This window comes from Streptococcus parasanguinis (assembly GCF_009717775.1).
Lineage (GTDB): Bacteria > Bacillota > Bacilli > Lactobacillales > Streptococcaceae > Streptococcus > Streptococcus parasanguinis_AG.
In genome coordinates this window covers 115,343-230,685 of record NZ_WMZF01000001.1, presented here as the reverse complement: position 1 = coordinate 230,685, position 115,343 = coordinate 115,343, and the positions used below count along the sequence as shown (strand labels likewise).

General features: G+C 41.7%; 113 protein-coding genes, 1 tRNA gene, 1 other RNA gene, 1 pseudogene, 1 riboswitch and 1 other annotated feature (2 of these 118 running past the window's edge). Of the genes and pseudogenes, 15 read left to right on the top strand and 101 right to left on the bottom strand.

Features of this window, described 5'->3' with window-relative positions; all coding sequences use genetic code 11:
* Positions 1–641: the final stretch of an LTA synthase family protein gene (locus tag GMC92_RS01100; protein ID WP_338324022.1), read on the top strand. It extends 1,519 nt beyond the left edge of the window; the window shows 641 of its 2,160 coding nt (coding positions 1,520–2,160); its start codon lies beyond the left edge, outside the window; it ends in the stop codon at positions 639–641.
* A gap of 54 nt (positions 642–695) precedes the next feature.
* Here GMC92_RS01100 and pulA read toward each other — a convergent pair whose 3' ends face one another.
* From pulA to GMC92_RS01080, 4 genes are all read right to left on the bottom strand, one after another.
* Positions 696–2,993 carry a type I pullulanase gene (gene pulA, locus GMC92_RS01095; protein WP_155199475.1) on the bottom strand — a complete coding sequence of 766 codons (2,298 nt, stop codon included), beginning with the start codon at positions 2,991–2,993 and terminating at the stop codon, positions 696–698.
* Between the two features lie 78 nt (positions 2,994–3,071).
* Positions 3,072–4,034 (bottom strand): diacylglycerol kinase family lipid kinase, encoded by a 963-nt coding sequence (locus GMC92_RS01090; RefSeq protein WP_003006748.1) that lies wholly within the window; start codon positions 4,032–4,034, stop codon positions 3,072–3,074.
* A 9-nt stretch (positions 4,035–4,043) separates the two neighbouring features.
* The gene (gene ligA / locus GMC92_RS01085) at positions 4,044–6,002 is read right to left on the bottom strand and encodes an NAD-dependent DNA ligase LigA (protein WP_155199474.1); all 1,959 of its coding nucleotides are present in this window, start codon (positions 6,000–6,002) and stop codon (positions 4,044–4,046) included.
* 85 nt (positions 6,003–6,087) lie between these two features.
* Positions 6,088–6,597, bottom strand: a complete 510-nt coding sequence (locus GMC92_RS01080) for a QueT transporter family protein (protein ID WP_003006740.1) — start codon at positions 6,595–6,597, stop codon at positions 6,088–6,090.
* A riboswitch (PreQ1 riboswitch) is annotated at positions 6,595–6,701 on the bottom strand. It overlaps the preceding gene by 3 nt.
* 28 nt (positions 6,702–6,729) lie before the next feature.
* Between GMC92_RS01080 and GMC92_RS01075 the strand changes: the two genes are divergently transcribed.
* The gene (locus tag GMC92_RS01075; protein ID WP_155199473.1) at positions 6,730–7,173 is read left to right on the top strand and encodes a GtrA family protein; all 444 of its coding nucleotides are present in this window, start codon (positions 6,730–6,732) and stop codon (positions 7,171–7,173) included.
* A 25-nt stretch (positions 7,174–7,198) separates the two neighbouring features.
* Here GMC92_RS01075 and GMC92_RS01070 read toward each other — a convergent pair whose 3' ends face one another.
* The 17 genes from GMC92_RS01070 to GMC92_RS00985 form a co-directional block, all read right to left on the bottom strand.
* Positions 7,199–7,906 carry a B3/B4 domain-containing protein gene (locus GMC92_RS01070; protein WP_049523405.1) on the bottom strand — a complete coding sequence of 236 codons (708 nt, stop codon included), beginning with the start codon at positions 7,904–7,906 and terminating at the stop codon, positions 7,199–7,201.
* The gene (locus GMC92_RS01065; RefSeq protein ID WP_070586089.1) at positions 7,903–8,367 is read right to left on the bottom strand and encodes a MarR family winged helix-turn-helix transcriptional regulator; all 465 of its coding nucleotides are present in this window, start codon (positions 8,365–8,367) and stop codon (positions 7,903–7,905) included. Before GMC92_RS01065 ends, GMC92_RS01070 begins: the two co-directional genes overlap by 4 nt.
* 253 nt (positions 8,368–8,620) lie before the next feature.
* Positions 8,621–9,592 (bottom strand): YihY/virulence factor BrkB family protein, encoded by a 972-nt coding sequence (locus GMC92_RS01055; RefSeq protein ID WP_155125098.1) that lies wholly within the window; start codon positions 9,590–9,592, stop codon positions 8,621–8,623.
* A gap of 83 nt (positions 9,593–9,675) precedes the next feature.
* Positions 9,676–10,536 carry a methionyl aminopeptidase gene (locus GMC92_RS01050; protein WP_049483232.1) on the bottom strand — a complete coding sequence of 287 codons (861 nt, stop codon included), beginning with the start codon at positions 10,534–10,536 and terminating at the stop codon, positions 9,676–9,678.
* 20 nt (positions 10,537–10,556) lie between these two features.
* Positions 10,557–11,834, bottom strand: a complete 1,278-nt coding sequence (spxR, locus tag GMC92_RS01045; protein ID WP_049515543.1) for a CBS-HotDog domain-containing transcription factor SpxR — start codon at positions 11,832–11,834, stop codon at positions 10,557–10,559.
* A complete protein-coding gene (locus GMC92_RS01040) occupies positions 11,827–12,378 on the bottom strand; it encodes a GNAT family N-acetyltransferase (RefSeq protein ID WP_024055817.1) in 552 nt (183 codons plus the stop codon). The genes spxR and GMC92_RS01040 overlap by 8 nt, the downstream gene beginning before the upstream one ends.
* A 56-nt stretch (positions 12,379–12,434) precedes the next feature.
* Positions 12,435–13,694 carry a UDP-N-acetylglucosamine 1-carboxyvinyltransferase gene (locus tag GMC92_RS01035; RefSeq protein WP_155125100.1) on the bottom strand — a complete coding sequence of 420 codons (1,260 nt, stop codon included), beginning with the start codon at positions 13,692–13,694 and terminating at the stop codon, positions 12,435–12,437.
* A 192-nt stretch (positions 13,695–13,886) separates the two neighbouring features.
* A complete protein-coding gene (gene metK, locus GMC92_RS01030; RefSeq protein ID WP_155125101.1) occupies positions 13,887–15,077 on the bottom strand; it encodes a methionine adenosyltransferase in 1,191 nt (396 codons plus the stop codon).
* 399 nt (positions 15,078–15,476) lie between these two features.
* Positions 15,477–16,703, bottom strand: coding sequence for an ABC transporter permease (locus tag GMC92_RS01025; RefSeq protein ID WP_155125102.1), 1,227 nt, complete (start codon positions 16,701–16,703; stop codon positions 15,477–15,479).
* Positions 16,704–16,850: 147 nt separating this feature from the next.
* On the bottom strand, positions 16,851–17,282 hold the full coding sequence (locus GMC92_RS01020) for a hypothetical protein (RefSeq protein ID WP_031574151.1): 432 nt from the start codon (positions 17,280–17,282) through the stop codon (positions 16,851–16,853).
* A gap of 135 nt (positions 17,283–17,417) precedes the next feature.
* Entirely contained in the window at positions 17,418–17,858 is a 441-nt protein-coding gene (locus tag GMC92_RS01015) for a hypothetical protein (protein WP_129824180.1), read from the bottom strand.
* A gap of 171 nt (positions 17,859–18,029) precedes the next feature.
* Positions 18,030–18,497: a deoxycytidylate deaminase gene (locus GMC92_RS01010; protein WP_129824413.1), complete on the bottom strand. Its 468-nt coding sequence runs from the start codon at positions 18,495–18,497 to the stop codon at positions 18,030–18,032.
* A 104-nt stretch (positions 18,498–18,601) separates the two neighbouring features.
* A complete protein-coding gene (rplT, locus tag GMC92_RS01005) occupies positions 18,602–18,961 on the bottom strand; it encodes a 50S ribosomal protein L20 (protein WP_000124830.1) in 360 nt (119 codons plus the stop codon).
* Between the two features lie 49 nt (positions 18,962–19,010).
* Positions 19,011–19,211, bottom strand: coding sequence for a 50S ribosomal protein L35 (gene rpmI, locus GMC92_RS01000; protein WP_001125942.1), 201 nt, complete (start codon positions 19,209–19,211; stop codon positions 19,011–19,013).
* A gap of 33 nt (positions 19,212–19,244) precedes the next feature.
* Positions 19,245–19,775 (bottom strand): translation initiation factor IF-3, encoded by a 531-nt coding sequence (gene infC / locus GMC92_RS00995; protein WP_003003721.1) that lies wholly within the window; start codon positions 19,773–19,775, stop codon positions 19,245–19,247.
* 16 nt (positions 19,776–19,791) lie between these two features.
* Positions 19,792–19,920 (bottom strand) — a sequence feature (ribosomal protein L20 leader region).
* A gap of 23 nt (positions 19,921–19,943) precedes the next feature.
* Positions 19,944–20,624: a (d)CMP kinase gene (gene cmk, locus GMC92_RS00990; protein ID WP_031574170.1), complete on the bottom strand. Its 681-nt coding sequence runs from the start codon at positions 20,622–20,624 to the stop codon at positions 19,944–19,946.
* 14 nt (positions 20,625–20,638) lie between these two features.
* Positions 20,639–21,094 (bottom strand): SAG1386/EF1546 family surface-associated protein, encoded by a 456-nt coding sequence (locus GMC92_RS00985; RefSeq protein ID WP_129824181.1) that lies wholly within the window; start codon positions 21,092–21,094, stop codon positions 20,639–20,641.
* Between the two features lie 45 nt (positions 21,095–21,139).
* Between GMC92_RS00985 and GMC92_RS00980 the strand changes: the two genes are divergently transcribed.
* Entirely contained in the window at positions 21,140–21,340 is a 201-nt protein-coding gene (locus GMC92_RS00980) for a ferredoxin (RefSeq protein ID WP_003006690.1), read from the top strand.
* Positions 21,341–21,349: 9 nt separating this feature from the next.
* Here GMC92_RS00980 and GMC92_RS00975 read toward each other — a convergent pair whose 3' ends face one another.
* The 16 genes from GMC92_RS00975 to GMC92_RS00900 all read right to left on the bottom strand — a co-directional run bounded on the left by GMC92_RS00975 (position 21,350) and on the right by GMC92_RS00900 (position 40,475).
* Positions 21,350–21,826, bottom strand: coding sequence for an EbsA family protein (locus tag GMC92_RS00975; RefSeq protein WP_023917814.1), 477 nt, complete (start codon positions 21,824–21,826; stop codon positions 21,350–21,352).
* A gap of 94 nt (positions 21,827–21,920) precedes the next feature.
* Positions 21,921–24,446: an LTA synthase family protein gene (locus GMC92_RS00970; protein WP_155125103.1), complete on the bottom strand. Its 2,526-nt coding sequence runs from the start codon at positions 24,444–24,446 to the stop codon at positions 21,921–21,923.
* The gene (locus GMC92_RS00965; RefSeq protein ID WP_125826278.1) at positions 24,446–26,194 is read right to left on the bottom strand and encodes a rhamnan synthesis F family protein; all 1,749 of its coding nucleotides are present in this window, start codon (positions 26,192–26,194) and stop codon (positions 24,446–24,448) included. Before GMC92_RS00965 ends, GMC92_RS00970 begins: the two co-directional genes overlap by 1 nt.
* Position 26,195: 1 nt before the next feature.
* Positions 26,196–27,854, bottom strand: coding sequence for a glycosyltransferase family 4 protein (locus tag GMC92_RS00960; protein ID WP_155125104.1), 1,659 nt, complete (start codon positions 27,852–27,854; stop codon positions 26,196–26,198).
* Positions 27,855–27,871: 17 nt separating this feature from the next.
* Positions 27,872–29,074, bottom strand: a complete 1,203-nt coding sequence (locus tag GMC92_RS00955; protein WP_155125105.1) for an ABC transporter ATP-binding protein — start codon at positions 29,072–29,074, stop codon at positions 27,872–27,874.
* The gene (locus GMC92_RS00950) at positions 29,074–29,880 is read right to left on the bottom strand and encodes an ABC transporter permease (protein WP_003003247.1); all 807 of its coding nucleotides are present in this window, start codon (positions 29,878–29,880) and stop codon (positions 29,074–29,076) included. Before GMC92_RS00950 ends, GMC92_RS00955 begins: the two co-directional genes overlap by 1 nt.
* Positions 29,880–30,821 carry a glycosyltransferase family 2 protein gene (locus GMC92_RS00945; protein ID WP_155125106.1) on the bottom strand — a complete coding sequence of 314 codons (942 nt, stop codon included), beginning with the start codon at positions 30,819–30,821 and terminating at the stop codon, positions 29,880–29,882. The genes GMC92_RS00950 and GMC92_RS00945 overlap by 1 nt, the downstream gene beginning before the upstream one ends.
* Complete coding sequence (cps2T, locus tag GMC92_RS00940) at positions 30,818–31,966, bottom strand: beta 1-4 rhamnosyltransferase Cps2T (RefSeq protein ID WP_061590795.1); 1,149 nt, start codon at positions 31,964–31,966, stop codon at positions 30,818–30,820. The genes GMC92_RS00945 and cps2T overlap by 4 nt, the downstream gene beginning before the upstream one ends.
* 107 nt (positions 31,967–32,073) lie before the next feature.
* On the bottom strand, positions 32,074–32,925 hold the full coding sequence (gene rfbD, locus GMC92_RS00935; protein WP_061590794.1) for a dTDP-4-dehydrorhamnose reductase: 852 nt from the start codon (positions 32,923–32,925) through the stop codon (positions 32,074–32,076).
* 65 nt (positions 32,926–32,990) lie between these two features.
* Positions 32,991–34,892 (bottom strand): hypothetical protein, encoded by a 1,902-nt coding sequence (locus GMC92_RS00930; RefSeq protein WP_118398515.1) that lies wholly within the window; start codon positions 34,890–34,892, stop codon positions 32,991–32,993.
* Positions 34,889–35,818 (bottom strand): glycosyltransferase family 2 protein, encoded by a 930-nt coding sequence (locus GMC92_RS00925; RefSeq protein ID WP_125826272.1) that lies wholly within the window; start codon positions 35,816–35,818, stop codon positions 34,889–34,891. Before GMC92_RS00925 ends, GMC92_RS00930 begins: the two co-directional genes overlap by 4 nt.
* Positions 35,819–35,900: 82 nt before the next feature.
* Positions 35,901–37,379: a DUF2142 domain-containing protein gene (locus GMC92_RS00920; RefSeq protein ID WP_118398509.1), complete on the bottom strand. Its 1,479-nt coding sequence runs from the start codon at positions 37,377–37,379 to the stop codon at positions 35,901–35,903.
* A 9-nt stretch (positions 37,380–37,388) separates the two neighbouring features.
* Positions 37,389–38,171: a glycosyltransferase family 2 protein gene (locus GMC92_RS00915; protein WP_118398506.1), complete on the bottom strand. Its 783-nt coding sequence runs from the start codon at positions 38,169–38,171 to the stop codon at positions 37,389–37,391.
* Positions 38,161–39,444, bottom strand: a complete 1,284-nt coding sequence (locus tag GMC92_RS00910; RefSeq protein ID WP_118398503.1) for a lipopolysaccharide biosynthesis protein — start codon at positions 39,442–39,444, stop codon at positions 38,161–38,163. Before GMC92_RS00910 ends, GMC92_RS00915 begins: the two co-directional genes overlap by 11 nt.
* Positions 39,434–39,763: a DUF2304 domain-containing protein gene (locus GMC92_RS00905; protein ID WP_031574209.1), complete on the bottom strand. Its 330-nt coding sequence runs from the start codon at positions 39,761–39,763 to the stop codon at positions 39,434–39,436. The genes GMC92_RS00910 and GMC92_RS00905 overlap by 11 nt, the downstream gene beginning before the upstream one ends.
* A gap of 1 nt (position 39,764) precedes the next feature.
* A complete protein-coding gene (locus tag GMC92_RS00900) occupies positions 39,765–40,475 on the bottom strand; it encodes a glycosyltransferase family 2 protein (protein ID WP_049472007.1) in 711 nt (236 codons plus the stop codon).
* A 127-nt stretch (positions 40,476–40,602) separates the two neighbouring features.
* On the opposite strand from GMC92_RS00900, the gene GMC92_RS00895 reads away from it, so the two are divergent.
* On the top strand, positions 40,603–41,583 hold the full coding sequence (locus GMC92_RS00895; RefSeq protein WP_155199472.1) for a Gfo/Idh/MocA family protein: 981 nt from the start codon (positions 40,603–40,605) through the stop codon (positions 41,581–41,583).
* The gene (locus GMC92_RS00890; protein ID WP_155199471.1) at positions 41,580–42,665 is read left to right on the top strand and encodes a DEAD/DEAH box helicase; all 1,086 of its coding nucleotides are present in this window, start codon (positions 41,580–41,582) and stop codon (positions 42,663–42,665) included. The genes GMC92_RS00895 and GMC92_RS00890 overlap by 4 nt, the downstream gene beginning before the upstream one ends.
* A 42-nt stretch (positions 42,666–42,707) precedes the next feature.
* Here GMC92_RS00890 and GMC92_RS00885 read toward each other — a convergent pair whose 3' ends face one another.
* The 5 genes from GMC92_RS00885 to GMC92_RS00865 form a co-directional block, all read right to left on the bottom strand.
* On the bottom strand, positions 42,708–44,090 hold the full coding sequence (locus tag GMC92_RS00885) for a polysaccharide deacetylase family protein (RefSeq protein WP_155199470.1): 1,383 nt from the start codon (positions 44,088–44,090) through the stop codon (positions 42,708–42,710).
* Between the two features lie 109 nt (positions 44,091–44,199).
* Positions 44,200–44,580, bottom strand: a complete 381-nt coding sequence (gene gloA, locus GMC92_RS00880) for a lactoylglutathione lyase (RefSeq protein WP_003006623.1) — start codon at positions 44,578–44,580, stop codon at positions 44,200–44,202.
* A gap of 29 nt (positions 44,581–44,609) precedes the next feature.
* Complete coding sequence (locus tag GMC92_RS00875) at positions 44,610–45,971, bottom strand: sensor histidine kinase (protein WP_155199469.1); 1,362 nt, start codon at positions 45,969–45,971, stop codon at positions 44,610–44,612.
* Positions 45,955–46,635, bottom strand: coding sequence for a response regulator transcription factor (locus GMC92_RS00870; protein ID WP_021152983.1), 681 nt, complete (start codon positions 46,633–46,635; stop codon positions 45,955–45,957). The genes GMC92_RS00875 and GMC92_RS00870 overlap by 17 nt, the downstream gene beginning before the upstream one ends.
* Before the next feature lie 135 nt (positions 46,636–46,770).
* The gene (locus GMC92_RS00865; protein WP_003006614.1) at positions 46,771–47,310 is read right to left on the bottom strand and encodes a hypothetical protein; all 540 of its coding nucleotides are present in this window, start codon (positions 47,308–47,310) and stop codon (positions 46,771–46,773) included.
* Positions 47,311–47,515: 205 nt separating this feature from the next.
* Here GMC92_RS00865 and GMC92_RS00860 point away from each other — a divergent pair, with 205 nt between their 5' ends.
* On the top strand, positions 47,516–48,049 hold the full coding sequence (locus GMC92_RS00860) for a biotin transporter BioY (protein ID WP_155199468.1): 534 nt from the start codon (positions 47,516–47,518) through the stop codon (positions 48,047–48,049).
* 152 nt (positions 48,050–48,201) lie between these two features.
* On the opposite strand, the gene GMC92_RS00855 is transcribed toward GMC92_RS00860, so the two are convergent.
* Together GMC92_RS00855 and GMC92_RS00850 are read right to left on the bottom strand one after the other, a co-directional pair.
* On the bottom strand, positions 48,202–48,924 hold the full coding sequence (locus GMC92_RS00855; RefSeq protein WP_155199467.1) for an ABC transporter permease: 723 nt from the start codon (positions 48,922–48,924) through the stop codon (positions 48,202–48,204).
* Position 48,925: 1 nt separating this feature from the next.
* Positions 48,926–49,882, bottom strand: coding sequence for an ABC transporter ATP-binding protein (locus tag GMC92_RS00850; RefSeq protein WP_155199815.1), 957 nt, complete (start codon positions 49,880–49,882; stop codon positions 48,926–48,928).
* Between the two features lie 106 nt (positions 49,883–49,988).
* On the opposite strand from GMC92_RS00850, the gene GMC92_RS00845 reads away from it, so the two are divergent.
* Together GMC92_RS00845 and GMC92_RS00840 are read left to right on the top strand one after the other, a co-directional pair.
* On the top strand, positions 49,989–50,699 hold the full coding sequence (locus GMC92_RS00845) for a LytR/AlgR family response regulator transcription factor (RefSeq protein ID WP_014713137.1): 711 nt from the start codon (positions 49,989–49,991) through the stop codon (positions 50,697–50,699).
* Entirely contained in the window at positions 50,699–51,976 is a 1,278-nt protein-coding gene (locus GMC92_RS00840; protein WP_155199466.1) for a sensor histidine kinase, read from the top strand. Before GMC92_RS00845 ends, GMC92_RS00840 begins: the two co-directional genes overlap by 1 nt.
* 532 nt (positions 51,977–52,508) lie before the next feature.
* Here GMC92_RS00840 and GMC92_RS00835 read toward each other — a convergent pair.
* From GMC92_RS00835 to truB, 13 genes are all read right to left on the bottom strand, one after another.
* Positions 52,509–55,052, bottom strand: coding sequence for a M1 family metallopeptidase (locus tag GMC92_RS00835; protein WP_155199465.1), 2,544 nt, complete (start codon positions 55,050–55,052; stop codon positions 52,509–52,511).
* A 130-nt stretch (positions 55,053–55,182) separates the two neighbouring features.
* Positions 55,183–55,836 (bottom strand): phosphate signaling complex protein PhoU, encoded by a 654-nt coding sequence (gene phoU / locus GMC92_RS00830; RefSeq protein ID WP_003006603.1) that lies wholly within the window; start codon positions 55,834–55,836, stop codon positions 55,183–55,185.
* Between the two features lie 12 nt (positions 55,837–55,848).
* Positions 55,849–56,607: a phosphate ABC transporter ATP-binding protein PstB gene (gene pstB / locus GMC92_RS00825; protein ID WP_003003393.1), complete on the bottom strand. Its 759-nt coding sequence runs from the start codon at positions 56,605–56,607 to the stop codon at positions 55,849–55,851.
* A 29-nt stretch (positions 56,608–56,636) separates the two neighbouring features.
* The gene (pstB, locus tag GMC92_RS00820) at positions 56,637–57,440 is read right to left on the bottom strand and encodes a phosphate ABC transporter ATP-binding protein PstB (RefSeq protein ID WP_003006600.1); all 804 of its coding nucleotides are present in this window, start codon (positions 57,438–57,440) and stop codon (positions 56,637–56,639) included.
* Positions 57,441–57,450: 10 nt separating this feature from the next.
* The gene (gene pstA, locus GMC92_RS00815) at positions 57,451–58,335 is read right to left on the bottom strand and encodes a phosphate ABC transporter permease PstA (RefSeq protein WP_155199464.1); all 885 of its coding nucleotides are present in this window, start codon (positions 58,333–58,335) and stop codon (positions 57,451–57,453) included.
* The gene (pstC, locus tag GMC92_RS00810) at positions 58,325–59,236 is read right to left on the bottom strand and encodes a phosphate ABC transporter permease subunit PstC (protein ID WP_014713132.1); all 912 of its coding nucleotides are present in this window, start codon (positions 59,234–59,236) and stop codon (positions 58,325–58,327) included. The genes pstA and pstC overlap by 11 nt, the downstream gene beginning before the upstream one ends.
* Positions 59,237–59,252: 16 nt before the next feature.
* The gene (locus GMC92_RS00805) at positions 59,253–60,119 is read right to left on the bottom strand and encodes a phosphate ABC transporter substrate-binding protein PstS family protein (protein WP_155199463.1); all 867 of its coding nucleotides are present in this window, start codon (positions 60,117–60,119) and stop codon (positions 59,253–59,255) included.
* A 107-nt stretch (positions 60,120–60,226) separates the two neighbouring features.
* Positions 60,227–61,531 carry an RsmF rRNA methyltransferase first C-terminal domain-containing protein gene (locus GMC92_RS00800; protein WP_155199462.1) on the bottom strand — a complete coding sequence of 435 codons (1,305 nt, stop codon included), beginning with the start codon at positions 61,529–61,531 and terminating at the stop codon, positions 60,227–60,229.
* Positions 61,532–62,302: an inositol monophosphatase family protein gene (locus GMC92_RS00795; protein WP_155199461.1), complete on the bottom strand. Its 771-nt coding sequence runs from the start codon at positions 62,300–62,302 to the stop codon at positions 61,532–61,534.
* Positions 62,292–62,570 (bottom strand): UPF0223 family protein, encoded by a 279-nt coding sequence (locus tag GMC92_RS00790; RefSeq protein WP_003003480.1) that lies wholly within the window; start codon positions 62,568–62,570, stop codon positions 62,292–62,294. Before GMC92_RS00790 ends, GMC92_RS00795 begins: the two co-directional genes overlap by 11 nt.
* A gap of 12 nt (positions 62,571–62,582) precedes the next feature.
* Positions 62,583–62,984 carry a Spx/MgsR family RNA polymerase-binding regulatory protein gene (locus GMC92_RS00785; RefSeq protein WP_009732658.1) on the bottom strand — a complete coding sequence of 134 codons (402 nt, stop codon included), beginning with the start codon at positions 62,982–62,984 and terminating at the stop codon, positions 62,583–62,585.
* 309 nt (positions 62,985–63,293) lie between these two features.
* The gene (locus tag GMC92_RS00775) at positions 63,294–64,229 is read right to left on the bottom strand and encodes a bifunctional riboflavin kinase/FAD synthetase (RefSeq protein ID WP_155199460.1); all 936 of its coding nucleotides are present in this window, start codon (positions 64,227–64,229) and stop codon (positions 63,294–63,296) included.
* Between the two features lie 4 nt (positions 64,230–64,233).
* Entirely contained in the window at positions 64,234–65,130 is an 897-nt protein-coding gene (gene truB / locus GMC92_RS00770) for a tRNA pseudouridine(55) synthase TruB (protein ID WP_155199459.1), read from the bottom strand.
* 181 nt (positions 65,131–65,311) lie between these two features.
* Between truB and GMC92_RS00765 the strand changes: the two genes are divergently transcribed.
* Positions 65,312–66,628, top strand: coding sequence for an FAD-containing oxidoreductase (locus GMC92_RS00765; RefSeq protein WP_155199458.1), 1,317 nt, complete (start codon positions 65,312–65,314; stop codon positions 66,626–66,628).
* Positions 66,629–66,662: 34 nt separating this feature from the next.
* On the opposite strand, the gene GMC92_RS00760 is transcribed toward GMC92_RS00765, so the two are convergent.
* From GMC92_RS00760 to pcrA, 3 genes are all read right to left on the bottom strand, one after another.
* Entirely contained in the window at positions 66,663–67,463 is an 801-nt protein-coding gene (locus tag GMC92_RS00760; protein ID WP_049472261.1) for an alpha/beta fold hydrolase, read from the bottom strand.
* Positions 67,464–67,466: 3 nt separating this feature from the next.
* Positions 67,467–68,741 carry a DUF2130 domain-containing protein gene (locus tag GMC92_RS00755; protein ID WP_155199457.1) on the bottom strand — a complete coding sequence of 425 codons (1,275 nt, stop codon included), beginning with the start codon at positions 68,739–68,741 and terminating at the stop codon, positions 67,467–67,469.
* Positions 68,742–69,069: 328 nt separating this feature from the next.
* Positions 69,070–71,355 carry a DNA helicase PcrA gene (gene pcrA / locus GMC92_RS00750; protein ID WP_155199456.1) on the bottom strand — a complete coding sequence of 762 codons (2,286 nt, stop codon included), beginning with the start codon at positions 71,353–71,355 and terminating at the stop codon, positions 69,070–69,072.
* Positions 71,356–71,507: 152 nt separating this feature from the next.
* Between pcrA and GMC92_RS00745 the strand changes: the two genes are divergently transcribed.
* Complete coding sequence (locus GMC92_RS00745) at positions 71,508–72,698, top strand: cation diffusion facilitator family transporter (protein ID WP_155199455.1); 1,191 nt, start codon at positions 71,508–71,510, stop codon at positions 72,696–72,698.
* A 181-nt stretch (positions 72,699–72,879) separates the two neighbouring features.
* On the opposite strand, the pseudogene GMC92_RS00735 reads toward GMC92_RS00745, so the two are convergent.
* From GMC92_RS00735 to dnaG, 12 genes and pseudogenes are all read right to left on the bottom strand, one after another.
* Positions 72,880–73,278 (bottom strand): annotated as a pseudogene (locus GMC92_RS00735) (transporter substrate-binding domain-containing protein); the annotation flags it as partial.
* Positions 73,279–73,306: 28 nt separating this feature from the next.
* The gene (gene lepB / locus GMC92_RS00730; RefSeq protein ID WP_021152958.1) at positions 73,307–73,867 is read right to left on the bottom strand and encodes a signal peptidase I; all 561 of its coding nucleotides are present in this window, start codon (positions 73,865–73,867) and stop codon (positions 73,307–73,309) included.
* Between the two features lie 165 nt (positions 73,868–74,032).
* Entirely contained in the window at positions 74,033–75,538 is a 1,506-nt protein-coding gene (gene pyk / locus GMC92_RS00725; protein ID WP_155199454.1) for a pyruvate kinase, read from the bottom strand.
* 69 nt (positions 75,539–75,607) lie between these two features.
* Positions 75,608–76,621 carry a 6-phosphofructokinase gene (gene pfkA / locus GMC92_RS00720; protein WP_021152956.1) on the bottom strand — a complete coding sequence of 338 codons (1,014 nt, stop codon included), beginning with the start codon at positions 76,619–76,621 and terminating at the stop codon, positions 75,608–75,610.
* A gap of 84 nt (positions 76,622–76,705) precedes the next feature.
* A complete protein-coding gene (locus tag GMC92_RS00715) occupies positions 76,706–79,807 on the bottom strand; it encodes a DNA polymerase III subunit alpha (RefSeq protein ID WP_338324021.1) in 3,102 nt (1,033 codons plus the stop codon).
* An 83-nt stretch (positions 79,808–79,890) separates the two neighbouring features.
* Positions 79,891–79,978 (bottom strand) — tRNA-Ser (locus GMC92_RS00710).
* 10 nt (positions 79,979–79,988) lie between these two features.
* Positions 79,989–80,337, bottom strand: a transfer-messenger RNA (tmRNA) gene (gene ssrA / locus GMC92_RS00705).
* A 103-nt stretch (positions 80,338–80,440) separates the two neighbouring features.
* Complete coding sequence (locus GMC92_RS00700) at positions 80,441–81,235, bottom strand: hypothetical protein (protein ID WP_155125111.1); 795 nt, start codon at positions 81,233–81,235, stop codon at positions 80,441–80,443.
* A gap of 9 nt (positions 81,236–81,244) precedes the next feature.
* Positions 81,245–81,952, bottom strand: a complete 708-nt coding sequence (locus GMC92_RS00695) for an ABC transporter ATP-binding protein (protein WP_155199453.1) — start codon at positions 81,950–81,952, stop codon at positions 81,245–81,247.
* 171 nt (positions 81,953–82,123) lie between these two features.
* Positions 82,124–82,453 carry a metal-sulfur cluster assembly factor gene (locus tag GMC92_RS00690; protein ID WP_004220168.1) on the bottom strand — a complete coding sequence of 110 codons (330 nt, stop codon included), beginning with the start codon at positions 82,451–82,453 and terminating at the stop codon, positions 82,124–82,126.
* Between the two features lie 269 nt (positions 82,454–82,722).
* Positions 82,723–83,832 (bottom strand): RNA polymerase sigma factor RpoD, encoded by a 1,110-nt coding sequence (rpoD, locus tag GMC92_RS00685; RefSeq protein ID WP_003003251.1) that lies wholly within the window; start codon positions 83,830–83,832, stop codon positions 82,723–82,725.
* A gap of 2 nt (positions 83,833–83,834) precedes the next feature.
* Positions 83,835–85,613: a DNA primase gene (dnaG, locus tag GMC92_RS00680; RefSeq protein WP_155199452.1), complete on the bottom strand. Its 1,779-nt coding sequence runs from the start codon at positions 85,611–85,613 to the stop codon at positions 83,835–83,837.
* A gap of 214 nt (positions 85,614–85,827) precedes the next feature.
* On the opposite strand from dnaG, the gene mscL reads away from it, so the two are divergent.
* Positions 85,828–86,208, top strand: a complete 381-nt coding sequence (gene mscL, locus GMC92_RS00675; protein ID WP_021152922.1) for a large conductance mechanosensitive channel protein MscL — start codon at positions 85,828–85,830, stop codon at positions 86,206–86,208.
* A gap of 101 nt (positions 86,209–86,309) precedes the next feature.
* On the opposite strand, the gene rpsU is transcribed toward mscL, so the two are convergent.
* Positions 86,310–86,486, bottom strand: coding sequence for a 30S ribosomal protein S21 (gene rpsU, locus GMC92_RS00670; protein ID WP_000048054.1), 177 nt, complete (start codon positions 86,484–86,486; stop codon positions 86,310–86,312).
* 179 nt (positions 86,487–86,665) lie between these two features.
* On the opposite strand from rpsU, the gene GMC92_RS00665 reads away from it, so the two are divergent.
* Positions 86,666–87,634, top strand: coding sequence for an NAD(P)/FAD-dependent oxidoreductase (locus GMC92_RS00665; protein ID WP_024055510.1), 969 nt, complete (start codon positions 86,666–86,668; stop codon positions 87,632–87,634).
* Between the two features lie 299 nt (positions 87,635–87,933).
* On the opposite strand, the gene whiA is transcribed toward GMC92_RS00665, so the two are convergent.
* The 11 genes from whiA to cdaA all read right to left on the bottom strand — a co-directional run bounded on the left by whiA (position 87,934) and on the right by cdaA (position 97,324).
* Complete coding sequence (whiA, locus tag GMC92_RS00660; protein ID WP_003006525.1) at positions 87,934–88,851, bottom strand: DNA-binding protein WhiA; 918 nt, start codon at positions 88,849–88,851, stop codon at positions 87,934–87,936.
* The gene (locus GMC92_RS00655; RefSeq protein WP_003017791.1) at positions 88,848–89,825 is read right to left on the bottom strand and encodes a YvcK family protein; all 978 of its coding nucleotides are present in this window, start codon (positions 89,823–89,825) and stop codon (positions 88,848–88,850) included. Before GMC92_RS00655 ends, whiA begins: the two co-directional genes overlap by 4 nt.
* Positions 89,822–90,712, bottom strand: a complete 891-nt coding sequence (rapZ, locus tag GMC92_RS00650; RefSeq protein WP_155199451.1) for an RNase adapter RapZ — start codon at positions 90,710–90,712, stop codon at positions 89,822–89,824. The genes GMC92_RS00655 and rapZ overlap by 4 nt, the downstream gene beginning before the upstream one ends.
* A gap of 77 nt (positions 90,713–90,789) precedes the next feature.
* Entirely contained in the window at positions 90,790–91,173 is a 384-nt protein-coding gene (locus GMC92_RS00645) for a RidA family protein (RefSeq protein WP_003006514.1), read from the bottom strand.
* 18 nt (positions 91,174–91,191) lie between these two features.
* Positions 91,192–91,356, bottom strand: a complete 165-nt coding sequence (locus tag GMC92_RS00640; protein ID WP_003006512.1) for a hypothetical protein — start codon at positions 91,354–91,356, stop codon at positions 91,192–91,194.
* 51 nt (positions 91,357–91,407) lie between these two features.
* Positions 91,408–92,721 carry a GTPase ObgE gene (gene obgE / locus GMC92_RS00635; RefSeq protein WP_155199450.1) on the bottom strand — a complete coding sequence of 438 codons (1,314 nt, stop codon included), beginning with the start codon at positions 92,719–92,721 and terminating at the stop codon, positions 91,408–91,410.
* Between the two features lie 33 nt (positions 92,722–92,754).
* Positions 92,755–92,886 carry a DUF4044 domain-containing protein gene (locus GMC92_RS00630; RefSeq protein WP_003011566.1) on the bottom strand — a complete coding sequence of 44 codons (132 nt, stop codon included), beginning with the start codon at positions 92,884–92,886 and terminating at the stop codon, positions 92,755–92,757.
* 117 nt (positions 92,887–93,003) lie between these two features.
* Complete coding sequence (locus tag GMC92_RS00625; protein WP_155199449.1) at positions 93,004–94,314, bottom strand: LPXTG cell wall anchor domain-containing protein; 1,311 nt, start codon at positions 94,312–94,314, stop codon at positions 93,004–93,006.
* Positions 94,315–94,358: 44 nt separating this feature from the next.
* Positions 94,359–95,708, bottom strand: coding sequence for a phosphoglucosamine mutase (gene glmM, locus GMC92_RS00620; protein WP_155167842.1), 1,350 nt, complete (start codon positions 95,706–95,708; stop codon positions 94,359–94,361).
* A gap of 21 nt (positions 95,709–95,729) precedes the next feature.
* Positions 95,730–96,479, bottom strand: a complete 750-nt coding sequence (locus tag GMC92_RS00615) for a CdaR family protein (protein ID WP_155199448.1) — start codon at positions 96,477–96,479, stop codon at positions 95,730–95,732.
* Positions 96,476–97,324: a diadenylate cyclase CdaA gene (gene cdaA / locus GMC92_RS00610; protein ID WP_155199447.1), complete on the bottom strand. Its 849-nt coding sequence runs from the start codon at positions 97,322–97,324 to the stop codon at positions 96,476–96,478. The genes GMC92_RS00615 and cdaA overlap by 4 nt, the downstream gene beginning before the upstream one ends.
* A 103-nt stretch (positions 97,325–97,427) precedes the next feature.
* On the opposite strand from cdaA, the gene murT reads away from it, so the two are divergent.
* The 3 genes from murT to GMC92_RS00595 are packed head-to-tail and all read left to right on the top strand — an operon-like array spanning position 97,428 to position 99,854.
* The gene (murT, locus tag GMC92_RS00605) at positions 97,428–98,771 is read left to right on the top strand and encodes a lipid II isoglutaminyl synthase subunit MurT (protein ID WP_155199446.1); all 1,344 of its coding nucleotides are present in this window, start codon (positions 97,428–97,430) and stop codon (positions 98,769–98,771) included.
* Positions 98,771–99,559 carry a lipid II isoglutaminyl synthase subunit GatD gene (gatD, locus tag GMC92_RS00600; protein WP_155199445.1) on the top strand — a complete coding sequence of 263 codons (789 nt, stop codon included), beginning with the start codon at positions 98,771–98,773 and terminating at the stop codon, positions 99,557–99,559. The genes murT and gatD overlap by 1 nt, the downstream gene beginning before the upstream one ends.
* A gap of 10 nt (positions 99,560–99,569) precedes the next feature.
* Positions 99,570–99,854 (top strand): lipopolysaccharide assembly protein LapA domain-containing protein, encoded by a 285-nt coding sequence (locus GMC92_RS00595; RefSeq protein WP_024056107.1) that lies wholly within the window; start codon positions 99,570–99,572, stop codon positions 99,852–99,854.
* Between the two features lie 23 nt (positions 99,855–99,877).
* Here the strand turns inward: GMC92_RS00595 and GMC92_RS00590 are convergent, their stop codons facing one another.
* The 17 genes from GMC92_RS00590 to atpB form a co-directional block, all read right to left on the bottom strand.
* The gene (locus GMC92_RS00590) at positions 99,878–101,065 is read right to left on the bottom strand and encodes an MFS transporter (protein ID WP_155199444.1); all 1,188 of its coding nucleotides are present in this window, start codon (positions 101,063–101,065) and stop codon (positions 99,878–99,880) included.
* Positions 101,066–101,174: 109 nt separating this feature from the next.
* Positions 101,175–102,353, bottom strand: a complete 1,179-nt coding sequence (locus tag GMC92_RS00585; RefSeq protein WP_021152909.1) for an MFS transporter — start codon at positions 102,351–102,353, stop codon at positions 101,175–101,177.
* Between the two features lie 25 nt (positions 102,354–102,378).
* On the bottom strand, positions 102,379–103,251 hold the full coding sequence (locus GMC92_RS00580; protein ID WP_155199443.1) for an XRE/MutR family transcriptional regulator: 873 nt from the start codon (positions 103,249–103,251) through the stop codon (positions 102,379–102,381).
* A 4-nt stretch (positions 103,252–103,255) separates the two neighbouring features.
* Complete coding sequence (locus tag GMC92_RS00575; protein ID WP_045759259.1) at positions 103,256–103,612, bottom strand: hypothetical protein; 357 nt, start codon at positions 103,610–103,612, stop codon at positions 103,256–103,258.
* Between the two features lie 204 nt (positions 103,613–103,816).
* Positions 103,817–105,724: an ABC-F family ATP-binding cassette domain-containing protein gene (locus GMC92_RS00570; RefSeq protein ID WP_155199442.1), complete on the bottom strand. Its 1,908-nt coding sequence runs from the start codon at positions 105,722–105,724 to the stop codon at positions 103,817–103,819.
* 104 nt (positions 105,725–105,828) lie between these two features.
* Positions 105,829–106,551, bottom strand: coding sequence for a M57 family metalloprotease (locus GMC92_RS00565; protein ID WP_155199441.1), 723 nt, complete (start codon positions 106,549–106,551; stop codon positions 105,829–105,831).
* Positions 106,552–106,632: 81 nt separating this feature from the next.
* Positions 106,633–107,472: a DNA/RNA non-specific endonuclease gene (locus GMC92_RS00560; RefSeq protein WP_021152904.1), complete on the bottom strand. Its 840-nt coding sequence runs from the start codon at positions 107,470–107,472 to the stop codon at positions 106,633–106,635.
* A gap of 82 nt (positions 107,473–107,554) precedes the next feature.
* On the bottom strand, positions 107,555–107,743 hold the full coding sequence (locus GMC92_RS00555; RefSeq protein WP_003006464.1) for a DNA-directed RNA polymerase subunit beta: 189 nt from the start codon (positions 107,741–107,743) through the stop codon (positions 107,555–107,557).
* Positions 107,733–109,016: a UDP-N-acetylglucosamine 1-carboxyvinyltransferase gene (gene murA, locus GMC92_RS00550; protein WP_049474821.1), complete on the bottom strand. Its 1,284-nt coding sequence runs from the start codon at positions 109,014–109,016 to the stop codon at positions 107,733–107,735. The genes GMC92_RS00555 and murA overlap by 11 nt, the downstream gene beginning before the upstream one ends.
* Positions 109,017–109,082: 66 nt before the next feature.
* Positions 109,083–109,313, bottom strand: coding sequence for a DUF1146 family protein (locus GMC92_RS00545; RefSeq protein WP_009732557.1), 231 nt, complete (start codon positions 109,311–109,313; stop codon positions 109,083–109,085).
* Positions 109,314–109,410: 97 nt separating this feature from the next.
* Positions 109,411–109,830 (bottom strand): F0F1 ATP synthase subunit epsilon, encoded by a 420-nt coding sequence (locus GMC92_RS00540; protein ID WP_003002471.1) that lies wholly within the window; start codon positions 109,828–109,830, stop codon positions 109,411–109,413.
* A 13-nt stretch (positions 109,831–109,843) separates the two neighbouring features.
* On the bottom strand, positions 109,844–111,250 hold the full coding sequence (gene atpD / locus GMC92_RS00535; protein WP_049486331.1) for a F0F1 ATP synthase subunit beta: 1,407 nt from the start codon (positions 111,248–111,250) through the stop codon (positions 109,844–109,846).
* Between the two features lie 85 nt (positions 111,251–111,335).
* Positions 111,336–112,217, bottom strand: a complete 882-nt coding sequence (locus GMC92_RS00530) for a F0F1 ATP synthase subunit gamma (protein ID WP_155199440.1) — start codon at positions 112,215–112,217, stop codon at positions 111,336–111,338.
* A gap of 15 nt (positions 112,218–112,232) precedes the next feature.
* Positions 112,233–113,738, bottom strand: a complete 1,506-nt coding sequence (gene atpA, locus GMC92_RS00525; protein WP_003006447.1) for a F0F1 ATP synthase subunit alpha — start codon at positions 113,736–113,738, stop codon at positions 112,233–112,235.
* A gap of 15 nt (positions 113,739–113,753) precedes the next feature.
* Positions 113,754–114,290 (bottom strand): F0F1 ATP synthase subunit delta, encoded by a 537-nt coding sequence (locus GMC92_RS00520; RefSeq protein WP_024055549.1) that lies wholly within the window; start codon positions 114,288–114,290, stop codon positions 113,754–113,756.
* The gene (gene atpF, locus GMC92_RS00515; RefSeq protein ID WP_004219970.1) at positions 114,290–114,784 is read right to left on the bottom strand and encodes a F0F1 ATP synthase subunit B; all 495 of its coding nucleotides are present in this window, start codon (positions 114,782–114,784) and stop codon (positions 114,290–114,292) included. Before atpF ends, GMC92_RS00520 begins: the two co-directional genes overlap by 1 nt.
* A 19-nt stretch (positions 114,785–114,803) precedes the next feature.
* Positions 114,804–115,343, bottom strand: partial view of a F0F1 ATP synthase subunit A gene (gene atpB / locus GMC92_RS00510; RefSeq protein ID WP_024055550.1) — the 3' portion only. It continues 174 nt past the right edge of the window; the window shows 540 of its 714 coding nt (coding positions 175–714); its start codon lies off the right edge, out of view; its stop codon occupies positions 114,804–114,806.

The following is a 115,343-nucleotide window of genomic DNA, read 5'->3' as shown; positions in this document are numbered from 1 at the left end:
AGAACTCTGAAACGTGGTCAAGCTATGACAATGCCATGTTGCAACGAGTACCTTATATGGTAGTCATTCCAGGTATGGATAAGGGTGGCATCATTGATACCTATGGTGGCGAAATTGATATGCTCCCAACCTTGGAACATTTGCTAGGTATTGAATCCAACAAATTCCTCCAAGTTGGTCAAGATATGCTCTCACCAGATCATGATCAAATCGTCGCCTTCCGCTCTGCTAACTACTTTGTAACTCCAGAGTATACGAGCTATAGTGGCCGGACCTATTACACCAAAACAGGTGAGGAAATTACGAACCCAGACGAAAAAACCAAGGAAGAACTGGACAAGATCAGGGAAGCTGCTAACCTGCAATTGAAGATTAGCGATAGCATCCAGACCGGTGACCTCCTTCGCTTCTTCAAGGGCAATGATCTTGGAAAAGTCAATCCAGAAGATTATTCCTACACCAATTCCTTCAAGGCATTGAAGAAGATTGAAAAGGAAAAAGGTGACAAATCAACCAGCCTTTATAACCAACGTGGCAACCAGTCTACCGTTGATCTCTTCAAGGCACCAACTTATAAAGAATTGCACCCAGAAGACGATAGTTCTTCCTCAACAGAGACCAGTAGCAGTTCTTCTAAATAAAAAGAATCCCTGAGTTTAAAAACTCAGGGATTTTATGATTTCTTTAAAAAGAACTTAGTCTAGGACTTCAAAAACAGAAGCTGTTAAATTCTCCACGTAGAATGGTCGTTTATGACGACTATTCCCAACCATCAATTTCAATTTATTTGAATTTTGGAGGTAGTAAGGAAGTCCGCTGGCGTTGAAGATGACCAAGTACTTCTTGTCTCCTGTTAGTTCATAGATGACAAGACCACTGGTATCAGTTGCAGATTGAATAAAGACTTGTTGGTAGACTTTATCATAGCTTTCAAGTCCTAAGACAGGAAGACTTGTCTTCAAGGCGATCAAGCTTCGGATATAGGCAATTGATTCCTTGTTCTGACTGACCAGATCCCAGTTGACCTGATTCACAAAATCTGGAGCATTGTAGGAATTCATGGCCCGTTCACGATCCAAAGGTGTGATTTCCCCATCAGGACCTGTCGCCACCAATTTGGTCCGCATAAACTCTTGACCCAATTGCATGAAGGTCATACCCTGAAAGAGCAGATTCATGGCTGTAGCCAACTCTGAGCGCTTGACCAAGCCTGCTACTTCTTCATTCGGATGAAGGGTCTGAAGCAAGTCATAGAGATTATAATTATCATGAGCCTCCACATAATTCAAGACCTGATTCGGACTTAAATAATTGCCAAGTTCTGCACTACCTAAAACAGCACGCGCAACGATATTCTCTGTCGATTTTCGGCTGACGAAGCCACGTTTGATGGAACCATAAACCTCAGCCCCTTTAATGGCATCGCGCTCCGTATCATTGAAGAATCCAATTCGTGGCAATTGCGCTGCATTGTCTTTCTTAGCCTTGTCCTCTGCTGCGAGACCTGTTCCCATATCCCAACCTTCTCCGTAAAGAAGAATGCGAGGATCCAGAACATCCATTGCTTCCCGAATAGCATTCATGGTCCTTACATCATGAATACCCATCAAATCAAAGCGGAAACCATCGATCTGGTACTCTTTGACCCAATGCGTGAGGGAATCAATCATGTACTTGCGGTACATTTCATGCTCACTAGCTGTTTCATTCCCAACACCTGTCCCATTTTGGAAGCGACCATCTGGCTCCATCCGGTAATAATAATCGGGTACTGTATTTTGGAAAGGACCATGCTCGGTCGAATAGATATGATTGTAGACCACATCCAAGACCACAGAAATTCCTGCCTCATGATAAGCCCGGATCATGGTTTTGAGCTCTTTCATGGTTTGTTTCGGATTGGATGGATCCGTTGAAAAGCTAGTTTCTGGTGCAGAATAATTCTGAACGTCGTAGCCCCAATTGTAGGTCACCTGGCCTTCATCGTCGTACTGTTTAAAGCGATCAGAGATGGGCTGCAGTTGCACGACATTGACCCCTAACTGACGGATATAATCAAAGGCAGTTGCATCACCATGGCTATTGACGGTTCCTTCTTGGCAAGCCCCCAGATAGGTTCCACGTAAAGACTCGTCCACACCTGAAGTCGGTGACTTGGTCAAATCTCGAAGGTGCATCTCATAAATCACTGCTTGACAAGGGTTATCCAAGCGCCAAGGAGTCGCATCGGCACTTTTTTTAGGACCCCAATCAAACTGACGATCTGCTCTTGAAAGAATGGCAGAGCGCATCCCGTCCGCTGTCGTTGCAATACTATAAGGATCGCGCGTCACTTGAGTATGGTGTTCAAAATGGACACGATATTGATAAGCCATGCCACTTAAATTTCCAAGAAAATCTAAAATCCAAACACCATGGGTATTTTCTGGGTGGTAGCTAGACTCTTGTTTGCCACGCATCATCGGAATAGTTTTCCAAATAGGCGCATCCAATTCTGTTGATTGATAGAGCAACAATTCAACTTTCTTAGCAGTAGGAGCCCACAGTTTAAAGCAATGCTCTCCTTCTTCCTCCCGATGACCGAGCCATCCTTGATACGCCCATTTAGCATCAAACTCTCTAGGGCGCATTGCCATATCGTAGGCATGAGGCTGACGATGGCTGTATGCATGACTCGTCAAAGCAGCTTGCAAAGAATAATAGACTGTATCGTCTCCATCGAGAATCCATACTTCTCGAACATGCCCTTCTGGTAAGAGTTCGATTTCAAAATCACGGGTTTTAGTAAGCCAATCCCCTTCTTTAACCAAGACATGTCCTCGGTTCAAGGCATCCTCACTCTCGTATACCAGATTTCCCTCTACTCCAAAATAATCCAACTTGGAGAAAGAGACTGATTTTCCTTCTACTTGATCCTGCCACTGCCACATATCATAGGCAAAATAATTTCCTTTTTGCTTATGAAAATGAAGCTTTACATGGTATTGTCGCATAACATTTTCCTATTTCCAATTTAATACCGAAGGAACCATCCGCTTGTAAAACACGTAATGGACTCCAACTATTTGTTTTTATTCTTCAGATGGGTGAACCAAAGCATCGTTGTTGATTTCATCAATATTTGCAAAGAATTCCAAGTGGTTATGGAAGACTTCCAATTCAACTGGAGTATCTCCTCCGTATTCCCCATCTAGATTGATGCGGAATGGTTGAGCATTTTTCCCTAACATTTCGATCGTCAACTTCTTGGTCTTGAGATATTCTACATTTTCATCGTGCACATGCTTGCCTCCATTAATGGCCTGAATCATCAAGGACAACATGTTAAAGAGCTTAGCAGTTTTTACGATAATCAAGGTAAAGTTCCCATCATCAAGCTTAGCATCTGGCGCAACACTTTCAAAACCAGCAATCGAGTTGGTCAAAGCCACAAAAATCATAGACGCTGGCCCTTCAAAGACACCATTGTCGTGCTCAATCCGCACCTTACGAGCCTTGTTTCGTGGCAACATTTTAGCAGCTTCTGCCACATAGGCAAAGTAACCCAAGCGAGATTTAACACTACTTGGAACACTGAAGGTCAATTCTGTCATGGTTCCTGCTGCAGCAATGTTGATGAAATACTTACTGCCATAGGCACGACCAATATCCATCTGAATGGTTTGATTTTTTTCAATAATGCGGGCAGCTGCCACAGGATCGCCCATCGGGATCTTCAAGGCACGTGCATAGTCATTGGTGGTACCGGTCGGGATAAAGGCCATCTGCGGACGATTTTCCAGACCTGCAACCCCATTGACCACTTCGTTAATCGTACCATCTCCACCAGCAGCAATGATTAAATCAAAGCCTGCCTTAGCGGCTCTTTCTGCTTCATTTTGGGCAGAAAATGGTTCTGGAGTCGTTTGATAAGCGCTAGTTTCATAGCCCACATCTTCGAGTACGTCCAAGACTTCCGCAATATTTTTCTTGATAATTTCTTGCCCAGAGGTCGGATTATAAATTAAACGGGCTTTTTTGATTCGTTCTACCATAAAGATCCTCTATAAACTTTCAAGCCAGGCCTCATCTTCTACCTGGATTCCTAATTCTTGTGCTTTGGTTAATTTGCTACCAGCGTCACTGCCTGCAACAACTAAATCTGTTTTTTTGGAAACCGATCCAGTTACCTTAGCGCCCAGACTTTCTAATTTTGCCTTGGCTTCTGAACGCGTGAGTCGCTCTAGCTTCCCAGTCAAAACGACTGTCATTCCTGATAGGGCCGCATCAGCAGCGACTTTTTCACCAAGATAAGCCATATTGACACCAGCTTCTTTAAGCTCTTGCAATAGGCGCTTGGATCCTTCTTGTGCGAAATAACGCTTGAGGCTTTCAGCCACGACCATACCGAGACTGTCAATGCTGGCAATTCGTTCTGGATCAGTTGTAGCCAATTGATCGAGGTCATGGAATTCTTGGAGCAAGATTTGACTAACCTTGCTACCGACATGGCGGATCCCCAAACCAAAGAGTAATTTCTCAGCTGAATTTTCTTTTGAAGCTTGAATGGCTTCATAGAGTTTTTCAGCAGATTTTTCTTTAAAGCCTTCCAAGGTCAATAGGTCCTCAACTGTCAGACGATAGATCCCAGCTACATCCTCTACCAACTGAGCTGCGAAGAGTTTCTCTACAACAGCTGGACCCAAGCCTGTGATATTCATAGCATCCCGACTGGCAAAGTGGTTCAATCCTTCCTTAATCTGTGCTGGACAGAGCGGATTGATACAGCGAAGGGCCACCTCATCCTCAAAATGAAGCAACTCACTCTGGCAGCTCGGACAATGAGTTGGAATGGCTAATGCTTGATCAGAGACTCGCTTATCTTTGACAACACGCAAGACCGCTGGAATGATATCACCCGCCTTGTAGACAATGACGGTATCATCCTGATGAATGTCTTTTTCAGCAATATAGTCCACATTGTGCAAGGTTGCCCGACTAACAGTGGTTCCGGCTAGCTGGACTGGAGTTAGATTAGCAGTTGGCGTCACGACTCCGGTCCGTCCAACCGTCCAATCGACTGATAAAATTTTTGCTTCTTTTTCTTCAGCTGGAAACTTATAGGCGACAGCCCATTTAGGAGCTTTTACGGTAAAGCCTAGTTCTTCTTGAACAGCTAGGTCATTGACCTTGATGACGATCCCATCGATGTCGTAGGGAAGATCCTCCCGAAGCTGAGCTACTTTTTGGATAAAGTCCCAGATTTGCTCCATATCCTCAGCCAACACTCGCTCTTGGTTCACGACAAAGCCTAAGCGGGCTAATTTCTCAAGCACGCCTTCCTGACTGCTTTGATCCGTCGGACTCACTTCTTGATACAAGAAGGTCGCGAGATTTCGCTTGGCCACGATTTTCGTATCCAATTGGCGAAGTGTTCCTGCAGCAGCATTCCGCGGATTAGCAAACTCCGGCTCGCCGTTTTCTTGACGGATCTGATTGACCCGATCAAAGGAAGCCCGTGGCATGTAGCACTCGCCTCGAACTGTAATGTTCACTGGCTCTGGTAACACCAAAGGAATGTCCTTGACCCGTTTGAGGTTCTCTGTAATATCCTCACCGACAGAACCATCTCCACGTGTTGCGCCCGTTACGAGGACACCATTTTCATAGGTGAGGGAAATGGACAAGCCATCGATCTTCAGCTCACATACATAGCTGATGGAAGGAAATTCCTTACGGACACGCTGATCAAAGACTTCTAATTCTTCACGCGAAAAAGCATCCTGCAAACTATAAAGGGGATACTGGTGCTGGTATTTGGTAAAGCCTTTTAAAACCACCCCACCTACACGGTGAGTTGGACTCTCTGGTAAGATCTCATCAGGATGAGCGGTTTCTAGTTCCACCAACTCCCGATATAATTGATCATATTCACTATCTGAAACAGATGGAGCGTCTTTTGTGTAATACTCGTAAGCATAACGATTGAGTAATTCCACTAATTCTTTCATTCTGGTTTTCATGTTCTTATTTTATCATAAAATCTTAATTTAGCCTTGAATTTACTGCATTCTTAGCATGAAAAAAAGGAGCCAAAGCTCCCTTTTCTTATTTTGTAAAATCGATCCGTTTAGAAAGTTGATTGATCACAATCGCTCCAAAAATCAAGGATGCAAATTCACCCAATCCCATGGTCAACCAGTTATAGAAGAATGGTTGGCCTTGAAGGTAATAAAGTTCCAAGGCAATCGTAAACATGGAGATGGAAAAGAAAATCGCAAACAAGAAATGGTCCAAGCGAATAAGACCGTCAAACAAGAACTTGTTTTTGAATCGACCAAATAAAATGAGTCCAAGTCCTAAGAAGACAAAGGTTGAACCTCCACCGACAAAGACATCGATCCATCCAAAACTAAATAAGTTAGCAATCATACAACCAAGCGTCACCGCAATCAAGTACTTCTTATTGTAAAAAGCTAAGAAATTCATCATTTCCGAAACACGGAATTGATAGCCATAGTAGGCCATAGCGTTGAGAGGTGGGGTAATGGTCAATACGATATAAATCGCAGCAACAATGGCAATTTGTGCCATATCACGAGCAGTTAACTGTTTCATTTATTCTCCTTTAGCGGTTTTCCCGCGTGTAATATGCTTGGCGAAAGGATCTTAAGCACCAAGGGTTGAAGGTTTGATTTCTTCAACCTTTCAAGTATAGCATATTTTGAGGTTTTATGGTAGACTGAATTTATGAAAACACTAATTAAAAAATTTTTTGATAATGAAATTTTATCCTATCTCTTTTTTGGGGTTGCCACAACCATTGTTTCCGTCGGAACCCGCCTCTTCATCTATCAAGTGTCTCGTGATGAACGATTAGCGACCGCGATTGGAAACATCGCTGGGATCCTCTTTGCCTTTGCGACCAACGATACCATTGTCTTTAAACAAGAAAGAAAGGGCTGGTTTCAGCGCTTGATTCGATTTGCAATTGCGCGCTCTGGGACCTTTATTCTAGATATGGCCTTGACTGAGATTTTTGTCAAGCAATTCCCAGGAATTATCGGGCAATTTGTCAACAATAACAAGAGTCAAATCAATCTGATTGAAACCCTCTTTGCACAAGTGGCCATTGTGGTCCTCAATTACGTCTTTAGTAAACTCTTTGTCTTTAAAAACAAAAATAAGGCTTGAAACGATTGTTTCAAGCTTTATTCTTTTAAACTTCTATACTTGCATGCTCTGCACTTAATTGATAGATGGTGCCTTCAACCCCAAAATAATCCTTGGCTAGATCTTTCAATTCCTGCATGGCTGTTTGGGCTCGTTTGGCCTGCTCCTCGTTGATGGCTTCAATGACCAAAATAGCGTCCTTGGTATCTTCAGTTAGCATGGTTCTTTGAGCCTCACGCCAATTCAAACAACGGCAAACGGCGCCTTCTTGGTCGTAGTAGATGATCTCCCCTTCCAAAGCTGGCGCATCTTCGTCAGCTCCTAATGGAAAGAAAGGTTCGCCTCCTTTCGCTTGACCTAGAGAGAGGCCACCCACCAATTTATCCATATCTTCTCCCCCACAAGGAAGGGCATAAGCCATCGACACGCTATTGTAAAGATCCACCAAAGGATTAATCGGATAGAATTCACGTCCCTGGTGAACCCGTTTTAAGAGTGCTTCGATTGAAGATCGGGCTCCTTTTTTTGTTTTAAACTTGCTAAAAGCTTGGCGCCACTCTTGAACGAACTCACTCTGGGTATAGTTTTCTTCATCGATAAATTCCCATGCTCGCTTGGCACCCTTGTCCAATAATTCTTTGAAATAAGGATCCTTGGCTTCATCTACTGTATTATCAATACCATACAAGGACATTACTGTAATTCTAGCTGTTGGAAATAAATCCCAAAATGCTTGATCGACTGTCACTTTCATTGCTTTACCTCACTATAATTTCTTTTTTGACCTTTTTTGACTAGTTCCCAATCCAAGGTGATATTCTCACGAACTCGGATCAGATACTCTTCTAACTGTGCGACTTCTTCTTTGGAAAATCCTTTTAAGGCAGTTGTCTCAGAGTAAAGATGCTCCCCTAAAATGAAGGGGTAAATCTGCTTACCTTTTTCAGTTAATTCCCATTCCTTTGTTTTAAGGTTTTCACCCTTTGGGCGCTGTTGAATCATTCCTCGTTCTTCTAGTCTTTTTACGGATCGGGCAACAGTTGAGCGATCTACTTTTAAGAGCTCAGAGAGTTCTTCCTGAATAATTCCAGGTTGCTCCGCAATTCGCACCAGGTAGAGGTATTGACCACGCGCCAAATCCAAATCTCGAAATTCAATATTTGCTATAGAATCCAGAGCTCGCGCAATGATGCCGATCTCACGCAAAATACTCATCTCACTCCTCCTTTCCTATTAACAGTAGCATAACATATTTTTGTTGCAAATGCAATAAAAATAAATAAGAAAAAAAGAGGCTGGGACAAAAGTCCTAGCCTCTCAATTATTTTTGAATTGTCGAGCAAGACGCAGTGGTTGAGTGGGCTCTACTACGCTGATCCCATCAGCTTTTACAGCCCTACTCAACTGTGCGGAGGTGGGACGACGAAATCGAATTCTAACGAATTACCGATTTCTGTCCCACTCTCCCTTATTCCGTTTTTTCTTTTTTTATCAAGCGTAACCGACGCTTTAATTTTTGTGAAACTTCTCTATGTCGAAAGTCCACTTCTTCTGATTTTAACTTAGAGACAATTTCTCCACTGCGCGTTTGGAACTTGTCTTCTCTGGCAAATTGGATACTGGCGTTTAAAATACAACCAATAATCATGATTTTTGCCACCAAGATGAACCAGAACATAATGACCGCTAGGACGACCGAACCAAAGAAACGGGCATCTAAGAAATGACTCACATAGCGATCCACATATTTCCAAAAGATATTTAAGATCGCATACAGGACAGCAACAACAAAGGTCGCCCCTGGCAATACATATCTAAATTTTGGAATTTTGACATTTGGAAGGGTGTAATAGAGCAAGACCAGACTAACAAAGAGTAAGAGGTAGATGGTTGGCTCTGTCAAATTCAGTAAGCGCACATAAATCGTCCGATCAAACGAAAAAGTCTGATAGAGATAGCGAACGATCATTTTCCCAAACATGGAAAGGATCAGCGAGAGTCCAAACAAACCCTGCAAGGCAAAACTGATCAGAAAGCTAAAGAGTCGCCCCCAGATAATACCACGCTCCTTTTCCACCCCATAACTCTTGTTATAGGCTTTTTGGAGGTAGGCAATGCTCTGAGAGAAGATCCACAAAGCAGAAATAATCGAGAAACTCAGTAAGCCTGTCGAAGGTTTGGTCAACACACTCGAAATCATCTGTGCCACTATTCGATATAAGGAGGCTGGCAAAACTTTCTGTAAGCTTAAAAGAATCTGAGTGGGACGAATATGAAAGTAGGGTAAAATATTGGCTGCAATCAGCATCAATGGAAAAATGGAGATCAGCAAATAATAGGCCACCGCAATGCTAGTGATATCAGACTCTGCACTCTGATAAAACCGCACGAAGCCCTTTATAAATGGCTGTCCCAGTATTTTTTGTAGGACCTTTTTCATTCGTCACCTCCCCATTTTACTAAAAAAGAGCAAAGAGCGAAACCAGACACTTGCCTTCAGCTCCATTCTTTCCTCTCTATTTTTTAGTATGTTCCTTCTTCACCTTGACTAGTCAAGATCACTGGACCATCTTTTGTAATCACAAATTGATGCTCGTATTGACAAGAAAGGCCACCGTCAAGGGTCTTATGGGCCCAACCAGTTTCCATATCTGTATCAATCTCCCAAGTACCGGTATTAATCATTGGCTCAATCGTCAAGACCATCCCTTCACGTAAGCGAAGACCACGTCCAGCACGACCATAATGTGGGACCATTGGTTCTTCATGCATGGTAGGCCCAACACCGTGTCCTACCAAGTCACGCACCACGCCATAGCCCTTGCTTTCCGCATACTCTTGAATCGCTGCACCAATATCTCCCAAGCGATTGCCAACGACCGCTTTCTCAATTCCCTTATAGAGACATTCTTTGGTCACGTCCATCAAATCTTTGACTTCTTGGGAAACATTGCCAACCGCATAAGCCCAGCAAGAGTCCGCCAAGCCACCACTGTATGACTCAGTGTATTTCTTCATTTGCGCCACATTGTCAAAATCTAATTTCGATACATCCAAAACAGATTTATCCAGTGGTTCTGACAAGACCATGTCTACCTTGAGGAGATCCCCATCTTTGAGAATGACGTGACGTGGAAAAGCATGGGCTACTTCGTCATTCAAACCACAGCAAGTCGCATAAGGATAGTCCATGAGACTACCTTCTACACCGATCTGAAGCGGCAAGACATTGGCTTCTTTACAGCGACGACGGACATATTCTTCAACTTCCCATAGGTCAAGCCCTGGCTTGATCAGGTCACGTAATCCAATATGGATGCTGGCAAGGAAATCTCCTGCACGATCCATGGCTTCAATTTCACGTTGTGATTTTAATGTAATCATTGTCTCCTCATTTCTTTTGTTTAATTAATCTTAATCGTAATGGTTGCTTTCGCGACTAGCTGCAGATCTAAATACAAGCTAAAATCAACCAAAGCCGAACGTCTGGTTCGCCGAACAAGCTGTGGTTCAATGCGGATCACATCATCCACCTGCACAGCCTGTAAAAAATTGATGATCAACTGTTCGACAATCAAGCTACGCCCACTGTGTTGCATCATCTTGCGAATAACCTTCATCAGCACTTCGATCATGACTCCATTGGCCAAAACACCGCTTTTCTCCAGCATACTTGGCTCCACTGTGAATTGGTAATGGTCGTTCTCTGTTTGAATCTTTTGACCAATTTGCTCACTAAAGGTTGGTAAGCTCGAAAACTGCACCTTGCTAATCCGATCCATGACATCCCGACGCGTAATAACACCCAGCAAGGTCTGGTTATTACGAACAACAGGAATCATTTCATAATCTTCAGCGATCATCCGTTGGCTAATCGTCGCAATGCTGGTGGACAAATTAGTGGTAAAAATGGTCCGTGACATCACCTTATCAAGGGTCGTCTGAGGCGCCTTATCTCCAGCATCTCTCATGGTTACGACGCCCACTACCATCTGGTGCTGATTGACAACCGGAAAACGACTAAAGCGATTCTTTCGAACCAAATCTAAATAATCCCGGACCGTATCCGTCTCAGAAAGATAGCCGTACTCATGGAAGGGCCGATAGACCTGCTCGACTGTCAAGATATCCGTCTTGATCTGCATATTAGACAAGGCCTTATTGATCATAGTCGCGACGGTATAGGTATCGTGTGAAGTTCGGATGACTGGGATTTGTACCTGATTGGCCAGATCAATCACATCCTCACTCACTTCAAAGCCACCTGTCACTAAGACCGCATTGTCATGCTTAAGAGCCAATCGTTGGATGCTAGTGCGGTCACCCACGATCAAAAGTCCCCCTTCAGACACATAGTCTAGGACGTGCTTTTCCGTCATGGCACCGATGTAAAATTTATTAAATTCTTTTTCGAGTCCCTCTTCACCTGCTAATATTTCAGAGCCGGTGATTTCTAAAATTTCCCGATAGGTCAAATGCTCTAGTACAGCTTTTTGCGATTTGACACGGATGGTCCCGCTTCTAGGACGCGTTTCGACAATTCCTTGATTTTCAGCTTCTTTAATGGCACGATAGGCCGTCCCATCACTGACATTCAAAAAATTGGAGATACTGCGGACACTGACCCGTTTTCCAATCGGTAATTTTTCGAGATAGTCTAAAATCTCTTGGTGTTTACTCATAGAAGTCCCCTCTACCTAGGCGGAAATCATAATAATCGCGCATTTTACGCGTATAGCGGTCACTCCCTTTGAATTGACGAAAGAGACGAAAACCAGCCTTCAAAGCGACCTTTTGACTCCCTGCATTTTCAACATGGGTGACAATCTTAAGCTCCTTCAGTTGAAATTTCTCAAATGATAGATAGACCAACTCTTTGACCGCTTCTGTCATCAGACCCTTTCCCCAAAAATCTTTGCGTAAAAAGTAGCCTAACTCAGCCTCACCCTTGATTTCATCCAACTTTTCAAACTTGATCGAACCGATCATCTGATTGGTTTCCTGATCACAGATCGCCCAAACCCCCAAAGGATTTTTCATGAAATAGTTGGCTAGTACATATTGAGTTTCAGAAAGATCGGCTTGTGCAGGAAAGATAAATTGTAGGTTATCAGGATTCGAAGCAATCTTATAAAAATCTTCCGCATCCTCAAAGAGAAAAGGTCGTAAATACAACCTTTGTGTTTCAATTAGTGAATAGGCAGCTAAGTGCGTCCAAATATTCATTTCAAACTCCATTGTTCGTGTATCCAGCCGCCACTATCAGATCCCTAGTTCTGTCACTATTCCTCTACCAACTGGATGTCTGCTCCAAGTTGGGTCAATTTATGAATAATATCTGAATACCCGCGAAGGATGTATTCCACATTTGTAATTTCTGTTGTTCCAGAAGCCATGAGACCGGCGATCACTAAAGCCGCACCAGCTCGAAGATCCGTCGCTTTCACACTGGATCCTGTCAATTGATTTGGCCCTTCATAGATAATGTGGTCGTTTAAGGTCGAAATGGTGGCTCCCATTTTAGCCAATTCTGGCACATGGTTGACCCGTTTTTCATAAATCGTATCAACAATGCGCCCACGTCCTGCAGCCGTTAAGAGCAAAGGTGTGATCGGTTGTTGCAAATCAGTCGCAAAACCAGGATAAGGAGACGTTTTAATCTGGATCGCCTTCAAGCCCGTCTGCTTTTCTACAAAGATGCTATCTTCAGAAATGGTCATGCGCACACCCATTTCCTCTAACTTGGCAATATAGCTCTCCAAATGCTCATACAGGACATTATTGATCTGGATACCTTCTCCAATAGCAGCTGCAAGGGCAATATAGGTTCCAGCTTCGATGCGATCTGGAATCACCTGATGTCTAGTTCCATGCAATTGTGGAACACCATCAATGATTATGATATCCGTACCTGCTCCCCGAATATGGGCTCCCATGTTGTTGAGCAAGGTTACCACATCGATAATCTCAGGTTCCCGCGCAGCATTTTCGATCACTGTCCGACCTTCAGCCTTGACCGCTGCCAAAATCGTATTGATCGTTGCACCGACACTAACAGTATCCATGTAGATGTTTGCTCCTTGAAGAGGCTTGCCATCAGTCGCAAGTTTCATACTAGAGCCATCCATGGTCATAGCGGCTCCCATTGCTTCAAAGGCCTTCAAATGCAAATCGATCGGACGTGGTCCAAGGTCACACCCTCCAGGTAGTCCAACAGTTGCTTGACCATAACGTCCTAACAAGCTACCATAGAAATAATAGGAAGCTCGCAAGCTATTGATCTTTCCAAATGGCATAGGCATATTCTTCACCCCACGTGGATCAATGATCAAACTGTCTTCTTTGCGCTCGATCTTAGCCCCCATGATGGTCATGATTTCAATCAGACTCGCCACGTCAGAGATATCCGGTACCCCATCAAGGGTCACGATATCATCCGCCAGAATGGTCGCCGGAATCAGGGCTACTACACTATTTTTTGCACCACTAATGGTCACCTCTCCTTTTAGAGGGTGACCACCATTTATTACAATTTTTTTCATCTTAATAATTTATTAGCTCTTTCAAGTCTTTTTCCTTTTACTATCGTTTTTTGTAACGGAAATAAAAGGGACAACGTATTCAAAATACTGCATCTATTATACCACAGATCGACCTATTTTTCCATCTGTAGGAATTTTCAAAACGAAAAAAAGCTAGGATCAACTTGACCCTAACTTTTCCATTTCAACGAATTATTTTACAGCATCTTTCAAAGCTTCTACCTTGTCCAAACGTTCCCATGGAAGATCGATATCTGTCCGTCCCATATGACCGTATGCTGCTGTTTGACGGTAGATTGGACGTTTGAGGTCCAGCATTTGGATAATCCCTGCAGGGCGAAGATCAAAGATCTCACGCGCTGCTGCTTCTAATTTGCTCTCAGCAACAGTACTTGTACCGAAAGTATCGATACGAACAGATACCGGGTGTGCCACCCCGATCGCATAAGCCAATTGCACTTCTGCCTTCTTAGCAAGACCTGCCGCTACGATGTTTTTAGCAATGTAACGAGCTGCATAAGAAGCCGAACGGTCCACCTTGGTTGCATCCTTACCAGAGAAGGCACCACCACCGTGACGTGAATAACCACCATAGGTATCGACGATGATCTTACGACCTGTCAATCCTGAGTCCCCTTGAGGTCCACCAATAACAAAGCGGCCAGTTGGGTTGATGAAGAATTTAGTCTCATCATCTAGGTAAGAAGCTGGAATCACTTCTTTAATGACCTTGTTAATCACATCTTCGTGGATTTGTTCATTGCTGACATCTGGATCGTGTTGGGTTGAAATAACAACCGTATCCACGCGCACTGGGCGGTCGTTTTCATCGTACTCAACAGTGACCTGCGATTTCGCATCTGGACGAAGATAGCTGATTTCACCTGACTTACGCAATTCTGCCAAGCGACGAACCAACTTATGGCTGAGTGAAATTGGCAATGGCATGAGTTCTTCTGTTTCATCCACCGCAAAACCAAACATGAGACCTTGGTCTCCTGCACCGATCAAATCGAGTGGATCTTGATCCGCATTCCCACGTACTTCTAGGGCTTCGTTTACCCCTTGAGCGATATCAGGAGATTGTTCCACCAATGATGGGTGTACTCCAACAGTTTCAGCAGAGAAACCATATTCTGTATTGGTATAGCCAATTTCTGCAATCGTATCGCGAACAACACGGTTAATATCGACATATGCATTTGTTGAAATTTCACCAAAAACATGGACTGAACCTGTATAAACAGCTGTTTCAGCCGCAACGTGTGATTCTGGATCTTGCTCTAAAATAGCATCTAAAATAGCATCTGAAATTTGGTCTGCAATCTTATCTGGATGCCCCTCAGATACTGATTCAGACGTGAAAAGTTTACGTTCTGACATAAAAATGTCCCCCCTTAAAAAAATATTGTTATAGAGTTACAAAGTACTGATAGAAGATTTCTACCACCTTATCGGGACCATATAACACTTCATTATAACACATTACATATGATATGGAAAATGGTTTTTCAAAAAGCCCATTAAATCAGCTTTTTCAGTCTATGCACTACCCAGTTAAACTGACTTAAACAGTCCTCAAAGTTCCTAAAAAGTTCACAAAAATACCCCGTAGGGTATCTATCAATTGACGAGTTCAGCAGGCAAGATCTAGCACCCTCACACGGTGCTTTTTTTATCTTCAAAAATGGTAGGCGTCCGCGTACCAATGGGTACTCGAAAACCTACCACCTACTTAAATGATAACAGTTCTTTAAAAATTTTCACCCCTATCTACTTTAATCAGTCTTCATTTTTAAATAATATAGTTCCAATAAATACCAAGACTCCCAGAATAAAGGATAAAATATTTGGACCTGTCCAATAAGGATCTAGCGTACCTATAATGGAAATAACAAATAAGATAGCTGCCACATTTAGGAGTCCTTTACTTCCTTTTCTCATACCAATGAAAAGTAATATAGTCGCAATCATAAAACAAATATAATGGATGGCACCAATATATAAGATCAGTAGATACATGGGGTTTCCTAAAAATAAAGGAAAAATCATAATACCAAGGTGACAGACTGCTATTATAAGGGCGCTCCATAACCAAGACGACTGAAAAATAATTCTTTTTGGCGAATTTTCTTTATCATTGTTTGATCGTATCTCAGCATTCAACTGATCGTTTACATCTATGTCTCCTTCTACTTGAGAGTACGCCATCTCTGGTTTAGTTTCAATAGATGATAGATCTTGTACTTTCACCTTGGACTCCCAGCTAGCTGCAACTTTATCAAACAAACCAAAAACACGACAAACAATATAAATCGATAAGAGAAGATAAAAGAGACCGTAGAAGCTTATACGAGAGATGAAAGAGTATACTACACCTATCTCAACAAGAGAAGATAAAATTATCAAAAGAGAAAATACTTTCTGAAGTTTATCACTTGTACTTGTGATCATAACATTAATCAGAAGTAGAAACATTAACTCCATTACAGTGTATCGCAGTGTAAAAGCGTAAATGTCACTCGTTCTATCCATACCAATCAATATAAATAGTGGAGAAATATTTGTAGAGGAAACAAATAGTACTAAATAAGCTATCGATGATTTCCAACCATCTTTACTTTTCCAATTGTTTAAAAGCTCCCTCATTTCTACATTCTTTATAAGCAGGCAAATCCATATTAAACAAATGATATTTAGCACAAAGGAAATGTTCATCAGATTTGTTGGGGAGAAAGGTGGTAAAAAAAACATCAGTAGTTGGGTAATTGAGAGGAGAAGAGCAGCTATCAATCCTTCAACATTTAAACGCTGATTCATGATTCTCCAAATTACCCAGCAAATAATCATTCCATTCCATATAGAAAAAATACTAGAGACAGTGAACAGTGGTGTATTTTCATTTAAACTTTGGGAACTATAGTTCACTACTATACTACTACCATAAGAAACAAGATAAAGAATTGCTTCAAGAATTAGCAGTATACCATACCATTTTTTTCTAGACATAGATTCTCCTCCGCTTTCTAAGAAAAGTATTTAACGATTCATTTATTTAAATTATAACACAATTTGTAACCGTTTTCCTATTGCGTTATCAGTACTAAATAAATAAATAAATAAAAAAGATAGGATTGAACACCCTACCTCCTATCATCAGTCTCCATTTTTTAACAATACAGTTCCAATCAATACCAGCACTCCTACCACAAACGGTGGTATATGATTAATCACCCAATCCGGATCACCCGCAGCAATAAATGAAAAAACATAAATAGCTACTGCCATATAAAGAGTTGCTTTATTGGCATTCACTATTCCATTCCAAAGCAGGATGGTTGCTATCACAAAGCTAATCATATGGATTCCCAAAAAGTACAAAAAGCCACCAGCCCACGCTCCCATTGAAAAGAGACCTAATAAAAGTAAAACTATATAAACAATGGCCAAAAACAAAGCAATAGAAAGGATTACAGAATTTCCAATTCTCTTCTCTGGCTTCATTTCATTGTTCGGAAAAAGACTTTCATCTGAAGCATATGCTTCATTTTCTTTATCTACTTCAGGATTTTTTTGTTGATCTGTCATAACTTTCTCCAAACATTTTTAGTTATTCTTTCAAATAATAGCGCTTAAAAATAGAGCGGAAGAACTGATTTAACTAGGGCTTTAATCGACCCGAATATTTTTTATTGAGTAGAGTTGACCATATCCATTTTTTAATTAAGAGCTTTTCACTTCTTTAACCAGGAGTGTTCCGATTAAATCCAAAATACCTAAACATAAGGGAGCAATTCGAAATATTTCCCAGTCCGGATCAAAAGCCAAGATGATAGACAGCAGATAGAGTCCAATACTCGCATAGAGAAGGCTTTTATTCCCCTTCTTCATCCCTAGTCGAATTAGAAAGGCTCCAATCGCAAGACTTAATAAGTTTGGACCAAGGAAAATCAAAACGACAAATCCCCAACCATCACCCCAAGGTGCAAAGTAACAGACAAACATTACAAGATAGATAATGGATAAGTAAAATGTCGCTGAAAGAAGAATAGAATGTAAGCTATTTTCTTTTGGAGAATTCTGAACAGATACAAAATTGGGATAATCTTCACTGATCTTACTATGTTCTTTATTTTCCTCAAGATGTTTCTCTTGGTTTGTCATCACTTTCTCCTAACTTTCTTATATTTTTATGTTTTTCCGTTAACACCATTATTCTTGATTCCATCATTCTTTTCATGATAGCCATCTATTCAATGCTATCTCTTAAACATTAATTTGGACAGGTTTCCAGTTAGATTGCTAACATATCATGAAATAGACTGGAAGCCTTCCCTAAATAAAATCAGCCTCTGCAATAGCCTTTTTGACTTCTTCAATCGGCAGATGAACCAGTTCTACTTCTTTTTCGCGGTAGAGGTATTCGGCATATTCATCGATGCGGTACTGATGAATGTATACCACTCGCTTGCAACCGACTTGAAGCAACTGCTTGGTACAATTGAGACAAGGAAAATGCGTCACATAAGCTGTAAAGCCTTTAGGAATTCCACGTTCAGCTCCTTGCAAAATCGCATTGACTTCCGCATGAATCGTCCGGACACAGTGTCCCTCGACCATAAGACAGCCATCCTCTAGACAATGATCTGTCCCAGAAACGGATCCATTATACCCTGTTGCAATGACCTTATTATCCTTAACCAGAACAGCACCTACTTTCGCTCGATTACATGTCGCTCGATTCGAAATCAGTAAGGCCTGTGCTGCAAAATATTCATCCCATGCTAGTCGATTGTGTGTCACCTTTGTATCCTCCATCTCTCCTCATATCGGTTACGATTATTTTCATTATAGCATGAAATCAGCAAGAAAAAAAGACTGAGGAAAACTCCTCAGCCTTATAAATATTATTTACCAAGTTTTGCTTTAGCTGCATCTGCAAGAGCTGTGAAAGCTGCTGCATCGTTAACAGCCAAGTCAGCAAGCATTTTACGGTTAACTTCGATCTCAGCCAATTTCAAACCATGCATCAATTGTGAGTATGAAAGTCCGTTCAAACGAGCTGCCGCATTGATACGTGTGATCCACAATTTACGGAAGTCACGTTTCTTTTGACGACGGTCACGGTATGCATAGTAGTAAGAGTTCATTACTTGTTCTTTTGCAGTACGGAACAAGATATGTTTAGCTCCATAGTAACCTTTAGCTAATTTAAGAATACGTTTACGACGTTTGCGTGATACAACGCCACCTTTAACACGTGCCATTTATATTTCCTCCAATATTTCCTAGAATTCTTTACTTACGAATACGCGATTATTTCAAGCGAGTAAGCATTGCTTTGATACGTTTGAAATCTCCTGAATGCACCATAGATGCTTTACGAAGATGACGACGTTGTTTCTTAGTTTTTCCGTGGAAACGGTGAGAAGTGTAAGCACGGAAACGTTTAAGTCCACCAGAACCTGTACGTTTGAAACGTTTAGCTGATGCGCGATGTGTTTTTTGTTTTGGCATGATATTTTCTCCTTTTTTTAACTTTCTGACAGATTATTTCTTGTCAGTTGCTGGCGCCAATTGCATGAACATTTGACGTCCATCCATCTTAGCACGTTGTTCGATGATCGCCACATCTTGTGTAGCTTCAGCGAAGTCGGCTAAAACTTTAGCACCAATCTCTTTGTGGGTAATCATACGACCCTTAAAGCGAATGGATACCTTCACTTTATTTCCTTTTTCAAGGAATTTGCGAGCATTGCGAAGTTTTGTATCGAAATCACCCTTGTCAATCACTGGGCTCAAACGAACTTCTTTCACGGTCACAACGCTTTGTTTTTTGCGTTGTTCTTTTTGCTTCTTCTGGTACTCAAATTTGAACTTACCGTAGTCCATAATTTTCGCAACAGGAGGTTTAGCTTGAGGTTGAATGAGAACCAAGTCAACATTAGCGTCGTCCGCAAGTGCTTGCGCTTCGCTAAGTGGTTTGATACCCAATTGCTCACCTTCAAGACCGATTAAGCGAACTTCACGTACACGAATTTCATCATTGATGAATAAGTCTTGCTTTGCTATGGTTTTCACCTCTTTTTTATTATTCGAGAAAAACAAAGAACGGACCTGCAAAACAGGCCCGAACTACATGATGTATTTCATTTCTGAAACTTGATCCGTAGGGGCCAGGCAACTTGCGTCACAAGGCGAGAAGTTCTCACTTCTGCTTTTCTCAACTTTTATATGATATCAAGTTTTTTATTCTTTGTCAAGAAGTTTTTTTGCTTTTTCTTCAATAAAGGCAACAACATCTGCAATTCCAACACCCGTTGTGTCAAAATGAATGGCATCAGCTGCAGGTTTCAAAGGAGAAACGGCACGGTGGCTGTCCTTATAGTCCCGCTCAGCGATTTCTTTTTTCAACAATTCAAGATCCGCTGTGATGCCCTTTTCAACATTCTCCTTATAACGACGTTCTGCCCGCTCCTCAACCGAAGCAACCAAAAAGATCTTCAACTCTGCATGTGGAAGGACGACCGTCCCAATATCGCGTCCATCCATAACGATGCCCCCCTCTGCTGCAATTTCTTGCTGTAGAGCGACAAGTTTTTCACGGACTGGCGCAAGCGCTGCAACCCATGAAACATTGTTGGTCACTTGGTTATCGCGAATTGGGTGGGTAATATCCACGTCTGCTACAAAGACAAGCTGCTCTCCTTCTTCTGAACGACCGAAACTAATTGGATACTGATCTAAAAGGGCTAAGAGGTCATCAACCTGTTCAGCTGTCAGATTATTTTGCAAAGCTAGGTAAGTCGCTGCACGATACATAGCTCCCGTGTCTAGATACGTATAGTCTAGATCCTTGGCAATGATCTTTGCGACTGTGGATTTTCCACTAGAAGCCGGTCCATCAATGGCAATTTGAATTTGTTTCATGCTGTCCTCAACTCCTACTGAATCTTAACGACATCACCAGGATTCGCATACCATGATCCTGTAGACATATGAGAAGGATTTAACTGTTCCAATTGGGCAATGGAAATACCAGCACGCGCAGCAATCGCTGCTTCCCCTTCACCTGCTTGAACAGTGATCGTACCTTCTTCAGAGTTCTCATCTTTTGAACTATCGTCTTTAGCCGCTTGGTCAGTTTGTGATGCAGGGGCTGATGATTTCTGTTCAACCTTAGTCTCTCCATTGTAGAAACCAGACATTTGTTTTGATTTGTTGCTGCCACCTGTTGAAAGGAAAATCAACAAGCAGACCATCGCCACTACTACTACAAAGAAAATAATGGCTAAAATCGTCAATAGACGGTCTGCCTTGATTCCGTTTAACTTACTCGTTCTTTTCAATGTTTCTTCTCCATCATCGTAAATATCTTCTTCCCATGGTTCTTTTGCCATGACTTCCTCCTTGTTTTTTCTCGTAAAAATCATTACAATAGAAGTATGAAAGTTACGTTAATTCCAGATCGTTGCATCGCTTGCGGTCTCTGTCAGACCTATTCTGAATTATTTGATTACCATGACAATGGCATCGTTAAATTTGCTGCTGAAGAGGACGACCTCCTTGAAAAGGAAGTCCCTGTCACAAACGATGTTCTCGAGGCTATTAAAGAATGCCCCACTCATGCTCTCTTAAAAGATTAAGAGGGCTTTTTATTTGTTTGCATAATACATCTCGTAGTAATCCACATGGATGAAATTGTCCGTCAGGATTACTTCTCCCTTAAAATAAGGATTTAAGGCAAGTGCATTGATAAAGTATTTTTTCGGCCATTTACGCATACAGAATGTTCGACTGCGCGATCCATCATTAAATATGAGCTTGATCGATTTCTTATTTACTTCGACCTTTTCGATCGAGTCAATCTTCACTTTGATTGGAGTAAAAGGATTGGCAGTAATAATCCGCAAGATCCCATCCTCATAGATCGTGAAGTAACGATGGACCCCAATCGCGAGCAAGACCATAAATAAAAAGAACGAAAACAAAACTAGCGTTGGCACACTAGAGCTCTCATACATCAAGGCCAGTCCAATAAAGACCGGAATCACTGCAATGGACCAATAAGTCACAAGAATAGATAAGTCCGGTTGCCAATGATAATGGACCTTTCCAAATATCTTAATCATGAGCGTACCCCCATCTAATAGTTTAGCATAAAAAACAAAAAAAAGGGAGCCAGACAGCCAAAATCACAAAGATTTTTAACTGCTTGCTCTCCTTTTAATTGGATTTATTAGTTGGAACTTTAAAGAAGTCTTTAGAAAGGTAACCTTTCCCACTAATCAAGTCGTATTCAACCATTTTCAAATCCTCTGCAATTTCTTGTGCTTCTCCTTCTAGGGCCTTTTTATCGACACTTGCTTTTTTCAGCACTTCCGTCAACAAAGCATAGTAAGGCGAAACTTTTGAATTGGTCTGTTCAAAGACCATAGCAGAGAAATCACTTGAATTGACCAAAGGATAGTTCAATTTCGGTGCATCAAAATTACTCCAAATGAAGTAGTCTGTCTGATACTGACTCTCCGGATTATTCTTAAAGGCGGACTCAGGATAAAGACCTGGCAAGTGATCTCCATAGAATACCACTGTAATCTTCTTATCTATTTTAGAAAGACTTTCCAGGAAAGATTGGGTGGCGGTGTCGGTTTGTGAAAGCAAGCGACTGTAGAAAGTCAGTTTTGAATTTTCTTCATCACTAAACCCTTTACCTTTTGCATCCAAGGTTTCTGGATTTGCTTCTAACCATGGAGTATGATTTTGCATGGTCATCACAGAAAAGAATTGTCCGTTTCTATCGTTTAAATTATCCAACACAATATTATAGGTGGATTCATCACTCGGACTAATTCCTTCTTTTCTGTACTTGATTCCCTTTGTATCCGTCGTAATAAAATCTTTGAAATCCAATCTCGAATACACGATATCCCGAGAATAATTCGATTTACCTGCCAAGTGAACAGCAATCTTATTCTTTTTTGAGTATGCATTACTGATAGACGGCACATCATGGATCTTAGGAAGAACTTCCGTATACAAGACAGATACAGTTTGTGATAAATTATAGAATGGTAAACCTGTAAGAGTCTGGAACTCCATATTTGCAGTTCCGCCACCATATCCATCCGATTGCATTTGCCCACTCGTGTGGGTCTTCATGATGTTCTCAATATTGGGAATCGGATTTTGCGTAAGCTCAACTCCCTCGACTTTTCTAGGATCAGAAAAACTTTCACTCAGAATATAAATGACCGTTTGATCGTTTAAGTAGTTACTTCTCTCCTTATTGATCGCATTAGACAAGTTGGTATATTTTTGGGCTATTTTCTCAAGACGTTCTTTGGAATAACCATCCGGTTTTGGAACAACCTCCGTCGTCAATTGATTCATCCAAACATAAGACAATCCTTTGTAACGAGCATTGGTCGTATTCCCTAGCCAATTAATATCTTGGTAATTGTTCAGGGTGCTAATAATTGGTACATTATCCTTGATCTTCCCGTTTTCTTTATCACTGAATATCCCATTGACACTCTTAAAGCATAAGAGCATCACTGCAATAGCTCCGATTTGTATTTTCCATGAAGAAATAATTCTTCCTTTAAAGAGGTACTTTTTCCCGACAATCAGTAGACAAACCAGAAAGACCACCAATAAAAAGATGTAAAATATTTGCGCTTTGTCCATAAAGCTCAAAAGCGTCATTGGCTTGGTTAACCAAGTTAAATCACTCGGTAAAACTGGTTCATTCCTCATGCCAAACTTGATGGAATTTGCAACTACAAAAGCAATGGAAACAATGGAAATGAGACAGGTAGCAATCCAATATTGATTGATACAAATGTAAACAAAGATAAGTATCGCTGTCAGAATGAGAATTTGAAATAAGATGGCATCTGGAATCGTGTAATGAACGCCTAAGAAGGGTTCTGTTCGACCTAAACTGAATTGGATAAAATAATTCAATACAATTGCAATAGTGGTACTAGAGAAGAACACTAAAGAGAAACTCGGTTTGTTCTTGACGAAATCTCGTTGTCCCTTTGTATATAAGAAGCCAAGTAAGGAAATCAATGGAAAGAGAATGTATAAGAATTCATTTGTTAACCAAAATTGCTGAGCTGAGTATTTGCCAATTTCAAAGGCCTTATACAAAAAATTATCTGTCCTGTAAATCAGGGTCGAAAAATTTTTGTCTGTTACGATAAAGGTGATCAAGAGTTGCGACAAGACCAGATACTGATAGTTCTCGCCAATCTCTTCTCCTCCTTTTTTCCGACTTGGTAGCTTATCATAATGCTGTCGCAATAGAACCAAACCACCTGTAGAAGCAAACAGAAGGAAAATGACAAGGAAGGAATCCGTTCTAAAGAATGGATTCTGATCAAAATTCCAAACCTTGTATTTTGGATTATTCAAATAAATCGTGATTTCTGTCAAATAAGAAAGGGTATTGTAGACCAAATAACTGACAATCAGTTTAAGAGGAAACCATTTTTTAAAATTGAACTGGGATAATATTGGAATTAATAGCAAGAAACTAATTCCAAATAGAATTCCTAAAAAATTAACATATTGTAGGACAGTTCCTGTTGCTTTGTTATGAACTGCAAGATTATTCTGAGCTAGGTAAAAATTAAAAAAAGAAAATAGAACGAAAGTAACCCCATAATACCACTGAGTTCTTGAGACTTTCGATAATGCTAAGAGGATAAATTCTTTAAAATTAAACTCTTTTTTCCGTTTCATTATTTCACTTTCTTTATCATTCTTTTTAGTATATATTTCACAGCTCTTGCAGGACCGATTACGATATACTTCAAGGCTCCTTTGATCCCCCCAATTTGATTAAAGTCCACAAAGGTATGCGGTTGGAGATCTTCACGATTGTTCAATTGCTTATTATCAATAAATGGTGTCAGGACATGAGGATTTTGAGAGATCCTAAAGTCATATTTTTGATCCCAAGCAATGTAGATCAACAAACGTTCGATCGCATGCAATATCGAATTTTGAGGTAGAGGTTCAGCTGGAACATCTGCTGCTGTCAAATTCAAATCAAAGAGTGGTTTCAAAGCATCATATTTAAACCAAACAAAGGTCCCATAACTCATGACAAAGGTATTGAGATTCTTGAAGTCAATCGTCTTGGTCGCTCCCATCCTTTCCCAGAGCTTGTTCATCTCTGGTGAAATAAGAGCCTCATTCCAGGCAACCACTATTCGATTGTAACGGAAGAAAGTTGGAATATCTGTGATAGTGATTCCGACTTTTGGATTAGCCTCCATATTGGCCAGGATTTGATCAGCCGGCTTGACCAACATCTCGATCAATTCTTTTCGCCAAGATTCACCCGCCCAGAAATCTGCTTCTTTGGATTTCTTGGTATGGAAATGACCAACATAATCATATTGAGAGAGTTGCTCTTTTAAGAGCAACATTGGTAATACATCCCGTCCAATGTTTCCAGTCACCACAACCGTCGCATCTTGTGCCCGATTAGAAAGAATTTGTTCAATATCCTGCTTCTTCTCTTCTACATCTGTCGTGATCCATAAGTCATAAGCGAAATGAAAGGCTTGGAAAGCATCTAAAAATTCTTCCAAGAGGTCCACATAAAAGACATGAAGATGAACCGCAACTTTTTTACCGAAGTCTCCAGCTAATTCCTGGTTTTTCAAGTACTTACGAGACAAGAGATAAGGATAGTCCGGACGATCAATCATAGACATGTGGTTGAGAATCAAGTCTAATGGGTAGTTCGATACACGCTCCAACTCGTCGAAAATATAAGGCATAATTCCTTCATTGTTTGCAATGGTTTTGACTTTGATGAAAGGAACCTTATGATTGAGAATCGCTGTAGGATTGTAGTAAGAAAAGTCCGGATAGAGCATCCCTGTGGTGTCTTCATGAATGGTATCAAAGACCGTCTTATAGTGAAAACCTGCATCCAAGAAATTCGTTGTGACCTTGGTTTCATAGTTATCAATCACATCTTGAACATTGGTGAAGTCCTGAACACCTTGCCAAAATTCATGGAAGGCACTAGATGTCAGCACCTGTTTTTTAAAACTAAGATAATAACTCTGAATATGCTCGTTAAAATCCTTGTCTTTCCGGTAATTGGTCATTCCCCAGAAATCCACTTCAGTATCATTTTCAAACCGCTGATAGATTGGTTCTAGATCCCAAAGAGGTCCAAAGCAGGTATCATTCATGAGGGTAACCGAATCAAAATGAGCCAGTTGGTCAAAGCCGACTGTCTTCATTCCATCCCGCCAAGCCGCAAAGTCAAAGCCACTATTTTGGCGCTCTAGAATATCGTCCACCAGATGCTGTGCTACTAAATTAGACTTCACATCTTCTGGTAGCTTACTATTGGAGATAAAGACCACTCGTGAGTACAAGGGACGAATCTTTTCTAATTGGTAAAGTACATGCCCACTAATAAAATTAAACTTATTGTAGTGAACATATAAAAGTAAACGTTGCATATTATTTCCTTATTCTAAAGAATTTCAAGATCTTTGTTGGAATGGTCCAACGGCGAGAATGGATGATGGAATTGTATTCATGAGATAACTTTTTATAATTCTCATGTAAGTTGAATAGGTGTCTGCTAAATTCTTCGTCACTTTCTTTTTCATAGGAGAATTGAAATTGATTACCTGAACTATTCGAAAGATCAAAAAGAATATGTGGATGGGTATTAAAGAAAACCAAAACATCCTCGAAATCAATTCCGTTTGAAGTTACAAGAGGAATTTCTCTTTGATCCTCCAATGCAATCAATGACAATTTTTTATAGGATCCCGGAAATTCTGAAAGTAATATTTTTAGACTCTTTTCCTTTTCAAGCTGGAAGATAATAGAGCCCTTATTTTCCATCCTCTCTTTTGATATTTCATGGTAGGCTGAGTGAAGTCCATCGTGTGAAGCTGAAATCACCACCTGAGATTTACCAATTACTTCGAGATCACGATTATTGAATTTCATGCCCAAAAATCGAGCATACTTAGAGGAAAGCTTTTGGTTACCAATTGGCGTTTCTACTTCAATGTTATCTTTAAAAACAGCATAGATGGACTCGAGATTATATTTCTTTCGAGCGAGTTCTTGATCCAGTAATTGTTTTTCTTTATAGCTATCAAAATTCTCAATCACTGTAGCCATTTGTTGACTTAGTAGATCTCTATCTCCTAGTGGATATAAATTCCCAGATTCTAAAAATTTACTGGAAGACAAATGACCTAAATTATCGGAAATGATTGCCGGAACTCCATTGAGGACTGATTCCACAAATACTAAAGAAAATGTTTCTAATTTAGCAGGCAAGACGAGGATATCTTTATCTGTCACCAAGGACCATGGATCCGAGTGAAAACCAACAAAAGTCACACGATCTAGATGATGCGTTTGAATATAGTCATCCATCAACTTTTTGTACTGCTCATCCCATCCTCCGATGAAGACCAGTTCGATCTCCTTCCGATTTAAGTGATTATAGGCTGCAAGCAACTCAAGCTGATTTTTTCGTTCGTTAATCCCACCGATGGATACAAAACGAGAAATAGTAGAATTCTTAAGAGGACGTTCTTGAACTTCTGTATAGGGAATAAACGGAATCAATTTGTCAGTCGTAAAATAATTCGTTAGAGTGTGGTACAATTCCCCTTCTACTACAAAAATTTTATCAGACAAATCATCAATTAAGGGAATCAGGTCCTTATAATAACCGAACTCGCCAAAAGGAAATTCATGAATAATATAAAAATGTCTGACCTGTTCACATGCAGCTGCAATGGCCCCCTGAAAAACATTGACTGTATTCGAAATGACCAATTCGATCTGTTCATTCCGGATAATTTCTCTTACTTCCTCAATATTCTTTTGTTGAGAAGTTTGGATTTCTAACTCTGAAATGTTCAGCGTCTTAGATTCAGGCCACCACCACTGATTGTTTTTTAACTGAAATAATTTAATTCCAGTTGTATCCATATGACGGAGATAGTCTTTATCAATGTGTGGGGCATTATCCGGTATCACATTATAAACTTCGTGACCTTGCTGAACCAACAATTTCATTAGGTTCACGATTGATACTTCTGCTCCACTAAACATGGCTCCAACAGGAGATACAAATAAAATTTTCATAGCCTACACCAAAGAAATTATTCCCACTTGCCTTGACGGATCAACAAACCAGTCGAAGAATCCAACTCCGAACGATTTGTTCGATCGACTACCCGATCTATTGAAAAGACTGGAGGGTTCGTTGTTGACAATATTGCTAAGTTTTCTTGATTTTCATCTCTTAAAAATGCTACTAGTCTTAACTTCACATGATTAAAGTACGGCAACTTACATTTATAAGTGATTTTTTTAGGTCCGACACCAGATAATGGAACATCCATGGAATTATCGTTATACAGTCCATTCCCAGTAGAAATATCAACAAATGAAAAGGCTATATGAGGATTAACAGACTCATCTAATAGATTAAATGAAAACTCAATCACCACCTCATCATCAGGAGTTACTTTCTTAGGAGAAAGCAATCTAGCTGTAAAATCTTCAACTTCCGTTGTGACCAAGCCCTCATCTTCATCTCCATGATGATGTGAATTCGATTCCAAGTTGTCAAAACTATATTGATCAGAAACGTCAAAAGGATCACCAATGGCCTTCACCAATCCATTTTCAATCAAAACAGCCTTGTTACAATATTTCTTGACGGCTCCCATATCATGGGTAACGAGAATCGTGGTTTTCCCTGATTTCTTGCGTTCTTGGAAGTAATCGTTACACTTGCGCTGGAAGGCCTCATCTCCTACTGCAAGGACCTCGTCCAAAATCAAGATATCGCCTTGGGCCTTAATGGCAACCGAAAAGGCTAGACGAACCTGCATGCCTGATGAGTAGTTCTTAAGCTTTTGGTTCATGAATTCATGCAACTCAGCAAAGTCTACGATATCATCATACATGGCATCAATTTCAGCTGTCGAGAAACCCAGCATAGCTCCATTCATATAGACATTTTCTCGACCTGTCAGTTCTGGGTTAAAGCCCACTCCAAGCTCAATAAAGGACACCAGTTTCCCATCGATGGTGACGGTGCCTTTTTCTGGCACATAGATTTCAGAAATAATTTTCAAGAGAGTCGATTTTCCAGAACCATTTCTTCCGAGGATCCCGAAAAAGTCTCCTTTTTCTACTTCAAAAGAAATATCCTTAAGCACATGTTGTTCTTTATAGCCTTTGATTCCTTTGAAGCGATTGACCAGGGCAGTTCGAAGACTATTGGTCGCCTCTGTTGGCAACTTAAAGTACTTGCTGACATGGTCTACTTTTACTGCAATTTGTTTATCTATCATTAGAGAATCTCCGCAAATTTCTTAGCATGTTTGTTAAAGTAAGCAAAGCCAGCAACAAAAATAAGAATTGGTAAAACATAAGGAATCAAAACCAAGAACTTATTTTCCACCAAAAGCCAGACAGGGGTATTGGCCTTATCAATCAAGAAATAACGCATATCTTGAATAATTTGAGCCAAAGGATTCATCATGACCAACTTAGCAGCCCATGGATTGCGGTCTGCAATAAAGGTAATCGGATAGATAATTGGCGTCGCATACAGGCCGGCTTGCAGGAGTACTTCCCAGACTTGACCTAGGTCACGGAAACGAACAAAAAATGTCGCTAAGATCAATGCACATCCTGTCGCCATCAAGAACAACTCAAAGAACAACGGAATCACCATCAAAGCTGTCCAAGAGAATGTCACCCCATTAAAGAATGAAAAAATTAAGACAACAACCAGGTTAATGACAAAGTTGATGGCTGCTCCTGAAATCGCAGACAAGACGATGATATGTTTGGAGAAATTCAACTTCCGCAATAGGTCGCCTCGACTAACGATCGACACCATCCCCATAGATGTGGCTTCTGAGAAGAAGCCCCAGATTACATTGGCCAACAAGAGGGCAACTGGGAAATGGGGCACATCTCCACCCAAGCGTAAGAATCGGATGAAGACAATATACATGATCGTAAAGGTCATCAGGGGCTTTAAAATCGACCAAAGATAACCGATTGCTGATCCTTGGTAACGTAATTTAAAGTCTGTTTTGATTAATTCTCTTAATAAAATTCGATTTTTCTGACTAAAAACGTCAAACATTATTTTTTACCTCGATATGCAAACTTTGTCAGAATCAAGCTGGTAAACACAACCGTATGAAAAGCCCGGTTCTTCCGGTAACCGTACTGACGAATCCGTCTCAAACGTTCTTTTAGTGAAACATCCATAATGGTGACAAAGTTTTCAATGATTTCTTTAGTTTGGGAACTGACAGGCAGATCCAATAGATTTTTTGCTTGTTCTTGACTGGACTCAATGAGATTCCAATATTTAGCAAAAAGAATATGAGGGCGAACCCAATTTTTAACCCGTTTTCTAAGGGTACGAGCCCCCAGAACATTGCTACTGTGCTGACGGTACAATTCTGTTGGCCGATCGATATAGATGAGCTTCCCAAATGCAGTTGCCAACAAGGCCAAATACCAATCATGCATAAGAAGTGCATGTTTTTCTTGACCCGTCCATAAGTCAGCCAGCGCGTGGTTAATCATGGCTACACCGCCAGTTACCGTATTTTCCGTCAACTCTTGAATCAATTCTGTATTGGCATGATCAGACTGGGTGCGAATCATACTCTCATGCTGAACATTCAAGTTTTCATCGACTACTTTTAAATCGGTGTAGACCAGCAAAGGCATTTCTTGAGGGTGCTTGGCCGCTTCTGCTACTTGAAGAGCAATTTTTTCAGGAAGCCAGACATCATCTTGGTCACTGAAGCAATAAAGATCTGCTTTCTCGTATTTCAGAAGCGCATGGAAGCTCTTGATAACACCGAGATTTTCGATAGCTCCTTGATTGATAAAACGAATGCGCTCATCCTGGGCCACCAACTCTTGAATAATCTTCACCGTACCATCTGTCGACCCATCATCTCGGATCAAGAGTTGCCAGTCTTGATAAGTCTGGTCTTGGATACTTTTGACCTGCTCTTTTAGATACTGTTCACCATTATAGGTGGACAACAAGATATTTACTTTCATGATAAGAATAATTCCTCGTACTCACCTACAATTTTTTCCCAGGTAAAGTTTTGCTTCATATTGGCCTTGGCACGTTGACCCCATTCAGATACATCTTCTAAAGGATCGACCTGATCAATCAAATGCGCCAAATTTCCAGTTTCTTTAGTCCAATAGTGAGCTGTGTCCTTTGCAACCGTTTGGTTAAAGGAGACTCCTAAAACTAAATTCAGATCCGTGTGAGCAAGAGCCTCTAAGAGACCCGGATTGGTTCCGCCCACTTCATGACCATGGATATAGGCAAAGGCTTCTTTACGGATATACTTCAACAGGTCTTGGTCATAGACCGTTCCTACAAACTTGACGCGTGGATCCTGATCAAATCCAGTACAATCTCGGAGCTCCTCAAAATAAGGATTGCCTTCCTGGTTACAAATGATCACCAAATCCCTTTTGGTGGAAGAGGCCATAAATTCACGAATGGCGGTCTCGTAATTATTTTCTGGGACAAAACGGCCCAAAATTAGGTAATAGTTTTTCTCCTGAGTCTGCCACTTGTGATAGAATTCTCGGACCTTATTATCCTGACTACTTAGGCTGGTTGGAGACAAGTCCGTCCCATAGGCAATATAGGTCGTCTTGGACCAAGGATAGGCTTCCTTGATATAAGACTCAATACCCGGGTTGTCAGAAATCACCAAGTCAGCATGGCGCGTCATGATCTTTTCAGAATACTTGAGATAGGCTTGGATCGGCTTGGCCCACTTGGCCCGCTTCCACTCCAGTCCATCTGGATTGATATAAAATCGTCCGCCTATCTTATGGATCTTGCGCGCAAAAGGCGCCACAAAGGCTCCGATTGTATTGCCCAAGACGTAAAAAATCGGCTGTTCAATTCCTTGTTTCTTAATAAGCTTCAAGGCATAGTTGATGGCCATCATATCATAGGCGATGACACGCGCAGGCCCAAGCTTAGGGGCTTTAATGGTAAAACAATCGACACCCTTGTAGTCAAAATGTTGAAAAGCTTGATCATTAGAAAGGCAGGCAACATGGTACTGGATATCTGGAGACACTTGATACGAAACCAATTGGTCCACAAAAGTCTCAAAACCGCCATATTGAGCCGGAAGCCCACGACTTCCGATAATAAAAACATGTTGCATAGAGTTCCCTTTCAAATCATTTACAGTCTATTCAATTATACCATTTTCTAGGCTTTTTGCCTAATCCAAACAGAAAAGCGACCCTCAAGGGCCGCTTCAAATTTCTCTTATTTCACTTCTTGTTTATAAAATTCTTTCAAGGCATCTTGCCAAGTTGGAATAACGAATCCTGTAGCTTTCGCTTTTGCCAAACTCATTGTTGAGTTCAGTGGACGTTTCGCTTTAGCTGGGAATTGGCTAGAATCCACTGGTTTCACTTCTACATCCGTATCTTTGAGGATTTCAACTGCAAAGTCATACCAAGTTGTATCTTCTTTCGCATCATTTGACAAGTGGTAATAACCATATTCCTTACGGTTTTCAGCCAAATAAGTCATAAACTCTGCAAGAGTACGTGTCCAGGTTGGACGACCATGTTGATCATTAACGACCGTAAGTGTTTTGTGAGTCTTGGCAAGGTTTTGCATGGTGAAGACAAAGTTCTTACCGTAGTTCCCGAAGACCCAAGCTGTACGGATGATATAGAAATTGGAAACATGTTTCTCAACCAATTCTTCTCCCATACGTTTGGTACGACCGTACTCAGTTTGAGGATCTGGTTGATCGTCTACTTCCCATTCTTGTCCAACTGGTTTTTTACCGTCAAAAACGTAGTCGGTTGAGATATAGACCAAGGTTGCACCATGCTTTTCAGATGCCTTTGCTACATTTTCCGTACCAGTCACATTGATGGCATAGTCCAACTCTTTTCCTTCTTCTTCTGCCGCATCAACAGCTGTATAGGCAGCACAGTGATATACCAAGGTTGGTTTTACTTCCTCAAATACCTCGTCTACTTTCTCTGCATTTGTGATGTCCATTTCAGCTACATCAACAGCTACATATTCTTCATTTCGTTCATCTAACAAATGGCGAAGCTCCGTTCCAAGTTGACCATTTGCACCTGTAATTAAAATCATGTTAAATTCCTTTCAAATGCTTTTTCCCTATCATTATAGCAAAAAAAGCAGAAGTTTTCTGCTTTTTAAGATGGGAATTGCTCCTTATTTTTTGAATACTTCTGCTTAAAAATAAAGAATACCAGTATCCAAGAGATCCATTCTATCATGAAACCAAGATTCTGTATAAATGTCTTGTGATAAGAAACTTTGACATGGCCAGAATTTCGAATAGATAAATAAATTTTTCCGTTATTTAAAACCTTTTCTGAGACAGTTGGTTTCCGATCTTTTTTATTTTCTTTTAATTCTGATTCGGTAAAAGCACGCTGTTTCAACACAGGTTGAGAACCTTCTGCACCCTTAGAATATTCTGCGCGATATCCTTTGTACCATATCATTGGTATAGAAATAGTTGTTTCTTTTTTATCATCAGGAACCTCTATATCGAATTCTAAAAGATTGTATCTCTTTTTAATAGTTGATATTTTTACATCCTTAGCTGTTTGAAATTCTGTAAATTGTGGTAAGCGTATATCTTGGTTATTGATATCAAGATTATAATATTCATCACCTACAGGATCAATATATTTTGATTTGTCCCCTCTATATACTGATTTCAGTAATTTTTCATTCTTTTTATTATCATCCCGCATCTGTTTATAGTTTTTTGAAGAGGTATCAAATTGAGGGACAACATGATTGAAATAGAAAGTTAAACTCAAGATGCATAAGACAATAGAGAAAAATCCATTTCTATTTGTTACAGCAAGAAAGAATAGGAACAAGAGGGGAATGAAAAACAATAGACGCCCTGAATACTGCATACTCCCTAAAAAAGTGTATTTCAATACGGAATTCCAAGGCAGAAGACTCGTTGCAGAAAAATATAAGATCCAACAAGTCCAAAATATGGTTTTACTTAAACTCCCTAGACGGCGATAAAATAAGATCACCATCATACTCGCATAGAATAGGCCATCTCGTACGAATTGATGGATCGGCCACTCTAATGGTGTGAAAGGTTTATAAAAACCATATCGATCTGCTTGAAATGGAAAAGGAACCAAAAAGGTATCTTTCACATTGACAGGAAAATTTCTCGCTGTCCATGTGAAGAAAAATTTTTGTGATGAAACCTGTTCCAGATATTGAAAAATGTATCCTGCCGATAAACATAAGGCAAACAAGATAGAAAATACAAAAGAGATAATCTTTTCCAGTGTGATCCTTTTATAATTTAAACATAAAAATACCGCAGAAAAAATTGCTAATATGATCGTTGATAAAATATGGGTTTGAATTAAAAGCGCTACTACAATCCCTAAATAGAGAGGGTTCTTTTTGTTTAAGTAGAGCACTCGATAAATAGAATAAATAAGAATTGGGACAAGTGGCACTACCATGGTCATTCCAAAACCAAATAAGGTGTAATAACAAGGAATGGTCAAGGCCACTACTATACCAGTCACCTTATTTTTTACTATTTTTGAAATAACAATATAACTTGTTAGGCTTGTACCAAGAGTGATCAAAAATGCAAATATAGAATAAGCAAGATTTCCATCGTTGGTCATCATATAAACGATGGCTGACGGATAAAACTGCCAATTTCCATAAAACATAGGAGAAGCATATCCCGTACCGAATGCAAATAAAAAATTCAGATTGGGGAGTAAATCCCAATGCTCAATGGACTCTGCTAAGCCGACAATGCGGGATAAATGAAAGACATAGTCATATGAGCGACTTTGAAAATTGATCAGATTGAAGGATACAAATGTAAAAATGAGCGCATAGGAAGTTAGTAATAGGTAGACCAACTTATTACTGATTTGGTTGAAAACATCTATAAGCCGGTCAATATGACTGCGGATCACTTTTACCATATCCAACTGATTGATTTTATCGAGGAGCCGATCAACTCCCTCGTAAAATCTGTCTATCTTTTGCTTAGCAGCAAGACTCATACTTAGGATATTCTTCATTCTTCACTTTTCTCTTTGATAACATAGATTGGACGTTTCTTGGTTTCCATGAAGATCTTACCAATATATTTCCCTAAAATCCCGATGGTCAATAATTGGAACCCTCCCAGGAAAAGAATCACTGTCATGAGGGATGGCCAACCTGAAGTAGGATCCCCAAAGACCAAGGTGCGGATTACAATCAAAATCATCATGATAAAGGCCAAAATCCAAGATAACAGTCCACCAATAAAGGCAATGTTTAATGGTGCATCCGAGAAATTGACAATCCCTTCAATCGAATACTTAAAGAGGGACCAAAAATTCCATGACGTCTCTCCTGCCACGCGCTCGACATTTTTATATTCGAGGTATTCTGTCTCAAATCCTACCCATGCAAAAATCCCTTTTGAGAAACGATTGTACTCCGATAACTCCATGATAGCATCGACCATGGGACGGCGCATCAAACGGAAATCACGCGCCCCGTCAACCATTTCCACTTGGCTAATATGATTGATCAATTTATAAAACATCCGTGCAAAGAAAGAGCGAATCGGTGGTTCCCCATCACGGGTTACGCGTCTCGTTCCGACACAGTCTAAATCCGGCTGTTCCTCCAACCTCTGCTTCATTTCGATCAATAACTCCGGTGGGTCCTGCAAATCTACATCCATAACTGTCACATATTCACCACTAGTACGCTCAAGTCCAGCATACAGCGCCGCCTCTTTCCCGAAATTTCGAGAAAAAGAAAGGTAGTGCACACTTGAATCTGTAACATGTAGCTTTCGAAGAACAGATAGTGTACCATCTGAAGAGCCATCATTTATAAAAATATATTCAAACTTTTCTCCCATCTTCATCCGAACACGTTCCATCTCTCGATAAAACAATGGAATTGATTCTTCTTCGTTAAAACATGGGACTACAACTGATATGGTCATCTCTTACTCCTTGACTTATTCACTTTCTATTGTAACAAAAAACTAGGGTTTCCCCTAGTAATAACTTATTTTAGTCTTTTAATTAAACTGCAGAATATAAAACAGAGATGGTTTGTAGTAATGTTAGAGATAAAATAATGAGACTACTTTGTACTACAAAATGATCAGAGAACTTTTGTTCATCTGGAACTCTTTGCTTAAATAAACTACAAATAACTGGTAGACAAAGAGCAACAACACCCAAATAATATCGGCCTTGAACTCCTAAAACTTCAAAATTTCCAACTGGTGTCCAGGTCAGATACAAGGTCAAAGAAATTAAACCAATAATTGCGAAAGAAACTAAACTTGCTCCTACTACTGATACTTTTGGAAGTTTGATCTTCCCAAAATTTGAAAAAGTAATCAAGCTATAAAGAGCATAAATTGGAATAAGGACTTCTGACATCGACAAATCTAACCAACCAAATGTATAGAGTTGATTCAAATGACTGACTGATAATAGCATCTCCTTCAAAATCACTGGAAGATACCAATGAGGTTTCGAAATGATACTAATCACCTGAGACTTCACATCCGCTCCATCTAGTTTAAAGTTCTCAATTCGAACTTGCTGGGTAAGAACATACCAAAAAATCGTAAAGACAAAGACTGCAGCAATCAAAGCGAGAGAAATGAGATAGTAGTTTTTGCATTGCGTTTTCTTTTTCGGTATAAATAGCAATAATCCTACAAGCAAGACATAAGGAAGCTTCATTGTTACAAGGATCACGCAAAGGAAAGCATAAAGCAATAAATCCTTTATTTTAACTACTTTTTCATCATCCGTCACATAGTTCAAAAACAATCCAATAATGATGTAGGTTAAACCTAAGGCTACACTATCTTGATTATAAGAAGCAGCTAGAACCAGATTCATTGGAAACATCGCTACCATTGTCATCAACTGCTTCGCTTTCCCACTTAATTTAATAGCAATAAGAGCTAAAATACAGTAAGCAATGACATTAAAAATTCGACCAAGATAATAGGAGACTCCTACACTCAAATTCAAAAATTTTCCAATCCCAAATCCAAGAGCCTGAGGGATATAACCAATAAACCAATATGAGTTGGTTGCCCTGTAATCCGTTTCTTTCCCAAACTTCACTTGTTTGGTCGTCTGCCCTTCTTCAAATAAAGAAGATTTGGTAAATGGTTTTTTGAAATTCTTATAAACATCAAAGTAATCTTCCGTAATATGGATGTTTTTATTTCCCATATTGACGTTGCCTTCCACAATATGAATCGTTCTTGAAAGGTGAACTTGTTCATCTGGCGTATTCAAAACGGGTGTAATAAAAGCAAAGGACAGACCACCAATGAGCATCGCAAGGAAGGTCCCAACATTCTTCTTCGGTAAAAGAAAAATGAAAAAAGCCAATACAACAAATAACGCTACACCAATTTTAGGAAAATCTACTAAGCGCTTTGTATAAATCACTGCAATACAAAAGGCCAAAACTGCGAAAGCTACTAAATACTTTTTATTTCGCTCATAACTATCAACAAAATATCCCATCAGTTTCTCCTACTTATTCGAATTTTGACTCTTCACATATTGTCTCATCAATAACTTGGCCATCCATTTAGGCCAGAAGAGTTCATACATGTATAGATCTTCTTTACTACGCGTATTGTCTGCAATCGTTTTTGATGTTTCAGACTCTCCATGGATACGGTGGCACATGAGCTTGTCAGATACATAAGCAAAGCGACCTTTATACTCGCTGATCTTATACCATGCGTACCAATCCAAACTCACTCTCATCCCTTCATCAAAATAGAAATTCTTCAAATTTTCACGATTATAGGTAACAGCTGGACAACAAATAGGATTTCCAAAAGCCATCACACGGTTTCGCCAAAAGTGACTAGCAGGAAAAAGATTCATAGTTTTTAACATCAAGGTTTTGATCTTCAGATTTGTATTCGCAGGAATTTTATGACCGTCTTTTTCTTCAAAATAATCAGAATAGCCAATTAACACATCCGAATGCTTTTCCATCTTAGACAAAACTTTCTCAGCATATTCCGGCTCATAATAATCATCCTGATGAGCGATGGTAGCATATTTCGTCTCTACGAAAGACATGGCATTGTTCCAATCTTTCCCAATTCCTCCACCTTGCTTGGTGTAAAATGGAATAGCATAACGCTGACAAAGTTCCTTGATCGAATCCATCGGTGTTGAACTATAACAGATAATCTGTGATTGGAGAGTTTGTTTCTTCAAGGATTGAATACAAGCTTCTAAGTACTCACTTTCTCCATAAGCACAAATCACCCAAGTATGTTGTTGATTAACGAGCATAGCCCTTCCTTTCTATTTTGCTTGCAATAAAATAAGCAAGTAAACTTCCACTAAAATAAACGGACATCACAATGAAAAAGCTTAAAGATGCACCTAGAAGTCCCATTTTTTGTACCAAATCATTATTTGTCAATTTGGAAGCTATAAACATGAATAAATACACAGGTAATAGATACGTTTGTCTTCGAATAACCGTCATGACATCCCCAAAAACAATCCCAATAGAATACAGAATTCCAGAAAAAACAAGGATGGCTAGGGTAGTACTATGCTGGTTTAAAGGTAAACCAAAAACAAGACTTAATATCGGCGTCCCGATCAAATAAGCTAGCACAGTTAATACCAAGCCGACACCCAAAACAATGACAAACATCTTCGCAATGATGGCATCAAATTTTTTCAATTCTTTATTCTTCCATAAGATCGCTAATTGCGTTGTTAAGGGTCTAAGAATTAAAATAAAGAGACTCATAAAAAACACAGGCATAAACAAAATATTAAAGTCCCGTTGTGTCCCTGCAATAAAGTGTCCCAATCTAATTTCAGAGTCAATCGCGATTCTAGGCTCATTGAAAATATAAGCTAGTAAAAATCCACTGATAAAGAGAGGAATACAATTCTTTAAAATAGTGATCGCATCAAATAGGTCTCTTTTGAGATCTTTTACTGAGAAATCAATTGTTTCAAATTCTTTTGATTTTACATAATCATAACAAAATACAAAGATAAAGTTTAAAACAACTAAGTAAAGCAATGATTGTGTTAATGACTTTGTAATAAGCAAAAATGCCAACAAAAGAATCGTGCTGAAAGAATACCGAATGGTCATTGATTTGCCAGCGATATCTAATCGTTCGTGACGTTGAAACAATCCTTGGAAAAGATCTGAAATTGCCTCACACATACGAAATAGAACGTATAAGCCAATAATCGCAATTTTTGAACTCTCATGTAGGTCAATTCCTGAAACAAATAGGTAAGGAAAAAAGATCGCCATCATGAGTAGGAGAGAGAGACATCTGGCAATACTGTAACTGGTAAAGGAGTGTCTAAAGAGAACATCTGTCCCTTGGTAGCTTCGAACTTGAAACATGCCCACTACTACTAGAATCGCAGCAATCCCATAGGCAAGACTAAAGGAATCTGCTTCCATTGGCGAGGTCATGCGTGTAACGATCAATGTAAATAGTACAGATGATCCAGCAAATGCCAAGTTCCCTAACAGATTCCAAAAATACACCTTCTCCGTTGAAACAGGTTGATTATTCTTCATGCTCTTTTACCTGTAATGCAATTTTCTGAGACAATTGTCGAATTTGAACGGATTGTTTTGAGGTAATCCGAGTCAAAGAGAAGTTTAAATAGACAAGTAAACAGAAGCCTAAGAAAAAGATTAGATTGCTTGGAACTTGAATTCCTAACATTTTTGATACCTGTCCAATCAAATTAGGAAACCAAATGACTGGCAACGATAGCAAACAAAGAATGAGCCAAGAAATGACATTTCTCAGTTCAACGACTTTCTTTGCAACTAGGCGTAGAATATAAACGATAAAAATAATTACAATAAGGGTTAACCAAATATTTAACATGTTATTTCTTATATCCTCCACCAATTCTAGCCAATAGCATTGCCATTGTCACTTTGATCATATAGTAAACAGACTTACTGAATGTAATCGATGATTCTCCGTGTTCTCGCTCGTTCATTAATACGGGTACTTCTGCAACGGAATAGCCTGAGGTTAAGAGGGACACAATCGTCTCTGGTTCTGGATAATCACTTGGATATTGTTTAGCAAATTCTTCAATCACTTTTCGATCAGCCACCCGCAATCCTGAGGTTGGATCTGTTACCTTTTGACCGGTTAAAATCTTAATTAATTTTTCAAAAAATGAAATTCCAATCCGTCGCGCGAAGGAGGATTGGAAACCTTGATTTTCAATGAAACGAGAGCCAATCACCATGTTCACATTCTTCTCTTGAAGGACTTGAAGCATCTTTCTGATAAATTCAGGATTATGCTGACCATCTCCATCCACTTGAACAGCATATTGATAGCCATTTTTAACTGCATATTGATAACCAGTCTGGACAGCACCACCAATTCCTAAATTAATCGGTAAATCGATAACGTTAAAGTTGTTATTGCGACAAATTTCAAGTGTATGATCTGTAGAACAATCATTGATAATGACATAATCAAATTCAGGTGTATGTTCTTCAATCATCTTGATTGTTTTTTCAATATTTCCACTCTCATTATAAGCAGGAATAATGATCAGTAATTCTGAATTTCTCAATCCTATTGTTTTCCCTTCTAAGCATATCACTTCATTATACAATAATCAGTGCATATTTTCTACTTTATACTGTCCCCTCCCCCTTTTCATGGTATAATAGAGTGAATCGATTACGGAAGGACACCTTATGTTAAAGCTGGGAATTATTGGTACGAGTTGGATTTCACATGAATTTATTACAGCTGCTCATCAGACAGGCCACTATCACTTGCATGCTGTGTATTCGAGAAAGATGAAGACAGCTCAAGAGTTTTGTGAGCCTTATGGGGCGGTCTCTTGCTACACGGATTTCATCGACTTCTTAGACAGTGAGCTGGATGTGATTTACATTGCTAGCCCCAATTCTCTTCATTTCGCTCAGGCCAAGCTTGCTATTCTGGCCAAGAAGCATGTCATCATTGAAAAACCGGCTGTGACCAAGCCTTCTGAATGGAAGGAACTGGTCAAGCTCGCTAAGGAGCACCAGGTCTATCTCTTTGAAGCTGCCAGAAATTACCAAGAAGCAGCATTTCAAGTAGTTAAAGACTTCCTCTCTAATCAGGAAATACTGGGCGCCAACTTCACCTTTGCCAAATATTCTTCCAAATTGCCAGCCCTTCTTGCAGGTGAGATTCCCAATATTTTCTCAGATGTCTATGCAGGTGGAGCTTTGATGGATCTGGGTGTCTACTGCCTCTACTTGGCGATTGGCTTCTTTGGAGAACCGATCTCCAGTCACTACACCGCTCAGCAATTACCCAATTCGGTTGATCTCTATGGTCAAGGTGTCTTGATTTATCCAGAGTTTCGGGTTGCCATTCAGGCAGGGAAAAATATCACCAGCCATCTACCTGCTGAAATCTACACCAAGACTGGAACGCTGACTCTCAATGCTGTAGCAGCCATCAACCAGGCTCGCTTCGTCAGCCATTCTGGGGAAGTTATCGACCTTCCGATCCAGTCCTGCCCACACCAAATGCAAGAAGAGGCGGAAGCCTTTGCCCTTGCCATCGCTTATCAAAAGCCAGCTGCTTATCTTGAATGGTTACAAACAGCTGAGCAGGTCCATGAAACCCTCTACCAGATGCGTCAAAGCGCTGGAATACAATTTAAGGATGAAAAAGAATGAAAGAACAATTTCCACAAAGCTGGAAAGACCAGTTAGAAACACTCGGATTTGATACATTCACTGAAATTCAGGAACAGATCTTCTCCCCTATCTATGAAGGAGAAAATGTCCTCGGGATCAGTCCTACCGGTACTGGTAAGACACTCGCCTACCTCTTTCCGAGCTTGCTCAAACTCAAACCGAAGAAGGCCCAACAACTCTTGATTTTGGCTCCTAACACAGAGTTAGCAGGACAAATTTTTGATGTCACCAAACAATGGGCAGAGCCTCTCGGTCTCCAGACACAACTCTTCCTTTCAGGATCTAGTCAAAAACGGCAAATCGAACGCCTCAAAAAAGGACCCGAAATCCTGGTTGGGACGCCTGGTCGGATCTTTGAACTGATCAAGCTGAAAAAGATCAAAATGATGAATGTGGAAACCATCATTTTAGATGAATTCGACCAATTACTGAGCGATTCTCAGTACCACTTCGTCGACAAGATCAGCCACTATGCTCCCCGTGACCACCAATATATCTATATGAGCGCCACAGCCAAGGTCGATCCAGACCAGCTAGAAGAAAATACTCTTCGCATTTCGGTTGATGGAGTTTCTTTGGACAATATCCAACATTTTTATATGCAAGTGGATAAGCGGGACAAGGTCGAATTGCTCCGCAAACTCGCCTATGTCGAAGATTTTCGTGGTCTGGCTTTTTTCAATAGCCTATCTGATCTGGGGAGTGCTGAAGAAAAACTACAATACCGGGGTGTCGAAGCCGTATCGCTCGCCAGCGATGTCAATGTCAAATACCGCAAGGTCATTCTGGAGCGCTTCAAAGACCATCAGCTAACCCTCTTGCTGGCCACCGATTTGGTCGCTCGTGGAATCGACATTGAACATCTTGAGTGTGTGATTAACTACGATATTCCTCGTGATGTGGAAACCTATACCCACCGAGCCGGTCGAACAGGACGAATGGGGCGTGAGGGCTATGTGATTACCTTTATCACCCACCCAGAAGAACTCAAATCCTTAAAAAAATACGCTTCTGTCCGTGAACTGGTGTTAAAAAATTCAGAACTCTTTTTAAACGAATAAGAAAATCCTCTGCTAGTGAATGAACTGCAGAGGATTTTTACGTTAATTTCCATTGTAATAGATGCGATGACTTTCAAGTTGATAATCCAACAATTCATCCACCGTTACAAAGGTATAGCCTTGTGATTTGAGGTAGTCAAGGACGGTCGGTAGAGCGTCAATCGTGGTTTGATGGATATCATGCATGAGGATAATCGAACCCGGTTTGACTTCTTTTTTCACTTCATTGAGAATAGCCGTCGTATTATGTGTCTTCCAATCTAGGCTATCTACATCCCACATGATGAAGGATTGGTCGACACCGTATTGGATAGCGTTATTGATAGCTCCATACGGAGGACGGGTAATCTTGGTCTGCACACCTGTCGCTTTTTGAATAGCTTCTTGGGTATCCAAGATTTCTTTTTTAGCATTATCCAAGCTCAATTTTGGCAATTGAGGGTGATCCCAAGTATGGTTCCCAATTTGATGACCTTCTTTGCGGACTTGCTTAGCAATGTCCGGATTCGCACTGACATTTTTTCCGATCATAAAGAAGGTAGCTTTGGCATTGTATTTCTTTAAGATGGCTAGTGCCTGAGGAGTCGTGGTTGGATCTGGTCCATCATCAAAGGTCAGAGCAATCATCTTACGGTGGCGTTCTTCAATATAGGATTGGTAAGAAGCTAGATCATCAGGAAGCAAGCGCTCTGTATCAATCACGTCATAGAATTTAGACAAGGGAACAGTGAAGGTATCATCTCCCTTAACCTTGGTTGGAAATGGAATAGTGAAAATTCCTTTTTCATATTGGAATTCCCATTGGCTCAAATCCAACTCTGAGAAGTGGGCAACCATTTGATCAATGCTTTCCTCATCCAACTGACGAAAGGCTAGATTCCCTCGTAATTCCTGCAAAAAGATCTGTTTGGCTCCATCTGGATCCGCAAAAACTTGGCTCAGGGTCAGAGGGTTACTGTCATCATCCAAGTAAAAGAGGGGCAACTTCACCGTCTCATCTTTGATGAATTTCCCTTTTTTGTACTGATACTCCGCCCGCTTGATTTGGATAGGGTGATAGCCGACAAAAGGCGCTTCTGCTTCTTCACTATGGTAGAAGGTCAAATGCTTTGGCTCTTTGGTTTTCTCATCGGATCCTAGACGCTGAAGGTCTTCTTGGATCTTCTCTTTCACAATCTCAACAGGCTGTCCATCTTTAGTAGGATAATAAGCCGTCACATAAGAAGTTCCTAAAATCCCTTCCTGAACTTGAACATCTTTCCCTTTTTCAGAGCTTTTCTCGAGTTGGGTGACCTTGGCAAACTGATCCTGATAGGCTTTTTGTTCACGAACCCTTTGAATCTTTTGATAGCCAATATACAAAAGACTCAGTAAAAGGAGATTTGTAATGATTAATAAAATAGTTTTCGTGTGTTTGAATCTCATAACTTTATTATAGCAAATTTCTTTCGAAAAAACATTCCTTTTTTGTAAATGGTTTCATAAAAAGAGGGCGACTGTCGTCGCCGACAGCGGCCCTTGTTTTTAGTCCCTCTTATTTTTCGCGAATGACTTCTACTTTATATCCATCCGGATCTACAACGAAATAGTAATTCGGCTGTGTTCCTGGAAGACCTTTTGGTTCTGTCACTTCATAGCCTTTAGCCTTGTGTTCTGCATTCAAACCTTCCAAATCAGGAGTACTCAAGGCAACGTGAGCATAGCCATCTCCGATGACATATGGACCATGATCATAATTGTAAGTCAATTCCAACTCATAGTCATCTCCAGGCAAGGCCAAATAAACAATCGTGAACTTGTAGTCTGGAAAATCTTTCCGACGTTTTTCTTCAAAACCAAAAGCATCTTGGTAAAAAGCGATTGACTTTTCTAAGTTTTCCACACGAAGGCAAGTGTGCAACATTTTTGAACTCATAGGTTTTCCTCTTTTCTATTTTTAAAAGATTATGAACGATTTTTTTTACGACTTTCCGTCTTAATGGATAATTTCACTTCAAAGATGGTCCCTTTTGGTTTATTATCTTTGACTTGAATGGTCCCTTTAAAGGCTTCTACGATCTGCTTAGCGAGGGATAACCCCAAACCAAATCCACCTTTTTGACGGGTTCTGGCCTTGTCGACCCGGTAAAAACGATCAAAAATCCGTTTCTTATCCTCATCTCGAATCCCTGGACCATTATCCAGCACTCTCAAAAGAAGATTTTTATCCTTCAACTGGACTTCAAACTGGATCTCGCCATCTTCATCGGTATATTTCAAGGCATTGTCATAGAGAATAGTCATCAATTGCTTGAGGAGCGTTCTATCAGAACAAATGACTTTGTCCACCTGATTGTCTCCTCGGAAGAGTTTGTCATTTTCTTCCGCAATGATCTCAAAATTCGAGAAGGTCTGATCGAAAAAGCTTGGTTCGATATCTTCCATCTCCGGCTTCAAGCCGTCATCTCTTCGGGCAATGTTAAGAAGGTTGGTGGTCAAGAGCTTCATATTTCGAACTTCATCCAAGCTGGATGCAATATTCTCACTCGATTCCATAATGGTCGCTTCAGGCTTTCTAAAAAGCGTTTCGAGGCGATTTTGCAGGACTGCTAAGGGCGTCCGCAACTCATGGGAAGCATTTTCCACGAAAGCCTTTTGCTTTTGCATACTCTCAAGAAGGGGCTTGACGCTGAGACGTGCTAGGAAGAGACTAGCGAATAAGGAGATTCCCCAGAAGCAAATCATGACAAGGGCAATTTGGCTTTCGTGCTCTTCACTGGTCTGCTCTAGCTGACTGATATTGGTCATGACAACCGCATACTTGATGTCACTATCACTTTCATCATCAGATAAACTCAACTCTGCCATATAGGCCCGGTAACTTTCTTTTTTCCCATAGCTGTTTGTAATTTGGAGCTGGGAAACCTTGTTGAGGAGCTTTCGACCAAACGTCACCGTTTTGAAGTTTAAAAACCCATTACCGGTTGTCAAGTTTTCATATTTTTTATTGAGCAAAACAACAGTGGTATTGGATGTGACATCCCCTTTAGGTTCTGATTGATCATGATCTGGGATCATCATCTCATGATCATTATCATCTCCTTTGGTATTTGACTGTCGCTGGTCTCGATAAGCAATCGCTACAAGCGAGTAGGGATCCTGACTGAGAGTCTTGAGGTTTTCATCGACCGTTGTATAGAGACTCGAGCGCATGACCTGGATGATAATCAGGGTCATGGCTGAGAATATCAAAGTAAAGAGCCCAAAATATCGGATGAAGTAGGAAAAATCATCTTCCCCGACGGTTTTCTTAATTCTGGTTAGCATCTTTTAAGATATACCCCACACTGCGCAATGTTTGCAAGTTCTCAACGAAATCAGTACCTTTTAATTTCTTACGGATTTTTGAAACATAGACTTCAACCACTGAGATGGTTGTGTCACTATCAAAGCCCCAGAGACGATCGAAGATCTGGGTCTTTGGAAGGATGACATTTTGGTTTTGAAGGAAATAGACCAAAAGATCAAATTCCTTCCCAAGAAGTTCCACTTCTTTCCCATCCACATAAGTCGAATTGGTAGATAAATTGACCTTCAAATTGCCATAATTAAGGGTGTTTTCATTGACCTTTCCTGAGCGCTTCAAGAGAGCTTGAATCCGCATCTTAAGCTCTTCTAGGTAGAAAGGCTTGGTGAGGTAATCGTCTGCCCCTAGCTCAAAGCCGTGCCCTTTGTCATCCAGACTTTCTTTAGCTGTCATGATCAAAACAGGGGTTGTCACGCCTTTTTCACGCAATTCTTTCAAGACATGGAAACCGTCTTTTTCAGGAAGCATCAGGTCCAGCAAAATCAAATCATAGATCCCGCTTTCTGCTTCGTAAAGACCTTCTTCTCCGTCAAAGACCTGCATGACGTCCGCAAAATCATCTAAAAAATCAAATACTGAATTTGACAAACCAAGGTCATCTTCGACCAATAGAATTTTAATCATCGTCGTATCCTCTTCTCTTTCGTGAGCGAGTCTTTCTAATCTATTCTTAACCATTATAACACGACTTGCCTTCATTTCCTATACTTTAGAACCTGGTTTTATGATCACATTCAGCCTGCCTGAGGAAGGCTTATTCTATGAATTTGTCGTGTTTTCTTTGTTACTTTGACTATCACTCGTCTTGTTTTTATTTTTTGAATTCTTCTTATTGGACTTTTTAGAGGACCCCTGGTTCCCTTCTTGTCCGCCAGATTGGTTCATGCCATTATCTGGACCATTCCCTTGTGGGCCACCATTGCCTTCTTGTGGCATTTGACCCGGACCGCCACCTTGCGGGCCGCCTTGTCCTTGGCCACCACCTTGTGGACCACCGCCTTGAGGGCCGCCATCCTGCGGGCCACCATTTTGCTGGTTTCCTTGTGAAGCATGGCCATTTTGACTATTTTGTTGCTGATTGGATCCTTGGTTCTGACCCGTTTGGACCGGTTGAGAAAATTGTTGGTTATTGGAAGATTGAGAGGCGATGACTCCGACACCAAAGCCGCTTCCAGCACCAACCAACAATCCACCAACTGCTGCCATTCCAATCCACCACTTAGGGCTTCGTTTGAGGACAACCATTTTTTCTTTGGATTCTTGCGTTTCGACTACTTGTTTTGTTTCTTTTTGATTCATCTTTTTACCTTTTATCTTTTTGTATAAGTACTTGTCTTTTAAAATTTAAAGGGAGCTCGATCCTTTAATAAGGCGATTATACTTCAGGAGTCTTAAGCCTGCCTAAATTTTTACTTAAAAAATCCTAAAACAAGCATGGGCTATTGACAGGTTGAGTCCCTTATTGTAGAATAGTTACCATAAAATAAATAAGAGGTTAACTGTTATGAAGAAAACATTTCCTTTAGTTTTAATTGCCATCGGTACCGCAATGATTTGCGTCTTGTCTCAATTCACCGTTCCCTTTGGGCCTATTCCTTTGACCCTACAGACACTCATGATCGGGATCATCGGGACCATCTATAAACCCAGCCATGCCTTTGTCACAGTCTGCCTTTACCTGCTTTTAGGCTTCTTAGGTTTTCCAGTATTTGCAGGTGGTGCTGGTGGTGCTTCGCATTTCCTTGGCCCTACCGCTGGTTTCCTCCTCTTCTTCCCATTCCGAGCATGGATCACGTCTCTGTTCACGAGTGCTAAATCCAGCCTTGTCACTATCTTTTTGGCCAATCTCCTCAGTAGTGCTCTCCTCTTTGTGTCAGGAGCTATCGGCTTTATGCTGGTCACGCATACCGATCTCCAAAAAGCATTTACTTTGGTCGTTGCTCCCTTTATCCTTGCTGACCTCATCAAACTGGTCATCATCACGATCACCAGCAAGGCAATTTTTGCCAGCCTCAAACACCACTGGTATTTCAAATAAGATTCAAAGGGCTTAGCAGATATATTAAAAAAATCAACATCTGAACGCAGATGTTGATTTTTGTTGTAGGGAAACATATATAAATCTCTTCAATTGAACTCCTTTTAAAGAGAACACTGTTTTAATGATGAAAAACATAGATCCTCCTTCCTTTATTTTTCCTTATAAAGAACTCTCAAGATCAGTAACTGTGTTAGCAAAATCCAGATGATCAGAATAGTGAGGTCAAAAAATGAGACGTGACCATGACTATAGACACAAGCTCGTAGGAGGTTGACAGAAGGGACAAATGGAAAAACATGATAGAGATGGTTTATCCAATCTGGAAGACGACTTGCAGGGTACATGATTGGTGAAAACATCAAACCAATCATGAGAATCAACTGAGACATCAGCGTGACAATATTGGGAGAAAAAGTATAAGCAATGGCAAAACCAAGACTGATCATCGTAAGACAGATGAGAAATAGGATGAAAACCGCCAGAACAGATACATTTAGGCGGACAGAAAAACGAAAATAGCCCAGTATAACAGAAATGAACACTCCAGGTAAAATAGCAATCATCCACATCCAAAGATCTGCTAAAGAAATCAGAATTCGTGGTATTGGAAGGGCTCGTACGTAGTCTACATGTCCTTCTGACTTCGCATTTGCTATAACAGGGGATGAAATCGTACAGCCAATAGAAATGATTCCTATCAGAACTGAACCAGAAGAGAGATAGTAGGCAGCTGTCGTATCAATCTCACCGATCACCAGTGGATAACCAAAAAGAAGTGAAATGGACAACAGAACCTGAGCTAGCGTAAAGAGTAGAAATAGATCTTTTTGACGAAGATAGTTCCAACGAAGTAAGTAAAAAAATTGAGTCATATCAGTTTGTCAACTCCTCTCTATAAAGATCTGAAATGGATACGTTTTTCTGAGTAAGTGACAGATTAAAAATATTCTTTCTATCCAATTCCTGTGTTAGTTTTGGTAGCAGTCTCGTTAACTCCTCCTCTTCTATTTCAATCTGGCAAATCGAACCATTGATGATGCTATAATCATGAAATAGAGCTAAGCTATCTTCATTCCTAAACTCAAAAGATATTTGATACTGTTTTTGATAGGTTATTTGCTGAACTGAGCCTGATTTGATTAACTTCCCATGGTTAAATAAGGCATAGTTGTCTGCATATTTTTCAACTTCCAACAAGTTATGTGTCACAATAATAATGGTATGACCTTTATGCGCCAACTTCTGTAATAATTGCCACTGTTTTTCACGACGTATTGGATCGACATCGTTCGTCGGCTCATCAAGAAGAATAATGGTCGGAGATCCAATCAAAGCCATTGCAAAAGAAGTTAGACGCTTTAAACCGCCTGAGAGATCCTTTCCTTGTTTTGCTCGGTACTCCTTAATTTCCAAGTCGATTAGGAGCTGATCCATTTCTTTTTGTAAATCTAAGGTGTTTAATCCCCTCATTCTTCCAAGCATTTCTATGTTTTGCTCCACCGTCAATTTTTCAAGTGGTGCATACTGTTGCGACATATAGCTCATCATTGAGCGAGCTTGTTTACGATTTTGAACAAAAGAAATATCTCCATAGCATACATCTCCTTTATCAGGTTTGGTAAAACCAATCATTTGATTTAAGAGGGTGGACTTACCAGCACCATTGTGTCCTAAAAAAGCTGTAATTTTAGCAGCTTCTATTTCTAAGGAAATATGGTTATTAGCAAAATGTTGCTTATCGAATGATTTTGTCAAATCACTAATAGTCAGTGTCGCAAATGTCTTCATCTCATCACTCAAGACTGAGAAGATTTTCCCAGCTTCCTTCATTTTTGATAAGATTATTGTATAATAAACATATGACTTCCCATGGTTTACGTCATGATTTACCATTTAAGTGTCATAATTAGCCAACTCAATTTGATAAGGGGGACTTATGTTAAACGTCGTTATTTGTGATGACTCAACTAGAGATGCTAGTCAGTTAGAACAGTATTTACTTTCTTACGACAAGGTTCCTGTAGAAACAAAACTATATACAAATCCACAAAAAATGCTAGAACAGTTAACAAGGGATACACATTGTGTTTTTTTGGATATTGATATGCCACAAATTACTGGAATTGACCTTGCACGTGAAATTCGTCAGTTCAATCCTTTTATCCCCATTATTTTTGTGACCAGCTATCGTGATTACATGGAACAAGTATTTGAAGTACAGACTTTTGATTACTTAGTAAAACCCATTGAACCCCAAAGGTTAAATAAGGTAGTAGACAGAATTTTACGTTATTTAGATTTAGGACAAACCATCTTTAACTTCTCATTTGGAAAACAAAGTTACTCTATTCCTTTAAGTGACATTACCTATTTTGAGAAAGATAAGCGTTCCGTTTTTATTTACACACTAGCAGATACCTATAAGTCCTTACTGAAAACTCAAGAAATTTTAGATAAACTACCTGATTATTTTATTCAAATTCATGCTTCTTATATTGTAAATCCCAAATATATCAAAGATTTTGATGCGAAAACAGTAACTATTTTGCTAAATGGAACCGAGGAGCATTCACTTCCAATTAGTCGTAAGTTCCAGTCTTCTTTTAAAGAAAAATACTATAACTATCTCAGTGAAAGGAATTTCTAATGCTAATAGGATTGCGGATCATTAGTATCTTGTTTGACTTATTTCTAGCAAGTGTTTTATTTTATGGGCCAATATCCAAAAGTAAACATTCAAAAGAGACACTTTTAGTCCTTTGTTGTTGCTTTCTTTTTCATGTGGCTCTAGTGTTTCTATTTTTAGAAAGTCGCGTTTTTTTAGTCAGCAATCTCCTTCTTAGTATTTTAGAATCCTCTCTTGTAGGACTCTATTTTGGCTACTCCTTTCGTGATTCTTCCTTTTGGATATTCTTACAAACAAGCCTGACATTATTAGCCGGAGCTGTCCTCAATCAAGCTATCCAACTATTTCTTCCACTGTCAAAAGTATCGAAAAATTTAGGAATGATTAGTGGTTACCTTGCCATCAGTTTTCTTTTTTCAACTGTGATCACTCTTGTTCTTCGACAGCTATTTCGAACACATCAAAAGTTAAGCATGGCAACATCTAGAAGAAATTGGCTGTATCAATTTATCGTGCCGATTTTATCGATTATTTTTGCCTTTACTGTATCTGCTATTCAAGGGCAAGTATTTGGACCAGATTATCTTTCTGTCATTTCACTCTTGTCTCTTATTGTATTGTCGTTTTCCTCGCTGTATTTTACCTTACATCTTTCTCAACAACAGCACGCTTATTATCAAAATAAATTAGATAAAGAACAACTTCAATTCCAATTAAGAGAAACACAGCAGTCTCAAGAAGAATACCAACGATTGCAAAGTCTTCGGCATGACTTAAAAAATAAACATTTAACCCTGTTGGCACTTCTAGAAGAAAATCCTGATGAAGCTAGAGAGTACCTTCAATCGTTAACCGATAGTATTTCAGGAAAACAAACCTTTTACTCCAAAAATCCAACGGTTAATTATTTGCTGAATCAAAAACTGCACGATGTGGAAGATGAAATTGCATTAGAAATTGACTGCTTTATCCCACAAGAGTTATCTATTCAGCCAGATGTGCTAGCTGTTATTTTAGGAAATTGTTTGGATAATAGTATTTCAGCCTGTCTTCGATTGACTGATAAATCAGAGAGAACATTGTCTCTGAATATACGTTATTTTCAACAAAATCTATTTATTTCGATCAACAATACCTTTAATGAACAGGAACAAGAGACTCGTAAAACACGTCAAAGAGATGGTTGGGGCTTACGAAACGTTGATACCCTAGTACAAGAATACCAAGGAACTATCAAACGATTCAAAGAAAATGGCCATTATCGAACGGAGATCCTCTTACCAAGTCCAGTAAACTAATGATTCTTCTCCTTTGAGGTCTTATTCAGGTCATTTATAAAAAAGAGGCTGGGCAAAATCTGTCCAGCCTTTGATGTTAGATAGAAATAACAGTTTGACACATTGGTTGATTGCTCATAGCACTGCTTTGAGGTGACGCAAACAGTATTTCCTTTATCTGCAACCTCCAACACTCTTCCAGACTGTTGTATCTATGCGGGGGTGGAAAAATTGAAAAGAGAGGACTTCTTTCCCATTCCATTAGGATGTAGTTAAACTATCATTAACCAACCTAAATGATGCCCCAAAAATTAAAATAATATATTTTTTAAGTCTCAATCAAATATACACTGAAACTTTCCGCCGTGAGAAAAGTGCCTGAAACACAATTGTTTCAGGCACTCGGGAGTTTTGAGACCTTAGGCTCAAAACTAAGTCATGGAACTTCAAAGAAGTTCGCTGACGTCCGTGCTCACCTAAGGAAAGTTTCAAAGATGACGTTGTCTACATTCTAAGATGCTACAGAATGAATTCTGTAGCATCTTTTTTCAATCTATTTTGTCGCAAGGATAGCGGCTTCTACTGCTGCTTTCTCCCGCTCGATAAGATCAATACGAGCTGCAATTTCTTTAATTCCCATCTTGATATTACGGCTGATCGCCATATCATCCAATTGAGGCTCAAAGAAGGCCTTGTATTCATTCAACCGTTCATGGGTCTTGAAACAGTTAGCTGGGTAGATGACAAACTTATCAAAGCTCATATCACCACCAAGTGCTTTCTTGATCCAATCCCAGTTTTCACGCGCCCAAGTCCAGGTTCTACCTTGGGTAAAGTCATCATGCAAGAAGTTGTAATACCAGCTCATAGCCAAGTCCTGAGGTTTCACCACATCCTTGTTCTTCCACTCCTTCAATAGAGCTTCCAAAGTTTCCTTATCCTTGGTATAAGAAAGTGCAGCCGCCAACTGGCGTTTAAAGTTTCCATCAACTGTCTTAACATAAGTATCCAGGTATTGTTGGCTAAGCTCCTTGGTTTCCTGGTGCTTGATTTGGTTGACCAAGATTTGTAAGCGGATGGCCGCTGGAAGTTTTTCCAAATCATCTGCATCCGCTTCAAAGATAGCGCTCGCTTGAGCTTTTGCAGCTTCATCATTGGCCTTGATCATATTAGCAATCATTAGTTGACGAACTTTTTCGTCTTCTTCTGTTTCACCAGGCTTCGCTTTTAGACCCAAGCGTTCAAAGTTGTAACGGTTCAGGCGTTTCAACAACTCATGGAAGGCCGCTTCTGTTTCAGTTCCTTCATCCACAAAGAGACTGATTCCAGCTAAGACGCTCGAAACAGCTGAAACAACCAAGTAGGAACTTTCTTCTGTCAAGTGTTCAATCACTGGCAAGAGGCTTGCATAAGAAATTTGACCACTTTCCGCTAAGAGACGGCGTTCTTGAACCACTTGTAGTTTCGAAGTGCTATCCAAGCTAGCAAGTTCAGCAAGGATGTCTTCCAACAATTCCCCACGGTAGTCACTGATATAATGAGCTGTATTTTCTGTATTGAAGCGAAGAGCTCCGCTGTTAGCTGCTTTCAAGGCACTGTAGTTTGGAATTTCTAAGACTTCAGTTTCCAAAGTATCTGGAATACCTGTCCAGTTGCTATTTAAAGGAACAACCCACTTGCGACCTTTTTCTTCTCTTTCTCCGATGAAGAACTGCTCTTGACGGATGATCAAGGTATCGTTCTCCACAGAAGCTGAGACAACAGGGTATCCTGGTTGCTCCAACCATGAATCCATAAAGGCTGCGACATCACGACCTGAAGCCTGCCCAAGAGCATCCCAAAGGTCACGACCGATGGTATTGCTGTATTGGTGTTTTTCAAAGTAGATCTTCAAGCCTTTACGGAAGGCGTCATCGCCTAACCAACGGCGAAGCATGTGCATGAGACGGCTACCCTTGGCGTAAACGATTGCTGGGTCAAAGAGGGTGTTGATCTCATCAGGGTGTTTGACTTCCACATGGACGGATTGAACGCCATCTGTAGCATCGCGTTTCAAGGCAGCAGGCACACCGGTTGTTTGGAAGTCTTCGAAGATATTCCAGCTTGGTTCGATAGCATCCAAGCTGACATATTCCATCATATTGGCAAAACTTTCATTCAACCAGAGGTCATCCCACCATTTCATGGTCACGAGGTTTCCGAACCATTGGTGAGCCAATTCGTGAGCCACCACCAAGGCTACTGTTTGACGGCTTTGGGCAGTCGAGTTTTCATCTACAAGGAGATAAACTTCACGATAGGTTACCAAGCCCCAATTTTCCATCGCTCCTGAAGAGAAGTCTGGAAGAGCGATATGAAGGGATTGAGGGATTGGATACTTAACGCCATAGTAGTCTTCGTAGAATTCAATAGCACGAACGGCAATATCTAATGAGAAGTCCAAATTTTCTAATGGGTGAGCTTTTGTTGAGTAGACTCCGACAAGGGTTCCATTCTTAGTCTTAGCTGTCACTCCTTGGAGGTCTCCAGCCGCAAAGGCCAAGAGGTAAGAAGACATGCGAGGAGTTGTGTCAAACTTCCAAATACCTGTTTCTTTGCGGTTTTCCACATCGATTTCAGGCATATTTGAGAGGGCGATTTCGCCATCTTCTTGGTCAAATTTCAAAGAAAGATCAAACGTTGCTTTAGCTTCAGGCTCGTCCACACTTGGAAAGGCTTCACGCGCAAAATGGCTCTCAAACTGAGTAGAAAGGACTTCCTTCTTCACGCCATCAATGCTGTAGTAAGATGGGTAAATCCCAGTCATATTGTCAGTGATCTTACCAGAATAGGTCAGAGTAACTGTCACTTGACCTGTGCCTTCCAATTCAACATAAACTGCTTCATTGGCATCATCAACCGTAAATGGACGGGCTTGACCTGCTACTTCTACTGTTTCGATGGTCAAATCCTTTTGGTGAAGCGAGATCTTGTCCGCCTTGGCTTGACCTGTGATCACCACACGACCGCTAAAGGTCTTGGTTTTACGACTTAAATCCAAAAACACTTCATAATGTTCTGGAACGAATGTTTCTACAAAATGTGCAACTGCTTGCATAATTTCCTCCTTTAAATGTTTTACGCTTTTCCAATCAAAAGCCCTAATAAAACTATTTTATCACAAAGTTGGGATAAAAGAAAAGACAAGCATAACAATGCCTGTCTAAGATCGAAAAGACTCCATGATCTTACATTTCGATAATTTTACCTGTTTCAAAGTAAACTACCCATTCACAGATATTTTTTGCATAATCTCCGATGCGTTCCAAGAAGTTGATCACTTGGAAATAATCACGACCCGTCACGATGGACTCTGGATTTTTCCGAATTTCTTCTGTTGCTAATTCTTGGATGCTATCGAAGTAATGGTTGATGACTTCATCTCGTGAAGCAACTTCATAGGCCAAATCCACATCGCCTTTGAGGTAAACATCTAGTGTCGCTTCGACAAAATCTTTGACTTCACGGCCCATCTTGCTGATTTCTTCCTCAACAGATTGGATACGGACTTCCCCTTTCATGCGAATCGTTGCCTTGGCAATCGATACTGCGTGGTCCCCCATCCGCTCCAAGTCAGAGACCGCTTTTAAGACGGTCATCACGACACGAAGGTCTTGTGAAACCGGCTGTTGAAGAGCAATAATCTCAAAAGATTTGCGCTCAAGCTTCACTTCGTATTCGTTGATCTCCGCATCATCTTCGATGACCTGACGGGCCAATTCACGGTCATGGGTCACGAAAGCACGAACTGTACGGTTGATCTGACTCAACACTTCATTTCCCATTGCATAAAACTGATTATGCAACTTCTCTAAATCTTCTTCAAATTGAACTCGTAACATTTTATTTTCTTCCTATCCAAATTTACCAGAGACATAGTCTTCTGTTTCTTTCTTAGCTGGGTTCAAGAACATTTCATTGGTGTCATTGTACTCGATCAAATCCCCATCCAAGAAAAAGGCTGTTTTATCGGAAATCCGACTTGCTTGTTGCATGGAGCGTGTCACCAAGAGCATGGTGTAGCGGTCTTTTAGTCCATACAAGGTTTCTTCAATCTTCCCAGCTGAAATAGGGTCTAGCGCAGAAGTTGGCTCATCCAAAAGAATAATCTTTGGACTGGTCGCAAGAACCCGCGCCACACAAACCCGCTGCTGTTGACCACCGGAAAGTCCGATAGCCGAATCATGCAGGCGATCCTTGACTTCATCCCAGATGGAAGCGCGTTTCAAAGAGGTTTCAACTGCTTCATCCAAGACAGCCTTGTCCTTGACACCATTAATCATCAATCCGTAGGTCACATTATCATAAATGGACATTGGGAATGGATTGGGCTGTTGGAAGACCATTCCGATTTCCTTACGCAATTCGACCGTATCGGTCCGTGGTCCGTAGATATTATGTCCATTGTAGAGGATGGTTCCTGTGGTGGTGACCTCATGGTTGAGGTCGCCCATACGGTTAATAGCTTTTAAAAGGGTAGATTTTCCTGATCCTGAAGGACCAATCAAGGCTGTAATCTCCTTTGGAGCAAAGTCCAAGGAGACGCTATTTAGAGCCTTCTTTTTATTGTAATAAACCGACAAGTCCTTGACTTGCAAAATTGGTTCTGTCATTCTATTTTCCTTTTTGTTGTCATTTTACTTTATCCAAAGTGACCAGATACATAATCGTTGGTCGATTGCAATTTCGCATTTTGGAAAATATTCGAAGTCTTATCGTACTCGATGAGGTTTCCAAGATAGAAGAAACCAGTATAATCACTAGCACGGGCTGCTTGCTGCATGCTGTGGGTCACGATGACAATGGTATAATCCTTCTTCAACTCAAGCATAGTTTCTTCTAGTTGCGCTGTCGCGATCGGATCAAGCGCTGATGCTGGCTCATCCATAAGTAAGATATCTGGCTTCACAGAGATGGCCCGTGCGATACAAAGTCGTTGCTGTTGGCCACCTGAAAGTGTCAGGGCTGATTTATGAAGGTCATCCTTGACCTGATCCCACAGAGCTGCCTGTTTCAAAGAAGTTTCGACCAATTCGTCCAAGATCTTCTTGTCTTTCACCCCAGCACGTTCATGCGGGAAGGTGATGTTTTTATAAATCGATTTGGCAAAAGGATTGGGCCGTTGGAAAACCATCCCGATGTGCTTGCGCATTTCATAAACATTGATATCTGGACGATTGACATCGATTCCTTCATACCAAATTTCACCCGTTACACGCGCAATATCGATGGTATCATTCATTCGGTTCAAACTACGGAGGTAGGTTGATTTCCCTGATCCTGAAGGACCGATCAAGGCTGTAATCTTATTCTTTTCAAACTGCATGTCGACGCCTTTAATGGACTCGTTCGTTCCATAATAGACATGCAAATCTTTGGTCGATAGGACCACCTTTTCTTCAGGAAAAGTAATAATGTGTCTCTCATCCCAATTGTATTTTGACATTTCTTCTCCTTTAAGCAGATGTTAGTTTTTTATGGAGGTAACTTCCGAGTTTGCGCGCTCCAAAGTTAAAGATCAAGATAAAGATTAAAAGAACGGCGGCAGAACCGGCTGAGACTTCGATCGAGTCTGGAATAGTTCCTTCACTGTTGACCTTCCAGATATGGACGGCCAAGGTTTCAGCCTGACGGAAGATCGAAATTGGACTGGTCACACTAAAGATATTCCAGTTTGACCAATCAAGGGCTGGAGCCGACTGACCTGCTGTATAGATCAAGGCTGCAGCTTCCCCAAAGATCCGTCCAGAGGCTAAGACAACCCCAGTGATAATACTTGGAAGAGCTTCTGGAACCACGACATGGATCACAGTTTCCCAGCGAGACAAGCCCAGTGCTAGACCTGCTTCGCGCTGTGTATGGTGAACGTGCTGCAAGCTATCTTCGATATTGCGGGTCATCTGTGGCAGGTTAAAGACGGTCAAGGCCAAGGCCCCTGAAATGATCGAAAATCCATATTTGAACTGGACAACGAAGACCAGGTAACCAAAGAGACCTACAACGACAGATGGCAAAGAAGACAAGATCTCAATACAGGTACGAACCAAATTGGTCAAACGACCTTTTTTAGCGTACTCAGAGAGGTAAATCCCAGCCCCAAGAGAAAGTGGGAAGGAAATCACCAAGGTAATGACCAAGAGGAAGAAGGAATTATACAATTGAATTCCGATCCCTCCTCCTGCTTGGTAAGAAGAAGATTTCCCAGTCAAGAAGTGCCAAGATACATGGGGCAAGCCACGGACCAAGATATAAAGGATCAATGAGGCAAGAATCGCAACGATGACCCCTGAAATAGCATACAGCACTCCTGTTGCAATTTTATCCATTTGTTTAGCGTGCATAGTTCTTCTTACCTCTTTCTTTCGTAATCAGTTTAATCACACTGTTAAAGGCAAGACTCATGAGGAGCAATACCAAGGCGAGTGACCAAAGAACATTGTTATTGACCGTACCCATGACGGTATTTCCGATTCCCATGGTCAAAATAGAGGTGAGGGTGGAAGCTGGTGTTGTGAGCGAGGTTGGTACCACTGCCGAGTTTCCGACCACCATCTGGATAGCCAAGGCTTCCCCGAAGGCACGCGCCATACCAAAGACAACCGCTGTAAAGATTCCAGAGCGGGCTGCCTTGAGCGTGACATGCCAAATGGTTTGCCAGCGTGTCGCACCCATGGCCATACTAGCTTCCCTGTAATGACGAGGCACAGCTCGGAGGCTATCGGTCGTCATAAAGGTGACAGTTGGCAAGATCATAACAAAGAGGACAAAGACCCCTGAGAGAATCCCAAAACCAGTCCCTCCAAAGAGACTACGGGTAAATGGGACGACCACTTGAAGGCCAATGAATCCATAAACAACTGAAGGAATCCCCACCAAAAGCTCAATGGCTGGTTGCAAGAAACGAGCTCCTTTAGGAGAGACTTCTGTCATGAAAACTGCTGCACCAATGGCAAACGGTGTTGCCAAGAGGGCAGAAAGCAAGGTTACAATAAAGGAACCTAGAATCATTGGCAGGGCTCCGAATTCCTTTGCGGCAGGATTCCAAGAGCTCCCAAATAGAAAACTAAAGATATTGACTTTATTGACAAAGAAAGTCGATAAACCTTTTTGGGCCACGAAAATCAAAATCATGGCAACGACGACAACAATCAAACTCATGCATAGAAAAGTAATGGTTTTGCCAAATTTTTCTAGGCGGGAGTTTTTTGATTTCGTCAGCATTTTTTTTGCTACTTCGTTCATTTTTTACCTAATTCTTTTATTTTTTTGTCACATTCCCTTTTAAATCACGGGTGACTTTCATATCATTGATCGGGATATAACCCATCTTGCCAACAACTTTTTGCTGAATCTCATCGGTCATCATGTAGTCAATGAATTTTTTAGACAACTCATTAGGTTTTCCCTTAGTATACATGTGTTCGTAGGACCAGATTGGCCAGTTATTGTTGACAACATTGGCTTTGGTTGGTTGATAGCCATTAAGCTTCATGGTTTTGACACTGCTATCCAAGTAGGTAAAGGCTAGATAAGAGATGGCTCCTGGCGTTTGAGAAACGATGTTTTTCACCATTCCATTAGAGTCTTGCTCTTGAGCCTGCTTGGGTTGTTTGCCATCCATGATGATCGTATCAAAGATAGCTCGGCTACCAGAACCAACTGCACGGTTCACAATCGTGATTTCAAGATCTGGACCTCCCAATTGCTTCCAGTTGGTATATTCACCCGTAAAGATCTTTCGCAATTGCTCTGTTGTCAAATTGTCGATTGAGATATTTTTATTGGCAATGATGGCTGTCCCTGCTACGGCTACCTGGTGATCGACCAGACTAGAAGCATCAATCCCAGATTTTTCCTCTGCAAAAAGGTCACTATTTCCGATATCAACAGCGCCTGATTGAACTTGTGAAAGTCCTGTACCAGAACCTCCTCCTTGTACATTCACAATCTTACCAGGATGTTCTTCAATGTAGCGATCTACTACTCCTTCAACCAAGGGTTGTAAGGCAGTCGATCCGACAGCAGTGATGGATTCTCCGCGATTGATCCAAGAAGCACAAGCAGATAAACTTCCTGCTAATGCGATCGTCGCTAGTCCTAGGATCAGCTTTTTAGACTTTTTCAAATCATGTCTCCTTGATATTTCACTATTTCACTTATGATTTTGACAAGTTTTTTTCAAAAAAACCTGTACTTCCACTATATCATAGAACGGGTTCTTTGCCCAGCATTTTACCTAAAACGAAGCCCCTTTGGATAGAAATTTTTCAGGGTCTGTCCGGTCACTTTGGCAAAGCCCAAACCATTGCCTTCGACCAGGACCTGGTACCATCCATTTGGATGCGTTTCCTTCAATTGGACCGTCTCTCCTACCACATAATGAACAAAGTCCTCAGGCGTGATCGAAACGGTCTCTTTGACTTCACTCGGTCTCAATGCTAGACCAAGGGCAAAACTAGGTTCAAATCGATTTTTCTTGAAGGTTCCTAGGTGCAAGCCATTTCGGGCTATTTTTACTTTGCGCAAATCTGGTAAACCTAAAGGAACCAAATACAGCTCGTCCCCAAAGGTTTCGAGGACACCTTCTAGAGTGATCTTCAAGTGTTTCTTAGAAAACTCCTGCCACCATTTCTTTTGCTCCGCAGATAATTGGTCCTTTTTGGAAGGGATTTTGGCAGGACGATTCTCTCCTAGATAACGGAACTTAGCAACAAATTGTCCCTCCCCTTTAAAGAGATGAGGATACATGCGCGCCGTTTCTGGATGGTCAATGCCTTCTGCCATACCATTGATCTTCTCGATCGTTTCCAGCTCCAGATCATAGTTTTCCAAAAGCCAGGATACGACCTCTTCATTTTCCTCTGGAGCCCAGGTACAGGTTGAATAAACCAAGGAACCACCTGGAACCAACATCTTGAGAGCATCCTCTAGAATTTCTCTTTGAAGAAGACTACACTCTCGAGGATAATCGATGGACCAATAGTCCATGGCATCTGGTTGCTTACGGAACATCCCCTCACCTGAACACGGGGCGTCTAGTACAATCAGATCAAAAAAGCCTGAGAAAACTTTGGCCAGACGATCGGCAGACTCATTGGTCACCAGCACATTTCGCGCACCAAAGCGTTCTACATTCTCTACAAGAATTTTCGAACGACCCTTGTGGATTTCATTGGAGACCAAGAGTCCCTGATTATCCAAATAAGACAAGAGCTGGGTGGTCTTTCCACCAGGAGCTGCGGCCAAGTCTAAGACCTTCATTCCTGGCTTAGGCTGGGCGACTTGGACCACTATCTGAGCTGCTGGTTCTTGCGAATAGACCAAGCCCGTCGCGTGCTCGATGGATTTTCCTGAGACCTTTCCATAATGGCCCCAAGGGGTATTGGGAATCGGATCATCAAATGCTTTTTGAGCTTCTTTCAAAGGATTAGTCCGAAAGGCCGATACTGCTTCTTGTTCAAAGGTCGCAAAAAAAGCAGCAGCATCCTCACCTAGAAGATGCTGGTATTTTTCTTTAAAACCATTGGGAAAATTCATTTAACTTCTCCCTTTCTTAAGATAGGTTTGAATTTCTGTTAACTTCACTTTTGGAACCATCATAATGGGTTCCACTGACTGGTAATTAGGTTTATCTCCATTTAGATTTAAAACGGTATAGCCCAACTGTTCCCCCATGATCGCAGCTGCGGCATAATCCCAAGGCCAGATATAGCTAAAATAAGCTAGAATCCCACCTGAGAGAATTTTTGAAAAACTAATACCGGCACTTCCGTAGACCCGAATGCCAAGAGAATCCATACCAAGATCGGCCATACCCCAGTCATTTTTCTCAAGCATGCCGACATTTGAAGCAATCAGAAAGTTTTCCAGAGGTTGGTCCACAAAGGGTGTCAGTTCAACCTCATTGCGATACACAGGGAATTCTCCACCCCCATAAAAAAGGTTATCCCGCATCACATCGTAGATCAGGCCAAACTGACCAATTCCGTCTTCAAAATAGGCCACCATCACCGCAAAATCTTCCTTTTGGGTCACAAAATTATTGGTCCCATCAATAGGATCAATCACCCAAACGGATCCTTCTGAAATTGGGGAGCGAAGGCCATCTTCCTCCGCAAAAATCCGATCATCTGGGTAGCGATGTGTGATTTTTTCAACCAAATCCTTTTGAACCTGTTGGTCCATCTGGGTGACTAAATCTGTCGGCCCAGTCTTTTTTGAGATCATCAAGTCATCATGGAGATGAAGACGCAAGTAGTCTCCAGCCTCTAAAACGATTTGTTTGGCAAACTCTAATTTATTCTTCAAGAGAAAACCATCCTTCCTCTTTTTGCTTTGCAGCCTGGGTCGCACGATAGAGAGAATAACCGCTCACTTCTTCGAACTCCCGTCCAAGACGCTTTTCTTCTCCGATACTAGGCACGACCTTCTTAAAAGCGCGGTAGGCTTCCATGTATTCTTTGGCTTCTACCTTACTTTCATAGGCTTCTTCAACTTTATTGAAAAAAGAAAGCACTGAAGCAAGCTCTTCAGTGCTCCACGATAAGTCCAGTGGGTAACTATAATTTTTTTGCATTCGACATACTTCTTAGTTTATTTCTGCTCTTAGAGTGGCAGAGCGTAACTCTTGTTTGCGATAACTCCGTGGCAAGAAGGCCCGAATTTCATCTTCGTTAAAGCCAATCTGCATGCGTTTGTTATCTAAAATAATCGGTCTCCGCAAGAGACTTGGATTTTCCTCAATCAGATGGATCAAGGCTGAGATGGATAAATCTTCAACATCAACATCCAATTTTTGAAAAATTTTTGAACGAGTTGAAATAATGTCGTCTGTTCCGTTTTCGGTCAAGGCCAATATACTTGTCAACTCCTGTTTGCTCAAAGGACTTGTCATAATATTGTGTTCTTTAAATGGAACATCGTGCTTTTTTAACCAAGCCCGAGCTTTTCGACATGATGTACAACTCGGCGATAAAAATAATGTAATCATGTGGTTCACTTCTTTTTTTATATATAACTATCTGACTCTATTATACAAAAAAAATAGGTGCTTGAAAAGCGCTTTTTTGATTTCTAGACGATTTTTCTGAATTTCAGTGGAAAAAAGAAATCCCTTTCATTTTTCCCAAGAAGAGGCCCGAAAAAAGAGAGTGGGACAGAAATCGGTAATTCGTTAGAATTCGATTTCGTCGTCCCACCTCCGCACAGTTGAGTAGGGCTGTAAAAGCTGATGAAATCAGCGTAGTAGAGCCCACTCAACCACTGCGTCTTGCTCGACAATCCAAAAACAATTGAGAGGCTAGGACTTTTGTCCCACTCCCTTGGTCCAGTTTCGTGAAACTGCTTCATCTTCTTCTAGTTGCGCCACTAGTTGATCGATCCCATCGAATTTGACCATTTCTCGAATCTTATCCAACCAATGAATGGTCAGGGTATGACCGTAGATATCTCCTGTAAAATCAAAGAGATTGACTTCGAAACGAAGCTCTTTTCCATCAAAGGTGACATTTTTCCCAACAGAAGCCATGCCACGATAGATCTGCCCTTTAAAATCGACATCAACTACATAAACCCCATCTGATGGTAGATAGGTCCGGTCAATCGGCGCTAGATTGGCGGTAGGATAGCCAATAGTGCGACCACGCGCATCCCCATGCACGACGATTCCTCGACTGGATAAAGGGTGACCAAGTAGACGGGCAGCTTCTTGGACGCGTCCTTCTAGGATAGCTTGACGAATACGGGTCGAACTAATCTTCTCCCCCTGATCCAATACAGGAGAAATGACTTCCACTTGACCATCAAAATAATCAGCTAAGTCAGAGGCCTTTTTCTTATCAGAGCCAAAACTATAATCAAATCCAGCAATTAAAACTCGGGCTCTCAAGGCTTTGACAAATTGATCGACAAATTCTTTGGCAGTTTTAGAAGCAAAATCGGTCGTAAAATCAATGAGGAAGAGCTCATCTACTCCTAGTTCGTTTAATTTTTGGAACCGATCCTCAGGACTTTGCAAATGGAGTAACAATTCTGGTTGGTAGCGAACAAAGGCTAACTTAGGAGATTCAGGAAAGGTTAACAAAGCGACCTTCAAGCCTTTTTCATCCGCGATCTGACGCGCCATTTTAAAAAGTTCTTGATGTCCCAGATGCAGGCCATCAAAGTAGCCCAGAACCAAAACTGTCTCATTCTCCAAATGGATCTGGTTAGCAGTAGTAATCGTACGAATATTCATGAATTTATTGTAACACACTTTCTGTCAGAAAAACCTTGCGAGGTTTGTAAAGTTCTTCTCTTTTTTCTAAAATGGCTACCAATTTCCCTTGGTAAAAAGCAGCTAACTCTTTGGCTTCGCTCTCAACCGGAATAAAGCGTCCCACTTGGACTTCACCGACCTCTTCTACTGTCAGCTCTACTTTTTCCAGATCCCCTGTTCCAAATTCAAGTGGATGAAGGAAGCTCAAATCTCCTTGCCCTACTTTTTCAGCCACTTCTTCTAAGGTCAGGGCATCATCCAGTGACAAACCAGCAGCACTGGTCCGTGTCAAATGAGACATATGGGCTGCGTAACCCAGTTTTTGACCAAGGTCCACAGATAAGGTCCGGATATAGGTCCCCTTGCTGCATTTAACCCGGAAGCGAAAACGGGCTAGTCCTTCCTCGTAGCCAATCTCACTGGTACGCGTGAATTCATAAATCGTCACCTGTCGGACAGGGCGTTCCACTTCTTCTCCTGCCCGTGCATACTCATAGAGCTTACGCCCATTGACCTTAACCGCGGAGTACATAGGCGGTACCTGCTCGATCTCTCCCACCATTTGGGCAATCATGCGATCGACCTCTTCTGCATCTAAAGGCACTTCCACTGGGGTCCGCTCCACGACATCCCCGCTGGCATCCTCCGTTGTGGTAGAAAATCCCAGAGTGATTTCTCCTTCATAGACCTTGCCTTCATCTTGCATGAATTCGACCATCCGGGTCGCCTTGCCAACTGCTATTGGAAGCACTCCCACCACATCCGGATCCAGCGTTCCCCCATGGCCGATCTTCTTAGTTCCTAAGATTTTTCGCAGTTTAAATACCACATCATGTGAGGTCATGCCTGCTTCCTTTTTTACATTGATAATTCCGTCCATCTGATTTGCTCTTTCTAACTGATTGTGTGACCATCCGGTCCACCGACCCTTTATTATACCATGAAACAAGACTTCTTGTCCCTCTTTCCCCCTTCTCATGAGCTCCTAAAAAATCCCGTAGCAGATTTCAGACTTTTTAAAATGGATTTGATACAATAGAAAGCGAAAGAAGGTGTAACATATGTTAATGTATGATGTTATTGTGATTGGATTTGGTAAAGCTGGTAAAACACTCGCAGCGAAATTATCAAGCCAAGGAAAAAAAGTCGCTCTGATTGAAAAGAGCAAATCTATGTACGGTGGTACTTGTATCAATATCGCTTGTATTCCCACCAAGACCTTGATTGTTGCAGCAGAAAAAGGCTTGGATTTTGAGCAAGCCATGAATGAGAAAAATGCAGTCACTACTCGTCTCAATGGTAAGAACTACGCAACGATTGCTGGAACTGGTGTAGACATTATCGATGCGACGGCTCGTTTCGTTTCTAACAAGGTCATCGAAATTCAAGCTGGAGATGAAAAGGAAGAATTGACAGCTGAAACCATTATTATTAATACTGGTGCTGTGCCAAATGTCCTTCCGATCCCAGGTTTGGCTGAAAGTAAATTTGCCGTGGATTCAACCGGTATTCAACGTTTGGAAAACCTACCTAAACGCCTGGGTGTCCTTGGCGGTGGACCAATTGGATTGGAATTTGCTCATCTCTATAATACCTTGGGCAGCCAAGTAACGGTGCTGGATGCTTCTGAAACATTCTTGCCACGAATCGAGCCAAGCATTGCAGCTCTTGCAAAAAGCTACCTTGAAGAAGACGGTATTCAATTCTTGCAAGGCGTTCATACCCAAGAAATCAAAGATGGCCAAAACAGCTTAACGGTTGTCACAGATAAGGGAGACTTCGAGTTTGATATCCTTCTCTACGCAACAGGTCGTAAGCCAAATACAGCTGGACTTGGTCTTGAAAACACAGACATCCAAGTCACTGATCGTGGAGCGATCCAAGTCAACCGTCATTTGGAAACCAGCGTCTCTGGTGTCTTTGCAGTTGGGGATGTCAATGGTGGTCCACAGTTCACCTACATGTCGCTCGATGACTTCCGCATTGTCTTCAACTATCTCACAGGCGATGGTAGCTACAACCTCGAAACTCGTAGAAATTATGCGACAACACTCTTTATTGCTCCTCCACTTGCCCAAGTCGGCTTGACCGAACAAGAAGCACGCGACAAAGGACTTCCAGTTGCCGTTAAAGAATTGCCAGTTGCTGCCATGCCTCGTGGCCATGTCAACGCAGACCTCCGAGGGGCCTTCAAAGCCGTTGTCAACCCAGAAACCAAAGAAATTCTTGGAGCGACGCTCTTTGGAGAAGCTGCAGGCGAACTCATCAACCTGATCACCATGGCCATGGACAACAAGATCCCTTATACTTACATCGCAAAACAAATCTTTACCCACCCAACCATGGCTGAAAACCTAAACGATCTCTTTGCGATTTAACTAACATAAAAAAGCTGGAAAATTCCAGCTTTTTTTAGTTTAAGAATTCACAGACAGCCTCTTGAAATACTTTATTTTCTTCATAAAGAGCATGCCCAGAATGCTTAAGAATGAGGAGTTGACAACCCGAAATCGCTTTTGCTAGTTCCTTGGATCCGTCCACACCAATCACATCATCTTCAAGCGCACCAAGGACCAAGGTTGGACACTGAATTTCTTTTAAGACCTCAAGGCTATTATGTTCCAGGCAAGACTGAGACTGAATGGCTATTCTATTTTCATCTTTGATTCGCCCCAAGCGACCCATAATATTATAAAGCAACCGCCACTTTTGATAACTCTTTTGCGTGTAAGAATGCTTTGCAATATCCAGCATGAGGTCTCTAAAAGTTCCAGATTGACTAAGCTTTTGCCAATGCTCAATTCGCTCTCTAGCAAGTTGACTAGGTTTTGCAGTAGTCACGGCTAAGATGAGCTTTTGAACCTTTTCAGGGAAATCTACCACCAACCATTGGGCAATCATTCCACCTTGTGAAATCCCCATGACATAGGCTGTATCTATGTTTAGTGTCTCCATTGCTTCTGCTACATCTGCTGCCATATCCCGCGTCGTATAGCCCTGTCTCAACTCATTGATTCGAGAAAAAACATAGATTTTATATCGCTTAGCAAGTAGACGATACGAGAGAGAAAAGAGCTGTGCCTTTCCTTTAACGGTCTGCAATCCATCCCCCAAGCCTGGTATAATTACTAGAGGGTCCTTTCCTTTTCCAAATGTCACATAGTCCATGGTTTTCCCATTCATGGACAAGGTAGCGTTCTTAGCTGAATACAAAGATTATTCTCCTTTCAGAGCATCAAATTTAGCCTTCATGGTTGGATTCTTCCGAGTCAATTTTTTAACGGAAACATCATCCAACTTGTTGTTAGCGAGACGAAGTTGATTTTCTGATGTGGTCAGGAATTTCTTGACTTCTTCCATTCGCTTGATGGCCTTGTCGATTTCATCGATGGCCTTGCCAAAGTTGACAGAAGCCGAATTGTAGTTCTTAGCAAAGGCAACTTTGAAAGCATCCAGGTCTTCTTCAAAGTGGGTGATGTCGATATTTTGTTCACGAACAAGCGCCAGTTCCTGCTTGTATTTAAGGGAATTGAGGGCCGCATTGCGCAAGAGCCCAATGATCTGGATAAAGAACTGAGGACGGACCACATACATCTTCTCATACTCGTGGCTAACATCGACAATCCCTGTGTTGAAGTAGTCATTATCTGCTTCAAGCATGGTCACTAAAACCGCATATTCACAGTTTTTTTCTCGACGGTCCTTGTCCAATTCCTTGTAGAAATCCGCATTCTTATGCTTCTTCTCTGTCCCGTCAGCTTCATTCTTCATCTCGAACATAATAGAGATAATCTCCATCCCATTTTCATCGCACTCGCGGAAGATAAAGTCGCCTTTAGACCCACGTGCAGAGACCTTATTGTCCTTTTCAAAATAGGCATTTGGGAAGGCAAAACTGCGAACCTTGTTGAATTCACTTTCCGCATACTGTTCCAGACTTTCCCCGATGGCCTTGGTCGACTGCTGGGCCTTAAAATTCTTGTAGAACTCGACCTGTTCATTGGCTGCCTTAAGTTGGGCTTCATAGTTTTGCTTAACAGAAGTCAGAGAAAGCTCGTTTTCTTTTTCTTGTAATAGAAGCTGATTTTTGACCTGATCTCTTTCTTTCTCTAGATCAGACAGCGTCTTTTGCAGCTGATTTTCATGTTCCAAGCGCAAGGTGGCCAACTGATTCTCCAGTGCTTGCACTTCTTTTTCTTTCTCTAGCAGGCTTTGGCTAGCTGTTTGCTCCACCTCTTTTTTAGCCAATTCTTTTTCAGTATCAAACTGTTGAATCTGGTTTTGTAACTGGGCAATTTCTTGGTCCTTCTTAGCTAACTTCTCTTGCTGCTCATTAAGGGCCTTTTGTTCAGCTAAAGCCAACTCCTGCCGAATTCGCTCATGAATTTCTTTGTCAAACTCTGCTGTCCGTACCTGTGACAAGAGTTCGCTGTATTGACTTTCATTGACTGTAAAGACTTCCCCACAGTTGGGGCACTTGATTTCGTTCATAGTATGCCTCTTTCTCTATTCTTAGTATATTATATCATGCCACCAGTAAAATCAAAACCAGCAAACGAGGCTTGCTCCTACTATTTCCCTAGTTTATGACAGTGAATAGAGTAAATGAGAGAATTTGAGAAAGAAGAACAATGACCATTAAAACTTCCCGCCGTGAGAAAAGCAGGAGAAACAGATTTGTTTCTCCTGCTCGGTAGATTTGAGACGGAAGGCTCAAATCTAAGGTATGGAATCCCAAAGGGAGTCGCTACCGTCCGCCCTCACCCAAGGGAAGTTGATAAAAGGACAAAACCAGCAAGCTAAGCTTACTGGTTTCAGTTTATTTCTTCTCAATTGGCGCGACACTGGCTAAGAGTTTCTTTAGCCCCACTTCTGGGAAGTTGATCTTGAGTTCTTGGGTACTGCCACTACCAGAGACTTCTAGGACAGTCCCTTCGCCCCACTTCTTGTGAATGGCAATATCACCAATGGACCAAGCGACGCTTTCTTTAGCGCTAGAACGGTTACTATTACCAAAAGGTAGGCTTGATGACGTGAGAGCACTTGGGGATGCTTGTCTCTTGCGCTCTTGAAGGGCTTGTGACAGGCTCATGCCTTTTCCAAAGGTCGTTCCGGCACCATTGCTATAAGAAGCCTTAAAGCTGGTGTTGACTGGACGGGCTAATCCTTGGTAGGTCAATAAATCCGAGCTGATTTCATTGATAAAACGCGTCGGACGATTGTAGCTGGTCCGTCCAAAAAGCAAACGAGAGTTAGCATTGGTCAAGAAGAGAACCTTCTCTGCCCGCGTGATCCCCACATAAGCCAAGCGACGCTCTTCTTCCAACTCATCTGGATCCTCAGCCGCACGACTAAGAGGAAAGACATTTTCTTCCATCCCAATCAAGAAGACGACTGGAAACTCCAATCCCTTAGCCGCGTGAAGGGTCATCAAGGTGACTTCTGAAGTTTCTTGGGCTCCATCATCCGTATCGGCAATCAAAGCCAAATCATTCAAGAAACGACTCAAGGTTTCCACACCTGATTCGTCTTCGACGGTCTCTCCATTTTCATCAAAATTCTTGGTAACAGATAGGAACTCTTGGATATTCTCAATGCGGGCCTGACTTTCCAAATTTCCCTGATTGGTTAGGGCCGTCATATAACCTGTCTTGTCAAGGACCTCTTCGACCAACTCTGTAATGGTCAGCTGATCCAATCTTTCTCTAAAATCAAGAATGAGATTGGCAAAGTCCCAAATGGCTTGAGCGGCCTTTCCTTTAATGCCTGAGAGCATGATATTGGCTGAAGCATCCAGGAGTGAAGACTCTTGCAGTTGGGCAAAGTCACGAATCTTATCCACTGTACCTGTCCCGATTCCCCGCTTGGGTTCATTGATAATGCGCTCAAAACTGATATTGTCACTGAGGTTGGCAATCAAGTTCAGATAAGCAATGACATCCCGAATTTCCTTCCGGCTGTAGAACTTGGTGCCCCCTACCATGGTGTAAGGAATGTTGGACTTGAGTAGCGCTTCTTCAATGGTCCGTGACTGGGCATTGGTCCGGTAGAGAACCGCAAAATCACGGTGTTTGTAGCCAGCTTCGCGACTAAGCTCTTCAATCGTTTTAGCAACAAAGACCGCTTCATCCTGCTCATCATTAGCCCTGTAATAGACAATTTCTTCCCCGTCTTCATTTTGTGTCCAGAGATTCTTCGGACGGCGGTGGCGATTGTTTTTGATGACATCATTGGCTGCTTGCAAAATCGTCTTAGTCGAGCGGTAATTCTCTTCTAGGAGGACGACCTTAGCTTCCTTATAATCCTTCTCAAAGTCCAGGATATTCTGCATATCTGCTCCACGCCAGCCATAAATAGACTGGTCCGCATCCCCAACGACACAGATATTTTTAAAACGTGAAGCCAAGAGTTTGACCAATTGGTATTGGGCATGGTTGGTATCTTGGTACTCATCCACGTGGATATATTGGAACTTCTGCTGGTAATAGGTCAGCACATCTGGATGCTGGTCAAAAAGACGCAAGGTCAGCATGATCAAGTCATCAAAGTCTACCGCTTCTGACTGACGGAGTTCCTTTTGGTAAGCCTCATAACACTTGGCGACGATCTGGGTGTACACATCTCCCGCTTGGGCAGCATAGGCCACTTCATCGATCAAGTCATTTTTAGCATTGGAAATAGTTCCCAAAATGGTCCGTTCATTCCATTTCTTAGGATCCAAATTCAAGGACTTCAAGATCCGCTTCATCAAGGTCCGCTGCTCACCTGGATCGACAATGGTGAAGTTGCGATTGTAGCCAATGTGATCCGCATCTCGACGGAGAATACGCACACACATGGAGTGGAAGGTGGCAATCAAGCAATCTTGGGTGGCTGGATTCAACTGATAAGCCCGCTCCTTCATCTCCCGAGCAGCTTTATTGGTAAAGGTAATGGCCAAAATATTCCAAGGATTGACCATTTTTTCATCGATCAAGTAAGCGATCCGGTGGGTCAGGACACGTGTCTTACCAGAACCAGCTCCCGCCATAATCAAGAGGGGACCTTCTGTCGTTTGGACCGCCTCTGCTTGGCGATCATTCATACCATTCAATAAAGGATTCATCTCATACTCCTCATTCATTCAATCGTTCTATTATACCACAAAAACCTGTCTAGCTTCTTTTAAAAAAGGACTCATTTGAATTTCCCTTCCAAAAACGATATAATAGTAGCTTAAAGAAAACAGGTTCATATCCGAGGTTGTAGGAGGAAATTTTGGAAAAACCATACAGTAATTTAAAACTGGCCGAACGTGGTGCCATCATCAGTATTTTAGCCTATTTACTACTTTCTTCAGCAAAATTAGCTACTGGCCATCTGCTTCACTCCTCTAGTTTGGTAGCCGATGGATTTAACAACTTATCAGATATTATCAGCAATGCCGCTCTGCTCATCGGGATTCGTCTCGCTCGCCAACCTGCTGACCGCGATCACAAGTTTGGTCACTGGAAAATTGAGGATCTAGCTAGTCTAGTCACCTCCATCATTATGTTTTATGTCGGTTTTGATGTCTTACGCGATACCCTCCAAAAGATCTTCAGCAATGAAACCGTTAGCATTGATCCACTCGGTGCTGGTGTCGGAGTGGTTTCAGCCCTTGTCATGCTAGGCGTTTATTTCTACAATCTTCGCTTAGCAAAACGGGCCAAATCAAAAGCCTTAAAAGCGGCCGCAAAAGACAATCTTTCAGACGTCGTCACTTCTCTTGGAACGTCGATCGCGATCGCTGCTAGTGCTTTTAACTATCCAATTGTCGATAAAATCGCAGCCATCATCATCACCTTCTTTATCCTCAAAACAGCCTACGATATTTTTATGGAATCTTCCTTTAGTCTTTCAGACGGCTTTGACGATAGTCTCCTCGAAGATTACGAAAAAGCTATTTTAAAACTCCCTAAGATTGCGCGTGTGAAATACCAACGCGGACGGACCTACGGAAGCAATATCTATCTGGACGTTGTCTTGGAGATGAATCCCGATCTTTCAGTCTATGAAAGCCATGCGATCACAGAAGAAGTCGAGGATCTCCTGAAAGAAGACTTTGGAGTCTTTGACATTGACGTCCATGTAGAACCTAGCTCAATTCCTGAGGATGAGCTGATCGAAAACGTTGAAAAGAAACTCTTGACCTACGAAAAACGCCTCTATGCTAAGCAAGAGTTTGATACATTACTAGCGGATAATTATACCTTGATTGACGATACCGGTCACGAACACAACAAGGCAGAATTAATTGAGGCTCTCGCAAGCGACCAAGTTCAATTCCAAAACTTTGAACTGGAGTCCATCAGTCAAAAAACCAAACTCATACGTTATGAACTAGACGGTCAAATCCATACCAGTCTCTGGCGTCGCCACGAAACTTGGCAAAAGATTTTCCATCAAATTACTAATAAAACCGACTAAAAGAGGCTGGGACAAAAGTCCTAGCCTCTCAATTGTCTTTGCATTGTCGAGCAAGACGCAGTGGTTGAGTGGGCTCTACTACGCTGATTTCATCAGCTTTTACAGCCCTACTCAACTGTGCGGAGGTGGGACGACGAAATCGAATTCTAACGAATTACCGATTTCTGTCCCACTCTCTTTTTTACTTGATGTCATCTGTCGCTACATCCGTCCCAAACCACTTCTTAGAGATCTTTTGGAACTGGCCCTTTTGATAGAGTTTTACGAAGGCTTCATCAATTTTTTTCTTCAAGGTTTTATCCGCCTTGCGCACCCCTACCGCAAAGGATTCTGTCTCAAAACCGACAGGAAAGACATTATAGTCTTTTAAAATTCCTTCCGTTTGCAGATAATAGTTGGCATAGACACGGTCGATTAAGAGGCCATCGATCCGATCATTCTGAAGATCGATCAGCGCCTCGTTGAAACTCTGGTATTGGGTAGCCTTTTGATTTTTGATCTTATTTTTCAAGATTTTAGGATTGGCTTCAAAATCCATATAGCCAGACGATCCGGTCTGGGCACCTAATCGTTTCTCTTTGAAATTTATAAAAAAAATAGCCTTTCGGCTATTCTTTTACTTTTATAAATCCAAATTTATTGAGAGGATAGAGACGCAGATTCACGACTCCTTCGATCTGATTTTTATGGATATAACCAAACTCACGGCTATCTTCTGTATCCCCACGGTTATCATTTAAGACTAGATAAGTATCGGATGGTACACGACCAGCCTTGGTCCCTTTTAACTCTGATAAGAAGAAATCATCCGTATAATACCCATTACTCGTTGGAGCCGCCAAGTGTTTATTCAGCATTTTATTTAGGTAAGGTTCTGGTGTTGCCTGTCCATTCAAATAGAGGACGTCATCTACGTAGCTGACTTCATCGTTTTCTTTGGCAATGACACGTCCAAGGTATTCTTTTCCACCGACCTTGTATAAGACCAAATCACTGCGATCTACCTGAGCATTTCTAGTCGCTACCACAAGATCTCCAGTTTTCACAGAAGCATTGGCCATTTTATCATTGATACTAAATGGATGAAATACAAAAATTCGAAGCAAAATCAGTGCCAAAACCAGTACACCAACAATGATGACATTTCTAATTAAATCTCTCCTTGGCATGTATGTCTCCCTTCCTTTTTATTTATTATACCATGTTTTTGATCTTTAAAAAAGAGAAAGTAAGCATTAGTGAGAATTCTTATCAACACACTACAGAAGAAAAAGAAAAACCTCGCGGCCGATCCTTTCGGACCAACCAGCAAGGCTTTAAGATCAAACTGTCTATTAACGTACTGTACGGATACGCATTGTGTTTGTACGAACTGCTTCACCAAGTGGTACACCTGCAACGATAACGATATCATCACCAGATTGTACAAGACCAGCTTCAACTGCTTTGCGTTCAGCAATTTCAAACATGTCATCAGTTGATGATGGAGCTTCTGTCAACATTGGGATAACACCCCAGTTCAACATCAATCCACGTTCTGTCAATTCGTCAAATGTCAATGCCAAGATATCAGCATTTGGACGGTATTTAGAAATCAAACGTGCTGTGTGACCAGTCTTAGTAAGAGTTACAACCAATTTGATGTCCATTGAGTTTGTAGCATCTTTAACAGCTGAAGCCATAACTTCTGTCTTAGAGTTACGTTCAAATGAATCTGAGTTCAAACGTCCATATTCTTTAAGAAGAGTTTGAGCGTTCTTGTCAATTGTAGCCATTGTTGTAACTGACTCAAGTGGGTATTTACCGTTTGCAGATTCACCTGAAAGCATTGTAGCATCAGTACCATCGATAACAGCGTTGAAAACGTCAGATACTTCAGAACGAGTTGCACGTGGTTTTTCAGTCATTGTTTCAAGCATGTTTGTTGCAGTGATAACAACTTTACCAGCAGCATTCACTTTAGTGATAATCATTTTTTGGTAAACTGGAACCATTTCAAATGGTACTTCGATACCCATGTCACCACGAGCAATCATAATACCGTCTGCAGCTTCAATGATTTCATCTAAATTATCGATACCTTGTTGGTTTTCGATCTTCGCAAACAATTGAACGTGACCGTTACCAGTTTCTTCACAAATTGCACGAACTTCATTTACGTCTTTTGCAGTACGTACGAATGAGATCGCGATGAAGTTGATACCTTGTTCCAAACCGAAGCGGATATCGTCGTTATCGCGTTCAGCAAGTGCTGGGAAAGGAATCTTAGTGTTAGGGATGTTCACACCTTTTTGTTTAGCAATGATACCGTCGTTTTCAACTTCAACAACAAATTCACGCTTTGCAGCATCTTTTTCTACAACGCGAAGACCCAATTTACCATCATCAACCAATACTTGGTGTCCAACTTCAACGTCATCAAAGATGTCAAGCGCACCAGCAACGTTCAAAGCAATCACTTCACGAGTTGATTTAATACCTTGTTTTGTAGCAACGCGGATACGTTCACCAGTCTTGTATGAATATTCTTTAGCTTCGCCTTCGAACAATTCAGTACGGATTTCAGGACCTTTTGTATCAAGAAGGTAACCAACTTTTTTACCAGCGATTTCTTCTGCACGTTTAACAGTCGCCATACGTTCACCTTGTTCTTGGTGGTCACCGTGTGAGAAGTTGAAACGGAAAGTGTTAGCACCAGCTTCGATCAATTTAGCAATGTTTTGTGCTGAAGCTTCAACGTCAAGTTTTTCAGCCCAGTATCCATCTTCACCGAATTTTTTACCACCACGGATTTCTACCGCAGGACCTAAAGTTGCAACGATTTTTACACGTTTGTTCATGATATATATGACTCCTTTTTAAATATATCTGTCTTTTTAAGACAAGGTTAACGAATTTATGAAATAAAATTAGATTGAAGACAAGCTACGGTTCAACTCGGCAAGACCAAGATCAGCTTTATGTGGATTGTTTACCACAATCTTACCATCTTCTGTCAAGCTAAAGAGGGCTCCTTCTTCTGCTTTACCAAGGATTGGGTTTTCAACCATTTTTTCATTACGGATACCAACGGCTACACCACCGATTCCTTGTTTCAACAATTTAACAGCGTGTGCTCCCATACGTGAAGCAAGAACACGGTCACGCGCAGTCGGTGAACCACCACGTTGGATGTGGCCAAGTTCAGTCACACGAAGGTCACTTTCATCACCAGCTTCTTTCAACGCTTTACCAAATTCATCTGCAGACATCACACCTTCAGCCAAGATGATGATGTTGTGGGTACGACCTTTTGCGTAACCTTCTTTGATGCTCTCAACAACATCTTCGATCTTGAATCCTTCTTCAGGGATGATGATTTCATCTGCACCAGATGCAATCCCTGCCCAAAGAGCGATATCTCCAGCGTTACGTCCCATCACTTCGATAACGAAAGTACGGTGGTGACTAGATGAAGTATCACGGATCTTATCGATCGCGTCCATTGCAGTTGTGACTGCCGTATCAAAACCAATTGTAAAGTCAGTTCCGACGATATCGTTGTCGATCGTACCAGGAAGACCCACAGCTGGGAATCCAAGCTCAGTCAAGCGCATCGCACCATGGTAAGAACCATCTCCACCAATAACGACAACACCTTCGATCCCGTGTTTCTTCAATTGCTCGATCCCTTTTAATTGACCTTCGCGTTGTGCGAATTCAGGGTAACGAGCTGAATGAAGGAAGGTACCACCACGGGAAATAATATCTCCAACAGATGAGGCGTCAAGGGGCTGAATTTTACCAGCAACCATTCCCGCATATCCATCATAGATACCGAAAACTTCCATTCCTTCTGAAATTGCTTGACGAACAACTGCACGGATGGCAGCATTCATACCAGGGGCATCTCCACCACTAGTTAAAACAGCAATACGTTTCATTTCGTTGTTTGCTCCTTTTTTTCTTTTACATTCTACGTAATTATAACACAAAGAAGACTAAAATTCTCGTATTTTTCGCAGTTTTTACCGATAAATCGTTTTCATAACGAGATTCTTTAGTTCATCTTCCAATTCTTTGTTTTTCTGGACTGTATAGCCCTTCAATTGAAGAGTTTTTTTCTCGTCTTCATAGCGTAATATCACAGGATATGGGCCCGGATATTTTTTCAAGATAGAAAGAATCGTTTTATCCTGACGATGATCGAGCAACTGGATCCAGAACTTTTCATTGGTTGCCAGTTGCGCCTCTGCTAGAATTATCTGCAAGCGCCCATCACGCTCTTGTATCTTCCCTGTCAAGTAATAAAAGCCACCTTCTTTTATCAAGGAGGAAAATCGATTGTAGGTTTCAGGGAAAAGGGTCACATCCAATTTTTTCTTGGTATCACTGACTTGTAAGAAAGCCATGAGATCGCCCGACTTGGTTCGAATGGTTCGAATGTTTTGTACCTCAATGAGAATGCGCGCCTGCTCTCCTTGTATGAGTTGAGAAATTGGTTGGATCTCGTAGGGACTCGTTTGCCCAATCGCAACCAATGGGTGGGTACTGAGTCCGATCCCAATAATGGCCTCTTCCTTCTCATATTTTTCAGCCTGGCTAAAGTCCTCTGCTTCTGTCCAGGAATAGTTAGAATCTGCAAATAAACTACCTAGCTCATCAGCAAAGACAAACAAATTCGGTAAATTGTGAATCACCTTGCGCCTATTTTTTTCAAAAATGTCAAACAATCCAAGTTCCACTAAAGGTGTTAACAAAGGCAATTTATGATACTGATTGGGGAGTCGTAAAATAAAATCTTCGACACTTTCAAAGGGGCGATTATCAATGATCCAATACGCTAAATCTCTCGGGAGTCCCTTGATATTTTTCATTCCCAAGTAGATTTTTCGATCCTGGAACTTATCTCTGTAAGGGATGGTGTTGATGGATAATGGCGCGACTTTAAAATCAAACTGGAGAGCATCTGTCAGATAATCGCTGCTCGAATAATTGAGCATGACATCAAAGAAAACATCTGGATAATGGACCTTGAAATAGGCCATCTGAAAGGCCAAGGCAGAATAGGCATAGGCATGGGAACGGTTAAACCCATAGCCTGCGAATTTTTCCATGATCGCAAAGACCTCTTTGGCTTTTTCTTCCGTATGTCCAAATTTAAGAGCACCTGCGACAAAATCGTCTTCCATCTTGTGCATTTCAGCTGCATTTTTTTTGCCCATAGCCCGACGTAAAATATCGGCTTTTCCCAGGCTAAAACCTGCAAAACGCTGGGCAACCTGCATGACCTGCTCTTGGTAGAGCATGATCCCATAAGTGGGCCTTAAAATTTCTTCAATCGCTGGATCTAAAATCTCAACTTTTTCTTGGCCGTGCTTTCTTTTGACGAAATTATCAATGTAATCACTAGCACCTGGACGATTGAGAGAGGTAGTCGCTACCACTTCTTCGAAATGATTGGGTCTCACTCGTCTCAAGAGGCGAATGGCTCCAGCTTGCTCAAATTGGAAAATCCCCTTGGTGTCCCCAGCAGCAAACAAGGCCAAGGTTTCTGGATCTTCTAAATCAATGGCTTCAATCACGATCTCTTCTTGGTACTTTTCATAGACTGCTTCCTTCATTTTCTGAACAAAGGTTAAATTTCGCAGACCCAAAAAGTCCATCTTTAACAAACCATTGGCTTCAACCGCATGGGCATCATACTGGGTGACAAACATATCTTCTCCGTACTTGAGAGGAATGTGATCCGTCAAATCCTGGTCACTCATCACAACCCCAGCCGCGTGGATCGATGTCTGTCTTGGTTGGCCTTCAATTCTTTTGGCAATTTCAAAGCCACGCTCAAATTCTGCTCGACTATGAATCACTTGTCGAAAAGCTAGATTCTGTTCATAAGCAGTCGTCAGTGTATCCCTAAAGCCAATCCGCTTGGTAATGGAGGTCAATTCGTACTCTGGTACCCCGAAACGTTTAAAGACATCTCGAATGGCTTGTTTGGCCCCAAAGGTTGAAAAGGTCACGATCTGAGCCGCATGGTAACTCCCGTAACGGTCTCGTACATAACGGATAAATTCTGGACGATAGATATCAGGAATATCAATATCAATATCCGGCATGGTGTAGCGCTCCACATTTAAAAAGCGCTCAAAGAGGAGGTTCTTCTCCACAGGATCAATCCCTGTAATCCCTAGGGAATAGGCTACCAGTGAGCCTACAGCAGACCCACGTCCCATTCCCATATAATAGCCTTGACTCCGTCCGAAACGAAGAAGGTCCCAGACAATCAAGAAATAATCATCAAAACCCATTTGGTGAATAATGTCTAATTCATGCTCCAGACGTTCTTGATAGACCGGACTGGTCAAGTTCTTTCGAAGGAGACCCGCTTGGGCTAATTCTCTTAGTTCCTCAACAGCTGGTTTCTGGGGATTGAAGCGAGGCAATTTCAACTGGGTGTCAATATCATATTGAATCCCTTGGACAAGGTTTTCCAGATTTGTGATAGCTTGCGGAAATCGCTCTGCAAAATCATTCTTTAAATCCTGAGGAGTTTTTAGGACTGTTGTAGGATCAATTGGCCCTGTTTCTGTCAAGCTTTGATTGTCCTTGATGGCTGCCAGCATCTGCATGGCTTCCACATCCCCAGCCTCAAAAAATCGAACGGTATGAAGAGGGAGCACAGGGTGGCTAAACTCTTGGACCGGCGTATCCGCAAAAACTCCGATGAAGTAATCTAGACCAAGCGGCAAGTCTCCACTAGCAAAAGGCGCAGGGACAATGACTGCTACTCCTTCTGTTAGGTGCTTCACATCCTCCCAATTGCTCTTCCCCATCATTTTGACGGTCGACATCTTCATCAGATTCTGGTAGCCCTTCGTTGACAGGGCGATCATTCGAAACGGAATTGTTACATTGTCTACCTCTAGTCCAATTTCTAAACCGACCAAGGGGCTGAGTTTTTGGGCCTGACAGGCTTCGATAAATTCATAGGCACCATACAAATTATCTACATCCATGATTCCCAAAGCGCCATACCCCATGCTTTTAGCCACGTGGACATAATCTTTTATGGTCACAAGGCTTTCCATAAAAGTATAGACTGATTTGGTATCTAGCTGTGCAATCACTTTTTCTCCTCCCTCACTTGTCTATTTTTGGGACTCTTTTTTGTACAAAAAAACACCACTGCTACACAATGATGTCTCAACAACGGAAGACATGGGATTCGAACCCACGCACGCTTTTACACGCCTACCGCGTTTCCAACACGGCCTCTTAAGCCTCTTGAGTAATCTTCCATGAATAAAAATATGGAGCCGGTGGGAGTCGAACCCACGTCCAAACACCTGCCAGCATATTTGTCTACAACCATAGGTTATGTCTTCTTTTAACAGCTACATGACACATAACTCAAGCCCTGTACCTGCGAGTCTATCAATCTCTTATCTAACTCCTAGACCAAGCTAGATCGTATCTCGCTATAATTAAGACCTGTCATCAAACACGAGCGATTCGAATCGGGTCACGCCTGCTGGTGTTTAGGCAGCTAAAGCGTAAGAATTATTATTTTTTGCAGTTATATTTAACTGGCGTTTTACATCCGCTAGATGAGTTGCAAAATATGCCTCATAATGCCTGTCGAATCCGTAACGACCCCAAAACGAATACAATTAGTATATCAAAATGTAGCCAAAAATGCAAAAGAAAAAAATTGAACAAGAAGGCTTCCACCGGGAAGCTCCTTGCTCAATTTGCTGTTCTTATTGAAGATTCAACTTGTACTTGCTGATATAGTGGATGGTGAAGTACATAGAAACAATCTTAATGACTTCATAGATAAGACCTGGAATGAAGTTTGCTCCAAATTCATCAAACTTTCCATAAACCAATGCATACCCGACAGCATATGAATCCTTAAATGGATTGACCGCTGTACCAATGATACTTAAGACAAGGCACAAAAGAAAGAAGAACAGAATCGCTTTCAATCCACGACGATTTTGGAACAGTTGGCCAAGTGCGATCGATACATAAAATAGGAAGATTCCTGAAGCTGTGGTGAAAATCCACCAGATGATCATCCAATAAGCTATAGAATAACTAAAAGCCTCAGCGATAATACTAAATACAGGAGAGAGGTCTTGTCCAACGACAGCGCCCATCACAATAATTGTAAGAAGACCACTAAAAAATAGAAGGAATAGGCAGTAAAGACTCGCTACTAAAGCTCCCACAAATTTAGACAAAATGATCGCATGAGGACTAGCTGGAAGGGTCCATGTCAAGTAACCTTCACGTCCGTATAAGTTGGAATAGAAACGACGGATAATAATATAGTAGTTACTAAGATAAAGACCAATGACTCCTCCAAAAATAAGAATCCCAATAGTTCCTGCTACCATTTGCATGGTATCTAGATCCCAACTTCTAATAGTTGTTGAAGAACTTCCAGCAATAATACCTGTTAGTACTGACAAACCTAGTGCGATCAGGGTGATCAATAAATACCACTTAGCTGTCGATTTAAATTCATATTTTAATAATTTACCAAACATGGGTTCCTCCTAATAAACACGGAATTGATCACGGAAGATCTCATCGATTGATTTTCCGTGTTGATTGCGCATAACAGTCGTATTTTCATGCAAGAGGATTCTTCCTTGGTTGATGAAAATGGCCTCATCCAAAACTTGCTCAATATCAGCAATCAAGTGAGTAGAAATCAAGACAGAAGAGTTTGGACGTCTGTTTTGAATAATGGTCCGCAAAATATAATCACGCGCCGCTGGGTCAACCCCACCGATTGGTTCATCAAGAACATACAAGTCAGCTTCACGACTCATCACCAAAATCAATTGCACTTTTTCCTTGTTCCCTTTTGAAAGGCTGTTCAATTTTTGATTTGGCTGCAAATGCAAATCATTAAGCAATTGGTAGGCACGTTGGACATTAAAATCTGCATAAAAATCTTGGAAATAGCGAATAGCATCGACAATTTTCATATTTTCATTCAGATAAGTCGTATCTGGCAAATAGGAAACCACTTTTTTAGAAGCTGGGGATGGTAATTGCCCATGAATATAGATATTTCCAAGGCTTGGTTGCAACAAACCATTGATCAATTTAATGATGGTTGTTTTCCCGCTACCATTGGGACCCAAAAGGCCAATAATACGGCCAGGTTGGATGTTCAAACTAACATCCATGAGAGCAACTTCATGCCCATAATTCTTTGTCACATGGTCCAAGTAGACCAAAGGATACTGATTCATGTAAATCTCCTTTATTTTCTATTTATGCTATTATACCCTGTCCCCTTGATGATTGCAACTTTATCTGAAAATTTGCTAAGAATTTGTAAATGATTGTTCAAAAAAAAGGGTACAAACAAATCAGAGGTTAGGGGAGCCCCAACCTCTGATTTGTTTTGATACATAGAGTGTTTAACTAATTCCAAGTGCGATCCGTGCATAACGGCTCATCTTTTCAACCGTCCAAGCAGGGTACCAGACCAACTTCACATCCACCGATGTCACTTCTTCTACTTCTGCTAAAACATCATGAATTTGATCTGTCAGAAGATCTGCCAATGGACATCCCATGGTCGTTAGGGTCATATCAATGATGGTTGCTCCAGTTTCACCGTCAAAATGGATCTCGTAGACAAGACCTAAATTGACAATATCAATCCCAAGCTCAGGATCGATTACCTCTTCCAAAGCATTTAAGATTTTATTTTTAATTTCTTCAATTTGTTCAGTTGTATATGCCATATGACTTCCTTTTTTGCTATTTTACTCTCGATAGAATTTCTTGGCTCGGGTTAAAAAGGTCCCCCGGACCTGGGCCACTCTCTTATTTTTGGGTGGCCGTTAAAAATGTCCGCAGGACCTAGGTCGCTTCTTCATTTCTAGGCGACCGTTAAAAAGATCCGCAGGACATTCCTCGCTTTCGAATTTCTGGGCTCGGGTTAAAAAGATCCGCAGGACATTCCTCGCTTTCGAATTTCTGGGCTCGGGTTAAAAAGATCCGCAGGATCTTTTTAATCCTCTATAAAGTCACGCAATGGTTTGCTTCTGCTTGGGTGGCGGAGTTTGCGGAGGGCTTTGGCTTCAATCTGACGGATCCGTTCACGGGTCACGTTGAAGACTTTCCCCACATCTTCCAAGGTCCGCATTTTCCCATCATCCAAACCGAAACGTAAACGAAGTACGTTTTCTTCACGGTCTGTCAGGGTATCGAGGACTTCGTCTAATTGTTCACGTAGAACCACACGAGTGGTATAGTCTACAGGATTTTCAATCACTTCATCTTCGATGAAATCTCCCAAATGGCTATCGTCTTCTTCCCCGATTGGCGTTTCCAAAGAAACAGGCTCTTGGGCAATCTTCAAGATTTCGCGCACCTTATCAGGCGTCATATCCATGCGTTCAGCGATTTGTTCAGGCGTTGGGTCTTGTCCCAATTCTTGCAAGAGATTGCGTTGTTCACGAACCAACTTGTTAATGGTTTCCACCATGTGAACAGGGATCCGAATGGTACGCGCTTGGTCTGCAATGGCACGAGTGATGGCCTGACGAATCCACCAAGTAGCATAGGTAGAGAACTTGAACCCTTTGGTATAGTCAAACTTATCAACGGCCTTCATCAAGCCCATATTTCCTTCTTGGATCAAATCCAAAAATTGCATTCCACGACCAACGTAACGTTTCGCAATGGATACAACCAAACGAAGGTTGGCTTCTGCAAGACGTTGCTTAGCTTCCAAATCACCTTGTTCCACTAAAATAGCCAATTCTTGTTCTTCTTCATTGGTCAAAAGAGGAACAACCCCAATTTCTTTCAAGTACATCCGTACTGGGTCGTTGACCTTGGCAGAGTTGCTTCCAAGCAATTCCTCATCTGACAATTCTGGCTCTTCTTCATTGTTCAACACACGCGCACTTGGGTTACCATCTTTATCCGTGATCGAAATTCCTGCATCTTGAATACGTTGCAAAAGATCTTCAATCCCATCTGCATCTAGCGTGAATGGAATAACCAATTGGTCATTAATTTCATCATCTGTTGCAGTTCCGCTTTTCTTGTGGCTACGAATAAATTCTGCAATTTGAACGTCCAATGTTGTAATATCTTTTTGTTCTTTAGCCATTCTTACTCCATTCTTCTTTTTTGAGCTATTAAACGCTCGAGTTCCAATAAAGCTTTTTCCGCATCCCCTATTGAGGAAGCTTCCTTCACTTTATTTCCAATTTGTTGACTTTCTTTGCGAAGAAGCTCACGATTCCGTGTCGCTTCTACTTCTTCTAACTCACCATCTGCTATCTCATCTGGTAAATCTTCTTCTAACATGCGGTACCAGGCGTGTTGAACCCCTTCTGCTTGCTCGGACAAATCCTGCGAAGTAACTTCTCCATTTTGACAGAGCAATTGGTACAAGATCTGTAGTTCCGGTGTATCAAAGGAAAAATCAGGTCGCAAACGATAATCATTCAACACCATTGGAAAATCCTTCATCCTACTCAACAAATGATTTTCCGCCTTGATCAAGCGCGTCATCCCACGATTGGGTAATAAATCTACTGAAAAATTCGACGTTCTTGATTGTCCACTACTTTGAGCCTCTTGCCGTTGATGCAAGCGACTATTGTTGACAATCTGCTCAATCTGCAAATAATCAAAGTCTGGCAATAAATCTGCCAACTTATAAATATAGGTGTTTTGCGCTGTGATGGAGCGCGTCTGGGCGATCATCGGTGCCAGCTTCTCGACAAACTCAATCTGTGCCTGTAAGTTCTCAATATACTGGGGTTTCCAGTAGTGCATCAAGAATTCAACCTTACTGATCCGCGAATTCTTCAAGAGGGAAGCTAGATCTTCTGGGGAGGTCTTTTTGAGGTACTCATCGGGATCCATCTGATCAGGGATACGGACGATCTCCAACTCCAGATCCTGCAAGACATCCAAGGCCTTAGCGGTTGCTTCAAGTCCCGCCTTATCCCCATCATAGGTCAAAATGACCTTTTTGGTAAAATGAGACAGGTGCTGGACGTGCTCTGGTGTCAAGGCTGTCCCCATAGAGGCGACTGCATTTTCAATCCCAGCTCGATAAGCCGCAATGACATCCATAAAGCCTTCCATGATATACATTTCATGTTGCTTTTTGGCGCTCGTCTTAGCTTGATCCAAATGATAAAGTTCATAACTCTTATTAAATAGACGGGTACTTCGACTATTCTTGTACTTGGCTTGATGACTGCCATCCTCCGTCATTTTCCACAACCTACCAGAAAAGGCAATGACCCGTCCACTATCATCCGTCAAAGGAAACATAATCCGATCCTGAAAGGCATCAAAAACTGTTCCAGCATCTGAGATTGTGAATAACCCCGAATCGGTAATCACTTTCTCAGAGAACTTCTCAGAGAGATTTCGATAGAGATAATTCCCTTCTGCTGGGGCTAAGCCCAATTGAAAATGTCGGATGACCTCATCCGTCAATCCACGTTCATACAGATAATTTCGCGCTTCTTCTCCCATCTTTGTCGTCATCAGAATCGCCTGGTAGAACTTACTGGCTTCCTGATGAATCTCATAAAGTTCTTGGTTGGGATTGATAGACGTTGGTTGAGCCGGCCTTGCTTGGTACTGAAGCGCAATACCCGCTTTTTCTGCTACGATCTGGACCGCATCCATAAAAGCGACTCCACGGTATTCCTCAATAAACTTAAAGACATCTCCCGAGCGACCACATCCGAAACAATGGTAAAACTGCTTGTCTTCAACGACATTAAAAGAAGGAGTCTTTTCACCATGAAAAGGACAGAGCCCTAAAAAATTACGGCCAGCCTTGGTCAAAGAAACAACTTCTCCAATAACTTCAACAATGTTTACACTGTTTTTAATTTCTGCAATTAGCTCTTTATCAACCATAAACAGTGCCTCCATTTTACCATAGATTATCACTTTATATTTTATACTAAAAGTTAGTAAAAGTAAATTTTTTCCTACCGATTTCACACATAAAAGAAAAGATTTTCAACCTTTATCACTAATTTTAAAAAATGAGGCATATTCCTTGTCAGTCGAATATTTTTCCGTTATACTATCATAGTAAAAAATTATTATGAAAGGACATATTTAGGATATGTTAAAAGATTTGAAAGCTTTTCTCCTTCGTGGGAATATTGTTGACCTTGCTGTAGCAGTCGTTATCGGAGCTGCATTTGGAGCTATCGTAACATCACTTGTTAACGATATCATCACTCCACTTATTTTGAAACCAGCTATGAAAGCTGCTGGTGTTGATAAGATTGCTAATTTGTCATGGAACGGTGTTGCATACGGTAGCTTCTTGAGCGCTGTGATCAACTTCCTTGTTGTTGGTACTGTTCTTTTCTTCGTAGTGAAAGCTGCTGAAAAAGCTCAAAACCTTGGTAAAAAAGAAGAAGCTGTCGAAGAAGAAGCTCCTGCTCCTACTCAAGAAGAGTTGCTTACTGAAATCCGCGACTTGCTTGCAAACAAATAATCAGATAAAAAGATCCGATCTTCTAGCTAGAAGATCGGTTTTTTTGTCTTTGATGGATGAGAAAAAACAAAAAACAGACCGAAGTCTGTTCTTGTATTCAATTAGAATTTTTTACGTTTACGAGCTGCTTCTGATTTACGTTTACGTTTTACAGAAGGTTTTTCATAGAATTCACGTTTGCGTGTTTCTTGAAGAGTACCAGCTTTAGTAACCGCACGTTTGAAACGACGAAGAGCATCGTCAAGAGATTCATTCTTACGTACTACTGTTTTTGACATATTTTTCACTCCCTTCAAGCCTAAAATCTTAATAATTTTATCACACTTTAAAGGTGCTGTCAAGATCTTTTAAAACTTTTCTAACCTTCCTAACCTTCATGCCATTTCTTTTTTCCGACTTTTTCATTCTTCCTATTTTATGATACAATGGAAACAAAGAAAACCCTGAAGGAGATACCATGTCAGAAATTTATGATATTACGATTGTTGGGGGCGGACCAGTTGGTCTGTTTGCTGCTTTTTATGGCAATATGCGCCAAGTTAAAGTCAAACTGATTGATTCCTTACCTCAACTTGGAGGGCAACCAGCCATTCTCTATCCAGAAAAAAGTATCCTCGATGTACCCGGATTTACCAATTTAACAGGTGAAGAATTGAGCAACCGCTTGATCGAGCAAGTCAAACGATTCGATACACCGATCTTCCTCAATGAAACTGTAGAGGATATTCAAAAAGAGGGCGACCTCTTCACTATCACTACTTCTCGCCAAGTGCATCAGTCTAAAGCCGTCATCATTGCCATGGGTGGCGGTGCCTTTAAACCACGTGCTCTTGATATCGAGGGGGCTGAAGACTTCGATAATGTCCACTACCATGTTTCAAATATCCAGCAATATGAAGGACAGCAAGTAACCGTCCTTGGTGGTGGGGACTCTGCTGTGGACTGGGCTCTTGCTTTTGACAAGATTGCTCCAACTACAATCGTTCACCGTCGGGACAACTTCCGTGCCTTGGAACATAGCGTAGAAGAACTCAAACAATCTTCTGTCAGCATCAAAACACCATTTGTTCCTAGCCGCTTGATTGGAGAAAATGGTCATGCCACTCATCTTGAAATCACAAAAGTCAAATCCGATGAAACCGAACTTATCCCGATTGATCACTTATTTGTCAACTATGGTTTTAAATCTTCTATCGGAAACTTGAAAGAATGGGGTGTAGAATTGCAACGCCATAAAATCAAGGTGAACCAAAAACAAGAAACCAGCCTTCCTGGAATTTATGCCTGTGGAGACTGTTGCTTCTATGAAGGAAAGATTGATCTCATCGCTACAGGTCTAGGGGAAGCTCCAACAGCTGTAAACAATGCCATCAACTACATCTATCCAGATAAGAAAGTCCAACCGACGCACTCAACCAGTTTATAATAAAAAAGGCCTTTGGTCTTTCATAATGAGGATAAAATCTTTTAAAAACTTTCCTTAGGTGAGTACGGACGTCAGCGAACTTCGTAGAAGTTCCATGACTAATTATTGAGCCTAAGGTCTCAATAATTCCGAGTGCCTGAAACGTATTGTTTCAGGCACTTTTCTCACAGCGGAAAGTTTTTGTATTTTCTTAATTCATTCTAAAAATAAGAACTCATTTTTACTTACTTTTAGAATCGAGTAACTTATTTTACTTTAAAATAGTTTGTCTTCAATATAAAAAAGGCCTTTGGCCTTTTTTATTTGTCTAAATCGTCTGCGATCTTATTGATCTTACGTAAGCGGTGGTTAACACCGCTTTTTGAAATAGGTTGTTGCAAACTATCGGCGATCTGCTGGATAGAATAATCTGGATGGTTCATCCGGATATAGGCAACTTCTTGCAGGTCACTTGGTAAACTCCCTAGGCCGACCGTATCCACAATTTTACTAATATTATTAATGGTTTTCATGCTAGCAGTAACTGTGCGCTGGATATTGGCCATCTCGGCATTATTGGCCCGATTGAGGTCATTACGCGTCTCTCTCATAACCTTGATGGACTCAAATTCCTGCATGGCTTGCATGGCCTCTACCACAATTAGAAAATCAATAATATCTTCCGCTCGTTGCAGATAGGTTACCACTCCTTTTTTCCGCTCGATGGTTTTCGCATCTAGTAAAAATCCTTGCATGAGAAGGGCAATTCCTTCCGCGTGGTCTGTATAAACAGAATGAATTTCCAACTGGTACTTCCCTTTTTCAGGATCCTTGATGGAACCACTCGACAGAAAAGCCCCCCGAAGATAAGCACGACTGGCTACTTCATCTTCTAAAACACTGGCATCAATGCCTGTCTCAATCCCAAAAAAGGCATCTGCCAAATGCAAGTCAGCAAGAATCTCTTCCACCTTTTCATCCAAGAATACTGTGTAAACACGATTTTTTTTCAAATTGGTTTTTTGGTGGTGGCGAATATCCGATTTGGCCTCATAAAAATGATGCAACAATTCATAGATATGGCGAGCGATCTTGGCATTTTCTGTTGTTACCGAGAGCGTCAAGCCCCCCATTGAAATCCCAAGACTTCCAGACATCTTGATAATGGCAGCCAATTCACTCTTTTCAAATCGCTTGAGAGACAATAATTCTTCTTTTACACGAACCGTAAAACTCATTTTCTCACCTGCACGATCTGCATCAACTCTTCGACTACTTTTTCACCATCATGAAAGGCTCCTCCATTGACCAACTTCAAGAAATCAGAAGAAATCACTTGGGGAACTTGCGAGTGCAACCCCTTGAAATCGTGCTCTACCTGTACCAAGTATTCATCAAATTTGTTACTGTTCATGTAAGCTGCGGGAACCTGATTGATATTGACAAGGACGGTATCGATAAACTTCTCTCCCAAATGTTTATGGAGAACGGCAACGTGGTCACTGTCTGTGAAATGCTCGGTTTCTCCTCTTTGGGTCATGATGTTACAAACATAGGCTACCTGAGCCTTGGTTTCAAGGATGGCTTTCCCAATCTCATCGATCATCAAATTAGGAAGGATCGAGGTAAAGAGCGAACCAGGACCTAAGACGACCATATCACTTTCAAGAATAGCTTCCACCACTTTCTTACTAGCTTTTGGCCGCTCTTGATCGAAGGTATTGGTCACATAGACATGATCAATCATGCCAGTGTAGTTAGCAATGTGGCTTTCTCCTACCACTTCTTTTCCATCTTGAAAGACGGCATGAAGGGTCAAGGGACTATCACTGGAAGGATAGATCTTGCCGGTCGTATGAAAGAACTTGGTTAACAATTGCATGGCATTATAGGTCGAGCCTTGCATCTCTGAAATCCCTGCAATGATCAAGTTTCCCAAAGGGTGACCGGCCAAAGGGCCATCATCGTCAGCAAAGCGGTATTGAAAGACCTTCTCATAAAAACGAGGCATATCTGACATGGCAACCAACACATTTCGAAGATCCCCAGGTGGTGTCAATTTTTGGATGTTCTTCCGCAATTCACCTGAACTACCGCCATCATCAGCAACGGTTACAATAGCAGTAATATCGACCGGTTTCTTTCTCAGACTATCGAGAATAACAGAAATCCCTGTTCCTCCTCCAATAACGGTTACTTTAGGTTTTCTCATGAGCGATTCACCGTTTCTTTCCGTCTGTCCTTGTCTCTATGACTGCAATTGACCTGCCAATTTTTTTCTAAATCATGCGCTAAGCGCTCTGCAAAGGCTACTGAACGGTGTTGCCCACCGGTACAGCCCATAGCGATGGTGAGAACGGATTTACCCTCCCGTTTATAGGACGGTAAAATAGGAGCGATCAAGTCATGAAGATGACTGTAAAACTCCTCTGACTCAGGGTGATCCATGACGTAATCATAGACAGCTGGATCTTGACCGGTTAAATTCCGAAGTTCCAATTTGTAGTAGGGATTTGGAAGAAAACGCACGTCAAAGACGAGGTCAGCATCGATCGGAAGGCCATATTTAAACCCAAATGACATGACCTCAACCCGAAAATCTGGCTGATTGTCTTGACTGGCAAATTGTTCTGCGATGGTTTTTCTCAGATTACGAGGTGTCAACCCAGTCGTATCCACCACATTTTGACTGATATTTTTTAATGGTGACAAGAGTTCGCGCTCTAGGGTAATCCCATCTAAGACACGTCCATCTGCCGCTAGTGGGTGACTACGACGGGTTTCCTTGTATCGTGCTACCAACTCACTGTCCGTAGCATCCAAGAACAAGACCTTGAAATCGAGGTCTTCTTGGTTGTCCAATTCATCCAAAATGGTACGAATTTCATTGAAAAAAGAACGGCTCCGCATATCCACAACAACGGCTAATTTATTGTTATCCGGGCTATGACGCATGAGCTCAATAAATTTCAGCAAGAGCGCCGGTGGCATATTATCGATGGTAAAGTAACCCAAATCCTCAAACGATTGGATGGCGACGGTCTTACCCGCACCGCTCATCCCGGTTACCATGACCAGTTGAATCTTACTTTCTGTCATTTTCTCCTCCCATAAATAAAACAGAGTGGCCTACAGTTTCCTGCTCTCCACTCTGTCTTTTTGTCTTTGAATGGTTATTAGGCCTTGATTTCCGCAATAACTTCAATTTCAACCTTCACATCACGTGGCAGGCGTGCTACTTCAACAGCAGATCGAGCTGGAAACTCTGTGGTAAAGACTGTTTTATAGACCTCATTAAAAGGTACAAAGTCATTCATATCACTTAAGAAACAAGTGGTTTTCACCACGTGGTCAAAGTCTGTCCCAGCCTCTTCCAAAATAGCCCCAATGTTCTTTAAGACTTGCTCTGTTTGTTCTTGGATGGTTTCTCCAATGATTTCACCTGTTTCAGGTGACAAGGGAACTTGTCCACTTGCAAAGAGAAGATTCCCTACGATTTTCCCTTGAACATAAGGTCCAATTGCTGCAGGTGCTTTATCTGTATGAATTGTTTTTGCCATAGTATTCTCCAAGTCTATTTACTTCTGCTGATTTTCTTTTGCTAATTTTTCCCTTTGTAAGCGCAATTTGCGCTTAGGATTTAGCGTATTAAAGAGTTCTTCTAGTTTTTCAGCATTCCAAACATCGGCTGCTGAAACAAAATTTCCATTTTCATCTCGAAAAGATATTGGTTTATCTCCCACTGAAAAAGCCTCACTTCTTATTTGGAATCCTTGATCCTCTGGGGATCTATCTTAATCTACAAACTCAAATTCAAATTTACCGATCCGGACGATATCGCCATCTTTTGCCCCACGCGCACGGAGAGCTTCATCAACACCCATGCCACGCAATTGACGAGCAAATTTCATGACCGCTTCATCACGATCGAAATTCGTCATATTAAAGAGTTTTTCAAGTTTTTCGCCAGACAAGACCCAAGCGGCATCGTCATCCCGACTGATATCAAAGGCTGGCTGGTCTTCATCAAAGCCATAGTAGACTTCTTCTTGAGCCATTTCGTCTTCTGAATACAAGAGGAATTCTGGCGTTTTGTCTAACAATTCTGCTGTTGCTTCTAACAAGTTGTCCAAACCTTGATGCGCCAAACTAGAGATCGGGAAGATCTGTGGCAGTTCATCAAATTCATCGTAATTGGCTGCCAATTTCTTCTTGAATTCTTTCAAGTTTTCTTGGCTCTCTGGCATGTCCATTTTATTTGCCACGATAATCTGAGGTCGCTCCATCAAACGAAGATTATAGGTTTCAAGCTCTTTATTGATTTGAACATAATCTTCGTAAGGATCGCGTCCTTCACTCGCTGACATATCAATAACATGCAAGATAACTCGTGTGCGCTCGATGTGGCGAAGGAACTGGGTTCCTAGTCCGACTCCTTGGCTAGCTCCTTCAATCAATCCAGGAAGGTCTGCGACTGCAAAGGATTCACCTGATGGCGTCCGAACCATTCCCAAATTTGGAACGATGGTAGTGAAATGATAAGCTCCAATCTTTGGTTTGGCAGAAGTAATGACACTGAGAAGGGTTGATTTTCCAACAGAAGGAAAGCCAACCAAACCAACGTCTGCCAAGACTTTGAGTTCTAATTCGAGTTCGCGTTCCTGACCAGGTTCCCCATTCTCAGAAATCTCTGGGGCTGGATTTTTAGGAGTGGCAAAACGAATGTTTCCACGTCCGCCACGGCCACCGTGGGCGACAATGTACTCTTGTCCATTTTCAACTAGGTCCGTAATGACCTTGCCAGTCCCGGCATCTCGGACTGTCGTTCCTTGAGGAACCCGAACATAGAGATCTTCTGCTCCCCGTCCGTGCATCCCTTTGGTCATTCCTTTTTCCCCATTTTGGGCTTTGAAATGCCGGTTATAACGGAAGTCCATCAGAGTGCGCAAGCCTTCGTCTACAACGAAGATGACATTGCCACCACGACCTCCATCACCACCCCAAGGTCCGCCATTAGGGACATATTTTTCACGGCGAAAGGCCACCATGCCATCGCCGCCATTTCCAGCCTTGACCTTAATCTTGGCTGTATCTAAAAACATACTCATAAATAGATGATTTCCTTTATTTCTGTGTGCGTCTTAGTAAGAAAGAGCACCAATTGCGGTTGCAAAGATTGCACCAACCGTTACAATCAACATAATCACAATGACAACCATCGTGATCATTTCAAATGGTGTTTTTTTACGTTTTCCGTTATCTCCAAAAGCCACTTCTAATACCTCGATTACTATAAATTCATTAGCCCTATTTTACCACGAAATAGGGGATTTTTCAAATCGAGCCTACACAAAAAGACCAGACAGAAGTCTGATCTTTCATGGATAGATTTAGGAATCTTTTCTTACACGTAAAATACCAACCGATAGAACTGCTAGGAAGACACCCATGACAAGAACCACCGATGTCATCTTTTCACCTGTACTTGGAAGAACTTTTTTCTTACCAGGTTTTGGAGTTTCTTCTTCTTTAACAGAAGTTGATGATGAGCTTGATGAAGAGCTGGAACTTGATAAAGACGATGAGGTTGATGATTTTGGATCTGGATTCGGACTTGGTTTTGGATCTGGTTGCGGTTTTGGATCCGGTTGCGGTTTAGATGGCTCAGGCTCTGGGGTCGGTGGGGTTTGTTCTTTCTCACCTAATCCTTCGCCAGATCCTGATTCTAATCTCACTTCGCGGGTTAAACTACGCGGTGCTGGGAAATTAGTTGCTGTCCATGTTAGCGTGTTATGAACAAGATCACCTACTTTTGTACCAGGAGCTACTTTTGTAGAATATTCAATATACATTGGCCAATTGTAGTTATCACCAAATTCAATCGTAAAACCAGTGGTCTTGCCATCTGCATTCTTATCGAAAACAGCTTTTTTAGTAAAGTTATCCAGAACTGGGAGACTCAAGATCTGAGCTTCGTTCTTGATCCCACCTTCTACAGGAGCATAGCGAACCGCACGCAAGCTACCTTCAACCAGAGTTAAACCATCTCCAAATTGGTCTTTAATGACCATTCCACGGAGGATATCTTGACGAGCATTTAAGAGAATGCGCCATTTAAAAATGGTCGGATCAGACTTATCTTGATAGCCGTATTTCATCTCGTATTCTCCAGCTTCCCCATCTGTCTTTTCATATTTCAATGAAAAGTTCGTATTCCCTAATTTAAATTGGATTGGAGATGTTTTTGTAACTACTTCGGAGTCTACTTTTACATCAAAATGAAGAGCAACTCGTTTATTAAGTGGATGAGATGCGAAATAATCATTAAAGGTAACGGTCACAGTTTTCTTACCTGTATCAACAACAGCTTTCCCCACAGTTTGACCATTTGATTGACCTTCCTCAAGAACATTGAATTCCAATGCTGTGTAGAGGGTTAATTCTTTTGGTAAGCTAAGTGTTAAAGTATCACCAGCTTGAATGGCTTGCGAATCAGGGAAGGTCAAAGAAATGCTTGCTGACAATTTTTCATTCGTCAACACCTTGCTGCCATTCGTTAAAGGATTGCCATCTTTCGTTAAGCTTGCTGTCTGTGTATAAGATGAGACTTCTGCGGCCTGAATGGTTTTAGTCAAACCAGCTGTGAATAGAATCGTTAGCACTAAGACAAGTGACCATACAATTTGACGGACCTGTTTCATAATTTCCTCCTCTGCTCGCCCATTTGCGAGCTATTTTTATAGATTTAAAGACCAATTTCTGCCTGGACAACTGCAGCAATGGTATCCACATAGTAGTCTACTTCTTCATGAGTTGGTGCTTCTGCCATCACACGAAGGAGGGGTTCAGTTCCACTTGGACGCACAAGGATACGACCATTTCCTGCCATTTCCGCTTCCATTTTTTCAATGATTACACGAATAGCAGGCACTTCCATCGCCTTGTCTTTCATACTATTTTCAACCCGGATATTGACGAGTTTTTGTGGGTAAATGGTTACTTCTGCAGCTAATTCAGACAATTTTTTGCCGGTTTCTTGCATGATTTTGGTTAATTGAACGCCTGTTAATTGACCATCACCAGTCGTGTTGTAATCCATGATGACTACATGACCGGACTGTTCCCCACCAAGGTTATACCCAGATTTGCGCATTTCTTCGACAACATAACGGTCTCCAACAGCTGTGATTTCTTTTTGAATCCCCTTCGCATCTAATGCCTTGTGGAAACCGAGATTGGACATGACGGTTGTAACGATCGTATTTTTTTCAAGCAAGCCCTTGCTTGAAAGATACGAACCGATGATGTACATGATCTTATCCCCGTCTACGATTTCTCCATTTTCATCCACTGCAATCAAGCGATCACTATCTCCGTCAAAGGCAAGACCAATCGCTGCACCTACTTCTTTCACTTTCTCTTGCAAGTGTTCTGGGTGAGTAGAGCCAACCCCATCATTGATGTTCAAACCATCTGGGTTTTCACCGATGACGGTCAATTGAGCTCCTAAATCTGCAAAGATTTGACGAGCACTGGTAGAGGCTGCACCATTTGCTGTATCTAAGACCACGTGCATGCCCTCGAGTTGGACACCTGTCGATACAAGGAATTCTTGATACTTACGCAAGCCTTCTGGATATTCCATGACCGTTCCTAAACCTTGCGCACTTGGACGTGGAAGGGTATCTTCAGCGGCATCAAGCAAGGCTTCAATTTCAAGCTCGCGATCATCATCCAATTTGAAACCATCACCACCAAAGAATTTGATTCCATTGTCCAAGGCTGGATTGTGGCTAGCAGAAATCATAACGCCGGCGCTGGCTTTTTCCGTACGAACCAGATAGGCAACACCTGGCGTTGCAATCACACCCAACTTATAAACGCGAATCCCAACTGATAAGAGACCAGCGATCAAAGCATGCTCCAGCATTTCACCAGAAATACGCGTATCACGTCCAACAAACACCAAAGGTGTTTCTTCTTCATGTTGGCTCAACACGTAACCACCGAAACGACCCAACTTAAAGGCTAATTCTGGCGTTAATTCTACATTTGCTTCTCCACGGACACCGTCCGTTCCAAAATATTTACCCATTTTTGATTACCTTTTTACTTTCTAATCACTTGAACTGGAAGAGGTCGACGACGAACTGCTAGAACTTGACGTAGACGAGCTACTCTTTGTGGTCACTTGTATCCATGTTTCACTCGGATTAACCAAGCCTGGTAGAATATTTCCTTGAGCATCCACTGCATTTAAGGAAATGGTTCCACTATAATTTCCACTGATGATCTCACTGGATGGGAAGACTGCTTGGACATGATCAATACGACTTAAGGTTTCTTGATCACTCGTCACTTCCACCTTAGTTTTTTCAAGAGAAATATCCGTTACCGTAATTCCATCCACAATTTGATTATCCGGGATCGTGGCTCTAACTGCAAACGATTTTCTCGCTTTCTTCCCAATTTTTACAGAAACTTTCTGAGGTTCTACGGTTGCTGTCAAACCAGCTGGAAGATCTTCCACAATCAACGGCACTTCAACGGTACCTTCCTTGACCTTACGAAGATCCGCTACCACGCGAAACTTCCTAGTTCCCTGTTGCATCTCACTTGCAAGTGCGACCCGGTTTGAACCCTTTAGAAAGACTGTTACCTCGGATGTCAAGCCACTGACAAAATATGTCTTGTCATTATACTTGGCATCAATTGGAATATTGGTCAAGGTATTGGTGTAGGTCTCTGAGCTCACTTGTCTAGCGCTACTATTATTTTGAAAATTAAAGGAAGATGCATTGATAAACAAGATAAAGGACAATAAGACGGAGGCTAAAACATAAAGAAATTCTTTTTTCGATCTCATTTTGTTACCCTCCCAAATAGACGCTCTTTCCAACTACTCGTTTTATTCTCTTCAGGAACCAAGAAGGATCTCAATTCTGCCTCGAACTCTTCTAAAGTTAAATCGTGTCGGAAAGTTCCATTATAGGTCACAGAGATCCCGCCCGTTTCTTCTGATACCACGAAGGTAAAGGCATCAGAAACTTCAGATAAGCCAATAGCTGCACGGTGACGCGTTCCAAACTCTTTTGAAATTCCGGTGTCTTCTGTCAAGGGCAGGTAAGCACAAGAAACGGCAATTTTATCATTGCGGACAATGACCGCTCCATCGTGCAAAGGAGTATTAGGAATGAAGATATTAATCAGCAATTCTCCTGAAATATCTGCACCTAGAGGAATCCCTGTGGAAATATATTCCTGAAGGGTTCTAGCTCCTTGAATGGCTACCAAGGCACCAATCTTACGTGGGCTCATATAAGCTACTGCCTTGACATAGGCCTGCACCATCTTCTCTTCCTGACTGACTTCACTCGTCGTAAAGAATTCTGTCGCTCGACCCAGACGTTCTAAACCAATCCGAATCTCAGGTGAGAAAATCACAACCAGGGCAATAACCCCATAGGTAATGACTTGATTGATCAGCCATGAAATAGTCGTAAGACCTAAGAAATTGGCTAAAAACTGCACCAAGAAAAAGATAATAACTCCACGAACCAAAATCATGATCTTAGTCCCTACGATGGCCTTGATCAAAAAATACAACAACCAAGCCACCAGGGCAATATCAATGATATTGATAATAATACTCCACCAATTCGGGAACAAACTGGTCCAAAATTGTGGATTTGTAAACTGTTGAATATTCATATTCTCATACCTACCACTTCTCTAAAAGACATCACCTTATTATAACATGTTTCAACAGATTTTTCTGTAACCTTCTGATGCTTTTTATGATAAAATATGATTTATGAAGATAAATACAACCTTGGGCCTTCTGGCAGGAAAGCTTTCCGGCTCTATTCTAGAAAAAATGGGGCGGGGATCAACCCTACCAGGTAAAGTAGCCCTCAAATTTGATAAAGATATTCTCAGTCAACTGGCCAAAAACTATGAGATTGTTGTGATTACAGGGACAAATGGGAAAACCCTGACCACTGCACTAACCGTAGGTATTCTCCAAGAAGCGTTTGGACCGATTTTGACCAATCCAAGCGGGGCCAATATGATCTCTGGGATTACAACGACCTTCTTACGGGCTAAGCATTCGAAATCAAATCGACCGATTGCGGTACTTGAAATTGACGAGGCCAGCCTCTCTCGGATTTGTGATTATATTAAGCCCAGCCTTTTTGTGGTCACCAATATTTTCCGGGATCAGATGGACCGCTACGGTGAGATCTATACGACCTACCAAATGATTTTGGATGCCATTCACAAGGTCCCAACTGCGACGGTTCTGTTAAATGGAGATAGTCCGCTCTTTAATAGTCAGACCTTGTCCAATCCGATCCAATATTATGGATTTGATACAGACAAATCAGAGCCACAACTAGCTCATTACAATACAGAAGGAATCCTGTGCCCGCATTGCCACAACATCCTCAAGTACAAGCTCAATACCTATGCTAACCTGGGAGATTATATCTGTGAGCACTGTGGTTTCCACCGGCCACCTCTGACCTATGCCGTATCGGACCTCCTCTCTTTAACCCATCGATCTTCCAACTTCCGGATCCAAGGGCAAGATTACCACATCAATATCGGTGGTCTTTACAACATCTACAATGCCTTAGCAGCTGTCTCTGTTGCTGGATTCTTTGGAGTGCAACCTGAAGTGATTAAGCAAGGATTTGATCGCAGTCGCGCTGTCTTTGGTCGCCAGGAAACCTTTAAGATTGGGGATAAGGAATGTACCTTGGTTTTGATTAAGAATCCAGTTGGTGCGACCCAAGCTATTGAAATGATCAAACTAGCTCCTTATTCCTTTAGCTTATCAGCCCTCCTCAATGCGAATTATGCGGATGGGATCGACACCAGCTGGATTTGGGATGCGGACTTTGAGCAAATCACCCAGATGGATATTCCAGAAATCAATGCTGGTGGGGTGCGCCACTCTGAGATTGCTCGGCGACTTCGGGTCACTGGCTATCCGGCTGAAAAGATCACAGAAATGGCTGAATTAAAAGAGGTCTTCCAACGCATCCAGCAACAGGAAACCCCTCACGCCTATATCTTAGCCACTTATACGGCCATGCTTGAATTCCGTGAACTCTTGGCCCAAGAACACCTGATTGAAAAGGAGATGCACTAATGACTTATACTTCTCTAGAATCTTCTGATCAGGCACAGTATCCATACAGCCTGCGCATTGCCCATCTCTACGGCAACTTAATGAATACCTACGGAGACAATGGAAATATCCTCATGCTCAAGTACGTTGCTGAAAAACTTGGAGCCCATGTCACAGTGGATATCGTCTCTCTCAAAGACCGGTTCGACCCTGATGCCTATGATATCACCTTTTTCGGTGGCGGCCAAGACTACGAACAGACCATTGTATCAGAAGATCTACCAGATAAAAAAGAAGATCTTGAACGCTTCATTCATGACGATGGTGTGGTCCTTGCTATCTGTGGTGGCTTTCAGCTTCTGGGTCAGTACTACATTGAAGCTTCTGGCAAACGCATTGAAGGGCTCGGTATTATGGGCCACTATACGCTCAACCAAGTCAACAACCGCTATATCGGTGATATCAAGATCCATAACGAAGAATTTAACGAAACCTATTATGGTTTTGAAAACCACCAAGGTCGGACCTTCTTGGCAGAGGATGAAAAACCGCTGGGCAAGGTTGTCTATGGAAATGGGAACAACAAAGAAGATGGTTGCGAAGGGGTTCATTACAAGAACGTCTTTGGGAGCTACTTCCACGGTCCTATCTTGTCCCGAAATGCCAATTTGGCCTATCGCTTGGTGAGCACTGCCTTAAAAAATAAATATGGCACGGACCTTTCCCTACCGGCTTATGAGGAGATTCTAAGCCTAGAGCAGCCGGAAGAATACGCTGATGTGAAAAGCAAGGCACCGACTGAACAATAAGGAGATAATGATGAACAAAAATAATCTACACTACATTGCTTTATTACTTTTAATTTTATTGATTGCTGGTATTTCCCTTGCAAACATGCAATCAGTCACTGTGAATTTCCTCTTGGTCCAATTTAAATTGCCCTTGATCATTCTGATCTTGCTCTGTGTCCTCTTGGGTGCATTTGTCATGACCTTGGTTAATTTTTCAAAGGGCTTCTCCCTAAAAAAAGAACTCAAGAGCACTCAAAAGCAACTGGAGGAAGAAAAGAAAGAAGTTAAAATAGAAGAAAAAAATAACAACTAAAAAAGCACCATTCGGTGCTTTTTTTATGCTGATGTACCTTCTTTTGCTTGTATTTTCTTGGCGACTACTTGTGCTAGGAGTGAAAAGAGAATGACGCCTGCTCCAATCAGGAGAAAGGATTCTACTCGAACGCTTGGTAACCAGGTCATCAAGCCTTTAGCCACCGGCATAAAGAGAATGGCTAGGGTAAAAATAGTGCTTAAGACCCTGCCCAGGTAGTCTCCTTCTACCTTGGTTTGCACTTGGGTAAAAAAGTGAATATTAAAAATCGTCATAAAGAGTTCACAGACTAAATTTCCAGAAAAGGATAGAAGAGGAGGAAGGGGCAAGCCCATCATGAATACTCCTACTCCTGTTAAAATCAATAAGAAGAGAAGCATCTCCATGCTTGATTTAAATTTATTAGCAATCAAGGCTCCGATGATGGAGCCAATAGCGCCCAAGGTTAAGATGGTTGCATAGGCTCCATTGACCCCGTAAAGGCGATTGGAAAAGGGGAGTAAAAACTCAAAAGCTGCAAAAAAGAAATTGACGCTTGAAGCCACCAACAAGAGAAAGAAAATCTCTTTCTGATGCCAGATGTAGTCTAGTCCATCTTTCATATCCGAAAAAATATCTTTTCCCGTAAAAGGCTTCTTCTCTTGAGCTTTGGCTTCTTCTTTCGGAAGGAATGCCACTAGGACAAAGGCGATGAAAAAGGTCAGTGCATCCAGTAAGAGGGTCGCATGGAGACTGGCAAATTGTAAAACAAGGAAAGAGAACACAGGAGAGCTGACACCAACAACCTGTAAGACCAACTCCAAGTGGGCATTATAGGTCACAATCTCGTCCTTGTCTACAACTTCTGTGATAATGGCTTTATTGGCCGTACGAGAAAATGCGAAGGCAATGGCCTGGACAATATTGGCAAAAATCAAGGCCGCAATCATCAAGCTATCATTTGTGATAAAAGAAATGCCCAAACAAAGGAGACCACAAACCAAGTCGGTTGTCATCAAAATCTTGCGTCGGGAAAAACGGTCTGAGATCACGCCACCAAATGGATTGACTAGAATGGAGGTGACAAGTTCAGAAATCTGATAAATCCCTAATACCGTCTTTCCTACCGTCCCCATCGAGGCCAGCCAGACACTATTCCCGTAATCATAGAGCATATTTCCCATTCGATTGATCGCTCCACGAGCAATCAGCTGGATAGCATGTCGATTCATAAAAAAACCTCCTTCATTTTCTGAAACTATTGTATCAGTTCATGAAAGAGGTTTTCATTTTGTCCCCTATTTGGGAAAATTAATATTTTACAAATTTATCAAAGGATCCCTACAGTTCTTTTGATTGAAGTTGCTTAGCTACTAGCTGAGCCAAGAGTGAAAAGAGAATAACCCCAGCTCCAATAAAAAGAAATGATTCCATGCGGACACTTGGCAACCAAGTCATCAACCCTTTGGCGATGGGCATAAAGAGAACAGCCAAAGTATAAATTGTGCTCAAGACTCTACCTAGATAATCATCTTCCACCTTGGTTTGTACTTGAGTAAAAACGTGGATGTCGAAAATGGTCACAAAAAATTCACAGATCAGATTTCCTGAAAAGGAAAGATAAGGCGGAAGGGGCAAGCCCATTATGAACACTCCGACCCCTGCCATGAGCAGTAAAAACAGGAGAATTTTCATACTTGATTTCATTTTATTGGCAACAAGCGCTCCTAGAATAGATCCAATAGCTCCCAGCGTTAAAATAGTCGCATAAGCTCCTTTAACCTCGTATAGACGATTCGAGAAGGGAAGTAAAAACTCAAAAGCTGCAAAAAAGAAATTGACGCTAGAAGCCACTAATAAGAGAAAGAAAATCTCTTTCTGATGCCAGATATAGTCTAACCCATCCTTGATATCAGAAAAAATATCTTTCCCGGTAAACTGTTTCCTCTCTTGAACCTTAGCTTCTTCTTTCGGAAGGAAAGCCACTAGGACAAAAGCAATGAAAAAGGTCAGTGCATCTAATAAGAGGGTCATATAAAGACTGGCAAATTGTAGAACTAGGAAAGAAAAAACAGGTGAACAGACACTAACAACCTGTAAGACTAACTCCAAGTGGGCGTTATAGGTCACAATCTCGTCTTTCTCTACTACCTCGGTAATAATGGCTTTATTGGCAGGGCGAGAAAAACCAAAGGCAATGGCCTGAACAATATTGGCAAAAATAAGAGCCGCAATCATCAAGATATCATTTGTGATAAAAGAAATCGCCAAACAAAGGAGTCCACAAACCAAGTCGGTCGTCATCAAAATCTTGCGACGAGAAAAACGGTCTGAAATCACTCCTCCAAAAGGATTCACGAGAATCCCTGTCACTAACTCAGAAATCTGATAGATCCCTAATACCGTCTTTCCTATAGTCCCCATCGAGGCCAGCCAGACACTATTCCCATAGTCATAGAGCATATTTCCAATTTTGTTAATTGCTCCACGACTAATTAATTGGACCGCATGTCGGTTCATAAAATCTCCTTTATCTCTGTCCTATTTAGGAACATTGATCTATTACAAATTTATCAAAGTGTTCTTTATAATAGGCCACCTGCTCTGGCAGTCCCAGCACATCAAAAATATGCATGGCTTCCTGCATTTGCTGCCGCCCTTCTTCTGTTTGCCCCTTCTGATACAGAGCAAATCCCTTGAGATAATGAAAGATATTGCGTTCGTAGAGTTTGATGCTCTTCCCGATAATCTTTTCTACATAGGCTTCAAAATAGCTGGCATTTTCAAAAGCACGGTGTTCTAAACAATGCTGGTAACAATTCAGAGCCAGAATCAAGACCAGTTTTCGATGGCGACCAATTTCCTTGTAGAAATCTTCACGCTCCATCACTTCTCTCCCAAGCCGTGTGACATAGTCCACATCATAAAAGCTGTAGAGATTGCCAAAGAGGATCAATTCATACATGGTCCACTCTTCCGTTTGAAAGAGATAATCTGCCACCTTATCCAGATCACGCTGCTGCATCGTGTAGCTGGCATCTCTCTGGCAAATCAGGCCTTGTAGCAGGATCCAGTTCAGCTCAAAATAGAGGGGATTGGTCGAATGTTTAGCCTTTTCAAGTTCCTCTTCTTGAAGCTTTTGAAAACCTGCAATATCATTTGAATAGTAAAGTGGAATAATCTGAGCCATTAAGGCGACATGCTCATGGTGTTGAAAATTTCTGGCCTTATCCATAAAATTCTCAATTGTCACATGGATATTGTCCAAAATGTCAAAGAAGCGCGAAGCAGCCAGATCCGACTCCCCCAATTCAAAACGGGATAACTGGGAGGTCGAGCAAGCCTCTCCTGCAGCTTCTTTCAACGAATAATTCTTACTGATTCGAAATTCACGAAAAACTTTGCCTAAATCTTCCATTTGATTACCACTTAAATTCCTTTAAGTGCCTTTCTAACTCTTGCAAGTACCCTTCGTAGAATCCTAGATCTTCTTTCACGGAAACATCTAATTGTCTTAAGTAGGAAATCAGCCAATCAACCAATAGATCATACTGATGAAGAGGTAGGCGTTTCATCTGCTCTTCAACAAAAGAAATGGCCTCTGCAAAGCGCTGCTCTTCTAGAACTTGCTGAAGATAGTGAGCCCCGTTGATGAGTCTTCCTTCCTCATCTTCATACTGCCCCAAATCTAAATTTTGAATCTGTAGGCGCAAAGTTGTACCAATCATGTCGGCTACACCTTTAACCTGCTTCATAAACCAATCATTTTCAGTCGCCATAATGTTCTCCTTATACAAATTAGAAAACTATACTTACTGCGCTAGTTCTTCCCATTCTAGCTCGGCTTCTTCTTGGGCGGCGCTCAGCTGGTCGATTTGCTACTGGCTCTCCATGAGTTCGCAAACGTCAGTGGCCCGCAACTTCTTTCAACGTGTAATTCTTATTAATTCGAAATTCACGAAAACTTTGCCCAAATCTTCCATTTATTCCACCTGCTCTGACAGTTCTGCCCACTCTTCCATGACCGCTTCCTGCTGGACAGTCAGTTGATCCAGCTCGCTTTGGAGTTGAACCAAGTCGGCTGCGTCGTTGGTGCTATGCATAGTTTCGCTGATTTCTTGGATTTTTTGATCCAGCTCTTCCATCTCCGCTTCCAATTGCTCAATGCGACGAGTGATTTTCCGGAGTTCCTTTTGATTTTGTTTTTGCAAGTGATAGTCATTGCTGGTGACTTCCTCCGTAGAGGAAACAGGCACAGCTTCTGCTTGTGCTGTTGCAAGAGCCTCTAACTCAGCTTTTTTCTCCAGATAATAGTCATAGTCGCCTAGGTAAAGAGTTGAGCCCTCTTCTGAGAGTTCCAAGACTTGTGTAGCCACCCGATTGATAAAGTAACGGTCGTGGCTGACAAAGAGCAGGGTCCCGTCAAAGTCAATCAAGGCATTTTCTAGCACTTCCTTGCTATCGATATCCAAATGGTTGGTCGGCTCGTCGAGAATCAAAAAATTGTTATTTTCCATGGACAGCTTGGCTAGAAGCAAGCGGGCCCGCTCTCCACCCGACAGCATGCCGACGGTTTTCTTGACATCATCCCCAGAGAAAAGAAAGGCTCCCAGTCGATTGCGAATTTCTACTTCTGGCGTCAGTTTAAAGTCATTCCAGAGCTCATCCAAGACACTGTTGTGAGGCGTTAGTTTACTTTGGGTCTGGTCATAGTAACCCACCTCGACATTGGCCCCAAAACGAGCTTCACCCTTGATAAAAGGAATCTGCCCGACGATGGACTTGATAAGAGTAGATTTCCCGATCCCATTTGGTCCCACAATAGCGACCGCATTCATCTTGCGGATATCCAGATTGATGGGCTCTGACAGGATTTGATCGTCATAGCCGACGGCTGCCTCTTCTACTGTCAGGACGACATTTCCCGAGGTCTTATCAGAATGGAAGGTCATATGGGCAGACTTACTTCCAGCTTCCGGCTTGTCTAGACGCTCCATTTTTTCCAACTGCTTGCGCCGAGACTGGGCTCGCTTGGTAGTCGAAGCCCGCACCAAATTACGATTAACAAAGTCTTCCAGAGCTGCAATTTCTTTTTGTTGCTTCTCGTAGTTCTTGGCTTCAGTCAGCAATTTTTGTTCTTTTTGCTCGACAAAGCTGGAGTAATTGCCGACATAGCGGTCCAAGGAATGCTTGGTCAAGTCCAGTGTAATGGTGGCGACCTTGTCTAGGAAATACCGGTCGTGGCTGACAATGAGAAGGGCCCCGCTATAATTGACCAAATAGTTTTCCAACCAGGCGATGGTCTCAATATCCAAGTGGTTGGTCGGCTCGTCCAGTACCAAGAGATTTGGTTTTTCTAGAAGCATCTTGGCCAGAGCTAGACGGGTATTTTGCCCTCCTGATAGCTCTTCAATCTTCATCTGCCACATGGACTCATCGAACTTAAAGCCGTTGAGAATCGCGCGGATATCTGCTTCATAGGTGAAGCCACCTGCCTGACGGAATTCTTCCGAGAGACGGTCATAGTCCTGCATGAGTTTTTCTAAGTCAGCCCCAGTTTTTTCCCCCATCTCAAGCTCCATCTGCCGCAAAGTTTTCTCCGTTTTACGGAGGTCGTCAAAGACATGGAGCATCTCATCGTAGATGGTATTGGACGACTCAAAGCGGCTATCCTGGGCCAGATAGGAGAGGGAAAGGTCGCGCTTTTTATTGATTTCCCCAGAAGTTGGTTCTTCTTCTCCCACCAAGATTTTCAAGAGCGTAGACTTGCCGGCTCCGTTCTTTCCTACCAGGGCAATCCGGTCCCGTTCATCCACTTGCAGGCTGATATTATCAAAAAGAACCTCCCCTGCAAAAGAGCGTTCAATTTTGTTGGCTTGTAAAATAATCATGTCCTTATTTTACTATCTTTTTTCAGATTAAACAAGGAAAGACGAGCCATCAAAAAAATCCTGAGCCCCTTGAGGCTCAGAACTTTTAGAAAGTATTTTAAAACTTATTCTTCCTTGTATAATTGTCGGACTGCTTCCACATCTGTATCCTGAATACTGTAGAAGGAACCAGCCGGTTGCATGACCGATTCTCCATCAGTGTGGTCCAGCCCAATCGCATGGCCTAACTCATGCTCAGCTGTATTGACAATCCGATCATAACTATAGTTATAGACATAATTTAAAAGATAATGGCGATTGAGACGCACTGTGATGTGGGTGAAGCGGTTGGTTAAGAGGTTGGTCTGAGAGGCAGTCTCTCCTGCAGCAGAAACGGATGCGTTATCCATTTCCGTCAAGACCACATTAGCCTCTTTTTCATTTGTAACCAACTTGAAGGTAAAGGCGCCTGTTTGGTTCCAAGCCTCAATAGCATCCCGATAAGCTTTTACAAAAGTTTGACTGATATTGGGATCCAGGTAGACCGTGGCCTCCGCTTTCTCCCAGCGAGCACCGCTATGCTCATGATTGTCTGTCTGCGTAGTCTGTGAGCTAGGTGCCATCCCAAAGCGCGATGCAAACCCCTGATCTCCAAATAAATTGCCGACTTGATAGACAACCTTTTGGGCAGCTCGTCCAAATCCATCCATACCAGAACTAGGAGAATCTGTAAAATAGATGATCCCCACTAGAACGAGAAAACTGATGGCAATGGTCCAGAAAAATCCCCAAAAAAGACTCCAAGCCATGCGAAGGATTCCTATGAAAAATCGAAAAATGGTTCTCATACATTCTCCTTTCTCTTAAAGAAGGTATGCAATTGTAACACCCCATTCTTAAAAATAACTTAAATAACTGCGCTTTCCAGCTTATTGATGAACGGTTACTTTTCCTGTCTGGTAATCCAGGCTAATCCCACTTTGAACATTGGGAACAAAGACATTGAACTCAAGGGTTCCATCACTCGATTTAGCTTCGATCTGAGAACCTAATGGAATCAAATCTTCTGGTTGGTTGTAGATCAAGGTTACTCGATAGCGAATCCTCTTGTTCTTATCCAGTGCTTTTCGAACCAGGGTCTCGTAGTAGTTTTGACCAGTGGAATGAGGATCATTGGCTTGATTGGACCAAGCCGTTTGCACAGCGATATTTTTGGGATTGCTCGTCGAAGCATCAAAACCTTTGAGATTGCCGATCAAGGCGTAGCCCAATAGATGGCCCCGATCCACAGCATGGTCATACTCACCGGACAGATTGTGGACCTGGTGCCAACCTGCTGGTTTCCAATCGGTTAGACCACTTCCTGTTGCCTCCCGATCTCTATACTGGCGAGTCGCCTTGGTCATAATAGCGTTCGCAACCGTCGGTACGGTCTTTCCATTCACTTCTTTTGTCTTGTTATCTGCATAGGGTTGACTAGCCACACTGGCATCCAGATCTGTGCGATTCCCCTTAACTACAAAGGCTCCAGCACCATTCCATTCCAAGTCATTTCCCAATTGTGAACGAGCCGATTTCGTTAGTACAGAGCTAGCTAACTCTTTACTAGGTGTTTCTTGTTGGCTACTAGTCACCACCGAAACAACCTGATCCGTCGCTTCTTTTACCGTCGGTTGATTAAAATAATAGCCCCCGATAGCTAGGGCCGTTGCCACCACAAAACCTGCTAGGGTTTGTTTGGTTCGTTTCGTTAATACTTGTTTTGTCATGCCTCTCTCCAAAAAAGAGCAGCGCTAGATGGTCACTGACTCGATTCGCTGCTCTCCTTTTTACTCAATTTTAGTTAAAAGCTTATTTGCCTGTTAGTTTTCCAATGATCTCTGACCAAGTGTCCGGAGAGAGAATGGACCATGGATTTTTTCCATCTCCAATCACTCCATAACCAATGACCAAACCAACTGCAAAAATGATGATTCCAATCACAGCCAACAGGAGGACAATTCCTAGCTGTTTTCCAACATAGCGAAGATTAGTTTTCATCGTCTTCTTCCTCTACACGTTTCACGTCTGCACCTAGTGCCACTAATTTCTCATGGAATTGATAATAACCACGATCTAAGTGACTTAATTTGCTGACTTTCGTCTCTCCTTCTGCTACCAAGCCCATCAAGACCAAGGTTGCACTTGCTCGTAAATCTGTCGACATGACCTCTGCACCTTGGAAGCTTTCCCCTCCAACGATACGAGCTGTATCCCGCATAATATCCGAGTGAACGCCCATCCGACGCATTTCTTCCAAATGCTGGAAGCGATTCTCAAAGACCGTTTCAATCATGGTAGACTCACCTTTAGCCATGGCCATCAAGGCTGTGAATTGAGCCTGCATATCGGTTGGGAATCCTGGGTAGGGAAGAGTTTTAACCGTCACTGGACGGAGCTTACTGATATCCGACTGAATCCGAATGCCATTTTCTTCTTCGGTTACCGTTACACCCATCTCCTGCATCTTAGATAAAAGCGGACGGTTGTGTTCCCAAATGGCATCTTCGATCAAGACATCTCCACCAGTCATGGCTGCCCCAATCATAAAGGTTCCGGCCTCGATGCGGTCTTGCACAACATTGTGGTTTGCCCCATGCAAGCTCTCCACACCAACAATGGTCAAGGTCTCAGTTCCTGCCCCCTTAACATTAGCCCCCATTTTATTCAGCAAGAGTGCTAGGTCAACAATTTCAGGTTCCCGAGCTGCATTTTCAATCACAGTAACTCCATCTGCCAAGGTTGCCGCCATCATAATATTTTGTGTCGCCCCTACTGATGGGAAGTCCATATAGATGTGTGCTCCCTTGAGACGATCTGCTTTTGCTTCAATATAGCCGGCTGTTTGGGTAATTTCAGCTCCCATAGCTTCCAGACCTTTCAGGTGGAGGTCAATCGGACGACTACCGATCGTACAGCCTCCAGGCATGGAAACTTTGGCATGGCCATTGCGTGCCAAGACAGGACCTAGGACAACGATAGAAGCACGCATCTTGCTCACATACTTATAAGGTGCTTCCTCTGATAATTTTGCTTGCGCATCTACGACAACCGTATTGTCTTCTTCATTGAAGGTTACTTGTGCATTCAACCCACGAACAACATTGTTCATTGTAAAGACATCTGATAAAACAGGTACATTTTTCAAGGTTGTCACGCCCTCGCTTGCTAGAACTGTTGCAGCAAGAAGAGGAAGGACAGCATTTTTTGCTCCTTCGATTTTGACGGTTCCAACCAGTCGATTATGACCACCATTAACGATTATTTTTTCCATACGGGATTGTTCTCCAATTTCTTAAAGTCACGCTTTCTATCATACCATATTTTTTATAAAATGTGGCTAGAATTGGCCAATAAAAATCTGCCGACTCATCTCATAGACACTGATAAAAAATGAGCTGGCTAGATAGCCTATTCCGACGCTGATCATCAAGATCAAAAAACGGATTTTAACCGCATTTTCAGCACTTACTTTTAAAAACTTTTCCCATTGAACCAGGTTCAACAATAGGTAATAGGCAAAAAAGATAAACAATAGATGGCTTGAAAGATTAAAAATCATTTGAATCATATAGCTATTATACCATATTTGGTCCTTACTTTCTTCTTTTGATTCTCTCCCAACAAAAATAAGGTGAGGACAAAACCTCCACCTTATTTTGAATATCTTATAAACGATTTCCGACATTAATCCGGTTAATGGCGCGTTGAAGAGCAATTTTAGCACGACGTTCCATATCAACCGAATGCTGATCTTTGGCTTCTTCAATCGCTTTTTCAGCTCGCAGTTTGGCACGTTCTGCACGACTAATGTCGATATCTCGAGCACGTTCGGCAGAATCGGCAACAATGGTAATGACATTATCAGCTACTTCGATAATCCCACCATTGACTGCAATCCAATCAATATGTTTGTCATCGTCGACACGACGAACCTTTACTTGGTCTACAGCCAAAACCGCAATGGTATTGATATGATGAGGTAAAATCCCTAATTCACCATCAATTGTCTTGACAGATACAAATGCGGCATGATGATCATAAACCAGTCCATCCGGTGTAACGATTTGGACGTTCATTTGACTCATCTTTCACCTCTTCTTAGAATCCCATTTTTTCAGCTTTGGCAATCACATCTTCGATCGATCCAACACCACGGAAGGCATCTTCAGGAAGATGGTCATATTTTCCGTCCAAGATTTCTTTAAAACCACGAACAGTTTCTGCAACAGGTACGTATGAACCAGGTTGACCGGTAAATTGTTCCGCAACGTTGAAGTTTTGTGACAAGAAGAATTGGATCCGGCGAGCACGAGCAACCAAGGTCTTTTCTTCGTCAGACAATTCATCCATCCCCAAGATAGCAATGATATCTTGCAATTCATGGTAACGCTGAAGGACACGTTTGACCTCAGATGCTACTGCATAGTGTTCTTCTCCTACGATTTCTGGAGAAAGGGCACGTGAGCTTGATGCCAATGGGTCCACCGCAGGGTAGATCCCCAATTGTACCAATTTACGTTCCAAGTTGGTTGTTGAATCCAAGTGGGCAAAGGCGGTTGCTGGCGCTGGGTCTGTATAGTCATCGGCTGGCACATAGATGGCTTGGATGGATGTAACAGAACCTTTCTTCGTTGACGTAATCCGTTCTTGCAATTGCCCCATTTCAGTTGCCAAAGTAGGTTGGTAACCAACGGCTGATGGCATCCGTCCCAAAAGGGCTGATACTTCAGATCCGGCTTGGGTGAAACGGAAGATATTGTCGATAAACAAGAGAACGTCCTGACCTTCGACATCACGGAAGTATTCCGCAATGGTCAAACCAGTCAAAGCAACACGCATCCGTGCTCCAGGTGGCTCATTCATTTGTCCAAAGACCATGGCTGTTTTTTCAATAACGCCAGATTCTTTCATTTCCCAGTAAAGGTCATTCCCTTCACGTGTCCGTTCCCCAACACCGGTAAATACAGAAATCCCACCGTGTTCTTGGGCAATATTATGGATTAATTCTTGAATCAAGACGGTCTTCCCAACTCCGGCACCGCCGAAGAGTCCGACCTTCCCACCTTTCAAATAAGGGGCTAAGAGGTCAATAACCTTGATCCCTGTTTCAAGAATTTCTTCTGAAGTAGAGAGCTCGTCAAAGGATGGAGCTTTTTTGTGGATAGAGTCACGAGGAGCATCCTCAGGAAAAGGTTGATCCAAGTCAATGGTATCTCCAAGAACATTGAAGACACGTCCCAAGGTTTCTTTTCCGACTGGAACAGAGATTGGACGACCTGTGTCCAAGACTTCCATTCCACGTGTTAAACCATCAGTTGATTCCATGGCGATGGTCCGTACGACCCCATCACCAAGTTCCAAAGCTACTTCAAGAACGACTTTTGATTTTTGTTGGTCATTTTTATAGACTACAAGCGCATTATTGATCTCAGGAAGTTTATCTCCAACGGAAAAGGCAACGTCTACGACGGGACCTACGACCTGAGAAATTTTGCCTAAACTCATGTCATTCTCCTATTCTAAGTAATTTCTACTGCTCAAAAGTTCTCTTTCGAGCATCCGTTTTTGTATAAAAAATTGTATCCGACAACTATTCAAGGGCGCTAGCACCTGCAACGATTTCGGTAATTTCTTGTGTAATCGCTGCTTGACGAGCACGGTTGTATTGAATCGTTAATTCATCAATGACTTTCTTGGCATTGTCTGTTGCAGTTTGCATAGCCATCATCCCCGCAGCATTTTCAGCTGTTTTAGCATCAATAATGGCACCATAGATCATGCTTTCAGCAAATTGAGGGAGCAATTGATCCAAAATGGCATCTCGACTAGATTCCAATTCTAGATTCAATACATAATCCTCATCTGCTTCATTGGGGTCCAAATCAATAATTGGAAGCATCTGTTCCACCCGCATTTGGCTGGTCAAACTGTTGACGTGATGGTTGTAACAGACGTACAACTCATCAAACAAGCCTTCCTGATACATTTGGACTGTTTTCGAAATGATCTTGCGAACTTCCTTAAAGCTAGGTTGATCAGGCAAACCACGCAATTCATAAACCGGCTGAATCCCACGGGCACGGAAGAAATCCGCACCGACACTTCCAATACAGATCACTTCAAAGTCATCTCCAGTTGGATGGTATTCTGCCTTCATTTCCATCATGGTTTTAAGGATGGAGGCATTGTAGCCTCCGACCAAACCACGATCAGATGTAATCACGATATAAGCTGTCTTATTTACCGGCCGACTCACCAACATAGGATGGGATTTGGCATTTTCTGTTTCATGTCCATGGAGCAAGTCTGTTAGTAACTTACGTACCTTAGCGGCATAAACCTGAAAATCCTTGGCTGCTTGCTCAGATTTCCCGAGTTTAGCAGCAGACACCATCTGCATAGCATTGGTAATTTGACTGGTATTTTTAGTGGATGCAATTTTATTTTTTATATCATTTAATGAAACTGCCATCTTCCACTCCTATTTCTATTTGAAATTTGACTGGTTGACAAATTCTGTAAGGGCTGCATCCAGTTCTTCTTCTGCTGGAAGATCATGTGTCGAACGAATCGTCTCAAAGATTTGGTTATAATGTGCTTCAAAGTAATCAAACAACTCTTCTTGGAAACGAAGAATATCGTCTACTGGAACACTATCTAAGAAACCATGAGTCAAGGCATACAAGATCACGACTTGTTTTTCAACTGTCAATGGTTCATGAACAGGTTGTTTCAAGACTTCAACTGTTCGGCGACCACGGTTCAATTTCGCTTGAGTCGCAGCATCCAAGTCACTACCAAATTTCGTGAAGGCTTCCAATTCACGGTATGAAGCGAGGTCGATACGAAGAGTACCCGCAACTTTCTTCATAGCCTTGATTTGGGCAGCTCCCCCTACACGGGATACAGAAGAACCTGCATCAATGGCCGGACGAATACCAGCATTGAACAAACTATCTTGCAAGAAGATTTGTCCATCTGTGATCGAAATCACGTTGGTTGCGATATAAGCAGAAATATCTCCTGCTTGGGTTTCAATGATTGGAAGAGCTGTAATAGAGCCACCACCCAATTCATCTGAAACTTTAGCTGAACGTTCCAACAAACGGCTGTGGAGATAGAAGACATCCCCTGGGAAGGCTTCACGTCCTGGTGGACGACGAAGAAGAAGGGACAATTCACGGTAGGCTACGGCTTGTTTTGACAAATCATCATAGACGATCAAAACGTGTTTACCGTTATACATGAACTCTTCTGCCATGGCAACCCCGGCATAAGGTGCCAAGTAGAGCAATGGAGACGGTTGGGAAGCCGAAGCGGTTACCACAATCGTATAATCCATGGCTCCGTATTTACGAAGAGTTTCTACTTGCGTACGAACTGTTGATTCTTTTTGACCAATCGCCACATAGATACAGATCATGTCTTGACCCTTTTGGTTCAAGATGGTATCGATGGCAATCGAAGTTTTCCCTGTTTGACGGTCCCCGATAATCAATTCCCGTTGGCCACGTCCGATTGGAACGAGGGCATCAATGGCTTTCAAACCAGTTTGTAGGGGTTCTGAGACAGATTTCCGTTGCATAACACCAGGAGCTGGTGTTTCAACTGGACGGAATTTATCTGTTACAATCTCACCCAAACCATCTACTGGTTGGCCAAGTGGGTTGACAACCCGACCAATCAAGGCATCCCCTGCAGGGACTTCCATGATTTTACCTGTACGACGGACAGAGTCTCCTTCACGAATATCCGTGAAATCACCCAAGATGATGATCCCGACATCCGTTGTCTCTAAGTTTTGGGCCATCCCGTATGAGCCATTTTCAAAGATCAACAACTCACCACTCATGGCATTTTCAAGACCATGAGCACGGGCAATCCCGTCACCAATGTAGGTTACAACACCTGTCTCAGTGACGTCAAAGTTTGGCTTGAAATTTTCAATTTGTTGCTTAATTAAAGCGCTGATTTCTTGTGCGTTAATCGCCAAAATTCACACCACTTTCTATTTCAATTTAGATTTTATAACTTGCAATTGGTGTTTGAGACTGGTATCCAACGTTTTATGATTGGCTGTCACGACAAAGCCACCAATTAAATCTGGATCGATCTTTTGTTGGATCGAGCGAACTTGAATCCCAAATTTTCTTTCGATAATGGGGATTAGCTTTTGCTCTTGAACAGGATCCAAACCAGCAACCGTCGTAACAGTGACGACAAAAGCGTTGCTCAACAGTTGAATCTGATCCAAACAAATCGTTACAATGTCATAAAATAAGGCTTCACGATGATTGAGAATAACCACTTCAATCAAATGGTCGAGTAATTGTGAATCAGAGGGTTGAAAAAGTCTGAGACTTTTTGCTTTCTCTTCATCCTCTACACCGATATGAGCTAAGAAGTTAGCAAGTCCAGTCTCTTCAAAAATACCCTTGATTTGAGTCAATTTTTCAAAGACTAGGTCTTGTTCTCCTTTTTCAAAGACCAATTGAACAAAAGGCTGGGTATATTTCTCAATCACCATCAGTTGCTTTTTGTCCATTAGGCTTCTCCTAATTCATCAAGATAGCGATCGATCAGTTGGCGTTGACCTTCAGCATCCAGCTGTTGGCTCAACAATTTGCTGGCAAGATTGACAGTGAGATCTGCCACATCACCTTTGATACTGTTCAATGCTTCTTCTTTGTTATGCGCAATTTCTTGTTGCGCTTTTTCTTTCAAACGTACTGCTTCTTGAGTGGCTTCTGAAAGGATCTGAGATTTATTCTTTTCTGCAGTTTCCTTTGCATTTTCGACGATAGACGCAGCTTCTTTGCGGCTACCTGCCAACTCTTCTTCACGTTTACTTGCTAGTTCCTCAGCTTTTTGACGAGCTGATTCTGCTCCATCAATATCATCTGTAATCTTTTTGGCACGCGCTTCTAAAATTCCATTGATATTGTTCCATGCAAATTTCTTTATTAAAAAGATTAATAATAGGAAGGAACCAGCAATGAGAATAAAGTTACCAATAATTTCACTCATTGATACATGCATTCTTCTACTCCTCCTCTACTTACTCTTCACCATTAATTTTCTTACCAATATAAATTGATGACAACATGGTAAACACATAGGCTTGGATACATGAAATGAAAATCGAAAACGCTGTCCACGCCATGCTTCCAATAAAGGCAAATGGATACCAATAAACAGCTTGATGCGACAAAGTCACAAGCAAGCTTGCTAGTACCTCACCCGCAAAGATATTTCCGAAGATCCGAAGTGCCAAGGAGGCAAAGTTCGTTAATTCTTCCAAAATATTCATGGGGGTCATAAATCCGGGTGTCACAAAAGCCTTTAAATATTCCTTCACACCACGTCGGCGAATTCCTTCTACATGGGCGATTAAGGTGATCAAAAATGAAAAGGCAAAGTCATAACCCAGGTTAGCGGTTGGTGATGTCCACAAATTGTAACCATTGGTCGTTTCGATTTTAGCCATCAATCCAATGTTATTGGCTACTAAAAGAAAGAGGAAAAGAACAAACAAGAACAAGGAATAGTCCTTTATGTAATGTTCCCCAATATTTCCTTTTGTAAAGCCTACGACAAA

Bases quoted from the DNA above. Each gene is read 5' to 3' on its own strand.
- pstB (WP_003006600.1), bottom strand. From the start codon at position 57,440: ATGTCAAAATACAATTGGGATGAGAGACACATTATTACTTTTCCTGAA.
- GMC92_RS00975 (WP_023917814.1), bottom strand. From the start codon at position 21,826: ATGATTAAGATATTTGGAAAGGTCCATTATCATTGGCAACCGGACTTA.
- pulA (WP_155199475.1), bottom strand. From the start codon at position 2,993: ATGCGACAATACCATGTAAAGCTTCATTTTCATAAGCAAAAAGGAAAT.
- GMC92_RS00625 (WP_155199449.1), bottom strand. From the start codon at position 94,314: ATGAAACAGGTCCGTCAAATTGTATGGTCACTTGTCTTAGTGCTAACG.
- GMC92_RS00850 (WP_155199815.1), bottom strand. From the start codon at position 49,882: ATGAAGGAAGCTGGGAAAATCTTCTCAGTCTTGAGTGATGAGATGAAG.
- GMC92_RS01075 (WP_155199473.1), top strand. From the start codon at position 6,730: ATGAAAACACTAATTAAAAAATTTTTTGATAATGAAATTTTATCCTAT.
- gloA (WP_003006623.1), bottom strand. From the start codon at position 44,580: ATGAGTTCAAAAATGTTGCACACTTGCCTTCGTGTGGAAAACTTAGAA.
- GMC92_RS01090 (WP_003006748.1), bottom strand. From the start codon at position 4,034: ATGGTAGAACGAATCAAAAAAGCCCGTTTAATTTATAATCCGACCTCT.
- atpD (WP_049486331.1), bottom strand. From the start codon at position 111,250: ATGAGTTTAGGCAAAATTTCTCAGGTCGTAGGTCCCGTCGTAGACGTT.
- rpoD (WP_003003251.1), bottom strand. From the start codon at position 83,832: ATGGCTAAAGAACAAAAAGATATTACAACATTGGACGTTCAAATTGCA.
- GMC92_RS01070 (WP_049523405.1), bottom strand. From the start codon at position 7,906: ATGAAAGTGACAGTCGATCAAGCATTTTGGGATTTATTTCCAACAGCT.
- GMC92_RS00925 (WP_125826272.1), bottom strand. From the start codon at position 35,818: ATGACCATATCAGTTGTAGTCCCATGTTTTAACGAAGAAGAATCAATT.
- GMC92_RS00520 (WP_024055549.1), bottom strand. From the start codon at position 114,290: ATGGACAAAAAGCAACTGATGGTGATTGAGAAATATACCCAGCCTTTT.
- GMC92_RS00955 (WP_155125105.1), bottom strand. From the start codon at position 29,074: ATGATAGATAAACAAATTGCAGTAAAAGTAGACCATGTCAGCAAGTAC.
- dnaG (WP_155199452.1), bottom strand. From the start codon at position 85,613: ATGGTTGATAAAGAGCTAATTGCAGAAATTAAAAACAGTGTAAACATT.
- GMC92_RS00765 (WP_155199458.1), top strand. From the start codon at position 65,312: ATGTTAATGTATGATGTTATTGTGATTGGATTTGGTAAAGCTGGTAAA.
- rpmI (WP_001125942.1), bottom strand. From the start codon at position 19,211: ATGCCAAAACAAAAAACACATCGCGCATCAGCTAAACGTTTCAAACGT.
- GMC92_RS00945 (WP_155125106.1), bottom strand. From the start codon at position 30,821: ATGAAAGTAAATATCTTGTTGTCCACCTATAATGGTGAACAGTATCTA.
- GMC92_RS00930 (WP_118398515.1), bottom strand. From the start codon at position 34,892: ATGAAGAATATCCTAAGTATGAGTCTTGCTGCTAAGCAAAAGATAGAC.
- cmk (WP_031574170.1), bottom strand. From the start codon at position 20,624: ATGAAACAAATTCAAATTGCCATTGATGGACCGGCTTCTAGTGGAAAA.
- cps2T (WP_061590795.1), bottom strand. From the start codon at position 31,966: ATGCAACATGTTTTTATTATCGGAAGTCGTGGGCTTCCGGCTCAATAT.
- phoU (WP_003006603.1), bottom strand. From the start codon at position 55,836: ATGTTACGAGTTCAATTTGAAGAAGATTTAGAGAAGTTGCATAATCAG.
- GMC92_RS00845 (WP_014713137.1), top strand. From the start codon at position 49,989: ATGTTAAACGTCGTTATTTGTGATGACTCAACTAGAGATGCTAGTCAG.
- GMC92_RS00875 (WP_155199469.1), bottom strand. From the start codon at position 45,971: ATGCTAACCAGAATTAAGAAAACCGTCGGGGAAGATGATTTTTCCTAC.
- obgE (WP_155199450.1), bottom strand. From the start codon at position 92,721: ATGAGTATGTTTTTAGATACAGCCAAGATTAAGGTCAAGGCTGGAAAT.
- GMC92_RS00555 (WP_003006464.1), bottom strand. From the start codon at position 107,743: ATGAAAACTAATCTTCGCTATGTTGGAAAACAGCTAGGAATTGTCCTC.
- GMC92_RS00570 (WP_155199442.1), bottom strand. From the start codon at position 105,724: ATGATTATTTTACAAGCCAACAAAATTGAACGCTCTTTTGCAGGGGAG.
- GMC92_RS01020 (WP_031574151.1), bottom strand. From the start codon at position 17,282: ATGACAGATCAACAAAAAAATCCTGAAGTAGATAAAGAAAATGAAGCA.
- GMC92_RS00950 (WP_003003247.1), bottom strand. From the start codon at position 29,880: ATGTTTGACGTTTTTAGTCAGAAAAATCGAATTTTATTAAGAGAATTA.
- GMC92_RS01040 (WP_024055817.1), bottom strand. From the start codon at position 12,378: ATGAATATTTGGACGCACTTAGCTGCCTATTCACTAATTGAAACACAA.
- GMC92_RS00540 (WP_003002471.1), bottom strand. From the start codon at position 109,830: ATGAGTCAAATGAACGTCCAAATCGTTACACCGGATGGACTGGTTTAT.
- GMC92_RS01025 (WP_155125102.1), bottom strand. From the start codon at position 16,703: ATGTCTAGAAAAAAATGGTATGGTATACTGCTAATTCTTGAAGCAATT.
- GMC92_RS01080 (WP_003006740.1), bottom strand. From the start codon at position 6,597: ATGAAACAGTTAACTGCTCGTGATATGGCACAAATTGCCATTGTTGCT.
- rapZ (WP_155199451.1), bottom strand. From the start codon at position 90,712: ATGACAGAAAGTAAGATTCAACTGGTCATGGTAACCGGGATGAGCGGT.
- GMC92_RS00695 (WP_155199453.1), bottom strand. From the start codon at position 81,952: ATGAATCAGTATCCTTTGGTCTACTTGGACCATGTGACAAAGAATTAT.
- whiA (WP_003006525.1), bottom strand. From the start codon at position 88,851: ATGAGTTTTACGGTTCGTGTAAAAGAAGAATTATTGTCTCTCAAGCGA.
- GMC92_RS00615 (WP_155199448.1), bottom strand. From the start codon at position 96,479: ATGAGATCGAAAAAAGAATTTCTTTATGTTTTAGCCTCCGTCTTATTG.
- GMC92_RS00565 (WP_155199441.1), bottom strand. From the start codon at position 106,551: ATGAGAACCATTTTTCGATTTTTCATAGGAATCCTTCGCATGGCTTGG.
- GMC92_RS00560 (WP_021152904.1), bottom strand. From the start codon at position 107,472: ATGACAAAACAAGTATTAACGAAACGAACCAAACAAACCCTAGCAGGT.
- rplT (WP_000124830.1), bottom strand. From the start codon at position 18,961: ATGGCACGTGTTAAAGGTGGCGTTGTATCACGCAAACGTCGTAAACGT.
- GMC92_RS00840 (WP_155199466.1), top strand. From the start codon at position 50,699: ATGCTAATAGGATTGCGGATCATTAGTATCTTGTTTGACTTATTTCTA.
- GMC92_RS00885 (WP_155199470.1), bottom strand. From the start codon at position 44,090: ATGAGATTCAAACACACGAAAACTATTTTATTAATCATTACAAATCTC.
- GMC92_RS00585 (WP_021152909.1), bottom strand. From the start codon at position 102,353: ATGAACCGACATGCGGTCCAATTAATTAGTCGTGGAGCAATTAACAAA.
- GMC92_RS00860 (WP_155199468.1), top strand. From the start codon at position 47,516: ATGAAGAAAACATTTCCTTTAGTTTTAATTGCCATCGGTACCGCAATG.
- pstB (WP_003003393.1), bottom strand. From the start codon at position 56,607: ATGACAGAACCAATTTTGCAAGTCAAGGACTTGTCGGTTTATTACAAT.
- glmM (WP_155167842.1), bottom strand. From the start codon at position 95,708: ATGGGTAAATATTTTGGAACGGACGGTGTCCGTGGAGAAGCAAATGTA.
- GMC92_RS01065 (WP_070586089.1), bottom strand. From the start codon at position 8,367: ATGAGTATTTTGCGTGAGATCGGCATCATTGCGCGAGCTCTGGATTCT.
- ligA (WP_155199474.1), bottom strand. From the start codon at position 6,002: ATGAAAACCAGAATGAAAGAATTAGTGGAATTACTCAATCGTTATGCT.
- GMC92_RS00575 (WP_045759259.1), bottom strand. From the start codon at position 103,612: ATGGCGACTGAAAATGATTGGTTTATGAAGCAGGTTAAAGGTGTAGCC.
- mscL (WP_021152922.1), top strand. From the start codon at position 85,828: ATGTTAAAAGATTTGAAAGCTTTTCTCCTTCGTGGGAATATTGTTGAC.
- GMC92_RS00545 (WP_009732557.1), bottom strand. From the start codon at position 109,313: ATGATTCAAATGATTTTTAATCTTTCAAGCCATCTATTGTTTATCTTT.
- GMC92_RS00865 (WP_003006614.1), bottom strand. From the start codon at position 47,310: ATGAATCAAAAAGAAACAAAACAAGTAGTCGAAACGCAAGAATCCAAA.
- GMC92_RS00915 (WP_118398506.1), bottom strand. From the start codon at position 38,171: ATGCTCGTTAATCAACAACATACTTGGGTGATTTGTGCTTATGGAGAA.
- GMC92_RS00985 (WP_129824181.1), bottom strand. From the start codon at position 21,094: ATGGCAAAAGAACCATGGGAAGAAGATATTTACGATGATGGAGAAGAA.
- GMC92_RS00965 (WP_125826278.1), bottom strand. From the start codon at position 26,194: ATGCAACGTTTACTTTTATATGTTCACTACAATAAGTTTAATTTTATT.
- pstA (WP_155199464.1), bottom strand. From the start codon at position 58,335: ATGCACGCTAAACAAATGGATAAAATTGCAACAGGAGTGCTGTATGCT.
- rfbD (WP_061590794.1), bottom strand. From the start codon at position 32,925: ATGATTTTAATTACAGGTGCAAATGGTCAACTTGGAACGGAGCTTCGC.
- GMC92_RS00580 (WP_155199443.1), bottom strand. From the start codon at position 103,251: ATGGAAGATTTAGGCAAAGTTTTTCGTGAATTTCGAATCAGTAAGAAT.
- GMC92_RS00595 (WP_024056107.1), top strand. From the start codon at position 99,570: ATGAACAAAAATAATCTACACTACATTGCTTTATTACTTTTAATTTTA.
- GMC92_RS00665 (WP_024055510.1), top strand. From the start codon at position 86,666: ATGTCAGAAATTTATGATATTACGATTGTTGGGGGCGGACCAGTTGGT.
- cdaA (WP_155199447.1), bottom strand. From the start codon at position 97,324: ATGAATATTCAACAGTTTACAAATCCACAATTTTGGACCAGTTTGTTC.
- GMC92_RS00920 (WP_118398509.1), bottom strand. From the start codon at position 37,379: ATGGGATATTTTGTTGATAGTTATGAGCGAAATAAAAAGTATTTAGTA.
- GMC92_RS00895 (WP_155199472.1), top strand. From the start codon at position 40,603: ATGTTAAAGCTGGGAATTATTGGTACGAGTTGGATTTCACATGAATTT.
- rpsU (WP_000048054.1), bottom strand. From the start codon at position 86,486: ATGTCAAAAACAGTAGTACGTAAGAATGAATCTCTTGACGATGCTCTT.
- GMC92_RS00800 (WP_155199462.1), bottom strand. From the start codon at position 61,531: ATGAATTTTCCCAATGGTTTTAAAGAAAAATACCAGCATCTTCTAGGT.
- pcrA (WP_155199456.1), bottom strand. From the start codon at position 71,355: ATGAATCCTTTATTGAATGGTATGAATGATCGCCAAGCAGAGGCGGTC.
- GMC92_RS00870 (WP_021152983.1), bottom strand. From the start codon at position 46,635: ATGATTAAAATTCTATTGGTCGAAGATGACCTTGGTTTGTCAAATTCA.
- GMC92_RS00645 (WP_003006514.1), bottom strand. From the start codon at position 91,173: ATGGCAAAAACAATTCATACAGATAAAGCACCTGCAGCAATTGGACCT.
- GMC92_RS00775 (WP_155199460.1), bottom strand. From the start codon at position 64,229: ATGAATATTCGTACGATTACTACTGCTAACCAGATCCATTTGGAGAAT.
- pfkA (WP_021152956.1), bottom strand. From the start codon at position 76,621: ATGAAACGTATTGCTGTTTTAACTAGTGGTGGAGATGCCCCTGGTATG.
- GMC92_RS00960 (WP_155125104.1), bottom strand. From the start codon at position 27,854: ATGAAAATTTTATTTGTATCTCCTGTTGGAGCCATGTTTAGTGGAGCA.
- pstC (WP_014713132.1), bottom strand. From the start codon at position 59,236: ATGAACGAAGTAGCAAAAAAAATGCTGACGAAATCAAAAAACTCCCGC.
- GMC92_RS00590 (WP_155199444.1), bottom strand. From the start codon at position 101,065: ATGAATCGACATGCTATCCAGCTGATTGCTCGTGGAGCGATCAATCGA.
- GMC92_RS01050 (WP_049483232.1), bottom strand. From the start codon at position 10,536: ATGATTACATTAAAATCACAACGTGAAATTGAAGCCATGGATCGTGCA.
- GMC92_RS00980 (WP_003006690.1), top strand. From the start codon at position 21,140: ATGAAAGTTACGTTAATTCCAGATCGTTGCATCGCTTGCGGTCTCTGT.
- GMC92_RS00910 (WP_118398503.1), bottom strand. From the start codon at position 39,444: ATGAAGAATAATCAACCTGTTTCAACGGAGAAGGTGTATTTTTGGAAT.
- GMC92_RS00855 (WP_155199467.1), bottom strand. From the start codon at position 48,924: ATGACTCAATTTTTTTACTTACTTCGTTGGAACTATCTTCGTCAAAAA.
- GMC92_RS00905 (WP_031574209.1), bottom strand. From the start codon at position 39,763: ATGTTAAATATTTGGTTAACCCTTATTGTAATTATTTTTATCGTTTAT.
- murA (WP_049474821.1), bottom strand. From the start codon at position 109,016: ATGGAAAAAATAATCGTTAATGGTGGTCATAATCGACTGGTTGGAACC.
- GMC92_RS00755 (WP_155199457.1), bottom strand. From the start codon at position 68,741: ATGAACGAAATCAAGTGCCCCAACTGTGGGGAAGTCTTTACAGTCAAT.
- GMC92_RS00890 (WP_155199471.1), top strand. From the start codon at position 41,580: ATGAAAGAACAATTTCCACAAAGCTGGAAAGACCAGTTAGAAACACTC.
- murT (WP_155199446.1), top strand. From the start codon at position 97,428: ATGAAGATAAATACAACCTTGGGCCTTCTGGCAGGAAAGCTTTCCGGC.
- GMC92_RS00690 (WP_004220168.1), bottom strand. From the start codon at position 82,453: ATGGCATATACAACTGAACAAATTGAAGAAATTAAAAATAAAATCTTA.
- atpF (WP_004219970.1), bottom strand. From the start codon at position 114,784: ATGCATGTATCAATGAGTGAAATTATTGGTAACTTTATTCTCATTGCT.
- GMC92_RS00700 (WP_155125111.1), bottom strand. From the start codon at position 81,235: ATGTTTGGTAAATTATTAAAATATGAATTTAAATCGACAGCTAAGTGG.
- truB (WP_155199459.1), bottom strand. From the start codon at position 65,130: ATGGACGGAATTATCAATGTAAAAAAGGAAGCAGGCATGACCTCACAT.
- GMC92_RS01055 (WP_155125098.1), bottom strand. From the start codon at position 9,592: ATGAAAAAGGTCCTACAAAAAATACTGGGACAGCCATTTATAAAGGGC.
- GMC92_RS01015 (WP_129824180.1), bottom strand. From the start codon at position 17,858: ATGACAAACCAAGAGAAACATCTTGAGGAAAATAAAGAACATAGTAAG.
- metK (WP_155125101.1), bottom strand. From the start codon at position 15,077: ATGTCAGAACGTAAACTTTTCACGTCTGAATCAGTATCTGAGGGGCAT.
- GMC92_RS00530 (WP_155199440.1), bottom strand. From the start codon at position 112,217: ATGGCAGTTTCATTAAATGATATAAAAAATAAAATTGCATCCACTAAA.
- GMC92_RS00790 (WP_003003480.1), bottom strand. From the start codon at position 62,570: ATGCAAAAAAATTATAGTTACCCACTGGACTTATCGTGGAGCACTGAA.
- lepB (WP_021152958.1), bottom strand. From the start codon at position 73,867: ATGCCAAGGAGAGATTTAATTAGAAATGTCATCATTGTTGGTGTACTG.
- GMC92_RS01035 (WP_155125100.1), bottom strand. From the start codon at position 13,694: ATGAAAAAAATTGTAATAAATGGTGGTCACCCTCTAAAAGGAGAGGTG.
- pyk (WP_155199454.1), bottom strand. From the start codon at position 75,538: ATGAACAAACGTGTAAAAATCGTTGCAACTTTAGGTCCTGCGGTAGAA.
- GMC92_RS00655 (WP_003017791.1), bottom strand. From the start codon at position 89,825: ATGAGAAAACCTAAAGTAACCGTTATTGGAGGAGGAACAGGGATTTCT.
- GMC92_RS00785 (WP_009732658.1), bottom strand. From the start codon at position 62,984: ATGATTACATTATTTTTATCGCCGAGTTGTACATCATGTCGAAAAGCT.
- spxR (WP_049515543.1), bottom strand. From the start codon at position 11,834: ATGAGTAAACACCAAGAGATTTTAGACTATCTCGAAAAATTACCGATT.
- gatD (WP_155199445.1), top strand. From the start codon at position 98,771: ATGACTTATACTTCTCTAGAATCTTCTGATCAGGCACAGTATCCATAC.
- GMC92_RS00970 (WP_155125103.1), bottom strand. From the start codon at position 24,446: ATGAAACGGAAAAAAGAGTTTAATTTTAAAGAATTTATCCTCTTAGCA.
- GMC92_RS00835 (WP_155199465.1), bottom strand. From the start codon at position 55,052: ATGCAAGCAGTTGCACATTTTGTAGAAACATTCGTTCCAGAACATTAT.